Source organism: Pseudomonas sp. NPDC089741, from assembly GCF_044748825.1.
GTDB lineage: Bacteria > Pseudomonadota > Gammaproteobacteria > Pseudomonadales > Pseudomonadaceae > Aquipseudomonas > Aquipseudomonas helmanticensis.
Window position 1 is genome coordinate 495 of sequence record NZ_JBIVGT010000023.1, and the last position, 83,280, is coordinate 83,774.

General features: G+C 59.4%; 79 protein-coding genes. 58 read left to right on the forward strand and 21 right to left on the reverse strand.

Annotated elements, in window-relative coordinates:
• From fabF to ACIPZE_RS19990, 21 genes are all read left to right on the forward strand, one after another.
• On the forward strand, positions 1–1,211 hold a 1,211-nt coding region (fabF, locus tag ACIPZE_RS19890; protein WP_400774783.1), incomplete at its 5' end, for a beta-ketoacyl-ACP synthase II.
• Positions 1,211–2,026: an aminodeoxychorismate lyase gene (gene pabC, locus ACIPZE_RS19895; RefSeq protein WP_400774785.1), complete on the forward strand. Its 816-nt coding sequence runs from the start codon at positions 1,211–1,213 to the stop codon at positions 2,024–2,026. The genes fabF and pabC, both read left to right, overlap by 1 nt.
• A gap of 3 nt (positions 2,027–2,029) precedes the next feature.
• Positions 2,030–3,211, forward strand: a complete 1,182-nt coding sequence (mltG, locus tag ACIPZE_RS19900) for an endolytic transglycosylase MltG (protein ID WP_283439094.1) — start codon at positions 2,030–2,032, stop codon at positions 3,209–3,211.
• Between the two features lie 19 nt (positions 3,212–3,230).
• Positions 3,231–3,863: a dTMP kinase gene (gene tmk, locus ACIPZE_RS19905; RefSeq protein WP_400774787.1), complete on the forward strand. Its 633-nt coding sequence runs from the start codon at positions 3,231–3,233 to the stop codon at positions 3,861–3,863.
• On the forward strand, positions 3,856–4,839 hold the full coding sequence (locus ACIPZE_RS19910) for a DNA polymerase III subunit delta' (protein WP_283438989.1): 984 nt from the start codon (positions 3,856–3,858) through the stop codon (positions 4,837–4,839). Before tmk ends, ACIPZE_RS19910 begins: the two co-directional genes overlap by 8 nt.
• A 42-nt stretch (positions 4,840–4,881) precedes the next feature.
• Positions 4,882–5,238 carry a PilZ domain-containing protein gene (locus tag ACIPZE_RS19915; RefSeq protein WP_129395020.1) on the forward strand — a complete coding sequence of 119 codons (357 nt, stop codon included), beginning with the start codon at positions 4,882–4,884 and terminating at the stop codon, positions 5,236–5,238.
• A gap of 15 nt (positions 5,239–5,253) precedes the next feature.
• Entirely contained in the window at positions 5,254–6,045 is a 792-nt protein-coding gene (locus ACIPZE_RS19920) for a TatD family hydrolase (protein ID WP_400774790.1), read from the forward strand.
• Between the two features lie 439 nt (positions 6,046–6,484).
• Complete coding sequence (locus tag ACIPZE_RS19925) at positions 6,485–7,123, forward strand: TetR/AcrR family transcriptional regulator (RefSeq protein WP_007908276.1); 639 nt, start codon at positions 6,485–6,487, stop codon at positions 7,121–7,123.
• A gap of 137 nt (positions 7,124–7,260) precedes the next feature.
• Positions 7,261–8,229, forward strand: coding sequence for a GTP 3',8-cyclase MoaA (locus ACIPZE_RS19930; protein ID WP_400774792.1), 969 nt, complete (start codon positions 7,261–7,263; stop codon positions 8,227–8,229).
• A 249-nt stretch (positions 8,230–8,478) separates the two neighbouring features.
• Positions 8,479–9,084 carry a DUF4823 domain-containing protein gene (locus ACIPZE_RS19935; protein ID WP_129395017.1) on the forward strand — a complete coding sequence of 202 codons (606 nt, stop codon included), beginning with the start codon at positions 8,479–8,481 and terminating at the stop codon, positions 9,082–9,084.
• Between the two features lie 16 nt (positions 9,085–9,100).
• Complete coding sequence (locus ACIPZE_RS19940) at positions 9,101–9,661, forward strand: DUF1285 domain-containing protein (protein ID WP_283438986.1); 561 nt, start codon at positions 9,101–9,103, stop codon at positions 9,659–9,661.
• A 136-nt stretch (positions 9,662–9,797) separates the two neighbouring features.
• Entirely contained in the window at positions 9,798–10,514 is a 717-nt protein-coding gene (locus ACIPZE_RS19945) for a FadR/GntR family transcriptional regulator (RefSeq protein WP_283438985.1), read from the forward strand.
• Positions 10,515–10,645: 131 nt separating this feature from the next.
• Positions 10,646–11,521 (forward strand): SMP-30/gluconolactonase/LRE family protein, encoded by an 876-nt coding sequence (locus ACIPZE_RS19950; RefSeq protein WP_283438984.1) that lies wholly within the window; start codon positions 10,646–10,648, stop codon positions 11,519–11,521.
• Positions 11,522–11,791: 270 nt separating this feature from the next.
• A complete protein-coding gene (locus ACIPZE_RS19955) occupies positions 11,792–12,610 on the forward strand; it encodes an SDR family oxidoreductase (RefSeq protein WP_283438983.1) in 819 nt (272 codons plus the stop codon).
• A gap of 136 nt (positions 12,611–12,746) precedes the next feature.
• Entirely contained in the window at positions 12,747–13,751 is a 1,005-nt protein-coding gene (locus ACIPZE_RS19960) for a substrate-binding domain-containing protein (RefSeq protein ID WP_283438982.1), read from the forward strand.
• A 53-nt stretch (positions 13,752–13,804) separates the two neighbouring features.
• The gene (gene araG, locus ACIPZE_RS19965; RefSeq protein ID WP_400774795.1) at positions 13,805–15,349 is read left to right on the forward strand and encodes an L-arabinose ABC transporter ATP-binding protein AraG; all 1,545 of its coding nucleotides are present in this window, start codon (positions 13,805–13,807) and stop codon (positions 15,347–15,349) included.
• A gap of 12 nt (positions 15,350–15,361) precedes the next feature.
• On the forward strand, positions 15,362–16,330 hold the full coding sequence (gene araH / locus ACIPZE_RS19970; RefSeq protein WP_129395010.1) for an L-arabinose ABC transporter permease AraH: 969 nt from the start codon (positions 15,362–15,364) through the stop codon (positions 16,328–16,330).
• A 298-nt stretch (positions 16,331–16,628) separates the two neighbouring features.
• On the forward strand, positions 16,629–17,342 hold the full coding sequence (locus ACIPZE_RS19975; protein WP_129395009.1) for a GntR family transcriptional regulator: 714 nt from the start codon (positions 16,629–16,631) through the stop codon (positions 17,340–17,342).
• Positions 17,339–18,337: an ADP-ribosylglycohydrolase family protein gene (locus tag ACIPZE_RS19980; protein ID WP_400774798.1), complete on the forward strand. Its 999-nt coding sequence runs from the start codon at positions 17,339–17,341 to the stop codon at positions 18,335–18,337. The genes ACIPZE_RS19975 and ACIPZE_RS19980 overlap by 4 nt, the downstream gene beginning before the upstream one ends.
• Before the next feature lie 172 nt (positions 18,338–18,509).
• Positions 18,510–19,976, forward strand: a complete 1,467-nt coding sequence (locus ACIPZE_RS19985; protein ID WP_400774801.1) for a purine-cytosine permease family protein — start codon at positions 18,510–18,512, stop codon at positions 19,974–19,976.
• The gene (locus ACIPZE_RS19990) at positions 19,969–20,898 is read left to right on the forward strand and encodes a PfkB family carbohydrate kinase (protein ID WP_400774804.1); all 930 of its coding nucleotides are present in this window, start codon (positions 19,969–19,971) and stop codon (positions 20,896–20,898) included. Before ACIPZE_RS19985 ends, ACIPZE_RS19990 begins: the two co-directional genes overlap by 8 nt.
• Before the next feature lie 141 nt (positions 20,899–21,039).
• Here ACIPZE_RS19990 and ACIPZE_RS19995 read toward each other — a convergent pair whose 3' ends face one another.
• From ACIPZE_RS19995 to ACIPZE_RS20015, 5 genes are all read right to left on the reverse strand, one after another.
• Positions 21,040–21,420, reverse strand: a complete 381-nt coding sequence (locus tag ACIPZE_RS19995; protein WP_283438978.1) for a Rho termination factor N-terminal domain-containing protein — start codon at positions 21,418–21,420, stop codon at positions 21,040–21,042.
• Positions 21,421–21,593: 173 nt separating this feature from the next.
• Entirely contained in the window at positions 21,594–21,848 is a 255-nt protein-coding gene (locus tag ACIPZE_RS20000; RefSeq protein WP_129395005.1) for a hypothetical protein, read from the reverse strand.
• A 44-nt stretch (positions 21,849–21,892) separates the two neighbouring features.
• Positions 21,893–22,234, reverse strand: coding sequence for a hypothetical protein (locus tag ACIPZE_RS20005; protein WP_129395004.1), 342 nt, complete (start codon positions 22,232–22,234; stop codon positions 21,893–21,895).
• 82 nt (positions 22,235–22,316) lie between these two features.
• Complete coding sequence (locus ACIPZE_RS20010) at positions 22,317–23,513, reverse strand: MFS transporter (protein ID WP_400774807.1); 1,197 nt, start codon at positions 23,511–23,513, stop codon at positions 22,317–22,319.
• A gap of 108 nt (positions 23,514–23,621) precedes the next feature.
• Complete coding sequence (locus ACIPZE_RS20015; RefSeq protein ID WP_400774809.1) at positions 23,622–24,275, reverse strand: HD domain-containing protein; 654 nt, start codon at positions 24,273–24,275, stop codon at positions 23,622–23,624.
• A 220-nt stretch (positions 24,276–24,495) separates the two neighbouring features.
• Between ACIPZE_RS20015 and ACIPZE_RS20020 the strand changes: the two genes are divergently transcribed.
• The 11 genes from ACIPZE_RS20020 (at position 24,496) to ACIPZE_RS20070 (ending at position 33,836) form a co-directional block, all read left to right on the forward strand.
• Positions 24,496–24,975, forward strand: coding sequence for a GNAT family N-acetyltransferase (locus tag ACIPZE_RS20020; RefSeq protein WP_053122551.1), 480 nt, complete (start codon positions 24,496–24,498; stop codon positions 24,973–24,975).
• Positions 24,976–25,134: 159 nt separating this feature from the next.
• Positions 25,135–25,797 carry a hypothetical protein gene (locus ACIPZE_RS20025; protein WP_400774812.1) on the forward strand — a complete coding sequence of 221 codons (663 nt, stop codon included), beginning with the start codon at positions 25,135–25,137 and terminating at the stop codon, positions 25,795–25,797.
• Complete coding sequence (locus ACIPZE_RS20030; RefSeq protein ID WP_400774814.1) at positions 25,794–26,288, forward strand: PAAR domain-containing protein; 495 nt, start codon at positions 25,794–25,796, stop codon at positions 26,286–26,288. The genes ACIPZE_RS20025 and ACIPZE_RS20030 overlap by 4 nt, the downstream gene beginning before the upstream one ends.
• 5 nt (positions 26,289–26,293) lie before the next feature.
• Positions 26,294–27,019 carry an alpha/beta hydrolase gene (locus ACIPZE_RS20035; RefSeq protein WP_400774817.1) on the forward strand — a complete coding sequence of 242 codons (726 nt, stop codon included), beginning with the start codon at positions 26,294–26,296 and terminating at the stop codon, positions 27,017–27,019.
• The gene (locus tag ACIPZE_RS20040) at positions 27,019–27,519 is read left to right on the forward strand and encodes a hypothetical protein (RefSeq protein WP_400774820.1); all 501 of its coding nucleotides are present in this window, start codon (positions 27,019–27,021) and stop codon (positions 27,517–27,519) included. Before ACIPZE_RS20035 ends, ACIPZE_RS20040 begins: the two co-directional genes overlap by 1 nt.
• A 158-nt stretch (positions 27,520–27,677) precedes the next feature.
• Positions 27,678–28,559: a hypothetical protein gene (locus tag ACIPZE_RS20045; RefSeq protein WP_400774821.1), complete on the forward strand. Its 882-nt coding sequence runs from the start codon at positions 27,678–27,680 to the stop codon at positions 28,557–28,559.
• A gap of 103 nt (positions 28,560–28,662) precedes the next feature.
• Complete coding sequence (locus ACIPZE_RS20050; RefSeq protein WP_400774823.1) at positions 28,663–29,652, forward strand: 2-dehydro-3-deoxygalactonokinase; 990 nt, start codon at positions 28,663–28,665, stop codon at positions 29,650–29,652.
• 19 nt (positions 29,653–29,671) lie between these two features.
• Complete coding sequence (locus ACIPZE_RS20055; RefSeq protein ID WP_283438969.1) at positions 29,672–30,292, forward strand: 2-dehydro-3-deoxy-6-phosphogalactonate aldolase; 621 nt, start codon at positions 29,672–29,674, stop codon at positions 30,290–30,292.
• A gap of 45 nt (positions 30,293–30,337) precedes the next feature.
• Positions 30,338–31,486, forward strand: a complete 1,149-nt coding sequence (gene dgoD, locus ACIPZE_RS20060) for a galactonate dehydratase (protein WP_008085519.1) — start codon at positions 30,338–30,340, stop codon at positions 31,484–31,486.
• Between the two features lie 175 nt (positions 31,487–31,661).
• Positions 31,662–32,972: an MFS transporter gene (locus tag ACIPZE_RS20065; protein ID WP_400774826.1), complete on the forward strand. Its 1,311-nt coding sequence runs from the start codon at positions 31,662–31,664 to the stop codon at positions 32,970–32,972.
• Positions 32,973–33,032: 60 nt separating this feature from the next.
• Complete coding sequence (locus ACIPZE_RS20070) at positions 33,033–33,836, forward strand: IclR family transcriptional regulator (protein WP_283438967.1); 804 nt, start codon at positions 33,033–33,035, stop codon at positions 33,834–33,836.
• A gap of 8 nt (positions 33,837–33,844) precedes the next feature.
• Here ACIPZE_RS20070 and ACIPZE_RS20075 read toward each other — a convergent pair whose 3' ends face one another.
• Positions 33,845–34,897 carry an NAD(P)-dependent alcohol dehydrogenase gene (locus tag ACIPZE_RS20075; protein ID WP_400774829.1) on the reverse strand — a complete coding sequence of 351 codons (1,053 nt, stop codon included), beginning with the start codon at positions 34,895–34,897 and terminating at the stop codon, positions 33,845–33,847.
• Positions 34,898–35,089: 192 nt separating this feature from the next.
• Between ACIPZE_RS20075 and ACIPZE_RS20080 the strand changes: the two genes are divergently transcribed.
• On the forward strand, positions 35,090–35,980 hold the full coding sequence (locus tag ACIPZE_RS20080) for an AraC family transcriptional regulator (protein WP_283438965.1): 891 nt from the start codon (positions 35,090–35,092) through the stop codon (positions 35,978–35,980).
• 170 nt (positions 35,981–36,150) lie between these two features.
• Here the strand turns inward: ACIPZE_RS20080 and ACIPZE_RS20085 are convergent, their stop codons facing one another.
• Complete coding sequence (locus tag ACIPZE_RS20085) at positions 36,151–37,815, reverse strand: electron transfer flavoprotein-ubiquinone oxidoreductase (RefSeq protein WP_150648311.1); 1,665 nt, start codon at positions 37,813–37,815, stop codon at positions 36,151–36,153.
• A 550-nt stretch (positions 37,816–38,365) separates the two neighbouring features.
• Between ACIPZE_RS20085 and ACIPZE_RS20090 the strand changes: the two genes are divergently transcribed.
• From ACIPZE_RS20090 to ACIPZE_RS20135, 10 genes are all read left to right on the forward strand, one after another.
• A complete protein-coding gene (locus tag ACIPZE_RS20090; RefSeq protein WP_007908338.1) occupies positions 38,366–39,115 on the forward strand; it encodes an electron transfer flavoprotein subunit beta/FixA family protein in 750 nt (249 codons plus the stop codon).
• Positions 39,116–40,045 carry an electron transfer flavoprotein subunit alpha/FixB family protein gene (locus ACIPZE_RS20095; protein ID WP_034155324.1) on the forward strand — a complete coding sequence of 310 codons (930 nt, stop codon included), beginning with the start codon at positions 39,116–39,118 and terminating at the stop codon, positions 40,043–40,045.
• A 79-nt stretch (positions 40,046–40,124) separates the two neighbouring features.
• A complete protein-coding gene (locus ACIPZE_RS20100; RefSeq protein WP_129394989.1) occupies positions 40,125–40,946 on the forward strand; it encodes an ABC transporter substrate-binding protein in 822 nt (273 codons plus the stop codon).
• A gap of 9 nt (positions 40,947–40,955) precedes the next feature.
• A complete protein-coding gene (locus ACIPZE_RS20105; RefSeq protein WP_038364424.1) occupies positions 40,956–41,312 on the forward strand; it encodes a DUF4398 domain-containing protein in 357 nt (118 codons plus the stop codon).
• Positions 41,309–42,121, forward strand: a complete 813-nt coding sequence (locus ACIPZE_RS20110) for an OmpA family protein (RefSeq protein ID WP_400774835.1) — start codon at positions 41,309–41,311, stop codon at positions 42,119–42,121. Before ACIPZE_RS20105 ends, ACIPZE_RS20110 begins: the two co-directional genes overlap by 4 nt.
• A gap of 314 nt (positions 42,122–42,435) precedes the next feature.
• Positions 42,436–43,875 (forward strand): PLP-dependent aminotransferase family protein, encoded by a 1,440-nt coding sequence (locus ACIPZE_RS20115; protein WP_064391472.1) that lies wholly within the window; start codon positions 42,436–42,438, stop codon positions 43,873–43,875.
• 78 nt (positions 43,876–43,953) lie between these two features.
• Positions 43,954–44,424, forward strand: a complete 471-nt coding sequence (locus ACIPZE_RS20120) for a translation initiation factor 2 (protein ID WP_129394987.1) — start codon at positions 43,954–43,956, stop codon at positions 44,422–44,424.
• A 166-nt stretch (positions 44,425–44,590) separates the two neighbouring features.
• A complete protein-coding gene (locus tag ACIPZE_RS20125) occupies positions 44,591–44,845 on the forward strand; it encodes a YkgJ family cysteine cluster protein (RefSeq protein ID WP_283438961.1) in 255 nt (84 codons plus the stop codon).
• A 41-nt stretch (positions 44,846–44,886) separates the two neighbouring features.
• A complete protein-coding gene (locus ACIPZE_RS20130; protein ID WP_129394985.1) occupies positions 44,887–45,492 on the forward strand; it encodes an START domain-containing protein in 606 nt (201 codons plus the stop codon).
• Positions 45,493–45,806: 314 nt separating this feature from the next.
• Complete coding sequence (locus ACIPZE_RS20135; protein ID WP_129394984.1) at positions 45,807–47,900, forward strand: LTA synthase family protein; 2,094 nt, start codon at positions 45,807–45,809, stop codon at positions 47,898–47,900.
• 74 nt (positions 47,901–47,974) lie between these two features.
• Here ACIPZE_RS20135 and ACIPZE_RS20140 read toward each other — a convergent pair whose 3' ends face one another.
• Positions 47,975–48,133: a DUF3309 family protein gene (locus ACIPZE_RS20140; protein ID WP_169432680.1), complete on the reverse strand. Its 159-nt coding sequence runs from the start codon at positions 48,131–48,133 to the stop codon at positions 47,975–47,977.
• A 324-nt stretch (positions 48,134–48,457) separates the two neighbouring features.
• Here ACIPZE_RS20140 and ACIPZE_RS20145 point away from each other — a divergent pair, with 324 nt between their 5' ends.
• From ACIPZE_RS20145 to csrA, 3 genes are all read left to right on the forward strand, one after another.
• A complete protein-coding gene (locus ACIPZE_RS20145) occupies positions 48,458–49,273 on the forward strand; it encodes an SDR family oxidoreductase (RefSeq protein ID WP_095120542.1) in 816 nt (271 codons plus the stop codon).
• A 63-nt stretch (positions 49,274–49,336) separates the two neighbouring features.
• Entirely contained in the window at positions 49,337–49,669 is a 333-nt protein-coding gene (locus ACIPZE_RS20150) for a YnfA family protein (RefSeq protein WP_129394983.1), read from the forward strand.
• A gap of 147 nt (positions 49,670–49,816) precedes the next feature.
• Positions 49,817–50,002 (forward strand): carbon storage regulator CsrA, encoded by a 186-nt coding sequence (csrA, locus tag ACIPZE_RS20155; RefSeq protein WP_122661663.1) that lies wholly within the window; start codon positions 49,817–49,819, stop codon positions 50,000–50,002.
• Between the two features lie 5 nt (positions 50,003–50,007).
• Here csrA and ACIPZE_RS20160 read toward each other — a convergent pair whose 3' ends face one another.
• The 5 genes from ACIPZE_RS20160 to mnmC all read right to left on the reverse strand — a co-directional run bounded on the left by ACIPZE_RS20160 (position 50,008) and on the right by mnmC (position 57,401).
• Positions 50,008–50,235, reverse strand: coding sequence for a YheU family protein (locus ACIPZE_RS20160; protein ID WP_003192759.1), 228 nt, complete (start codon positions 50,233–50,235; stop codon positions 50,008–50,010).
• A gap of 170 nt (positions 50,236–50,405) precedes the next feature.
• The gene (locus ACIPZE_RS20165) at positions 50,406–51,596 is read right to left on the reverse strand and encodes an osmoprotectant NAGGN system M42 family peptidase (RefSeq protein WP_283438959.1); all 1,191 of its coding nucleotides are present in this window, start codon (positions 51,594–51,596) and stop codon (positions 50,406–50,408) included.
• A gap of 141 nt (positions 51,597–51,737) precedes the next feature.
• Complete coding sequence (ngg, locus tag ACIPZE_RS20170; protein WP_400774842.1) at positions 51,738–53,483, reverse strand: N-acetylglutaminylglutamine synthetase; 1,746 nt, start codon at positions 53,481–53,483, stop codon at positions 51,738–51,740.
• 3 nt (positions 53,484–53,486) lie between these two features.
• The gene (locus tag ACIPZE_RS20175) at positions 53,487–55,259 is read right to left on the reverse strand and encodes an N-acetylglutaminylglutamine amidotransferase (protein WP_311882360.1); all 1,773 of its coding nucleotides are present in this window, start codon (positions 55,257–55,259) and stop codon (positions 53,487–53,489) included.
• A 162-nt stretch (positions 55,260–55,421) separates the two neighbouring features.
• On the reverse strand, positions 55,422–57,401 hold the full coding sequence (gene mnmC, locus ACIPZE_RS20180; protein WP_400774845.1) for a bifunctional tRNA (5-methylaminomethyl-2-thiouridine)(34)-methyltransferase MnmD/FAD-dependent 5-carboxymethylaminomethyl-2-thiouridine(34) oxidoreductase MnmC: 1,980 nt from the start codon (positions 57,399–57,401) through the stop codon (positions 55,422–55,424).
• A 349-nt stretch (positions 57,402–57,750) separates the two neighbouring features.
• Here mnmC and pap point away from each other — a divergent pair, with 349 nt between their 5' ends.
• Both pap and ACIPZE_RS20190 read left to right on the forward strand, forming a co-directional pair.
• Entirely contained in the window at positions 57,751–59,265 is a 1,515-nt protein-coding gene (pap, locus tag ACIPZE_RS20185; RefSeq protein WP_283438955.1) for a polyphosphate:AMP phosphotransferase, read from the forward strand.
• A 103-nt stretch (positions 59,266–59,368) separates the two neighbouring features.
• Complete coding sequence (locus ACIPZE_RS20190; RefSeq protein ID WP_400774848.1) at positions 59,369–60,553, forward strand: thiolase family protein; 1,185 nt, start codon at positions 59,369–59,371, stop codon at positions 60,551–60,553.
• Positions 60,554–60,688: 135 nt separating this feature from the next.
• On the opposite strand, the gene ACIPZE_RS20195 is transcribed toward ACIPZE_RS20190, so the two are convergent.
• Positions 60,689–60,883 carry a DUF6316 family protein gene (locus tag ACIPZE_RS20195; RefSeq protein WP_400774851.1) on the reverse strand — a complete coding sequence of 65 codons (195 nt, stop codon included), beginning with the start codon at positions 60,881–60,883 and terminating at the stop codon, positions 60,689–60,691.
• Between the two features lie 205 nt (positions 60,884–61,088).
• Between ACIPZE_RS20195 and ACIPZE_RS20200 the strand changes: the two genes are divergently transcribed.
• Positions 61,089–62,048, forward strand: a complete 960-nt coding sequence (locus ACIPZE_RS20200) for a DMT family transporter (RefSeq protein ID WP_400774869.1) — start codon at positions 61,089–61,091, stop codon at positions 62,046–62,048.
• A 104-nt stretch (positions 62,049–62,152) separates the two neighbouring features.
• On the opposite strand, the gene ACIPZE_RS20205 is transcribed toward ACIPZE_RS20200, so the two are convergent.
• Positions 62,153–63,547 carry a class II fumarate hydratase gene (locus ACIPZE_RS20205; RefSeq protein ID WP_283438952.1) on the reverse strand — a complete coding sequence of 465 codons (1,395 nt, stop codon included), beginning with the start codon at positions 63,545–63,547 and terminating at the stop codon, positions 62,153–62,155.
• 194 nt (positions 63,548–63,741) lie between these two features.
• Between ACIPZE_RS20205 and ACIPZE_RS20210 the strand changes: the two genes are divergently transcribed.
• From ACIPZE_RS20210 to ACIPZE_RS20230, 5 genes are all read left to right on the forward strand, one after another.
• Entirely contained in the window at positions 63,742–64,260 is a 519-nt protein-coding gene (locus ACIPZE_RS20210; RefSeq protein WP_102354097.1) for a DUF2059 domain-containing protein, read from the forward strand.
• A gap of 12 nt (positions 64,261–64,272) precedes the next feature.
• Entirely contained in the window at positions 64,273–64,572 is a 300-nt protein-coding gene (locus ACIPZE_RS20215; RefSeq protein ID WP_283438951.1) for a BolA family transcriptional regulator, read from the forward strand.
• Between the two features lie 152 nt (positions 64,573–64,724).
• Positions 64,725–65,666, forward strand: a complete 942-nt coding sequence (locus tag ACIPZE_RS20220) for a rhodanese-related sulfurtransferase (RefSeq protein WP_129394972.1) — start codon at positions 64,725–64,727, stop codon at positions 65,664–65,666.
• A gap of 35 nt (positions 65,667–65,701) precedes the next feature.
• Positions 65,702–66,304 carry a DsbA family protein gene (locus tag ACIPZE_RS20225; RefSeq protein WP_283439475.1) on the forward strand — a complete coding sequence of 201 codons (603 nt, stop codon included), beginning with the start codon at positions 65,702–65,704 and terminating at the stop codon, positions 66,302–66,304.
• Positions 66,297–68,114, forward strand: coding sequence for an ABC transporter ATP-binding protein (locus ACIPZE_RS20230; RefSeq protein WP_400774855.1), 1,818 nt, complete (start codon positions 66,297–66,299; stop codon positions 68,112–68,114). The genes ACIPZE_RS20225 and ACIPZE_RS20230 overlap by 8 nt, the downstream gene beginning before the upstream one ends.
• Here the strand turns inward: ACIPZE_RS20230 and ACIPZE_RS20235 are convergent, their stop codons facing one another.
• Positions 68,115–72,749, reverse strand: a complete 4,635-nt coding sequence (locus tag ACIPZE_RS20235) for a deaminase domain-containing protein (RefSeq protein ID WP_400774858.1) — start codon at positions 72,747–72,749, stop codon at positions 68,115–68,117.
• A 174-nt stretch (positions 72,750–72,923) separates the two neighbouring features.
• Here ACIPZE_RS20235 and ACIPZE_RS20240 point away from each other — a divergent pair, with 174 nt between their 5' ends.
• Together ACIPZE_RS20240 and ACIPZE_RS20245 are read left to right on the forward strand one after the other, a co-directional pair.
• A complete protein-coding gene (locus tag ACIPZE_RS20240; protein WP_283438948.1) occupies positions 72,924–75,383 on the forward strand; it encodes an EAL domain-containing protein in 2,460 nt (819 codons plus the stop codon).
• Positions 75,384–75,462: 79 nt separating this feature from the next.
• A complete protein-coding gene (locus tag ACIPZE_RS20245) occupies positions 75,463–76,224 on the forward strand; it encodes a TenA family transcriptional regulator (RefSeq protein ID WP_400774861.1) in 762 nt (253 codons plus the stop codon).
• A gap of 137 nt (positions 76,225–76,361) precedes the next feature.
• Here the strand turns inward: ACIPZE_RS20245 and ACIPZE_RS20250 are convergent, their stop codons facing one another.
• From ACIPZE_RS20250 to ACIPZE_RS20270, 5 genes are all read right to left on the reverse strand, one after another.
• Entirely contained in the window at positions 76,362–77,288 is a 927-nt protein-coding gene (locus tag ACIPZE_RS20250; RefSeq protein ID WP_129394966.1) for a GGDEF domain-containing protein, read from the reverse strand.
• Positions 77,289–77,650: 362 nt separating this feature from the next.
• Positions 77,651–78,391 (reverse strand): YciK family oxidoreductase, encoded by a 741-nt coding sequence (locus ACIPZE_RS20255; RefSeq protein WP_283438946.1) that lies wholly within the window; start codon positions 78,389–78,391, stop codon positions 77,651–77,653.
• Between the two features lie 72 nt (positions 78,392–78,463).
• Positions 78,464–79,135: an N-acetylmuramic acid 6-phosphate phosphatase MupP gene (gene mupP / locus ACIPZE_RS20260; protein WP_103305668.1), complete on the reverse strand. Its 672-nt coding sequence runs from the start codon at positions 79,133–79,135 to the stop codon at positions 78,464–78,466.
• 4 nt (positions 79,136–79,139) lie between these two features.
• Positions 79,140–79,838: a bifunctional 2-polyprenyl-6-hydroxyphenol methylase/3-demethylubiquinol 3-O-methyltransferase UbiG gene (gene ubiG / locus ACIPZE_RS20265; protein WP_129394964.1), complete on the reverse strand. Its 699-nt coding sequence runs from the start codon at positions 79,836–79,838 to the stop codon at positions 79,140–79,142.
• 56 nt (positions 79,839–79,894) lie between these two features.
• Positions 79,895–81,229 (reverse strand): TRZ/ATZ family hydrolase, encoded by a 1,335-nt coding sequence (locus tag ACIPZE_RS20270; protein ID WP_283438945.1) that lies wholly within the window; start codon positions 81,227–81,229, stop codon positions 79,895–79,897.
• Between the two features lie 108 nt (positions 81,230–81,337).
• Between ACIPZE_RS20270 and mtnA the strand changes: the two genes are divergently transcribed.
• Positions 81,338–82,414, forward strand: a complete 1,077-nt coding sequence (gene mtnA / locus ACIPZE_RS20275; RefSeq protein WP_283438944.1) for an S-methyl-5-thioribose-1-phosphate isomerase — start codon at positions 81,338–81,340, stop codon at positions 82,412–82,414.
• Positions 82,415–82,846: 432 nt separating this feature from the next.
• Positions 82,847–83,280 (forward strand): DNA gyrase subunit A (locus ACIPZE_RS20280; protein ID WP_400774866.1); only part of this gene is annotated, 434 nt, incomplete at its 3' end.

Below are 83,280 nucleotides of genomic sequence, written 5' to 3' on the forward strand. Positions count from 1 at the left end.
GGCGGGGGTCGCCCCGGGGCACGGCTGTGCCGAGCCGCTGGCAGGGCCTTCTGGCGGGCCGCAGTGGCCTTGGTCTGATCGAACACCCCGACCTTTCTGCCTATTCCACCCGCTTTGGCGGCTCGGTAAAGGGCTTCAATGTCGAGGAATACCTATCGGTCAAGGAAGCGCGCAAGCTCGACCTGTTCATTCAGTACGGTCTCGCTGCCGGCTTTCAGGCCGTGCGCAATTCCGGCCTGGAAGTCACCGACGCCAACCGTGAACGCATTGGCGTGGCCATGGGTTCGGGCATTGGTGGTCTGACCAACATCGAAGAAACCAGCCGTACCCTGCATGAGACGGGCCCGCGTCGAATCTCGCCATTCTTCGTGCCAGGCTCGATCATCAATATGATTTCCGGTTTCCTGTCGATCCATCTGGGCGCACAGGGACCTAACTACGCCATCGCCACCGCATGTACCACCGGTACGCACTGCATCGGCATGGCGGCGCGCAACATCATGTACGACGAAGCCGACGTGATGATTGCCGGCGGTGCCGAAATGGCCGCGTGCGGTCTCGGCATGGGTGGCTTCGGCGCATCCCGTGCGCTGTCGACGCGCAACGACGAACCGACCCGCGCCAGCCGTCCATGGGACAAGGGCCGTGACGGCTTCGTACTGTCTGACGGCGCCGGTGCACTGGTTCTCGAAGAGCTGGAACACGCCAAGGCGCGCGGTGCGACCATCTACGCCGAGCTGATCGGCTTTGGCACCAGTGGCGATGCCTTCCACATGACGTCGCCACCCGCCGACGGCGCCGGTGCCGCACGCTGCATCACCAATGCGCTGCGCGATGCGAAAATCAACGTCGATCAGGTGCAGTACATCAACGCCCACGGTACTTCGACTCCGGCCGGCGACCTTGCCGAAGCCAACGCGATCAAGTCGGTGTTCGGTGAGCACGCCTACAAACTGGCCGTCAGCTCGACCAAGTCGATGACCGGTCACTTGCTGGGTGCGGCAGGCGCGGTCGAAGCGATCTTCAGTGTGCTGGCGATCAACAGCCAGGTCGCACCGCCGACCATCAACCTCGACGAGCCGGACGAAGGCTGCGATCTCGATTTTGTGCCGCACACTGCGCGCAACATGGACATCGACGTCGTGCTGTCCAACTCCTTCGGGTTTGGCGGCACTAACGGCACCCTGGCATTCCGCCGGTTTGCAGGCTGATGGACAGCTGGGTCGACGGTCAACCGGCTGACAGTCTGTCGCTGAAAGATCGTGGCCTGGCTTACGGCGATGGTCTGTTCGAGACCATCGCTGTGCATGACGGCCAGCCCGTTCTGCTCGATCGACACCTGGTGCGACTGGCCGATGGCTGCTTGCGTCTGGCCATCGCCGCCGATATCCAACTGGTTCGCCAAGAACTGCTGAGCTACGCCGCAGCGATGGGTGAGGGCGTGCTCAAGCTGATCCTCACCCGTGGCGACGGTTTGCGCGGTTATGCACCCGATCCGGCGGCGCCGGGCCGACGCATTCTGCAAGGCAATCCTGCGGCGGCTTATCCCGGTGTAAACGCGGAGCAAGGCATTCGCCTGTTTCCGTGCAGCACGCGGTTGTCTCATCAGCCATTGCTCGCCGGACTCAAACACCTCAATCGACTGGAACAGGTTCTCGCCCGTGCCGAATGGCAGGACAGCGAGCACGCCGAAGGCTTGATGCTCGATCAGGCCGGTCGAGTCATCGAAGGTGTCTTCAGCAATCTGTTTCTGCTGCGTGACGGTGTGTTGCTCACGCCGGACTTGAAGCGTTGCGGCGTGGCCGGGGTGATGCGCGCCGAAATATTGTTTCAGGCCGAGTCATTGGCTATCCCCACGCAAATCGCCGACATCAGCCTCGAACAGCTGCAATGGGCCGATGAAGTATTTGTCTGCAACAGCGTTTATGGCGTCTGGCCGGTACGTGCCTACGCTGCACTGAGCTGGCCGGTTGGCCCGCTCACCCGTAAACTGCAAACCATTGCCCGCGCCCTACTGGATGCCTGATTCGTGAGACGTAAACTTTTGCTGCTGCTGGAAACCGGACTGGTTCTGGCAGGGCTGCTGTTGGGCGCCAGCGCCTGGAAGATTCACTCCGCGCTGGAACAGCCCCTGAACATCACGCAGGAAGAACTGCTGGATGTGCCGAAAGGTTCGACACCGACCCGTACTTTCCTCGAACTCGAAACCGATGGCGTCATCAAGGACGCTTTCTGGCTTCGGGTCTACTGGCGCTTCAACCTCGCCGGCACGCCGATCCACAGCGGTGAATACCGCATGCAGCCGGGCATGACCGTCAACGGTCTGATCGACTTGTGGAAGCGTGGCGATGTAGTTCAGTACAGCCTGACATTGGTCGAAGGCTGGAATTTCCATCAAGTGCGCGCGGCGTTGGCCAAAGACGAAAAACTCACGCAGACCCTCAATGGTTTGAGTGACACCGATGTCATGGCCAAGATTGGCCATAAGGGCCTGTTTCCTGAAGGGCGTTTCTTCCCCGATACCTACCGTTTCGTGCGTGGCATGTCCGACGCCGAGCTGCTGAAGAAAGCCTTCGAACGTCTCGACGAAGTGTTGGCTAATGAGTGGGAAAAACGTTCGGCCGATGCGCCGTACAAGGAACCCTATCAGGCGCTGATCATGGCCTCGCTGGTCGAAAAGGAAACCGGTGTGCCACAGGAGCGCGGGCAAATCGCTGGCGTCTTCGTGCGACGCATGGCTCTTGGCATGCAGTTGCAGACCGATCCGACCGTTATCTATGGCCTGGGTGATCGCTACACCGGCAAGTTGACTCGCGCGCATTTGAAGGAGCCGACGGCGTATAACACATACGTGATTCCTGGCCTGCCGCCGACGCCGATCGCGATGGTCGGCCGTGAAGCGATTCACGCAGCGCTGAACCCGGTGGAAGGCACGAGCCTGTACTTCGTCGCGCGTGGCGATGGCAGCCATGTGTTCTCTGATGATCTGGATGCGCACAACAGTGCGGTGCGTGAATTCCAGCTCAAACGACGGGCGGATTACCGTTCCAGTCCGGCCCCGGCAGCAGCGCCCGAAGCGGCACCGGCTGCCGAGGAAGCGATTCCTGCGGCCTCTCCGGATACTGCGCCTGAAGCGTTGCCGCAGGTTCCGCCGCAGGAGCCCGCGCCGACTCCGGAACCGGCAGCCGCCGCTCCACAAAACGCGCAATGACTTTGATTAAGGACTGCCTGTGACTGGCTTGTTTATTACTCTGGAAGGCCCGGAAGGCGCCGGCAAAAGCACCAACCGCGAATACCTCGCCGAGCGCCTGCGCGCCGCCGGTATCGAGGTGGTGCTGACCCGTGAGCCGGGCGGTACGCCGCTGGCCGAGCGAATTCGCGAGGTGCTGTTGGCACCGGCTGACGAAGTCATGACCCCGGATGCCGAGTTGCTGTTGGTATTCGCCGCACGCGCGCAGCATCTGGCCGAAGTGATCCGCCCGGCGCTGGCGCGTGGCGCGGTGGTGCTGTGCGATCGTTTTACCGATTCGACTTACGCCTATCAGGGCGGTGGCCGCGGTTTGTCGCTGGAGCGTATCGCGGCGCTGGAGACCTTTGTCCAGGGCGATCTGCGACCTGACCTGACGCTGATTTTCGATCTGCCGGTGGAAATCGGCCTGGCGCGTGCCAGTGCCCGTGGCCGTCTGGATCGCTTCGAGCTGGAAGGCCGGGCGTTTTTCGAAGCCGTGCGCAATGCGTTCCTCAAGCGCGCCGAAGCCGATCCCGCGCGCTATGTGCGCATCGACGCCGGTCAGCCGTTGGTCAAGGTTCAACAATCGCTGGATACCTTGTTGCCGAACTTGCTGGAGCTGGCCCGTGGCTGAGGCCTATCCGTGGCAAGACAGTCTCTGGCAGCAACTGGCCGGGCGTAAACAGCACGCCCATGCCTATTTGCTACATGGCCCTGCCGGGATCGGCAAGCGTGCGCTGGCCGAGCGTCTGATGGCCAGCCTGTTGTGCCAGCGGCCGACACCGCAAGCCTGCGGCGAGTGCAAATCCTGCCTGCTGCTCAGGGCCGGCAGTCATCCGGATAACTACATCCTCGAACCTGAAGAAGCCGACAAGGCGATCAAGGTCGATCAGGTGCGTGATCTGGTCAGTTTCGTCGTGCAGACAGCGCAGCTAGGCGGGCGCAAAGTGGTGCTGATCGAGCCGGTCGAGGCGATGAACATCAACGCCGCCAACGCCTTGCTCAAAAGCCTTGAAGAGCCTTCTGGCAATACCGTTTTGTTGCTGGTCAGTCACCAGACCAGTCGTTTGTTGCCGACGATCAAGAGCCGCTGTGTGCAACAGGCCTGTCCGTTACCGGGTGAGGCGATGAGCCTGCAATGGCTGGCTCAGGCCCTGCCGGAGTGTTCCGCAGATGAGCGTGTCGAGTTACTGACGCTGGCCGCCGGTTCGCCATTGATGGCGGTCAGTCTGCAATCCCAAGGCGTGCGCGAACAGCGCGCGCAAGTGGTCGAAGGCGTGAAAAAGCTGCTCAAGCAGCAGCAATCGCCGACGCAATTGGCCGAAGAATGGAAAAGCATTCCAATGCTGCGCCTGTTCGATTGGTTCTGTGACTGGTCGAGCCTGATCCTGCGTTATCAATTGACTCAGGACGAGGCAGGCCTGGGTCTGACCGACATGCGCAAGGTCGTGCAGTATCTGGCGCAGAAAAGCGCGCAGGGCAAAGTCCTCGACATTCAGGACTGGATTCTCGCCCAGCGGCAGAAGGTCATGAGCAAGGCCAACCTCAATCCGGCGTTGCTGCTGGAAGCGTTGTTGGTGCAATGGGCGAGTTTGCCTGGCCAAAGATGACAATGTGTACCTAGACTCTGAACATCAGCAGTGGAGGTCAGCATGAATGAACCTGTCAGTCCCGGGCCGCGCAACGGCATTTTGTCCCTGGCCATCAAGGACAAGTCGGTGCTCTACGCCGCTTACATGCCGTTCATCAAGAACGGCGGTCTGTTCATCCCGACCAACAAGAGCTACAAGTTGGGCGATGAGGTGTTCATGCTGCTCAATCTGATGGACGAGGCGGAGAAGATTCCGGTCGCCGGCAAAGTCACCTGGATCACTCCGAAAGGTGCGCAAGGCAACCGCGCCGCCGGTGTCGGCGTGCAGTTCAACGATGGCGACAACACCGCGCGCAGTCGCATCGAAACCCATCTGGCCGGAGCGCTGAAGTCCGACCGTCCCACTCATACGATGTAAGTAGCCGTCTTTTTTATGCTCGTAGATTCCCATTGTCACCTTGATCGTCTCGACCTCGCCGCCCATGACGGCTCGCTGGATGCCGCACTCGATGCCGCTCGGCAGCGCGGAGTAGGGCACTTTCTGTGCATCGGCGTGAGTGCCGACAACGCCGCCGACGTCAAAGCCCTGGCTGAACGTTATGACGACGTCGATTGCTCGGTGGGTGTGCATCCGCTGGATGTGCAGCCGGGCGCAGCGCCAGCGCTGGATTGGCTGTTGCACGAACTTGATCATCCGAAAGTGGTGGCGATCGGTGAAACCGGTCTCGACTATCACTACGAACCCGAAGCTGCCGAATTGCAGCAGGCGTCGTTTCGTCTGCACTTGCAAGCGGCGCAGCAGACTGGCAAACCGGTGATCATCCACACCCGCGGCGCGCGTACTGACACTCTTGAGTTGCTGCGTGAGGCGGCGTTGCCTCAGGCCGGTGTGCTGCATTGCTTCACGGAAGACTGGGACATGGCCAAAGCCGCGTTGGACATGGGTTATTACATCTCCCTGTCGGGTATCGTCACGTTCCGCAATGCCGATGCGTTGCGCGATGTTGCGAGCAAGGTACCGGCTGATCGCCTGCTGGTGGAAACCGACTCGCCGTATCTGGCGCCGATCCCTTATCGCGGCAAGCCGAACCTGCCGCAGTATGTGCGCGAGGTGGCGGAATTCCTGGCGATGCTGCGTGGTGAAAACTACGAGCGCTTTGCCGAGCGGACCACCGAAAACTTCAAACGCCTGTTCCCGCTGGCCTCCGTTAAATCTGCCGTGTAGGAGCTGCCGAAGGCTGCGATCTTTTGTTCTTAAAAAAGCCAGATCAAAAGATCGCAGCCTGCGGCAGCTCCTACAGGGGCGAGCTGCGTGAGAAGTCAAATCGCAGGCAAAAAAAACCCGGGTTCTGGGGGGTGAATCCGGGTTAAGACCATTAGGAGTAAAACAAAGGCACGCGGTCCCTTGGTACCTTTATCGGCGCGACACTTGGGGGAGATGTCGCCCGACAGTTCAAGTATTGATCAGTCTGGCGTGCAGTCCAGTGAGCCGGTCGGGGTTTTTAAACAAATTTGGAATACGTTCGCTTCAGTTGAGTTCTCATTGCGCCCAAAACGTTCTCAAAACGAACAAGAAACACAGATATGGTCGGATGATCCGTGCATTTTTGCGCAAGTTAGGCATAATACGCGGCTTCGAATTTTGATCCTTCAGACCTTTTCTTATGCACAAAGAACCTCGTAAGGTCCGTGAGTTTCGTCGCCGCGAGCAAGAAATTCTCGATACCGCGCTCAAGCTGTTCCTCGACCAAGGTGAAGACAGTGTCACCGTCGAGATGATTGCTGATGCCGTGGGTATCGGCAAAGGCACGATCTACAAGCACTTCAAATCCAAGGCCGAGATCTATCTGCGCCTGATGCTCGACTACGAGCGCGATTTGAACGAGCTGCTGCATTCGGCGGATGTCGACAAGGACAAGGAAGCGCTGTCCCGCGCCTACTTCGAATTCCGCATGCGCGATCCGCAACGCTATCGCCTGTTCGACCGCCTCGAAGAGAAGGTGGTCAAGGGCAATCAGGTGCCGGAGATGGTCGAGGAGCTGCACAAGATCCGTGCCTCGAACTTTGAACGCCTGACCTTGTTGATCAAGGGCCGCATCAGCGAAGGCAAGCTTGAAGACGTGCCGCCGTATTTCCATTACTGCGCATCCTGGGCGCTGGTGCACGGCGCTGTTGCGCTGTATCACTCGCCGTTCTGGAGCAATGTGCTGGAAGATCAGGAAGGTTTCTTCCAGTTCCTGATGGACATCGGCGTGCGCATGGGCAACAAGCGCAAGCGTGACCCGGAAACCCCAAGCAGCTGAGCCATTCAGTTGCCTTATTGCGCCATGATTTCGCTACATGACGCAGTACCGCAGGAATATACTCAGGCATAGGGCTTGCTAAAACTTGATTTGTGAGTCAAGTTTTAGCGGCTCGAAATTCTATCGCCGGAGTGATCATGATCGTTGACCGTCAAGGCAGGCGTTTTCGCAATTTGCGCATCAGCCTGACCTCAGCCTGCAATTACGCGTGTACCTACTGCGTGCCCAACGGCAAGCGGCTGGTGGCTGCGCAGGATGAATTGTCGGCCGAAGCCATGGCGCGTGGCGTGGCGTACCTGATTGAAGCTGCCGGTATCGAACGGCTGCGCATCACTGGCGGTGAACCGCTGGTCAGTCCCAAGCTCGAATCGTTCATGACCGCTGTCGGCATGATGGGCCTGGAAGACATCAGCCTGACCACCAACGGTCAGCTCCTTGCGAAAAAACTCCCGCTGCTGGTGGATGCCGGTCTGCGCCGCATCAACGTGTCCCTCGATACCCTCGACGCCAGCGCGTTCCGCAGCATCGCTCGCGGCGGCGATCTGGCCACTGTGCTCGATGGCATGGATCAGGCGGCAGCGGCGGGGATGAAGATCAAGGTCAACATGGTGCCGTTGCGCGGGCAGAACCTCGATCAGGTAATGCCGTTGCTCGATTACTGCCTGGAGCGCGGATTCGAACTGCGCTTTATCGAGTTGATGCGCATGGGCCACCTGGCCAAGGACAACAATGCGTTCCTGCAACAGTTCGTCAGTCTCCAGCAGTTGCTGGCGCTTATTGGCGAGCGTTATGAGTATGCGCAAACCGACGCGCCCGTTGACGCCACCGCCGTGCGCTATGCGATTCCCGGCCTGGGCAATTTCGGGGTGATCGCCAACGAGAGCGTGCCGTTTTGCCGGACGTGCTCGCGGTTGCGTTTGTCGTCGACCGGTTGGCTGCACGGTTGCCTGTCATCGAGCAACCGCCATTACGTCGGCGATCTGCTCGACAAACCGCGCCATCAGGCGTTGCCGGCGCTCCAGCGCTTGCTGGTCAAGGCGTTGGGGGACAAGCAGGAAGTGGCGTTTTCCGGCGGCGCCACAGTAATGAAGATCATCGGCGGCTGAACCGTACTTTGTGGCGAGGGAGCTTGCTCCCGCTGGGTTGCGCAGCGACCCCAAAAAACCTTTTCCAGCCCTGTCAGCACGACTGCATGCACCGGATTCACGACGGCTGCGCCGCCGAACGGGAGCAAGCTCCCTCGCCACAAAAGCTTCATTTCAAATTCGATACCTGCACATTTCTACGAGCTGGCGCAAAAGCTGCATCCAACGGCCATTCGCCGGTTTTCCGTCACCGGCCTCTGGAGGAATAGGATGCGTAGCCTGGTTTTGCTGCTGGCCGTTTTGGCGCTTGGCGGCTGTATGACTGTCAGTGATATGGCCGAGGGCACTCGCTACCAGATGAGCGATGCAGGGTTGCTGGACCATAGCGACAGCCGTCGCGTGAACAACTTCCGTATTCAGCCGGACTCGTTCATCTACATCGCCCAAGGCGCGTTCGCCCCGCCGGGCGGTTCTTACCCGCGTCCCAACGTAGTGGCCGAAGAAGCCTTCAAGGGTTTCGTCGAATACTTCCCGATGGTTCGCCGCGCCCGTGCGCCGGAAGGCCTCGATCAGGCGATGGGCGAAGCCCGCGATGCCGGTGCGCACTATCTGCTGTACACCCGTTTCGCCAAAGCTGACGACCGTATCGGCAACTCCGATGAGTGGCTCGATCAGGAGGCGGTTGATCGTCTCGGTATCGACGGCGGGGTGATTCAGATCATGTTGATCGAGACCAGCACCCAGTATTTGATTGATACTGCACGGATCAAGAGTCGTGGCGGTTTACTGACGTTCCACGACAGCAAACCCGAAGACCTGATCGGCCCGCCGCTGGCGCAATACGCGCGCAGTCTGCTGGGGATCGGCGACCAGTAATTTCAAGGAGTACGCCATGAGTGGCCCGCAAAAAGCCAATGACCTGTTGGGACAGATCCCGAAAACCAAAGGCTTGCCGCCAGTGCACTTGTGGAACCCGGACTTCTGCGGCGACATCGACATGCGCATCGCCCGCGACGGCACCTGGTATTACCTGGGCACGCCGATCGGGCGCAAGCCGATGGTCAAGTTGTTCTCGACGATCATGCGCCGCGATGGCGATGACTATTTCCTGATCACACCGGTCGAGAAGGTTGGAATCAAGGTTGACGATGCGCCGTTTGTGGCGGTTGCCGTCGAGGTCGAAGGCGAGGGGGAGACGCAGTTGTTGCGCTTTACCACCAACGTTGAAGAAACCGCCGAAGCCGGGCCTGAGCATCCGATCCGCGTCGAGATCGATCCGGCGACACAAGAGCCTGCGCCCTACGTGCATGTGCGCAGCAACCTTGAAGCGCTGATTCACCGCAATGTCTTCTACCAACTGGTGGAGCTGGCGGTCAGTCGTGAAATTGATGGCCAGCGCTGGTTGGGCGTGTGGAGCGGCGGCGAGTTCTTCCGCATCGGCCTCGAACCTTAAAAGATCGCAGCCTTCGGCAGCTCCTACATGGCGTATACCGGTAGGAGCTGCCGAAGGCTGCGATCTTTTTTGTCGTTGACACCCAATCATATGATGATTAGCTTGATCACCCATCGCGTTCCGCTTTGAGGTGTTCATGTCCAGCAGCTTTCATGCATCCACGGTCGACTGGCTCGGCAGCTGGATCGCCGCCGGCCAGGTCAAACCGGGGCAGACCATCAAGGTCGAAGCCGACCTCGGTGAACAACTCGGGGTGAGCCGCACCGTCATCCGTGAAGCGATCAAAACCCTCGTTGCCAAAGGCATGCTCGAAGTCGGGCCGAAAGTCGGCACCCGCGTGCTGCCGGTGCGGCGCTGGAACCTGTTCGATCCGCAAGTCGTCGGTTGGCTGTCGCGCAACGGTTTGCCGGAGAACTTCGTCGATGACTTGCTCGACCTGCGTCGCACCATCGAGCCGATGGCCGTGCGCTGGGCCTGTGAGCGGGCAACCCTCGAACAGATCGAAGCGGTGCAACTGGCTTACAACGCCCTTGAGCGCGCCGTCGACAGCGGCATCGATTACAACCGCGCGGATCAGGCCTTCCACGAATGCATTCTCGCCGCGAGCCACAATCAATTCATCGAACAAATGGTGCCGGCCCTCGGCGCATTGCTCGCGGTGTCGTTCGAAGTCTCTGCCGCCGACCCGGATGAACTGCGCCGCACGTTGCCGATCCACAAAGACATGGCCGACGCCATCGTCGCCCGCGATTCCGCGCGCGGCGTGTGGGCGTGCATGACCCTGATCGACAACGCAGACCTGGCGATCAAACGTTTCTACCCGAAAGTCATGGCCGACAAAAAAGCCAGCTGAACACACAGATCTCTGTAGGAGTGAGCCTGCTCGCGATAGCGTCGTATCAGGCAAAGTCGCTTCGACTGACCCACCGCGATCGCGAGCAGGCTCACTCCTACAGTAAAAACAAGAACAATGGAGACAGTGATATGACGTGGACCGCCCTGACCCAACACCGCGCCCAACTCGGTGAAGGCCCGTTCTGGGACGCGCCGACCCAGGCGCTGTACTGGGTTGATATCGCCGGCAAGCAGGCCCTGCGCCTGATCGGCCAGAACGTGCAGATCTGGCAGATGCCCGAGCACGTTTCCGCGTTCATCCCCTGCGCCGGCGGCGATGCACTGGTGACCCTGAGCAGCGGCGTCTACCGCCTCGACCTCGACTCTCCCGGCCTCGAACCGCGCCTGACGTTGTTCTGCGTCGCCGACCCGCAACCCGGCAACCGTCCTAACGAAGCGCGTTGCGATGGCCAAGGTTGCCTGTGGCTCGGCACCATGCAAAACAACATTGGCGAAAACGGCGAGGATCTGCCGATCACTCGCCGCTCTGGGGGCCTGTTCCGGGTTGATCCGGACAAGCGCGTCACGCCATTACTGCGCGGCCTGGGCATCCCTAACACGCTGTTGTGGAGCGACGACGGCACCACGCTGCTGTTCGGCGACAGCCTCGACAGCACGCTGCACCGTTATTTCATTCACACCGATGGCAATCTCGATGCTGCACAAGTCTGGTACGGCCCCGATCAGCAGGGTGGTCCGGACGGTTCGGCGATGGACGCCGAGGGCTATATCTGGAATGCGCGCTGGGATGGCAGTTGCCTGCTACGGCTGACGCCTGACGGTAAGGTCGATCGCAAAATCGACCTGCCGATCAGTCGCCCGACCAGTTGTGTTTTCGGCGGTGAGGACTTGAAAACCCTGTACATCACCAGCGCCAAGAGTCCGCATGAGCATCCGCTCGACGGTGCAGTGCTGTCGATGCGCGTCGATGTGCCAGGAAAGCTCTGCACACGCTTTGCCGGATAATCCCAAAATATGGGATGCAAAATTATATATTGAGATTATTTGGCGGTCGGGTTTATAGTCGGCTCCAGCAGTAACACGCACTCACACTTAAAAAGAACAAAACAGGTGAAGTGATGCAGCGAATCTCTATCGCACTCCCGTGTGGAGTCCGCGTCTCGCAACAGCCCCAGGCTGTCGGTCGCGCCTGCCTGTTTTGTTTCAAACGCCTGCCAGACCGGACATCGTCAGATGCCCGGTTTTTTTGTGCCTGCGAAACAGGAGTCCAGATCCATGGCTGAACCTCTTTCCCTGCCGCCGGTGCCCGCACCGCCGAAGGGCGAGCGTCTGAAAAACAAGGTGGTATTGCTGACCGGCGCTGCGCAAGGCATCGGTGAAGCGATCGTTGCTGCGTTCGCCTCGCAGCAAGCGAAATTGGTGATCAGCGATATCCAGGCCGAAAAGGTTGAACAGGTTGCCGCGCATTGGCGCGGGCAGGGCTTTGATGTGCAGGCGCTGAAGGCGGATGTCTCGCGTCAGCACGATCTGCACGCCATGGCCAAACGCGCCGTCGAGTTGCACGGGCGCATCGACGTGCTGGTCAACTGCGCCGGGGTCAACGTATTCCGTGATCCGTTGCAAATGACTGATGAAGACTGGCATCGCTGTTTTGCCATCGACCTCGATGGCGCCTGGTTTGGCTGCAAAGCGGTGCTGCCGCAGATGATCGAGCAGGGCGTTGGCAGCATCATCAACATCGCTTCGACCCATTCCAGCCACATTATCCCCGGCTGCTTTCCGTACCCGGTGGCCAAGCACGGTTTGCTCGGCCTGACCCGCGCGCTCGGGATTGAGTACGCCGCCAAGGGCATTCGCGTCAACGCCATCGCGCCGGGCTATATCGAAACGCAACTGAACGTCGACTACTGGAACGGCTTCGCCGACCCGCACGCTGAGCGCCAGCGCGCCTTCGATCTGCACCCGCCGAAGCGTATCGGCCAGCCGCTCGAAGTGGCGATGACTGCGGTGTTTCTGGCCAGCGACGAAGCACCGTTCATCAACGCGTCATGCATCACCATCGATGGTGGTCGCTCGGTGATGTACCACGACTGAGCGCAGCGGCTTTCATGCGGATCAATCCGCTTGAAATCCAATCATCATACGATATGACTATTTTCAACAGGCTTCGCAGGAACACGCTTTAACGCTTTTCAAACATTGCTCAAAAAAAATAACAAGGAGTCAGCTTATGAAACGTCGTTTCGGGATTCGTACCCTGTGCACTACCGCCCTGGCGGTCACTGCATTCAGCCTGAGCAGTTCGCTGCTCGCTGCCGACACCGTGAAGATCGGTTTTCTGGTCAAACAGGCGGAAGAACCGTGGTTCCAGACCGAGTGGGCCTTCGCCGAGAAAGCCGCCAAGGACAAGGGCTTCGAACTGATCAAGATCGCCGTGCCGGATGGCGAGAAAACCCTCTCGGCCATCGACAGCCTCGCCGCCAACGGCGCCAAGGGTTTCGTGATCTGCCCGCCGGACGTGTCGCTCGGCCCGGCAATCATGGCCAAAGCCAAACTCAATGACCTGAAAGTGATTGCCGTCGACGACCGTTTCGTCGACGCCAACGGCAAGTTCATGGAAGACGTGCCGTACCTCGGCATGGCTGCGTTCGAAGTTGGCCAGAAGCAGGGCAACGCGATGGTTGCCGAAGCGAAGAAGCGTAACTGGGACTGGAAAGACACTTACGCTGTGGTCAACACCTACAACGAACTCGACACCGGCAAGAAGCGCACCGACGGCTCGGTGAAATCCCTTGAAGACGCCGGCCTGCCGAAAGACCACATCCTCTTCGCTGCGCTGAAAACCCTCGACGTACCGGGCAGCATGGACGCCACCAACTCGGCACTGGTGAAACTGCCGAGCGCGGCGAAAAACCTGATCATCGGCGGCATGAACGACAACACCGTACTCGGCGGCGTACGCGCCACCGAAGCCGCCGGTTTTGCTGCGGCCAATGTGATCGGCATCGGCATCAACGGCACCGACGCCATCGGCGAACTGAAAAAGCCTAACAGCGGCTTCTTCGGCTCGATGCTGCCAAGCCCGCACATCGAGGGCTACAACACCGCGAGCATGATGTTCGAGTGGGTCACCACCGGCAAAGAACCGCCGAAGTACACCGCAATGGACGACGTCACCCTGATCACCCGCGAGAACTTCAAGCAAGAGCTGGAAAAAATCGGCTTGTGGAACTGATGCAGCGACGGCCCGGGCAGCCGGGCCGTTTTTCGGTGTGAAGAGGTGGCTTTATGCACGCGCAAGTACAGACACAACAACACAGCTCCAGCGGCAGCCTGCGCTTCAACGGGATCGGTAAAACCTTTCCTGGGGTGAAGGCGCTGGACGCCATCAGCTTCGTCGCGCATCCGGGCCAGGTTCATGCCTTGATGGGCGAGAACGGCGCCGGCAAATCAACCCTGCTGAAAATCCTCGGTGGCGCTTACATTCCGAGCAGCGGTGAGTTGCAGATCGGCGAGCAGACCATGGCGTTCAAGTCGACCGCCGACAGCATTGGCAGCGGCGTCGCGGTGATCCACCAGGAGCTGCATCTGGTGCCGGAAATGACCGTCGCCGAAAACCTGTTTCTCGGCCACCTGCCGGCCAGCTTCGGTCTGATCAATCGCGGCGCACTGCGCCAGCAAGCGTTGAATTGCCTGAAAGGCCTGGCCGACGAAATCGATCCGCAGACCAAGGTCGGACGCCTGTCTCTCGGTCAGCGGCAATTGGTGGAAATCGCCAAGGCTCTTTCGCGTGGCGCTCATGTCATCGCTTTCGACGAACCGACCAGCAGCCTCTCGGCCCGCGAAATCGACCGTTTGATGGCGATCATCGGCCGCCTGCGCGACGAGGGTAAAGTGGTGCTCTACGTCTCGCACCGAATGGAAGAAGTGTTCCGCATTTGTGACGCGGTGACGGTGTTCAAGGACGGTCGCTACGTGCGCACCTTCGACGACATGAGCCAGTTGAGCCACGATCAACTGGTGACCTGCATGGTCGGCCGCGACATTCAGGACATTTACGATTACCGCCATCGCCCACGCGGCGCTGTCGCGCTGAAGGTCGACGGGTTGCTCGGCCCGGGCCTGCGTGAGCCGATCAGTTTCGAAGCGCACAAAGGTGAAATCCTTGGCCTGTTCGGACTGGTCGGGGCAGGGCGCACCGAGCTGTTTCGCCTGCTCAGCGGACTGGAACGTCACAGTGCCGGACGCCTTGAACTGCGCGGCCACGAACTGAAGCTGCGCTCTCCGCGTGACGCGATTGCCGCCGGGATTCTGCTGTGTCCGGAGGATCGCAAGAAGGAAGGCATCATCCCGCTGGCCAGCGTTGCCGAGAACATCAATATCAGTGCGCGCGGGGCCAATTCCGGTCTCGGTTGCCTGCTGCGCGGCATCTGGGAAAAGGGCAACGCCGACAGGCAAATCAAAGCGCTGAAAGTGAAAACGCCGCACGCCGGTCAGCAGATCAAATTCCTCTCTGGCGGCAATCAGCAGAAGGCCATTCTCGGCCGCTGGCTGTCGATGCCGATGAAGGTCTTGCTGCTCGACGAACCAACGCGCGGCATCGACATCGGCGCCAAGGCCGAGATCTACCAGATCATCCATAACCTCGCCGCCGAGGGCATTTCGGTGATCGTGGTGTCTAGCGACCTGATGGAAGTAATGGGCATTTCCGACCGCATTCTGGTGCTCTGCGAAGGCGCCCTGCGCGGCGAAATCAGCCGTGACCAGGCCAATGAATCCAACCTGCTGCAAATGGCTTTGCCGCGCCACCGCGCTGACGGCGTGGCGAACTGAGAGGTGACTATGATGACAACCCAGAAAGAAACCCTGCCGACCGAGCGCAAACCACTGGACATGCGCCGCTTCCTCGATGACTGGGTGATGTTGCTCGCGGCGATCGGCATCTTCATCGCCTGCACGCTGCTGATCGACAACTTCCTTTCACCGCTGAACATGCGCGGTCTGGGCCTGGCGATTTCCACTACCGGGATTGCCGCGTGCACGATGCTGTACTGCCTCGCGTCGGGGCATTTCGACTTGTCGGTGGGTTCGGTGATTGCCTGCGCCGGCGTGGTCGCAGCCGTAGTGATGCGTGACACCAATAGCGTGTTTCTCGGTGTGTGCGCGGCGCTGGTGATGGGCCTGATTGTCGGGTTGATCAATGGCATTGTGATTGCTAAGTTGCGGGTCAATGCGTTGATCACGACGTTGGCGACCATGCAGATCGTTCGCGGTCTGGCGTACATTTTTGCCAACGGCAAAGCGGTGGGCGTGTCGCAGGAATCGTTCTTCGTCTTCGGTAACGGCCAGTTGTTCGGCGTGCCGGTACCGATCCTGATCACCATTGTCTGCTTTCTGTTTTTCGGCTGGCTGCTGAATTACACCACCTATGGGCGCAACACCATGGCCATCGGTGGCAACCAGGAAGCCGCGTTGCTGGCGGGCGTGAACGTTGATCGCACCAAGATCATTATCTTTGCCGTGCACGGTGTGATTGGCGCGTTGGCCGGGGTGATTCTGGCGTCGCGGATGACCTCGGGGCAGCCAATGATTGGCCAGGGTTTTGAGCTGACGGTGATCTCGGCTTGCGTGTTGGGCGGGGTATCGTTGAGCGGCGGGATTGGCATGATTCGGCATGTGATTGCCGGGGTGTTGATTCTGGCGATCATCGAGAATGCGATGAACCTGAAGAATATTGATACCTTCTACCAGTACGTGATTCGCGGGTCGATTCTGTTGCTGGCGGTGGTCATCGACCGCCTCAAACAACGCTGAGATCAAGAGCCCCTCACCCCAGCCCTCTCCCGGAGGGAGAGGGGGCCGACCGAGGTGTCTTGCTTCCTGCATCGACCTGGAAGACCGGGTCGATTATGGATTCGGCAAAGCACTTTCGAGTCGATTGTGGATTCGGTGAAGCACTTTCAGGTCGATGTATATCCCAAATATCCCCCATTCAGTCCCCTCTCCCTCCGGGAGAGGGCTAGGGTGAGGGTGCTGTTGATCTTCCCGCCTTCCGTCCGATCCCCCAAATTTTCCTTGCTCGCCCGCGTGTGTTTCGGTTATCACTTTGTACATGATTAGACAGGTACGATTTGACAAGAAACAACGGGTGGTCGACGAACTCGTCCGGCGCATCGAGAGCGGCCTCATGGAGGACGGCTTTCTGTTGCCCGGCGAGCATCAGTTGGCTCAAGAATTCAACGTCAGCCGTGGCACGTTGCGCGAAGCATTGGCCGAACTGAAGCGGCGAAAATACATCGCCACGCAAAGCGGAGTCGGCTCGATCGTCACGTTTGACGGTGTCGCCCTCGATCAACGCAGCGGTTGGGCGCAGGCGCTGGCCGACAGCGGCGCGATGATCAACACCGAAGTGTTGCGCCTGGAAGCCGTGACCCGGCCCGACTTGCTGTCGCGTTTTGGCACCGACCAATTCATCACCCTCGACCGCCGTCGCCGCTCCACCGAAGGCACGCTGGTGTCCCTTGAACGTTCTTTGATGCCGGCGACCGGCGGCCTGGAAAGCCTGCCGCGCGTCGGTCTGATCGACAATTCCCTGACCATCACCCTGGCCGCTTACGGCTATATCGGCGAGCGCGGTGATCAATGGATCGGCGCCGAGCCGTTGAACGCCATCGACGCTGAACTGCTCGGACGTCCGGAAGGCACGGTGTTCCTCAAAGCCTTGCGCACCACTTACGACCGGCAGAACCGTTTCATGGAACAGGTTGAAAGCCTGCTCGACCCGGTGCATTTCCGTCTGCACCTGCAATTTGGAGAATCGAAATGACCCCGCTCAACCGTGCCCTCGGTGCGTTTTATGGCCTGGCCCTCGGTGATGCGCTGGGCATGCCGACGCAATCGCTGAATCGCGAAACCATCAAGGTTCGTTTCGGCAAGATCACCGATCTGCAGGACGCCGGTCCCTTGCAACCGATCGCCGCGAACATGCCCAAAGGCTCGATCACCGATGACACCGAACAGGCGATTCTGGTCGGCAAGTTGCTGGTCGAAGGCCAGGGCCGCATCGAACCGGCGATCCTCGCGCAACGCCTGATCGAGTGGGAAGCCGCGATGCAGGCCAAGGGCTCGCAGGATTTGCTCGGGCCGTCGACCAAGCGTGCCATCGAAATGATCCTCGCCGGCCATTCGCCGGAAGAGGCCGGGCGCTACGGCACCACCAACGGCGCGGCAATGCGCATCACACCGGTAGGTATCGCGGCAGACGTGGCCGAACCGCAGCGTTTTATTGCGGCGGTGGTGCAGGCCTGTCAGGTGACTCACAACACCACGTTGGGCATTTCCAGCGCGGCGGCGGTGGCGGCGGTGGTGTCCGCCGGTATCAACGGCGTGGATCTGGGCGAGGCGTTGAACCTCGGTCAGCAAATCGCTCAGCAAGCGGAAGCGCACGGGCACTGGGTCGCCGGTGGTCGCATCGGTTCGCGTATCAGTTGGGCGCGCAGCATCAGTGTCGACAGCGACAAAGCGCTGCTCGCCGATCTGCTCTACGACGTCATCGGTACTTCGGTGGCGTCGCAGGAGTCGGTGGTGGTCTCGTTCGCGCTGGCGCAGCAAGTGGCGATCGGTGAGATGAACGCGTTCGAGGCGTTGTGCATGGCGGCAAGCCTGGGTGGCGACACTGACACCATCGCGGCGATTCTCGGGGCAATGCTCGGGGCCTGCCTGGGGCTTGAGTGTTGGCCTGCCGAGATGATCGAGACAGTCAAAACCGTCAATGATCTGGAGCTGGAACCCCTTGTGAAAGGACTCCTCACCCTGCGCTGAGGACACCCATGTGTTGGAGCTGCCGAAGGCTGCGATCTGTTGATCTTCAGCAGACTTCGGGGCGCCACAAAATCAAGATCAAAAGATCGCAGCCTGCGGCAACTCCTACAGGGGAGAGGTGCAGGTTAATGAATTGCCCATAAACACAAGAATGGCAACAGGAGCATTTTTCATGAGTTCAGCAAACGCCGGGCAAAGCGCCGGGCAACTGGAAACCCGTGGCATCGAACCGGTGCCGGAAGCCGAGTGCAACGGTCATCCGCTGCAATTGTTCTGGGTCTGGTTCGCCGCCAACATTTCCATTCTCGGTCTGCCGTTGGGCGCCACGCTGGTCGCGTTTCGCGGGCTGGCGATCTGGCAGGCAATCATCGTCGCGATCATCGGCGCCGCCGGTTCGTTTGCGGTGGTCGGGATCATCTCGATTGCCGGCCGTCGTGGCCGTGCGCCGAGCCTGACGTTGTCGCGAGCGATCTTCGGCGTGCGCGGCAATATCGGCCCGACCCTGGTCTCGCTGATGTCGCGTCTCGGTTGGGAAACGGTCAACACCACCACCGCTGCATTCGTGCTGCTGTCGTTGTGCTCGATCCTGTTTGGTTCGCCGGTCGAAGCGAAAAGCGCGCCGGTGCTGACGCTGATCTTCATCGCGATTTTCGTGCTGCTGACCCTGTCCGTCTCCGGCCTCGGCCACGCGACGCTGCTGGTGATCCAGAAGTGGGCGACCTACGTGTTCGGCGCGCTGAACCTTCTGGTCGGTGGCTTCCTCTGCGCCACCATCGATTGGAGCGCGGTGTTCAACGCCACGCCCGCGCCGTTGAGCGCAATGATCATCGGCATCGGCACCATGGCCGCCGGCACCGGCATCGGTTGGGCCAACGCTGGCGCTGACATGTCGCGCTATCAGCATCGCAGCGTCAAAGCCGTGCGCCTGGTTGCTTCAGCGGCATTCGGCGCGGGCTTACCACTGGTGTTGCTGATCACCCTCGGCGGACTGCTGTCGGTGGGCAACAACGATCTCGCTTCGGCGACTGATCCGATCGTGGCGATTCGCGACATGCTGCCAACCTGGATGGCGGTGCCGTACCTGATCACCGCGTTCGGTGGCCTGCTGCTGTCGAACAACCTGTCGGTGTACTCCGCCGGTTTGACCACGCTGACGCTGGGACTGAAGGTCAAACGCGTCTACGCGGTGGTGGTCGATATCGTCGCGATCTTCGCTGGCTCGATCTACTTCATGCTGATCGCCGACAGCTTCTATGGCCCGTTCATCACGTTCATTTCGCTGCTCGCGGTGCCGATCACCGCGTGGGTCGGGATCTTCATCGTTGACCTGATTCACCGTCACTACTACAGCCCGAAAGACCTGCTCGACGTCAGCCCGAGCAGCGCCTACTGGTATCGCGGCGGCATCGAGTGGCGTGCATTCGGTGCGTGGGCGATTGCCATCGTGCTCGGTTTCAGTTTCACCACCATCGGCACCACGGCGCAAAACGTCTGGTTCAAAGGCTTCCTGTCCGACTCGTGGCTTGGACACAACGGCCTCGGCTGGATCGTGACCTTCGTGGTGGCCGGTGGCATTTACTTCGTCCTCGGCGGGGCGAAAGATCGCCGCGCCGCGCAAACCGAGAATGCTCATGCCTAAGATGTTGCACACCGGCCAGGTCATTATCGACCTGGTCATGGCCGTGGAAAAACTGCCGCAGATTGGCGGCGATGTGCTCGCGCAATCGGCGGGTTTCGAAGCCGGTGGCGGTTTCAACGTGATGGCGGCGGCGGTGCGTAATGGCTTGCCGGTGGTGTATCTCGGTCGGCATGGCAGCGGGCGTTTCGGCGATCTGGCGCGGGAGGCGATGAATGTTGAAGGCATTCACATCGGCATCGGTGAACCGGCGTCGCGTGACACCGGTTTGTGCGTAGCGCTGACGGATGCCTCGGCCGAGCGCAGTTTCATTTCCTACATCGGTGCTGAAGGTGAGGTGACCGAGGAGGATTTGAACAGTGTCGCGGCCGAGGCGGGCGATTACGTTTATCTCAGCGGCTACAGCCTGCTGCACGCAGGCAAGGCGCAGGCGCTGCTCGACTGGACGCTGGCACTGCCGGACTCGATCAACGTGGTGTTCGATCCGGGCCCGTTGGTGGAATCGCCGGACTCGCCGATGATGCAGGCGTTGCTGCCGCGCATCGATGTGTGGACCAGCAACAGTGTTGAAGCACTGCGGTTTACCGGTGCTGAAGACATCGCGGTGGCGCTGGATCGACTCGCGGAGCATCTGCCCAAAGAGGTGCTGATGGTGGTGCGTGACGGGCCGCAGGGCTGCTGGATTGATCAGCACGACGAGCGTCGGCATGTGCCGGGGTTTGCCGTGAAAGCACTGGACAGCAATGGTGCTGGCGATGCGCATGCCGGGGTGTTTGTCGCCGGGTTGGCGCAGGGCTTGACGGCGTACGAAGCAGCGCGGCGGGCGAATGCGGCGGCGGCTTTGGCGGTGACGCGCTGGGGGCCGGCGACCTCGCCGGGGGCGGCTGAGGTGGATGCGTTTATCCGCGAGTCCGGCGGCGTCTGATTTATAGCAATCGCCGGCAAGCCAGATCCCACATTGAATCTGTGTCGCACCTAAACCCAATGTAGGAGCTGCCGAAGGCTGCGATCTGTTGATCTTCAACGTCAAAAGATCGCAGCCTTCGGCAGCTCCTACAGGGGGATTTCAGCTAGCCTTGCGCAACGCTTCGATCAACTCTTGTTTGCGCATCGAAGACCGCCCGGGAATCTTTTTATCCCGCGCCTCCTTCATTAAACTGTCGACCGTCTGCGTATCCCGCGAAGCTTTGCTGTTGCGCGTATGCCCCTTGCGACTGGCCACCGCGCGCCGTGATGATTCCTGGCGGTCTTCGGACTTGGCGCTCGCCGGTTTTTTGCGCCCGGAACCTCCGGCCTTGTCGCCGCCGCCCGATTGTTTGTTGACCGTCGCCCAGGCCCGCGCCTCGGCTTCATCTTTCGACACGCCCTTTTTCTCGTAGCTGTCTTCGATGTGTTCAGCCTTGCGTTTCTGCTCGGCGGTGTATTTGTCTTTGCTTCCACGAGGCATGGGATTTCTCCTTGCATCGGTATCTGATTTTCAATGCAGGAGCTGCCGAAGGCTGCGATCTTTTGATTTTAAAGATCAACAGATCGCAGCCTGCGGCAGCTCCTACATGATTACGATCACACGATCACACGATCACACGATCACACGATCACACGATCACACGATCACATTGCTCAGCTATCGAGTTTTCGCGCCGCTTCAACACCGGCCGCGCTGAGCTTGATCGGCAGGTTCAACGAGTGTTCGCCGGCCTCGTTGCAGGTCACATGACCGTGGTGAATCAGTCCGCGATCCTGCAAAGCGGCGAGGGCGCTGGCCACGAGCTTTTCGCCCCGGTAATTGTCCAGCACCTCCTTGCCCAGTCCACTTGGGTGGGCGTGCAGCAGGCGGGTGAGGACTTCTTTTTCCAGGTTTTTATCGACGTTCATGGTTACCTCTTCATGGATGTGAATAGGACGCTCGCGTCGGCGAACTACTGCCCGGAACCTTCGGATCCGGAGCCGCCGGTGGTGGTTTTCGAGCCGATGCCGGGGCCAGCGTTGTCTGGCGTTGCCGGGGCGTCGGGGGTGTTCATCCCGCCCTGGCGGCCCGGATCACTGCCCTGGGTGCGCGGATCAGTACCGGTGGCGGGCGGCTGATTGATCAAGGGCACGCCGGAGCCATCGGTATTCATACCGGGAGCACTGTTGATGGCGGGCGCGCGGGGCGGGGTTGGATCGGTAGGGCCGGTGCCCGCAGCGGTGGCGGATGCTGCGAAAACCGCAGGGCAGAGCAGGGCGCTGAATACGAAAGCGGTCAACCTTGACGAGATCATAGGGCTTCTCCAGTGATTGGAATCCTTACCTGTCGTTGGTCTGCCCGGTGATCGGATTGGTGCCTGATGAACGACGAACGGTCTAGAGCGCCGTCGCCGGTTTGAGGTTAAGTCGACGCCAGAGCAGACGACCCACGGTGATCAGCCAGTTCGCCAGCGCCACGGCCAATACCGTGAGCAGCAGCGTCGCCATGCCCTGTTCAACGATGATTTTCCCGGCCAGCAACGGAAAGCCGAACACGCCGATAAAATACGCGAGACTGAACAGCAGCAATGCCTGCGAAGTGGTGCCGGTTGGTGCTTCATTGGCGGCGAGGCCATTGATCACCGAATACGTTAGGCCATAACCGACACCGAGCATCAGCGCCGCCAGCAGGTAGGTGAATCCGCTGTGCACACCGAAGGCGAACAGCACGATGGCGGCGAGCATCAATCCCGACAACAGGCACGATGCACGCAGCGGATCCCGCTTGACCACATAGCCTGCGATCAACATACGGCTGCTGATGGCCGCGCTCATGAAACCCAGGAAGAACAACGAATAATCCAGCGAGCGGGCGGCGGCGTAGCTTGTTTGAAAGCTCGACAGACCACCAAACACGCACCCACCGAGACCGACCATGATGATCGGGAACACCGCGCGTGAGCCGAGTACTTGCGTGGTCGCTTGCCAGCTGATTTTCGCGGCTGATGTCGCTTGGGTACTTTGCAATCGCGCGCCGAGACGCCAGAACAGCAGCACACCGATCAGGCTCGCCAGCGCCGCCAGATAGAACGCCGATGTCACCGGCAAGCCCAACGCGCTGGCTGCGCGCCCGAGCAATGGACCGCTGCCGATTCCAGTCATCATGCTGCCGGAGAGCAAGGCAAAATATTTCGCGCGCTGCGCCGGGGTCACCAGACTGGCGACGATGATCGGCCCCAAGGTGTAGAAAACACCCCAGCCCAAACCCAGCAGCAATCCAAACAACAGCAGCAGAGGACCAAACCCCGGCGTCATCGCAAAACCCAGGCTCGCCGCCACCAGCAGCAGCCCGAACAGCGCAATCGAACGCGCTGCGCCGAGCATGTCGGACAAGTGCCCGGACACCAGCACCGCCGCAAACGTGCTGACCATCGCCGCCGAAATCACGCTGCCAGCATCGTGTTCATTGCCGCCGCGTGAACCGATCAACAGCGACAGCAAAAACGTTGAGCCATACGACAGCGACAACAGATAACTGGCGAGGCAGAACAGGCCGAACAGCTTGCCTGAGACCTGGGGCGTTGCTTGCGACATGACGCGGTTCCTTGACCGGAAAAATGAGCGTCATCTGTTTAACACGTCGCCTGCGCGGGTTAGGTCTGAGGTTGGCGAAGTCAGCTTCAGCACTGACCGGAGTAACGCTCAGACGCTGCCGATTTCTTCCATGAATTGCTCCATGAAACCTTTCAGGCGCTGGTGCCGAATTTGCGCCAGACGCTGGCCGGCAGCGGTCTGGAAACCGTCGGCGAGGTGCAGCAGTTTGGTCTGGAAATGATCGAGGCAAAAACGTTTGTCGTCGTAGTCGCGTTGCTGCGCTTGGGGATCCTGCGGGTCGTACAGCGCCGAACCCATGCGCCCGGCGATGTAGAACGTGCGCGCGACACCGAGCATGCCGAGCGAGTCGAGACGGTCGGCGTCCTGGACGATTTTTGCTTCAAGGGTGAGCGGGGTGATGCTGGCGGAGAAACTGTGCGCTTCGATGGCGTGGGTGACGGCGGCGATTCTTTCGCTGGGCCAATGCATCTCCGCGAGCACCGCCGCCGCTTTTTCTGCCGCCAGACGTGAGGCGTGTGCACGCAGTGGCGAGTTTTTCTCGACGGCCACGCAGTCGTGCAGCAGGACGGCTGCGAGCAACACCTCAAGATCGCCGCCTTCTTCTTCGTGCAACGTGCGCACGTTGTGCCAGACCCGCTGCAAATGCGCGAGGTCGTGCGCACCGTCGTCCGATATTTCCAGAGCGTGGGGCAGTAACTCGGCGGCGAGTGAAATCAGTGGTGCGAAAGCAGCATCGTTCATAAGCATCCTTACTGGCTGTCGTAGATTTTCAGTTGATGATACTTCTGTGGTGAGGGGATTTATCTCCGTTGGGGCGCGAAGCGGCCCTAAAAAATGGGACTGCTGCGCAGTCCAACGGGGATAAATCCCCTCGCCACAGGGTTCCTCATCAGGTTTGGAGTGTGACGAGCGCCGCCCACGGCCTTAGTATGGCGTTTTCCTTTTCCGACAAGGCCCGTTCATGACGATCGAAATCCGCCCGGCGACCCCCAGCGATGCCCCGCAAATCCTCGCTTTCATCACTGAACTCGCCGATTTCGAAAAGGCCCGCCACGAAGTTATCGCCAGCGTCGCCGACATCGAGCGCAGCCTGTTCGGCGAAGGTGCCACCGCCCACGGCCTGATTTGTTTGCGCGATGGTTTGCCGATCGGTTTCGCGGTGTTTTTCTTCAGCTACTCGACCTGGCTCGGCAGCAACTGCCTGTACCTTGAAGACCTCTACATCACCCCCGAACAACGCGGCGGCGGCGCCGGCAAAACCCTGCTGCGCCACCTGGCGAAAATCGCCTGCGACAACGACTGCGGCCGCTTCGAATGGAGCGTGCTCGACTGGAACACGCCGGCCATCGATTTCTACAAATCCCTCGGTGCGCAACCCCAAGAGGAATGGGTGCGCTACCGCATGGATGGCAAGGTTCTCCGCGAGTTCGCCGAGGGCTGAAAACAATGATGGCAATCCAATGCTAATTCGATTGTCGCCAGCGCTCTAGTCCGGCATTCTACGCGCCATTTTTGCGCGCTCATGGATGACACCTGCAATGCCTCTGGCACAACTTCTCCACGCCCGTGGAGCCTTCGCTGCGTCAACGAGTGACCAGCGATGAGCGGACTACGGGCGTCAATGCGTTTGTATGGCCTGGTGAAAAATTCAGGCTCGAGCGACAACCCCCAGCGCCAACCGGTCGACATTCTCTGCACCGTCAATCGTACGGGCGGCACAGCCATTCGTGCGTTCGTGTCACGCCTCGATGCCGAGTTGATGACGCGCAGTGCCGGTCTCGACGATTACCGCGTGATACCGCTGCGCACCTTCGACCCGACGGCGTTTATCGGAGCTCATCAAGGTTGGCTGGTGCTGCACATCTGTTGCGGCTTCGTCGCCCCTGCCGGGCATTCGCTGCTCAAGGACGGCGGGTTGATGCCGATGGGCTGGTACGCCTATTCCGAGATCGGTCACTGGACGGCCGAACATCATCTGGACCTCGGCGCACAAATGGCGGATTTGCTGCAATCGACTTACGAGCGTAATCACCTGCGCAACTACAACGCCTGGCTCAACGAGCTGGACGACGCGACGCCTGCCGAGCTGGCGTGGCATGTCGACGAAGCCTGGCAACATCTGCAATCGGCTACATCCCCTGATAACCGTGAACATTGCCACGCCCTGTTCGACCCCGTCGACAACCGCTGGCGCTTCGCCGTAACCGACATCGATATCCATCAGCCACACCCGGAATCCCCGAAGCAAGGAGCTTTGAATTGAGTGGTAAACCTGCTGCACGCGTCACCGACCCGACCGCCTGCCCGTTGCCAGGCCATGGTACCAACCCGATCGTCTCCGGCTCGCCCGACGTCTTCTTCGATGGCCTCGCCGCCGCGCGCATGACCGATAAATCGGCGTGCGGCAGCCCGATTACCGGGGCAGTCTCCGGTACCGTTTTCATCAACGGCTTGAATGCCGCAATGCTCGACAGTACCGGCGGCCACGGCAATGTCGTGGTCGGTGGTTCGGGGACGGTGATAATCGGCCAGAGTGGCGGAGGCGCGGCGTTTAGCGGGTTGTTGCCGATGCCGGTGCATTTTACGGACAAGATGCGATTAGTTGATGAGTTCACTGGTGAACCCGTCGCCAATCATCCTTACACAATCAAACGTGGGGATGGTCGTGAAGAACATGGCGTTACTGATGCAGCCGGTTTTACCCATGCTGTCAGTTCACATTTGGCTGAAACCATTGAACTGTTTGCGGAGTAATTGCAATGGGAAAGGATAACGTGATAGCGGATGCCAGTAAAAAAAACCTTGGTTCACATACGCTCACTTGCCCGACAGACGAGGCGGTTAAAGAGTTTAAATACATGCGCCAGGCGGTCGCTTTTTTTATCGGAGGGGCAGGTGATAAAGAGAGTTACTATGGATTTGGTCCAAAGTACAATGTGGATCGGGCCAGGAAACCTTTTGCTGAGTCGGTAAAACTTGCTATATGGGCTGCAGGAGTTACTTCTTATCATCTTGGCTACAATGAAGTAATTGGTGACGAAAAAATCAAAGCGAATGTGCTCGACGTTATTTGTAAAAGTGATGCTGTGTACATTGTCGGGCATAGTCTCGGAGGTTGGAATGGGGCGCATCTGTCCAGCTATCTTGCTAAGTTAGGTTATTCTGTAAAAGTCTTGGTAACACTGGATCCTGTGGGGAAAGGCGCTTTGGTTGGGAGTATTTCAAATATTTATCCCGATACGCCACAGCCGAGTGCGGGGCTGTGGGTTAATGTGCTTGCTCAGTCCTCGGACTCTGATATGTCTGACTGGATTGCCGGAATCGGCGAGCAATGGCGTTTGGAAAGTGGTCCTAATGTCAATAGCGTAATGGATGTGAATCACGAATCGGCCGCTATCATGTTTACTACCGTACTGGCTGATGGCAAGTCAGCACTGAATTATGTAATTAACTCTCTCAATAAACATTTCAGGGGTGAAGTGTGATGACTCCAAGACTGCTTTTGTCAACGTTTTTTCTAATGCTCGTGGGGTGTGCATTCACGCAAGACAAACCCCCAGCTAATTTAAGATTTTCGAAAATAGAACGAGTAGGCGATACGGTCTTGTATGACCTGTATTTTTCTTCTGATTTAGATATTCTAGGGCACTACAAATCATTGATCGGTACCGGTTTACTCTGTGCTTTGGAGAATGATGCCAATTTCAGTGAAAATCATGAAATGAAGAATTTCATGGACGGTGGTGTTAGACGAAGTGCGAGTGGGACGGAGTCTGATTTTATTTCACGGATGGTTTTTAGTGAGAAAATAGCGAATCGAAGTAGCGAGAGAGATTTAACGCCTGTAGAGATAAGAAAAATATTAGCAGGGAAGAAACAAGTGCAATGTAAATTTTTTGCCAGTGCAACAATGATTGATACCTATTTTTCTAATGTTATGTATGTGCCGGTGGTGGAAATTCTTCAGGCAGTGGGTGACCGATGAGCTGAATGTAAAAGGTACTGTTTTTGAAGTGTATTTTGCCTGCGGCATTTGTTTTTCTGATGTTTTGCACGTGTCGCTTGGTTTTTGCTTGGAATAAGCGTTGCATACTGATTTTTAGTTGTTGTGTTGTTGTGTTGTTTGGTGTCTTTGGAGTGGTAATGGCTAGGTTGCTGTTGGTTATTTTATTTGTCCTGTGTTCCTCCTGTATGCAATTACATGTGCCAGCACCAAGAATTGAATTTACATCAATCGAATATGATGCGGGTCGATACAATCTGCGCTTCAGGTCTGACAGAGACTTGGTTAACTTGTACGATGCGCACGGGATAAGCGCGCAAGTCGGCACGTGGCTAATCTGTTCACTTGATGGTGATGTCGATTTTTCAATTCTGCATCACATTCGTTACACCGCTAATGGTATCGTTGATGAGGTTCGCACCGTTGAAGGTGACCGCCGTTATGAGTTTAACGTGCAAGTCAGATTTGAGGAGGATGTTGATCAAGGTACTAGTTCTTTGTCCCTCAGAAAGGAAGCACTCCTTTCAATGTTGAAAGCGCAGGACTATATACCTTGTCGGACGACAACTACTGCTACTTTCTACAATGCTTACTATTCAAAGATTATGTATATTCCGACCTCTCGAATCATAAAAGAGGTTCAGCATAAAATTACCGCGCCGGAATATGTAATTCTACCGCCAGAAGTACAGCCATTATCGTGGTTAATGTTTGAACAGATATGCATTACAGATAAACGCTATCATGGTGGGGACATTATTGTTCATGGCGGAGCGTGCAGCAGCATGCCCTACAGCGGATTGTTGAGCTCTTTTGCACCTCTGAATGGAAAATTCCGCATTTTCGATACTCACACCCAACATCCCAAGGCGAATGTCAGGTACATGATCAAGCGACCAGATGGCCGTGAAGAGGAAGGCCTGAGTGACGCTCAGGGGGATACTCATGTGTTTGGCTCGGATCATTCTGAAACTTTTAAGCTGTTTTTGTTTGAGGAGGGGTTGGGGTCATGGGCGATATAGACAGTTTCCCATAATATGGGATGCAAAATTACATATTGAGATTTCCCACCTGAGAGGTCTATAGTCCGTCGCACTCACTGCCAAAAACAAAACAGGTGAAGCGATGCTGGCGCAATTGATCGCGCTCGATTGGGGGACGACCTCATTACGTGCTTACAAACTCGCGGCGGACGGTGTGGTGCTGGAGCAGCGCGCGCTGTCGTCCGGGATCATGCAGTTGCCCAAGGCCGCGCGAATCATCAACGGTCGCGAATGCACCGATGGTTTTGAATTGGCCTTCGATGAAGCGTGCGGCGACTGGCTCGAGGCGCAGCCGGATCTCCCGGTGATCGCTTGCGGCATGGTCGGCAGTGCGCAGGGCTGGCGTGAAGCGGCCTATTGCGAGACGCCGGCAGATGTCGCCAATCTCGGAAACTCCCTACAAACAATTGTCAGTCTGCGCGGCACCGTGGTGCATATCGTGCCAGGCGTGATTCAGCGCTCGACGCTGCCGAACGTGATGCGTGGCGAAGAAACCCAGGTGCTTGGCGTCCTGCAGAGTCTGCCGGTCGAGGCGGGCAATGATCTGCTGATCGGGCTGCCGGGCAGTCACTCCAAGTGGGTGAACGTGGTCGATGGCTGCATCACTCACTTCGATACGTTCATGACCGGCGAAGTGTTCGCCGTGCTCAGTGAGCACAGCATTCTCGGCCGTACCCTGAAGCAAGGCGCAGCGTTCGATGCTCAGGCGTTTGACCGTGGCGTGCAGATTGCGCAGTCGGCGGACGGCGAACTCGGCGTGCTGTCGACCTTGTTCAGCGTCCGCACCCTGGGCCTGACCGGCGAACTCAGCCCGACGGCGCAGGCAGATTATCTGTCCGGTCTGATGATCGGCCATGAACTGGTGGCGCTCGCCACGGTTCAGCGACGTCGCCGCAACAACCGCAATCTCCCTTCGATCATCCTCATCGGCAACGCGCAACTCTGTGCGCGCTACAGCCGTGTCCTCGATGTCTGTGGATTCGCCGACGTGACGCTGGCCGAGCAGGCCACCGAGCGTGGTCTGTGGCAACTGGCGCTGGCCGCCGGACTGATCGATTCCTCATCCCGTTAACCCTGACTGGAGGCCTGACATGCTCAAGCAAGCACTGGCGCAAAACGGTCTGATCGCGATTCTGCGTGGCCTGCATCCGCAGGAAGCCGCCGCTGTCGGAGAAGTCCTGTACGCGGCCGGATTTCGCGTCATCGAAGTACCGCTCAATTCCCCTTCGCCGTACGAAAGTATCCGCATCCTGCGCAAGACGCTGCCCGCCGATTGCCTGATCGGTGCGGGCACGGTGTTGACCCCGGAACAGGTCGACTTGGTGAAAGACGCCGGTGGCCAGGTGATCGTCATGCCGCACAGCGACGCCAAGGTCTTGCGCGCGGCAAAAGCGGCGGGGCTGTATTTATCGCCGGGTGTCGCCACGCCGACGGAAGCCTTCGCGGCGCTGGAGGAGGGCGCGGACATTCTCAAGCTGTTCCCGGCCGAGCAGATGGGCCCAGCGGTCGTCAAAGCCTGGCTTGCGGTGTTGCCATCCGGGACGGTGCTGGCGCCGGTTGGCGGCATCACGCCGGACAACATGCAGGCGTTTATCGACGCCGGTGTGAAAGGTTTCGGTCTCGGTTCTGGCCTGTTCAAACCGGGCATGACGCCGGAGCAAGTGGCGGTGAATGCCAAGGCCTACGTGGCCGCGTGGAAGGCCCTTCGCTAAGACTTTTTGGCGCTGCGTGCGCTACATCTATAAGAGAGATAAAAGATGAAAATCACCAAACTCACCACCTTCATCGTGCCGCCGCGCTGGTGCTTCCTCAAGGTCGAAACCGATGAGGGCGTGACGGGTTGGGGCGAGCCTGTGGTCGAGGGCCGCGCGCACACCGTCGCCGCTGCCGTCGAAGAATTGTCCGACTACCTGATCGGCAAAGACCCACGCAATATCGAAGACATCTGGACCGTGCTGTATCGCGGCGGTTTCTACCGTGGCGGTGCGATCCACATGAGTGCGCTGGCCGGCATCGATCAAGCGCTGTGGGACATCAAGGGCAAGGCGCTGGGTGTGTCGGTGAGTGATCTGCTGGGTGGCCAGGTGCGCGACAAGATTCGCGTGTATTCGTGGATCGGTGGCGACCGTCCGGCCGACACCGCGCGTGCGGCGAAGGAAGCGGTGAGCCGTGGTTTCACCGCGGTGAAAATGAACGGCACGGAAGAGCTGCAATTCCTCGATACCTTTGAAAAAGTCGATCTGGCGCTGGCCAACGTTGCCGCCGTGCGTGACGCGGTCGGGCCGAACGTCGGCATCGGCGTCGACTTCCATGGCCGCGTGCACAAGCCAATGGCCAAGGTGCTAATGAAGGAACTCGATCCGTACAAACTGATGTTCATCGAAGAACCGGTGCTCAGCGAAAACTACGAAGCGCTGAAAGAACTGGCACCGCTGACCAGCACGCCGATTGCCCTCGGCGAGCGCCTGTTCTCGCGTTGGGACTTTAAACGCGTGTTGAGCGAAGGCTACGTCGACATCATCCAGCCGGATGCCTCGCACGCCGGCGGCATCACCGAAACCCGCAAGATCGCCAACATGGCCGAGGCCTACGACGTGGCGCTGGCGCTACATTGCCCGCTGGGGCCAATTGCGCTGGCGGCGTGTTTGCAACTGGACGCGGTTTGTTACAACGCGTTTATCCAGGAGCAAAGCCTGGGCATCCATTACAACGAGAGCAATGACTTGCTCGACTACGTGAAGGATCCACGGGTGTTCGATTACGACAAAGGTTTCGTGAAGATTCCGAACGGGCCGGGGCTGGGTATCGAGATCAACGAGGAATACGTGATTGAACGTGCGGCGGTCGGGCACCGCTGGCGCAACCCGATCTGGCGCCATGCCGATGGCAGCTTTGCCGAGTGGTGAGTCCTGCCTGACACACCCGATGAGATCGCTCCCACGCTCTGCGTCGGAATGCCTCAATGGACGCTCTGCGTCCGCTTTTGGGGACGCGGAGCGTCCCGGGCTGCATTCCCACGCAGAGCGTGGGAACGATCAGGCCTCAGGCCGACCTCAATAAACATAAAAAGAGGCTCTCCCCATGCAACCGCAAACCCTCACCGGGCAGGCGTCTTTAGTCACACCCAGTCGCAAGCGGTTTTTCATCATGGTGTTGCTGTTCATCACCGTGGTCATCAACTACCTCGACCGCAGCAACCTGTCGATTGCCGCGCCGGCCCTGACCACTGAGCTGGGTGTCGATCCGATTCACGTCGGCCTGATCTTCTCAGCGTTCGGCTGGACCTACGCCGCCATGCAGATCCCCGGTGGCTGGCTGGTCGATCGCGTGCCGCCGCGCATCCTTTACAGTGTCGCGCTCCTGCTGTGGTCGATTGCCACGGTGATGCTCGGTTTCGCTGCCAGTTTCATCGCGTTGTTCGTGTTGCGCATGGCGGTCGGCGCGCTCGAAGCACCGGCGTATCCGATCAACAGCCGCGTGGTGACGACTTGGTTTCCCGAGCGCGAGCGCGCCACGGCCATTGGTTTCTACACCTCGGGGCAGTTCGTCGGTCTGGCATTCCTGACCCCGGTACTCGCTTGGCTGCAACACGAATTCGGCTGGCACATGGTGTTCGTCGCTACCGGCGCAGTCGGCATCATTTGGGCGGCGATCTGGTACGCGGTGTATCGCGAGCCACGGGATTTCAAAGGCGCCAACGACGCCGAAATCGACCTGATCCGCGAGGGCGGTGGTCTGGTTGATATTCAGCAGGAATCGGCCAAGGTCAAAGCCAAATTCAGCTGGACCGACCTCGGTATCGTCCTGACCAAACGCAAGTTGTGGGGCATCTACCTCGGCCAGTTTTGCCTGAATTCGACGCTGTGGTTTTTCCTCACGTGGTTCCCGACTTATCTGGTGAAATATCGCGGCATGGACTTCATCAAGTCCGGCCTGCTGGCGTCGCTGCCGTTTTTGGCCGCGTTCATCGGCGTGCTGTGTTCGGGGTTCTTTTCCGACTTTTTGATCCGTCGCGGCTACACCGTCGGCTTCGCGCGCAAGTTGCCAATCATTGGCGGGCTGCTGATTTCCACTTCCATCATCGGCGCGAATTTCGTTGAGTCGACGCCGTTGGTGATTGCCTTCCTGGCGCTGGCGTTCTTCGGCAACGGCCTGGCCTCGATCACTTGGTCGCTGGTCTCGACGTTGGCGCCGGCACGCTTGCTCGGGCTGACCGGCGGGGTGTTCAACTTCATCGGTAACTTGTCGGCGATTGCCACGCCGATCGTGATCGGCTTCCTTGCCAGCGGCGATTCGTTCGCGCCGGCGATCACCTATATCGCGGTTCTCGCATTGATCGGTGCATTGTCCTACGTGCTGCTGGTCGGCAAGGTCGAGCGTATCGAGTTGTAGTGGTCTGCGTCGGGCGACCATAATGCCGCCCGTTCCCTCGCTCAACGGTAAAGGCTGGATATGCAGGAAGACGCTCCGGAAAAAACCAAGGACGCCGCACCCACCGGCACCCAGACACTGTTGCGCGGCTTGGGGGTGGTGCAAGCGGTGGCCAGTGGCGCTCGCGATCTCAAGGAAATTGCCCGACTGATCGGCACCACGCGCAGCACCACACATCGTCTGGCCAGTTGCCTGGTTGATGAACGCTATCTGCGTGTGGTGCCGCAAGTCGGTTACCTGTTGGGGCCGAAGCTGATCGAGCTGGGATTTCAGGCGCGTGAAGAGTTGCCGCTGGTGACCTTGGCCGGACCGTATCTGGACGAGTTGTCGGCGCTGACCGGCGACACCGTGCACTTGGGCATTCGTGAAGGCGATGAAGTGCTGTATCTGCTGAAGAATCCGGGGCGCAACGGTCCGGAAATGCGTTCACGGGTCGGCCATCGCATGCCGCTGGCGCGTACCGGGATCGGCAAGGCGTTGATGCTCGATGACTCGCCGAAAGACTGGCAACGGCTGTACGACATCAGCCTGCCGGCCGGTGGGAAAAGTCAGTTCTGGCCGCAGCATCCCCAGCAGTCGTGGGAACAGCTCGAACAACGCATGGCCGAATACGTCGCCGGTGGCTACGCCTTCGATCTGGAGGACAACGAACCGTCGATCCGCTGCGTGGCGGCGCCGATTCGCGATGCGAGCAAAGGCATTGTGGCGGCGATCAGTATCGCCAGCACGGTGCCGTACATGCCGCTGGAAAAAATGGCCGAGCTGATTCCCCTGATCAAAGGGGTCACAGCCCGGCTATCGGCGGAACTCGGCTTGAAGGTATAAGGGCGGATTTAAACCTTGAGCGTCGCCATGTCGATGACGAAACGGTACTTCACGTCGCCGGCGATCATCCGGGCATAAGCCTCGTTGATCTGGCGGATGTCGAGCATTTCGATGTCGCAGGTGATGTTGTGTTCGGCGCAGAAATCCAGCACTTCCTGGGTTTCAGCGATGCCACCGATCAAGGAGCCGGCCAATACCCGGCGACCCAGTACCAGTTTCGCCGCGTGCACCGGCGGATCAATCGGCTCGATCAGGCCGACCAGAATGTGCATGCCGTCGAAACGCAGGGTGTCGAGGTACGGGTTCAGATCGTGCTGCACCGGAATGGTGTCGAGCAGGAAGTCGAAGTAACCGGCGGCCGCTTTCATCTGCTCGGGGTCGGTGGAAACGATCACGTGATCGGCGCCCTGACGACGACCTTCTTCAGCCTTGCTCGCCGAGCGGGTGAACAACGTCACTTCAGCGCCCATGGCCTTGGCGAACTTGATGCCCATGTGGCCCAAACCGCCCATGCCGAGAATCCCGACCTTGTCGCCAGCCTTGACGCCGTAGTGCTTGAGCGGCGAATAGGTGGTGATGCCGGCGCAAAGGATCGGCGCAGCGCTGGCCAGAGCCAGTTTTTCCGGGATGCGCACGACGAAGTGTTCGCTGACGACGATGCTGTCCGAATAACCGCCCATGGTGTTGCTGCCATCGACCCGGTCCGGGGTGGCGTAGGTCATGGTCGGACCTTCGAGGCAGTATTGCTCGAGGTTCTGCTGGCAGGCTTCGCAGCTACGGCAAGAGTCGACCATGCAGCCGACACCGACCAGATCGCCTACTTTGTGTCGGGTGACATTCGCACCGATGGCGGTGACTTTTCCGACGATCTCGTGGCCGGGCATCAACGGGTAAACGGCAATGCCCCATTCGTTGCGTGCCTGATGGATGTCGGAATGGCAGACGCCGCAGTAGAGGATTTCGATCGCGACGTCGTCGGTGCGCGGGCTGCGACGTTCGAATTTCATCGGGGCGAGGGGGGTGGTGGCCGATTGGGCGGCATAGCCGATGGCGGTGTACATGTGAAACCTCGCAATAGCAGGAACAAGTGAGGCGGCGCATTCTGGGCGTCGACTGACGGTCCGGCCATGACGATTCCTCCGGGTCTCATGCCTAATCCTCCGGCATGCGGGTTTGATCGGTCGCATTGGCAAAAGGATCTGCGATGATGCTTCCATGCCCTTTTTTCGCAATATTTTCAGTGAAGAGTTTTGATGCAATTAACCCGTCATCTTGATGCCAACGCCCGGCTGGTTTCGTTGATCGAACCGCTGGCGCTGCGCGATGGTTACTCCCCGACCGGGTTGCCTGGTGTGCAAGTCTTGCGCGCCAGTTGTGACGTCGCCCGTGGCCCGCATATTTATGAACCGAGCCTGATGATCATCGCCCAGGGCAGCAAACTGGCGTTCCTCGGGCCGCGCACCATGGAATATGGCGCCGGGCACTATCTGATCCAGGCGCTGCCGGTGCCGTTCGAGTGCGAGACCTTTGCCTTGCCGAATGCGCCGTTGCTCGGTGTGTCGGTGGCGATTGATCGGGTGTTGCTCGGCGAGTTGGTGTTGGCCATGGGCCTGGCGCCGGGTCGGCATATTCCGGCGCAGACACCGGAGTCGATGACCTCGGTGGTGCTCGACGATGACATGCGTGGTTGTGTCGAAAGATTGCTCAGTTGTCTGCACGATCCGCTGGAATGTCAGATTCTCGGGCCGGCGCGGGTGCGTGAGTTGTTGTTCGTCGCGTTGCGCGGGCCGCAGGCGGATGTGTTGCGCGCGTTGGTTGAGCAGCAGGGGCAGTTTGCGCGGGTGGCGGCGTCGATCAGTCATCTGCATGCGCATTACACCGAGCCATTGAATGTCGAGACGCTGGCCGGTTGCGCGAACATGAGCGTGTCGACGTTTCATGAGCATTTCAAACGCAGCACGTTGTTGTCGCCGGTGCAGTATCTGAAGCGCTTGCGGTTGTTGAAGGCGCAGACATTGCTGGTCGCGGAAGGGCTAGGTGTGGCGCAGGTGGCGCATCGGGTGGGCTATCAGAGTACGTCGCAGTTCAGCCGTGAGTACAAGCGCTACTTCGAACGCAACCCGGGCGACGAGCGCGCCGCCTGAGTCCTCGACTGACCGACGATCCCTGTAGGAGCTGCGGCACGCTGCGATCTTTTGATTTTGTTTTTTCAGGATCAAAGTCAAAAGATCGCAGCGTGCCGCAGCTCCTACAGAGGAATTTTGGGCAACAAAAAGGCCCCCGATTCGGGAGCCTTGTTGTTCAGCGGTTCGGCTTACATATTTGGATAAGTCGGGCCGCCGGCGCCTTCCGGCGTCACCCAGGTGATGTTCTGCGAAGGATCCTTGATGTCACAGGTCTTGCAGTGCACGCAGTTCTGGGCGTTGATCTGGAAGCGCTTCTCGCCGTCTTCCTTGGTAATCACTTCGTACACGCCGGCCGGGCAGTAGCGCTGCGCCGGTTCGTCGTACAGTGGCAGGTTCTTGCTGATCGGGATGCTTGGATCGGTCAGCTTCAAGTGGCAAGGCTGTTCTTCTTCATGGTTGGTACCGGAGATGAACACCGAGCTGAGCTTGTCGAAGCTGAGTTTGCCGTCCGGCTTCGGATAGTCGATCTTCTTGCAGTCGGCCGCGAGCTTGAGGCAAGCGTAATCCGGCTTGGTGTCGTGCAGGGTGAACGGCAGTTTGCCGCCGAAGATGTTCTGGTCGAGCCAGTTGAAACCACCGCCGACGATAGCGCCGAACTTGTGGATCGCCGGGCCGAAGTTACGGCTGGCGAACAGTTCGTCGTAGAGCCAGCTCTTCTTGAACGCGTCGACGTAAGTGGTCAGTTCTTCGGTGCCGTCCTTCTCAGCGAACAACGCGTCAGCCACCGATTCAGCGGCGAGCATGCCCGACTTCATCGCGGTGTGGCTGCCTTTGATCTTGGCGAAGTTCAGGGTGCCGAGGTCGCAACCGATCAGCGCGCCGCCCTTGAAGACCATTTTCGGCAGCGAGTTCAGGCCACCTTTGCAAATCGCGCGGGCGCCGTAGCTGATGCGCTTGCCGCCTTCCAGGTACTGCGCCAGCACCGGGTGATGCTTGAGGCGCTGGAACTCGTCGAACGGCGACAGATAAGTGTTGCTGTAAGACAGGTCGACGATCAGACCGACTACGACCTGGTTGTTTTCCAGGTGATAGAGGAACGAGCCGCCGGTGTTCTCGGTGCCCATGATGTCCAGCGGCCAGCCGGCGGTGTGGACTACGAGGCCTGGCTGATGTTTGGCCGGGTCGATTTCCCAGATTTCTTTCAGGCCAATCCCGTAGTGCTGGGCGTCGGCATCGCTGTCGAGGTTGTAGCGCTTGATCAGTTGTTTGCCGATGTGGCCACGGCAACCTTCGGCGAACAGCGTGTATTTGCCACGCAGTTCCATGCCCGGGGTGTACAGGCCTTCTTTCGGGTTGCCTTCGCGGTCGACGCCCAGATCACCGGTGATGATCCCGCGAACCACGCCTTGCTCGTCGATCAGCGCTTCCTGAGCGGCGAAGCCCGGGTAGATTTCCACACCGAGGTTCTCGGCCTGCTGGGCCAGCCAGCGGCACAGGTTGCCAAGGGAAATAATGTAGTTGCCTTCGTTGTGCATGGTCTTCGGCACAAAGAGGTCGGGGATTTTCTGCGCGCTGTCGGCGTTTTTCAGCACGAAAATGTCATCGCGCGTGACCGGCGTGTTCAGCGGCGCGCCGAGTTCTTTCCAGTCAGGGAACAGTTCGTTCAGAGCGCGTGGTTCGAATACGGCACCGGAGAGGATGTGTGCACCGACTTCGGAGCCTTTTTCGACCACGCAGACGCTGATTTCCTTACCGGCTTCGGCGGCCTTCTGCTTCAGACGGCAGGCGGCGGACAGGCCAGCGGGGCCGGCACCGACGATGACCACGTCGAATTCCATGTATTCGCGTTCCACAGGCTATCTCCTACTCAAGGCTCAACAGTTTTTTTTCTAATTTGGAGGTTTGATGTCGCATCCGCTATTCCTTTACGTTAACGTCAAGGAGAATATTGGAGAACAGACCTTTCTCTCTAGGCGGCGCATTATATCTACACCACTCCTAGCGTCCAATACAAACGTTTGTTTGAATCGGCTCCAGGCCAGAGAAATCAAAGAAGCGCGGCTTATGAATGGTCATTTTGCTGTATTGACCGGAATAGGCGTTCCGGTCAAGATACGGGCGGTTTTGCGCTCGCCGTAGGCAGACTGGCGGTTTCAAGAGCACCTCTAAAGACAGGGCGTAGGCAGAAAGGGTGATGCGCAGCGCAGGTCTGGCGCGCAGTTTACACAGCGTGAAGTTGAATGACTGATTGGTCACCACTGACGAACGGTCCAGCACTTTGCAGGGTGTCATCATCCCGAGTACAAGCCGGCGTTTTTAGAGGTGCCCTTGTAGGCCCGATGAGCATCAACCGCCAGGTTCGCCTAGGCGACTTTCTTTTCACCGGAGAGTAACGAGGAATCCATGAAGGTTCTTGTAGCTGTCAAACGCGTTGTGGATTACAACGTCAAGGTTCGCGTCAAGGCGGACAATTCCGGCGTCGATCTCGCCAACGTCAAGATGTCGATGAACCCGTTCTGCGAAATCGCAGTGGAAGAAGCCGTACGCCTGAAAGAGAAAGGTGTTGCGACTGAAATCGTCGTCGTCTCCATCGGCCCGACCACCGCTCAGGAGCAGCTGCGTACCGCACTGGCTCTGGGTGCCGACCGTGCCATCCTCGTCGAATCCGCTGAAGATCTGACCTCGCTCGCCGTGGCCAAGCTGCTCAAGGCTGTGGTCGACAAGGAACAGCCTCAACTGGTGATCCTTGGCAAACAGGCCATCGACAGCGATAACAACCAGACCGGCCAGATGCTCGCTGCACTGAGCGGCTACGGTCAGGGCACGTTCGCTTCGAAAGTCGAAGTCTCTGGCGACAGCGTTGCCGTGACTCGCGAAATCGACGGCGGCGCGCAGACGGTTTCCCTGAAACTGCCGGCGATCGTCACCACCGACCTGCGTTTGAACGAGCCGCGCTACGCGTCTCTGCCAAACATCATGAAAGCCAAGAAGAAGCCTCTCGAAGTGCTGACTCCGGACGCTTTGGGCGTTTCCACCGCCTCCACCAACAAGACCCTGAAAGTCGAAGCGCCGGCTGCACGCAGCGCAGGTATCAAGGTCAAGTCGGTGGCTGAACTGGTTGAAAAACTCAAGAACGAAGCGAAGGTAATCTAAATGACTATCTTGGTTATTGCTGAACACGACAACAAAGTGCTGGCCCCGGCCACGCTGAACACCGTGGCTGCTGCTGCCAAAATCGGCGGCGACATCCACGTTCTGGTTGCCGGCCAAGGCGCTGGCGCCGTGGCGGAAGCCGCTGCGAAAATCGCTGGCGTGAGCAAAGTCCTGAACGCTGACAATGCCGCTTACGCGCATCAGCTGCCGGAAAACGTTGCGCCATTGGTTGCAGAGCTGGGCGCTGGCTACAGCCACATCCTGGCTGCCGCTACCTCCAACGGCAAAAACATCCTGCCGCGCGTTGCCGCGCAGCTGGACGTTGACCAGATCTCCGAGATCATCTCGGTCGAAAGCGCTGACACGTTCAAGCGTCCGATCTACGCCGGTAACGCCATCGCTACCGTGCAATCGACCGCTGCGATCAAAGTGATCACCGTGCGTGCCACCGGTTTCGACCCGGTTGCTGCTGAAGGTGGTTCGGCTGCCGTTGAAGCGGTTGCTGCTGCGCACAACGCTGGCACTTCGAGCTTCGTTGGCGAAGAGCTGGCCAAGTCCGATCGTCCAGAGCTGACCGCTGCCAAGATCGTCGTTTCCGGCGGCCGTGGCATGCAGAACGGCGACAACTTCAAGCATCTGTACGCCCTGGCCGACAAGCTGGGCGCTGCCGTCGGTGCTTCGCGCGCTGCGGTTGATGCAGGTTTCGTACCGAACGACATGCAGGTCGGTCAGACCGGCAAGATCGTTGCGCCACAGCTGTACATCGCCGTCGGTATCTCCGGCGCGATCCAGCATCTGGCCGGCATGAAAGACTCCAAGGTGATCGTTGCGATCAACAAGGACGAAGAAGCGCCGATCTTCCAGGTGGCCGATTACGGTCTCGTGGCGGATCTGTTCGAAGCAGTACCCGAGCTGGAGAAGCTGGTCTAATCCAGCGGCTTCACTTATAAAGAGCCCGACCTTTTGGTCGGGCTTTTTTTGTCTCGGATTTGAGTGGGAGCGTTTTGCCATGGATCTGCGCTGCGGATTGTTGTTGGGATTGGCCCTGTTGCCAGGTTTGGCGACAGCCGCTGGCAAGTGCGAACGCCTCGTCGTCACCGGCAGCCCGGATGCGCCGCCGTATCTGTGGCAGGATCCGCAAAATCCGAAACAATTGATCGGTGCCAGTGCCGACCTGTTGCAGCAAGTGGCCAAGGATCTCGGCATCAAAGTCGAGTTGCTCTACGCCGGCAAACGCGCGCAAGCCCTCGACGAAGTGCGCAGCGGGCGCATGGACATGCTCGCCGACGCGCCGCTGACCTTCACTGAGCTGGAAAACCTCGACTACATCTATCCGCCGCTGCTGGAAAACGACTACCTGGTTTGGACGCGCAAAGGCTCGACACTGGCCTACAGCGAAGCCAAAGACCTGCACGGCCATGCCGGTGCCTTGTCGGAAAAGTCTCGAATGACCCAGGCATTTGGCACTTTCGCCGAGCAGAATCTGACCCTGACCAAGACAGCCAACCTCACCCTGGCCCTGCAGAAATTGCTCTTGGGCGAAGTGGAATATGTACTCGCCGGGCGTTACTCGGGCATGGCCGCCGCACAGGCGTTGGGCATGGCCAATGATCTGCTGGCGTTCGAACAACCCATCGACCGCCCGGGGTTGTTCCTTGCGGTTTCCCACAACTCGGCCTGCAACGATCCGTGGTTGCGCGGACAGCTAGCCAAAAAGATGACAGAATTGCCCGCGTCCGGACTGACGGAAGCCGCGCTGCAACGCAATATCGAGCGCTGGAAGGCGCAGCAGCAACAGCCGCAACAACCTGTCAGTGCCCCAAAACAGTAGGGATTCTTAGTGAGTATTCGACCTCTTTTCGCGGCTGTGGCCGTTCTGGCCCTGGCCGGTTGCGCAACCGATCCGGCACCGATTGAACAAATGCGTCTGACCGAGCAGGCCATCACCCAGGCCAAGGCCGTCGGCGCCACCGCCGACGAAGTGCCGGAAATGAAACTGGCCGAAACCAAGTACAACCGCGCCAAAGGCAACATGGCTGACGAGTCCTACCGGAACGCGCGCATGCGTTCTGAACAGGCTGAACTCGACGCACGTCTGGCGGAAGCCAAGGTGCTGACGCAGAAAAGCGAAGAACAGGTGAACGTACTCAACACCCGCATCGTCCGACTGCGCAAGCAACTGGGAGATGCCCAATGAGCCTCAAGTCCAAAGCCATCGGTGCGCTGATCCTCGCCGGTTGCGCGAGCCTTTACGGCTGCGCCGGTCAACACAGCGAATCGGCTCTGCAAGAGGCGGGCGCCGACTTCCAGAAGGTCAAGGAAGACTCCAACGTGCTGCGCATCGCGCCGAAAGACGTGATCCGCGCCGGTGAATCCCTGGCCCGTGCCGATCGCTTGTCGACCTATTGGGGCAGCGGTTCGGACGTGGTGCATTACGCCTACCTGAGCCAGCGCTACAGCGAGATCGCGCGCCAGCACACCAATCAGGTGCTCAATGAGGAGCGCGCGGCCAAGCTCGAACTGGAGCGTCAGCGCCTGCAATTGGCCCTGCGTGAATCGAAGCTGCTCAGCGTCCAGCAGCAGGGCAAGTGGCTGGAAGAACAGATCGTCGCGCTGGCCACCACGCAGACTGACCGTGGTCTGGTGATGACCCTGGGTGACGTATTGTTCGACACCGGTGAAGCTGAGCTGAAAAACTCGGCCAACCGCGTGGTGCTGAAGATCGTCCAGTTCCTGCAATTGAATCCGAAACGCGTGGTGCGTATCGAGGGTTACACCGACAGCACCGGCGGCAAGCAGGAAAACCTCAAGCTGTCCCGCGACCGCGCGCAAGCCGTGGCTGACGTGCTGATGGACCTGGGCATCGATGACAAACGCATTCAGGTCGAAGGTTACGGCGATGAATACCCGGTAGACGTCAACGCTTCCGAGCGCGGGCGGGCACAGAACCGTCGGGTGGAAATCGTCTTCTCCGACGAAAAAGGTCAGCTCGGCGCCGCCCGTTAAGCAACGCAAAACCCTGTAGGAGCTGGCGAAGCCTGCGATCTTTTGATCTTGGTTTTAAAAACAAGATCAAAAGATCGCAGCCTCGTTGCACTCGTCAGCTCCTACACGGCTCCTACACGGCTTCTGCAAAGCCCGGCCTGTCATGCAGTTCCGGGCTTTTTTACGTCTGTCGAATAGCTCGCAAATCAGTACAGTCGGGGGCAGACACCGCACTGTATGGTCGACTAAAGTGGTAACTGTCCCAGTACACTTCTAAACTGTTCCGGTATTGTTTCACACAAGAATAAAATGCCCGTGAAATCGAGTGCTGCGTCATGACCAATCTTTTGCTCTACCAACGTATTGCTCAGCAACTGGCCGAAGACATCCGCCGTGGTGTCTATCAACCGGGGGAGCGCGTGCCTTCGGTGCGCAAGATGAGCTCGCAGCTCAACGTCAGCCATGCGACGGTGTTGCAGGCGTATGCCAATCTCGAAGATCAGGGGCTGATTCGGGCACGGCCGCAGTCCGGTTATTACGTGCACCAGACGCCAGCGCTGACGGCGCCGACACCGGACATCGCGCGGGTCGAACGGCCAGGACTGGTCACCCGTAGCAGCATCATTCAGCAGGTTCTGGTCGAATCGCGCCGCGAAGGTGTCTTCCCGCTGGGCGCGGCGGTACCGAGCGTCGATTACTTGCCGGTGCGCGCGCTGCATCAGCAATTGGCCAAGGTCACCCGTTTCCATAGCCCGCGCGCCTTCAGCTATATGTTCAGCCCCGGTTTTGAACCGCTGCGTCGGCAAGTGGCGATTCGCATGCGTGACGCCGGCGTGGTGGTCGACCCCTCGGAGGTGGTGATCACCCACGGTTGTGTCGACGCCTTGCAGATGTCGTTGCGAGTACTCACGCGGCCGGGCGATCTGATCGCTGCGGAATCGCCGACCTATTACGGATTGCTGCAACTGGCTGACCTGCTCGGCCTGAAAGTCATCGAGATCCCCAGCGACCCCGCTACCGGCATGAGCCTCGAAGCCCTGCAACTGGCGGCCAATCAATGGTCGATCAAGGCGTTGGTGTTGACCACGCGCCTGAGCAATCCCTTGGGCGGCACCATGCCCGAAGAGCGGCAAAAGCAGTTGCTGCGCCTGGCCTCGGACTTCGATATCCAGATCGTCGAAGACGATATCTATGGCGAGTTGATGTTCGAGCAGGGTCGCACCAAAGCGCTCAAGGCCTATGACCGACTGGATCGGGTGATCTACTGTTCGAGCTTTTCCAAGACGTTGTCGCCTGGGGTGCGCATCGGCTGGATGATTGCCGGCAAGTATCAGCAGGAAATCCAGCGCTTGCAGACCTTCAGTACGCATTCAGCGTGCAGCGTGACGCAGATGGCCATCGCCGCCTATCTGGAAAACGGTGGCTATGACCGGCATTTACGGTACATCCGCCAGGAATACCGGAAAAACCTCAGCGCCTTTCAATTGGCGGTGCAGCAGTACTTCCCCGAAGGCACGCAAATGTCCCGGCCCACGGGCGGTTTCATCCTCTGGGTGAGTCTGCCAGGAAGGGTCAATACCCAGGAATTACATGTGCGTGCCTTGCAGCAGGGCATCAGCATCGCGCCGGGGTTGATCTTCAGTAATACCGAGCAGTTCAACCACTGCATCCGCCTGAACTGCGGCATTCCATGGAACCGCGAGGCGGAGCGAGCGTTGATGACTCTCGGTCTGCTGGCCACGCAACTGTGTCAGGAAACGGCCGGCGGATTCTGAACGAGCAGAGGGTCATGCTTGTCTTGTGGCGTCCAACAAGCGAGCATATGGCCCTCTGCCGTTAGTCTCGTTGGGTCCATGAAAGCGATTTTTCCTGCCGCCTGGGTTTGCCTCTGCTTGTTGATGCTCGGTCATGCGCCGGCGGTCATGGCCGCCGCAGTTGCCGAAAAGCCGGCAGCGACGACGACAGCCAAGAAAGCGCCGGTCGCAAAAAAAGCTGCCGCGGCGAAGAAAACCCAGCAGAAGGTCGTGAAAAAACGCCCCCCGGTTGCCAGCAAGTCGAAACCTGCCAGCGAAGTGGCGAAAACCCGCCTGCCACCGGCCAGGCTCGATTTGAGCCTGCCCAAGGACATGGTCCAGGAATTGAAACCCAAGGGCACTGTTCAATTGCCCAAGCGCGAGCCGATCCTGCCGCAGATGTTTGGCGAGAAAAACAGCGGGTTTCAGCTCAATGGCCGTTTGCTCAGCAACGAAATGCAGTTGCAACTGCGCAACGAAGAGCGTCGGGAAGTGGAGGGCGCGGCGCTCGATTTCGAATTCAAGCAGTAAATTCGACTCGGCTGCGACCCGCAGACCAGACGCTTTGTCGGAGACTGGTCAGTCACATTCGGATATCGCTAAAAACCCCGGTTCAGGGAATTTTAAACAGCCGTTTTAGCGGTTACTCTGTTCCGCGTCTCTTTAACACATCGCCCGTCGCGAGGAATTGTTCGTCATGAAATGCCGTGAAGGCTGTGGCGCTTGCTGCATTGCCCCGTCCATTAGTTCGCCGATTCCAGGCATGCCTGATGGCAAACCTGCCGGCGAACGTTGCGTGCAACTCTCGGTCGAAAACCTGTGCAGCATTTTCGGCCGCCCCGAGCGCCCGGCAGTCTGTTCGGGGTTTGCCGCCGATGTCGAAGTGTGTGGCGACAGCTCGGAAGAAGCGATCAGATTGCTCGGCTGGTGGGAGCAGATGACGGCGGCGTGATGTGTCTAACGAACGGAACTTCAACAATAAGGAATAAGACTATGGGTTCGCTGCATCGTATCGCTGTGTTGTGTGGTTTGACCGCTGTGCTGGCCACCTCGGTCGCTCAGGCTGAAGACTGGAAGGTTGCCAAGAACGAAGACGGCATCAAGGTCTCCCTGAGCGAAGTGCCGGGTTCGGACTACAAGTCCTATCAGGGCGTCGCGCTGATGAAGACCACCGTCGCCAAACTGCGTGCATTGCAGGAAGACGTCTCCGGCGCCTGCGCCTGGATTCACGAGTGCAAGACCCAGAAACTGCTCAAGCACGAAGGCGCCCAGAGCTGGACTTACACCCAGTTCAACACGCCTTGGCCAGTCACTCCGCGTGATTCGGTACTGCTCGTGACCACCGTCGAAGGTGCTGACGGCAGCCTGACCCGTAACCTCGAAGGTCTGCCCAAGTACATTCCGGAAGAGAAAGGCTTCGTTCGTGTAGCGCAGGTCAAAGGCTTCTGGAAGTTCGTGCCCAAAGGTGATCAGGTCGAAGTGACCTATCAGGTGCACACCGAGCCGGGCGGCAGCGTGCCTTCGATGATTGCCAACAAGTTTGTCGTCGACGCCCCGTTCAACACCCTCAAAGCTTTGAAAGAACGCGCCGAGAAGTAATCTCGCGCTCAAACAAAACGCCCCGATCGATTCGGGGCGTTTTGTTTTGTATCTATATTGTGTTTCCAGATATGCGTTGCACGAAATTTTCACAAAGTGTTCCAGACAATTCGCCCGCGCTGATTGCACGCTGTCCTGGTCTGCCGCTGCACTAAATGAAAGTGTCTGGTGGCGGGGCAGTAATCAATGGCAATGGTGCGAACGATCGTGCAACATTTGCGCACCGCGCACGCCCCGGGGTCTGGAATGACCAATAGAGGGCATGGCGCCGCTGTATTTTTGCAACTTCAACTTCCAATGGGTCCTAAAACGACATGGCAAACCCGGACGCCCTGAATCAGCAGCGATCTTCCAGTCGCCTGCTGCAACCGACCGTCAAATCGCATCTGGCCTACACGCTGTTGTGTGCTCTGGTCATGATGGTGATGTTTTCCGTGCTGCGCCTCGCGCTGCTGGTCTACAACCGCGAGATGATCCTCGACACCCCGGCTTCGACCTTCCTCGAAGCTTTCGCCAATGGCCTGCGTTTCGACCTGCGCCTGGTGGTTTATGTGTGCATTCCGCTGGTGCTGGCGCTGTTCAGTGCCCGCGCCATGGCCGCGCGCGGTTTCTTCCGTCTGTGGCTGACCATCGCCTCGAGCATCGCGCTGTTCCTCGGCCTGATGGAGATGGACTTCTACCGCGAGTTTCACCAGCGCCTCAACGGCCTGGTGTTCCAGTACGTGAAAGAAGACCCGAAAACCGTGATGAGCATGCTCTGGTACGGTTTTCCGGTAGTACGTTATCTGCTGGCGTGGGTCGTCGGCACGGTGATCCTGACCCTGGCGTTCAAAGGCGCCGATCGTGCCACGCGTCCGCGCGGGCCGTTCAGTGGTGGCAGCGTCGGTACCCGTCAGGTTGCGCCGTGGTACACCCGTCTGGCGGTGTTCGTGGTTTGCCTGCTGATCTGCGTGGTTGCCGCGCGTGGCACCCTGCGTCAAGGCCCGCCGCTGCGTTGGGGTGACGTTTACACCACCGAATCGAACTTCGCCAACCAGCTCGGCCTCAATGGCACGCTGTCGCTGATCGCGGCCGCCAAGGACCGCATGGGCGAGGACCGCGACAACATCTGGAAAGCCACACTGCCGCAAGAACAAGCGCAGAAAGTGGTACGCGAGATGCTGGTGATGCCGGACGACAAACTGGTCGATGCCGATATCGCCGCCGTGCGCCGTGACTACACGCCGCCCGCCGACAAGACGCTGCCGATCAAGAACGTCGTGGTGATCCTGATGGAAAGCATGGCCGGTCACTCGGTCGGTGCATTGGGCGCGCCGGGCAACATCACGCCGTACCTGGACAAACTGTCGAAGGAAGGCCTGCTGTTCGACCGCTTCTTCTCCAACGGCACGCACACCCACCAGGGCATGTTCGCGACCATGGCCTGCTTCCCGAACCTGCCGGGCTTCGAATACCTGATGCAGACCCCGGAAGGCAGCCACAAGCTGTCCGGCCTGCCGCAGTTGCTCAGCGCGCGCAAGTATGACGACGTCTACGTGTACAACGGCGACTTCGCCTGGGACAACCAGTCGGGCTTCTTCAGCAATCAGGGCATGACCAACTTCGTCGGCCGTAACGACTTCGTCAACCCGGTGTTCTCCGATCCGACCTGGGGCGTGTCCGACCAGGACATGTTCGACCGTGGTCTGGTCGAGCTGAAGGCGCGGGAAAACGGCAAGCCGTTCTATGCCTTGCTGCAAACCCTGTCCAACCACACGCCGTACGCCTTGCCGACGCCATTGCCGGTCGAGCGCGTGACTGACCGTGGCAGCCTCAACGAACACCTGACGGCCATGCGTTACTCCGACTGGGCACTGGGTCAGTTCTTCGAGAAGGCGCGCAAAGAGCCGTACTTCAAGGAAACCCTGTTCGTCATCGTCGGCGACCACGGTTTCGGTAACGAGCGTCAGATCACCGAAATGGACCTGGGTCGCTTCAACGTGCCGATGCTGATGATCGCGCCGGGCATCCAGGAGAAGTTCGGTACGCGTGACCACACCGTGGGTACGCAGATCGACATCGTGCCGACCATCATGGGTCGCCTCGGTGGCGAAGTGCGCCACCAGTGCTGGGGCCGTGACCTGCTCAACCTGCCGGAAGGCGACACCGGTTTCGGCGTAATCAAGCCGTCGGGCAGCGAGCAGACCACCGCGATCGTTACCGCTGACCAGATCCTGGTGCTGCCGAAAGAGAAGGAAATGGCACCGAAGATCTATCAGTACCAACTGGGCGCCAACCCTTCGGCCGAGATCATCCCGGATGCTCCGCGCACCGCCGAATTGAAACTCAAGCTGGAAGCGTTCCTGCAAACAGCGACCAAGAGTCTGATGGACAACACTGCCGGTGTGGTTAACGGCAAGCCGGACTGATTGCTCCTGCAATAAACTCCGCGCAATAAAAAAGAGGCCCTCAACAGGGCCTCTTTTTTTTGCCGACTAAATCGTTATATGCGGCCGAGTAACAACAGCACCAACAGCACGACCAAGACCACGCCGATAATGCCCGATGGGCCATAACCCCAACTTCTGGAGTGTGGGAAGACCGGCAGACCACCGATCAGCAACAGGATCAGGATAATGATTAGAATTGTGCCCATGTCGATTTCCTTTGTTGATAGTGTTCGAGAAGTCTTGATGTTCAAGGGGCGACTGGAGACTAAGTAATTCCAGACGGCTTACAAATTCCGACTGGCGCGAGTGAAAGAAAATTCAATGTTTTTTTAATGTATTTGGATTGCTCGCTTATTTCCTTTGACGCGAAAGATCAAAAGATCGCAGCCTTCGGCAGCTCCTACAGGAATCGGTGTAGGAGCTGCCGAAGGCTGCGATCTTTTGATCCTCCATTCAGCAACTTGATGGAGCGTGGGCGCGCGCAGAACCTTCGCTACACTCCGCTCAACTTCCCCGGAACAACAAGGCTGTCTGCTATGCAAAATCGCATGATGATCACTGGCGCGGGCTCGGGTTTGGGTCGCGAAATCGCGCTGCGCTGGGCGCGTGAAGGCTGGCAACTGGCTTTGTCCGACGTCAGCGAACCTGGCCTGCAGGAAACCCTGAAAATGGTTCGCGAGGCGGGCGGCGACGGCTTCACTCAGCGCTGCGATGTGCGTGACTACAGCCAGCTCACCGCGTTCGCCCAGGCCTGCGAAGAGAAACTCGGCGGCATCGACATCATCGTCAACAACGCCGGTGTGGCCTCGGGCGGGTTCTTCAGTGAACTGTCGCTGGAAGACTGGGACTGGCAGATCGCGATCAATCTGATGGGCGTGGTCAAAGGCTGCAAGGCGTTCCTGCCATTACTCGAACAGAGCAAAGGCAAGATCATCAACATCGCCTCCATGGCGGCGTTGATGCAAGGGCCGGCGATGAGCAACTACAACGTCGCCAAGGCCGGTGTCGTGGCTTTGTCGGAAAGCCTGTTGATCGAACTGGCGCAGCAGGAAGTCGGTGTGCATGTGGTGTGCCCGTCGTTCTTCCAGACCAACTTGCTCGACTCTTTCCGTGGCCCGACCCCGGCGATGAAAGCGCAGGTCGGCAAGTTGCTGGAAAGCTCGCCAATCACCGCAGCGGATATTGCTGACTACATCTATCAGCAAGTGGCGGCCGGCGAGTTCATGATCCTGCCCCACGAACAAGGGCGCATGGCCTGGGCAATCAAACAGAAGAACCCGCAACTGCTTTACAACGAAATGACCTCGATGGCCGAGAAAATGCGCGCCAAGGCCAAGCAGAACAACGGCTGACCTTGCCCGTTGCCGACGCTGTCGTTAGGGTGGCCGCACTGGTCACCCTGTCGAGACGCACCAATGCTCAATTACCTGTGGTTTTTCCTCGCGGCGCTGTTTGAGATCGCCGGTTGTTTCGCTTTTTACCTGTGGCTGCGCCAAGGCAAAAGTGCCTTGTGGGTGATCCCGGCGCTGCTCAGCCTGACCCTGTTTGCGCTGTTGTTGACGCGTGTCGAAGCGGCGTATGCCGGTCGCGCCTATGCCGCTTACGGCGGCATTTACATCGTTGCTTCGATAGGCTGGCTGGCGGTGGTCGAGCGCGTGCGTCCGTTGGGGTCGGACTGGATCGGCGTGGCGTTGTGCGTCATCGGTGCCAGCGTGATTCTGTTCGGGCCGCGCTTTTCAGCCGCTTGAGGCGAAGGTTGTTTAACGATTTGCAGGAAAGGTCTGAAGGACGTTGCGCAGGGTGATGTAGGGCATTACTGATTTGCCCCGTATGGATTGAACAGCCGCCGCAAGCCGCGCATCTTCAGGGTTCGCTAACCCTGGAGGACGACCCTCATGCTTGTACTCAGCCGTGTTGTCGGTGAGTTGATTTCAATTGGTGACGACATCACCTTGCGCGTACTGTCAGTGAACGGCGCCAGCGTTCGCTTTGGCGTCGAGGCCCCGCCAAAGGTCAACGTGCACCGTGCCGAGGTCTATGAACGGATCCAGCGCAAGCAGGCTGTGGAAAAGGTTCGTTGACGGTTTCAGTCGAACAGATGCTTGGGCACGTCGTGCTTGAGCATCAGTTGGCACTGTTCGCTTTCCGGATCGAAGACGATCAACGCCTGGCCTTTGGTCAATGCCTGGCGCACGCGCAGCACGCGGGTTTCCAGCGGCGTGTCATCGCCATTGTCGGTGCCGTCGCGGGTGACGAAATCTTCGATGAGGCGGGTGAGGGTGTCGACTTCAAGAGCGTCGTAGGGAATGAGCATGGGCACCTCGGCTGAATCAATGTCGGGATGCTACGGCGATTGCCGGTTGGCTGCCAGTTTTGTGTAGTCAGTACCGGCCTCATCGCGAGCAGGCTCACTCCTACATTTGGAATGCGTTCCCCTGTAGGAGTGAGCCTGCTCGCGATAGCGGTATCTCACACAACGGCAATCTAACTGTCGGAACGCTGCCCCACCAAGCTATCCACCGGCGGCACCCGCGTATCGCTCTCCATCTGCGTGTCGTGTTCAATCTGATGACTGAAGCGATCCAGCGAAGCATTCGCCGGCGCTGCATCGCTGGCAAACACCGGCGGACTCAAAATGTAGGCGCCCAACAACCGGCTCAACGCCGCCAGACTGTCGATGTGCGTGCGCTCATAGCCATGGGTTGCATCACAACCAAACGCCAGCAGCGCCGTACGAATATCGTGCCCGGCGGTCACCGCCGAGTGCGCATCGCTGAAGTAGTAGCGAAACAGATCACGTCGCACCGGCAGTTCGTTTTCACCGGCCAGACGCAGCAGATGCCGCGACAGGTGATAGTCGTACGGCCCGCCGGAATCCTGCATCGCCACGCTCACCGCGTGTTCGCTGGAATGCTGCCCCGGCGCGACCGGCGCAATGTCGATGCCGACAAACTCGCTGACATCCCACGGTAAAGCCGCTGCCGCGCCACTGCCGGTTTCCTCGGTGATGGTGAACAGCGGATGGCAATCGATCATCAGTTCCTGGCCACTGTCGACGATGGCTTTGAGTGACGCGAGCAGCGCGGCAACGCCAGCCTTGTCATCCAGATGCCGGGCGCTGATATGGCCGCTTTCGGTGAACTCCGGCAGCGGATCGAACGCCACCACGTCGCCGACGCTGATGCCCAGCGAATCGCAATCGGCTTTGGTCGCGCAGTAGGCGTCCAGACGCAGTTCGACGTGATCCCAGCTGATCGGCATCTCGTCCACTGCTGTGTTGAATGCATGCCCGGACGCCATCAACGGCAAGACACTGCCGCGAATTACGCCGTTGTCGGTGAACAGGCTGACACGGCTGCCCTCGGCGAAGCGGCTCGACCAGCAACCGACTGGCGCGAGGGTCAGGCGGCCGTTGTCTTTGATAGCGCGGACGGCGGCGCCGATGGTGTCGAGGTGCGCCGAAACCGCGCGGTCGGGGCTGTTTTTCTTGCCCTTGAGTGTGGCGCGAATGGTGCCGCGCCGGGTCATTTCAAAGGGAATGCCGAGTTCTTCCAGACGCTCGGCGACGTAGCGCACGATGGTGTCGGTGAAGCCGGTGGGGCTGGGAATGGCGAGCATTTCCAGGAGGACTTTTTGCAGGTAGTTGAGATCCGGTTCGGGGATTTGCGTGGTCATGGAAACTCCTGATGGGTTGAGCACTGATCGTTCCCACGCTCTGCGTGGGAATGTAGCCCGGGACGCTCTGCGTCCCAAAAGCGGACGCAGAGCGTCCAGTGAGGCGTTCCCACGCAGAGCGTGGGAACGATCAGGAAAGGGTTAAATGGCCGGCTGACTGTGCGGAAACAACAAATCGACAAAGCGCTCCGCCGTCGGCTGCGGCTCATGATTGGCCAATCCGGCGCGTTCGTTGGCCTCGATAAACACGTACTCCGGCTGATCCGCCGCCGGCACCATCAAGTCCAGGCCAACCATCGGAATGTCCAGCGCCCGCGCCGCGCGCACAGCGGCATCGACCAGCGTCGGATGCAGAATCGCCGTGACATCCTCCAGCGTCCCACCGGTATGCAGATTCGCCGTGCGCCGCACAAACAGATGCTCGCCGGCCGGCAGAATGCTGCTGTAGTCGTAACCCGCCGCATGCAGAGTGCGCTGGGTTTCGTGGTCCAGCGGAATCTTGCTCTCGCCGCTGGTGGCCGCTTGCCGACGCCGGCTCTGCGCCTCGATCAACGCGCCAATCGAATGCTGACCATCGCCAACCACTTCCGCAGGCTTGCGAATCGCTGCCGCGACCACTTCGAAACCGATCACCACAATCCGTAGATCGAGGCCTTCGTGGAAGCTTTCCAACAGCACGCGGCTGTCGAATTGCTTGGCCGCTTCGATCGCCTGTTGCACCTCTTCGATGCTCTGCAAATCCACGGCAACGCCCTGGCCCTGTTCACCGTCGAGCGGCTTGACCACCAGTCGTTGATGCTCGTCGAGGAACGCCAGGTTGTCGTCGGCATTGCCGGCCAGTTGCTGCGACGGCAGATTCAGGCCAGCGCCTTTGAGCACCTTGTGCGTCAGGCTTTTGTCCTGACACAAACTCATGCTGATCGCGCTGGTCAGGTCGCTCAGCGATTCCCGGCAGCGCACGCGGCGTCCACCATGGCTGAGAGTGAACAGGCCGGCGTCGGCGTCATCGACCTGCACATCGATGCCGCGTCGATGCGCTTCTTCAACGATGATCCGCGCATACGGATTGAACTGCGCCTCCGGGCCGGGGCCAAGAAACAGCGGCTGATTGATGCCGTTCTTGCGCTTGATGGCAAAGGTCGACAGGTTGCGGAAACCGAGCTTGGCGTAAAGACTTTTCGCCTGCCGGTTGTCGTGCAATACCGACAGGTCCAGATAGCTCAACCCGCGACTCATGAAGTGTTCGACCAAGTGCCGCACCAGCACTTCACCGACACCCGGCCGCGAACACTGCGGGTCAACCGCCAGGCACCACAGGCTGCTGCCGTTTTCCGGATCGTTGAAGGCCTTGTGATGATTCAGGCCCATGACGCTGCCGATCACCGCGCCGCTGTCTTCGTCCTCGGCCAGCCAGTACACCGGGCCGCCCTGATGATGCGGGGTCAGCAGCGTGGCATCGATCGGCAACATGCCGCGTGCCGAATACAGCTGATTGATTGCCTGCCAGTCCGCCTCGCTTTGCGCGCGACGAATCCGGAAGCCACGAAACACCCGCGTGGCCTGGCGGTAATCGCTGAACCACAGGCGCAAGGTGTCGGAGGGATCAAGGAACAACTGCGTCGGTTCCAGCCCGAGAATCTGCTGCGGCGCGGCAACGTACAAAGCGATATCGCGCTCGCCGGGTTGCTCGTTGAGCAGTTCCTGCGCCAGCGAGGCCGGATCGGGAAAGGTATGGCCGATCAACAACCGGCCCCAGCCGCAATGCACCGCAATCGGGTCGGCGGCCAAGGCGCTGCCGTCTTCGGCCAGACGTGCCTGCAAGCGTTCGTAGGACGGCGTCTGGCCGCGAATCAGGCGTTGGTTGATGGCCGTGGCGTGAGGTTTCATCGATCAGATTCCTTGTTCACTGAGCCACAGGTTCAGGGCCGCCAGTTGCCACAGTTTCGAACCGCGCAACGGCGTCAGTTGGCCTTGCGGATCAGTCAGCAGTTTGTCGAGCATGGCCGGGTTGAACAGGCCGCGATCCTGACTCGGATCGAGCAGCAGTTCGCGCACCCAGTTCAGCGTGTCGCCTTGCAAATGCTTGAGGCCAGGCACCGGGAAGTAGCCTTTCTTGCGGTCGATCACTTCGCTAGGAATCACTCGACGCGCGGCTTCTTTCAAGACTTGTTTACCGCCATCGGGCAGCTTGAATTGGCCTGGCACGCGGGCAGACAGTTCAACCAGTCGATAGTCGAGAAACGGCGTACGCGCCTCCAGGCCCCAGGCCATGGTCATGTTGTCGACGCGTTTGACCGGGTCGTCGACCAGCATCACCGTGCTGTCCAGACGCAGGGCTTTGTCCACCGCCGCATCGGCGCCGGGCTGGGCGAAATGTTCTTTGACGAAGTCGCCGGCCGCGTCATTCGCAGTCAGCCACTTCGGTTGTACGGTGGCGGCGTAGTCGTCGTAGCTGCGATCGAAAAACGCGTTGCGATAAGCCGCGTAAGGATCGGCGGCGCCATCGACTTGCGGATACCAGTGATAACCGGCGAACAGCTCATCGGCGCCTTGGCCGCTCTGCACAACCTTGCAATGCTTGGCCACTTCACGCGACAGCAAATAGAAGGCGATGCAGTCGTGGCTGACCATCGGCTCGCTCATCGCACGGAACGCGGCGGGCAGTTGCTCGATGATTTCTTTCTCGTCGATGCGCAGTTGGTGATGCTGCGTGCCGTAATGCTTGGCGATCAGATCGGAATACTGGAACTCGTCGCCGCGCTCGCCGCCGGCATCCTGAAAACCGATGGAGAAGGTCGAGAGGTTCTCGACGCCGACTTCACGCAACAGGCCGACGAGCATGCTCGAATCGACACCGCCGGACAGCAGCACGCCAACATCGACTGCCGCGCGTTGACGAATCGCCACCGCCTCGCGAGTGCTGTCGAGGACGCGATCGACCCAGTCTTCCAGCGTCAGATTTTTCTCGTCATCGTGCGGGCCGTAGGGCAGCGTCCACCAGGTTTTCTGCTCGGTTGTGCCGTCGGCTTCAACGCGCATCCAGGTGGCTGGCGGCAGCTTTTCAATGCCCGCCAGCAGGGTGCGCGGCGCCGGAACCACGGCATGGAAATTCAGGTAGTGATTGAGCGCCACCGGATCGAGGATCGGGTTGATGTCGCCACCCTTGAGCAGCGCCGGCAGGGCGGAAGCGAAGCGCAAACGCTGACCAGTGCGCGACAGGTAGAGCGGCTTTACGCCGAGACGGTCGCGGGCGATGAACAGCCGCTTGGCATCGCGCTCCCAAATGGCAAACGCAAACATGCCGTTGAGTTTCGGCAGCAGCGCTTCGCCCCAGGCGTGGTAGCCCTTGAGCAACACTTCGGTGTCGCCACCGGAATAAAAGGCATAACCGAGCGCTTCGAGCTCGGCGCGCAATTCGGGGAAGTTGTAGATCGCGCCGTTGAAGGCCAGCGACAGGCCCAGTTGGCTGTCGATCATCGGCTGCGCCGAACCGTCCGACAGGTCCATGATTTTCAGGCGACGATGGCCCAGGGCAATCGGCCCTTGGGCATGAAAGCCCCACGCGTCGGGGCCGCGAGGCGCCAGGTGATGGGTGATTCGCTCGATGGCTGCAAGGTCTGCAGGTTGTTGATCAAAACGTAACTCGCCAGCTAATCCGCACATAAAATCCTTACCGGTTTTTCCGTTGGGGAGGGTGTTTCTTCAGCGGCCGACATGGCCGGTACTCAGAAACTGACCCGGTGCGGTTGTGGGAGTTTTAGAACGATAAGTTATAAGTGACAGAGTCAGACCGACGGGGCAGCGTTGCGGTGCCCCGGGTCAGGTTCACTTGCCGCGGATCAATCGGCGCAAGGCAAAGCGGTTTGGATGGCAGGCTTCGGCGACACTTCGCGGTAGCGGCAGGGGTTCATTTTCAAGCCAGGCGGCGAGCAGTTCCGCCGACAGCGGTGCGGTGATCAGGCCACGCGAACCGTGGCCGCTGTTGACGTACAGACCATCAAGCCATGGGCAGGCAATGTCCGGAACCTGGCGGGCGTCTTTGCTCAGCGCCGCGTACGCCTCGAGGAACGCTTCGCGGTCGGCGAGCGGGCCAACGATCGGCAGGTAATCCGGGCTGGTGCAGCGGAAGGCTGCGCGACCCTGAAGGTCTTCGACAGTTTGTTCGCTGATGTGCAGACGCGCGACGAGGTCGCTGGAGATCTCTTCGAGCATCGTCAGATTGCCGACGTGTTCAGCGGTGGTCGGGGTCAGGTCGTCGCTGTTGAAATCGAAACTGGCACCGAGAGTATGCTCGCCCAAACGTGCAGGGGCGACGTAACCTTCGGCGCAGACCACCGTGGTCAAGGCCTGACTTTGCGTGGTTTCGGCGAGGCGAGTGATCTGCCCGCGAATGCGTTTGAGCGGCAGCTCGGCGCTTTGCGCAAAACGCTTGATCTCGGCAGCGCCGGCCAGTACCACCACCGGTGCGCTGGCGAGCAAGCGCTCGCCGTCGAACGCTTGCCATTGCTCACCGACTTTGCGCAGTTCCAGCGCTTCGCGATGGCTGAGCAGTTCGATATTCGCCTGCGCCGCTTGTGCATGACACAACGCGGGCGGGTGCACCCAGCCGCCTTCGGGATAATACAAACCGCCGTGGGCCAGACCGATTCCGGCGCGGTTTTGCGCCTCGGGTTGCTCAAGCCATTGCAGCAAATCTTCCGGGAACGCGGCCGCCAATTGCGCGTGACGCTCGGCTTCCTTTGCATTGAATGCCAGTTGCAGCACGCCGCAATCGTCCCAGTCGGTGCCGCGTTGCAGGCTTTCCAGCAGACGGCGGGTGTAGCCGAAACCGCTGACGATCAACTGCGACAACGCCGTGCCGTGCGCAGACAACTTCAGGTAGAGCACGCCTTGCGGATTGCCCGAGGCCTCTTGCGCCACGTCCGCGTGACGTTCAAGCAAACTCACCTGCCAACCGCGCACGGCGAGGCTCGATGCCGTGGCGCAACCGGCCAGACCGGCGCCGATCACCAGCGCCCGACGCTCAGCGGTCAGTGGGGCCGGGCGGGCGAACCACGGCTTTTCAGGAGCGGGCGGCGCGACTTCCGGCGGCCAGCCAAGAAACTCGCCACGGAGGATTTCCCACTTGTGGCCGATGCCCGGCGTGCGCTTCATTTTGAACCCGGCGGCATTCAGCAAGCGTCGCACCCAGCCAGTGCTGGTGAAGGTGCTGATGGTCGAACCCGGTGCTGCCAGTCGTGCCAGTTCGACGAACAGTTCGGCGGTCCACATGTCCGGGTTTTTCGCCGGGGCGAAACCGTCGAGAAACCATGCGTCGATCTGGGCGTCGAGCTGCGGCAGTTGTTCCAGCGCATCGCCGATCAGCAGGGTCAGCGTGACGCGACCGTTGGCCAATGTGATGCGCTGAAAACCCTGATGGATCGCCACATAATGCTTGAGCAACTGATCGGCCAGCGGCTTGAGTTCCGGCCACAGTGCCAATGCCCGCTGCAGATCGGCCGGGCTCAACGGGTACTTTTCGACGCTGACGAAATGCAGCCGCGCACCGCTCACTGCATGTTGTTCGAACAACTGCCAGGCGCAGAGAAAATTCAGCCCGGTGCCGAAGCCGGTTTCGCCGATGACCAGCCGGCCGCCCGCCGGCAACGCAGCAAAACGCCCGGCCAGGCGATTCTGTTCGAGGAACACGTAACGGGTTTCATCCAGACCTGACTTGTCGGAAAAATACACGTCATCGAACACTCGCGAACGCGGGCGTCCCTGGTCATCCCAATCGAGTTGGGCGTGGGGCAATACGGGTTTCATGGCAGGCTCGGCAACGACAAGGCAGCCATTCTAGCCGATCGGGCGGGGGCTGCTTGATCCATGGCAAGTGGCCGTTCGATGGTATCAAGCAAGATCACCGACTTTTGCAGCAACGCGATCCCCTGTGGCGAGGGGATTTATCCCCGCTCGGCTGCGCAGCAGTCGTCAAACCTGCACACACGGTTTAACTGGAGTAACCGGGTTGAATGGTTTTGGGGCTGCTTCGCAACCCAACGGGGATAAATCCCCTCACCACAAGGTTTCTATGCGGCTCTGAATTCGTGGGAATTTCTGCGCCGCTGCTGTGCCCAATCCGCTAGTCTTGCTGAACCCTGGAAGGAGCCGTCCCATGTTTGAATCCGCAGAAATCGGTCACGCCATCGACAAAGAAACCTACGAGGCCGCCGTCCCCGCGCTGCGTGAAGCACTGTTGGAGGCGCAGTTCGAATTGCAGCAACAGAAGCGCTTCCCGGTGATCATCCTGATCAATGGCATCGAAGGTGCGGGCAAGGGCGAGACGGTCAAGTTGCTTAACGAGTGGATGGACCCGCGCCTGATCGAGGTGCGCACCTTCGATCAGCAGACCGATGAAGAACTTGCACGACCACCGGCGTGGCGCTATTGGCGGATGCTCCCGGCGAAGGGGCGGATGGGCATTTTCTTCGGCAACTGGTACAGCCAGATGCTTCAGGGGCGGGTGCATGGGCTGTTCAAGGATCCGCGTCTGGATCAGGCGATTGCCGGGGCCGAACGTCTGGAAAAGATGCTCTGCGATGAAGGCGCGCTGATCTTCAAGTTCTGGTTTCACCTGTCGAAGAAACAGATGAAAGCGCGGCTCAAGGCACTGGCCGATGATCCGCTGCACAGCTGGCGCATCAGTCCGCTCGACTGGCAGCAATCGGCAACCTACGACAAGTTCGTCAAATACGGCGAGCGCGTATTGCGTCGCACCAGCCGCGATTACGCGCCGTGGCACATCATCGAAGGCGTCGACGCGCACTATCGCAGCCTCGCGGTCGGCAGGATTCTGCTCGAAGGTTTGCAGAATGCGCTGAAGCGCCCGGACATTCATCCTCACGACGTCAGCGCCGCGCCGTTGGGCACGCCGGTCGATCAGTTGAACCTGCTCGACAGCCTCGACCTGACCCAGCGCCTCGACAAGAAAGACTACGAAGAACAACTGATCACCGAGCAGGCGCGGCTGTCCGGGCTGATGCGCGACAAGCGCATGCGCCGCCACGCACTGGTCGCGGTGTTCGAAGGCAACGATGCGGCCGGCAAGGGCGGCGCGATTCGTCGGGTCGCGGCAGCGCTGGACCCGCGTCAGTACAACATCGTGCCGATTGCCGCGCCGACCGAAGAGGAACGTGCGCAACCATACTTGTGGCGTTTCTGGCGGCATATTCCGGCGCGCGGCAAATTCACCGTGTTCGACCGCTCGTGGTACGGCCGGGTGCTGGTCGAGCGGATCGAGGGTTTTTGTACGCCGGCCGACTGGCTGCGCGCCTACAGCGAGATCAATGACTTCGAAGAGCAGTTGGCCGATGCCGGCGTGATCGTCGTCAAGTTCTGGCTGGCCATCGACAAGGACACGCAAATGGAGCGCTTCCAGGCGCGCGAGGAAATCCCCTTCAAGCGTTTCAAGATCACCGAAGACGACTGGCGCAACCGCGACAAGTGGGACGCCTATCGCGCCGCCGTCGGCGACATGGTCGATCGCACCAGCAGCGAAATCTCGCCGTGGACGCTGGTCGAGGCCAATGACAAGCGCTGGGCGCGGGTGAAGGTGTTGCGCACGATCAATCGCGCGCTCGAAGACGCCTTCGAAAAATCCGACAAGCATGCGAAGAAACACAAGGACTGAGTCGATGGACACGCATACGCGAGGTGAATGATTGTCGCGGTCGGTAATCGGGTGGACTTATGCTCGGGTTCACTCTCAACCGACCACAACAATGAGGTATGCCATGCGTGAAGTGGTGATCGTCGACAGCGTGCGGACTGGCCTGGCCAAGTCCTTTCGCGGCAAGTTCAACCAGACCCGCCCCGATGACATGGCGGCTCATTGCGTCAACGCGCTGCTTGAGCGCAACGACATCGACCCGACCAGCGTCGAGGACTGCATCGTTGGCGCCGGCTCCAACGAAGGCGCGCAGGGCTACAACATCGGCCGCAATGTCGCGGTGCTGTCGCGCTTGGGCACCGGCACCGCCGGCATGACCCTCAACCGTTTCTGCTCCTCGGGTTTGCAGGCGATTGCGATTGCCGCCAACCAGATTGCCTCGGGGTGCAGCGAAATCATCGTTGCCGGCGGCGTCGAGTCGATCAGCCTGACGATGAAAAGCGTCAACACCGATCACCTGATCAACCCGTTGCTCAAACAGCAGTCTCCGGGCATCTATTACACGATGGGCCAGACGGCCGAAGTGGTCGCGCGGCGTTATGGCGTCAGCCGTGAAGCGCAGGATCGTTACTCCCTGCAAAGCCAGATCCGTACCGCGCAGGCGCAGGCCGCCGGCCTGTTCAACGATGAAATCGTGCCGATGGCGGTGAAATACCGGGTCGAGGACAAGAACAGCGGTGAAGTGCAGATTCTCGATGGCGTGGTCGATCGCGACGACTGCAACCGCCCGGACACCACCTACGAAAGTCTCGCCGGGTTGAAACCGGTGTTTGCCGAAGACGGTTCGGTGACGGCGGGTAACTCCTCGCAACTGTCTGACGGGGCGTCGATGACGCTGGTGATGAGCCTGGAGAAAGCCCTGCAACTGGGCCTCAAGCCGAAAGCGTTTTTCCGTGGTTTCACCGTCGCCGGATGCGAGCCGGACGAGATGGGCATCGGCCCGGTGTTCTCGGTGCCGAAACTGCTCAAGGCCAAGGGCTTGCGGGTGGCGGATATCGATCTGTGGGAATTGAACGAGGCGTTTGCTTCGCAGTGCCTGTACAGCCGTGATCGGCTGGAGATTGATAACGACAAATACAACGTCAACGGCGGCTCGATTTCGATTGGTCACCCGTTTGGCATGACCGGGTCGCGGCAGGTCGGGCATCTGGTGCGCGAGTTGCAGCGGCGCAATTTGCGTTACGGCATCGTCACCATGTGCGTGGGCGGCGGGATGGGCGCGACCGGTTTGTTTGAGGCAGTTCGCTAAATCGAGCGTTATTTATCGCTTGTGAAATCGTCATCGCTGGCAAGCCAGCTCCCACAGTTTTCGCAGCGTTCGCATCATGTGTGTACGCCAACAATCCTGTGGGAGCTGGCTTGCCAGCGATTGGATCACCACCGCCTAACGGTTGGAATCCTGTACCTGCATCCGCGCAATGTAAGCCCGGATCTCCTGCTCAGCCTGCTCGGGACTGTCAAACGGCCCTTCAAGGGTATTTTCCCGAGTGCTGAAAAACAGTTCGCCATTGACCCGGCACAGGCGGTCGCTGCGAAAGTGCGTGGCGGGGGCGCTGTCGTGGGCGCGCATTGCTAACATGATCGGTCTCCTTGGCCGGGTATTGAAACGGATCCAATCAGCTTATGCCTGAAGCACTTGCCGCGCGCGGTGAGCCGATCAACGGCAGCGCGCCAATTTACTGCTGCGACCTGCACAGTTTCATTCGCGTCCTGGCCTCAACTGTCCCTGTGTCGCACACGATGGCGGGCCTAGAATGAGCGCACTCGTCAGCAGTGGGGTTCGCATGCACATTTCATCCGGTCGCTGGGTCTACGGATTGTTCCTGGCGCTGCTGACCGCTTTTCTGTGGGGCATCCTGCCGATCAAACTCAAACAGGTGTTGCTGGTGATGGATCCGGTCACGGTGACCTGGTTTCGCTTGATGGTCTCCGGCAGTTGCCTGTTCATTTATCTGGCCGCGGTCAAACGCCTGCCGAGTCGTCAAGTGCTCGGGCCAAAGGGTGGCTGGCTGGTGCTGATGGCGGTGCTCGGGCTGGTGGGCAACTACGTGCTCTATCTGATGGGCCTTAATCTGCTCAGCCCCGGCACCGCGCAACTGGTGGTGCAGATGGGGCCGATCATGTTGCTGATCGCCAGCCTGTTCGTGTTCAAGGAGCGTTTCAGCATCGGTCAGGGGATTGGTCTGGCGGTGCTGCTGATCGGTTTTGTGCTGTTCTTCAATCAGCGGCTGGCGGAGCTGCTGACCTCATTGTCGGATTACACCGCAGGCGTTTTGCTGGTGCTGTTGGCGTCGACGGTCTGGACCTTCTATGCGCTGGGCCAGAAGCAATTGCTCACGGTGTGGAATTCGCTGCAGGTGATGATGGTGATCTACCTGTTCTGTGCGCTGTTGCTGACACCGTGGGTGCATCCGCTGGAAGCCCTCGATCTCAATCCGCTGCAGGGTTGGTTGCTGCTGGCGTGCTGCATGAACACGCTGATTGCCTACGGCGCATTTGCCGAAGCGCTGGCGCATTGGGAAGCTTCGCGGGTCAGTGCGACATTGGCGATCACGCCGTTGGTGACGTTTGGCGCGGTGGCGATTGCGGCGGGGATCTGGCCGGAATATGTGCATGCCGAGCAGATCAATGGGCTTGGGTATGGCGGGGCGGTGCTGGTGGTGTTGGGGTCGGCGCTGGTGGCGTTGGGGCCTTCGTTGATTGCCGGACTCAAGGCGCGGCGAATGAAGATGGCAGCAGGCTAACCGCGTCAGGGCCATCGCGAGCAGGCTCACTCCTACATTTGGAACGCATTCTCCTTGTAGGAGTGAGCCTGCTCGCGATGACTGACCAAGATACGCTACAAACCTCAGCCCTTGGCCCCAGCCTCAATCATATTCTCCGGCCGCACCCACGCATCAAACTCTTCATCGGTCAGATAGCCCAACGCCAACGCCGCCTCGCGCAAGGTCAGCCCCTCGCTGTAAGCCTTCTTCGCGATCTCTGCCGACTTGTCATAACCGATGTGCGGGTTCAGCGCCGTCACCAGCATCAACCCACGCTCCAGGTGTCGCGCCATGACTTCTGCATCCGGCTCAAGCCCGGCAATGCAATGCTGCTGGAAGTTGCTGCAGCCGTCGCCGAGCAGGCGGATCGATTGCAGCAGGTTGTGGATGATCACCGGTTTGAACACGTTCAGTTGCAAGTGACCCTGACTGGCAGCAATGCCGATCGTCACGTCGTTGCCCAGTACCTGACAGGCCAGCATCGACAACGCTTCGCACTGGGTCGGGTTGACCTTGCCCGGCATGATCGAGCTGCCCGGCTCGTTGGCCGGCAGGCGCACTTCGGCAAAACCTGCGCGTGGGCCGGAGCCGAGCAGACGCAGGTCGTTGGCGATTTTCATCAGCGCCACGGCGAGGGTTTTCAGCGCGCCGGAGAGGCTGGTCAGCGGTTCGTGGCCGGCGAGGGCGGCGAATTTGTTCGGTGCGGTGACGAACGGCAGGCCAGACAACGCGGCCAGCTCGGCGGCAATTGCTTCGCCGAAACCGTGCGGCGAATTCAGCCCGGTACCGACGGCGGTGCCGCCCTGCGCCAGTTCACACACCGCCGGCAGTGCCGCGCGGATCGCCCGTTCGGCGTAATCCAGTTGCGCTATGAAACCCGACAACTCCTGGCCAAAGGTGATCGGCGTCGCGTCCATCATGTGCGTGCGCCCGGTTTTTACCAGTTTCATGTGCCGTGCGGCCAGTTCCGCGAGGCCGCCGGACAACTCGGCAATCGCTGGCAGCAGTTGTTCCTGCACGGCTTGCGCGGTAGCGATGCTCATCGCGGTCGGGAAGCAATCGTTGGAGCTTTGCGAGCGATTGACGTGATCGTTGGGGTGCACCGGCGTTTTGCCGCCGCGCGGATTGCCGGCCAGTTCGTTGGCGCGACCAGCGATCACTTCGTTGACGTTCATGTTGCTCTGGGTGCCGCTGCCGGTCTGCCAGACCACCAGCGGGAACTGGTCGTCGTGCTGGCCGTCGAGCACTTCGTCGGCGGCCTGCTCGATCAGGCGTGCGATGTCGGCAGGCAAGTCGCCATTGCGGTCATTGACTCGGGCGGCGGCTTTCTTGATCAGTGCCAAGGCATGCAGCACCGGCAGCGGCATGCGTTCCTGACCGATGGCGAAGTTGATCAGCGAGCGTTGCGTCTGAGCACCCCAGTAGGCGTCGTCCGGGACTTCGATCTGGCCCAGGCTGTCGGTTTCGATACGGCTCATAGTGCACACTCCTGTTGGTCTGTTTGCGCAGTTTAGGCCGGCATCGGCCCAGGTGGTTCCATCGAACCGATTGTTGACCGGTAAAACCCGGCCAATCAAGCGCCGCAAGGCTCGGGGGGTTGAGCCGTGGCGTTTTTTAGGCGCAGAATGGTCGCCCTTGGGGTTTTACCTCGCCTAGCTGAAAAGGAAACTCGATGACTCGTCTTCGTGCCATCTGCACCGCGGTTGCACTGGTTTGCGCCAGCGGCCAGGTGCTTGCCGATACCGCCAGCCACAACGCCAGTGCTGAAGCTTTTCTGACCCTGGCGCACGCTGACAAGCTGGGCACTCCGGTGTACATGCAAGTGCAGCAAATGTTCGCTCAGCGTTTTGAGCAGACCAAAGCCCCGGAAGCCAAGAAAGCCGTACTGGAAACCTACCAGGCCAAGGCCAACGCCGCGCTGGACCAGGCCATTGGCTGGAACAAGCTGAAGCCGGACATGGTCAAGCTCTACACCAGCAACTTCAGCGAATCCGAGCTGAAAGACCTGGTCGCGTTCTACCAGTCGCCACTGGGCAAGAAAGTCCTCGAAAAAATGCCGCAGCTGACTCAGCAATCGGCCCAGATGACCCAGGCCAAACTGGAAAGCGCCGTGCCTGTCGTCAACAAGCTGCTCGACGACATGACCAACGAGCTGGCACCGAAAGGCGCTGCACCGGCCAAGAAGAAGTAAGCGGAGTTCGTGATGACCATGCAACAACGCATCGAATCGACGCTGGGCCTGCTGCAGCCTGAGCATCTGCAAGTGCTGGATGAAAGCCACATGCACAGTCGCGGGTTACAGACCCACTTCAAGGCTGTGGTGGTCAGCGCGCAGTTCGACGGCCTCAATCGGGTCAAGCGCCACCAGAAAGTCTACGGCACGCTCGGCGAGCTGATGGGCGAGTTCCATGCGTTGGCTCTGCACACCTACACGCCGCAGGAATGGGCAGAGATCGGCGCCGCTCCGGCGTCGCCGACCTGTGCCGGCGGTAGCAAAAATTAAGATCAAAAGATCGCAGCCTGCGGCAGCTCCTACAGGAGACTGCCGCTGTTGGTGAAGTTTTTTGCTAGAATCCGCAACGCGCCGCTCAAGCGGCGCGTTTTTTTTTGAATCCGGTTCACCCTTTGCGAGGGTAGCCACCTGGAGAAATACCCATGACACAACCGATTGTCGTGGCGGCACTGTATAAGTTCGTCACCCTCGAAGATTACGTCAACCTGCGCGAGCCACTGCTGCAAGCGATGGTCGACAACCAGATCAAAGGCACCCTGCTGATCGCCGAAGAAGGCATCAACGGCACGGTGTCCGGCACCCGCGAAGGCATCGACGGCCTGCTCGCCTGGCTCAAGAACGATCCACGCATGATCGATATCGATCACAAAGAGTCGTACTGCGACGAGCAGCCGTTCTATCGCACCAAGGTCAAGCTGAAGAAAGAGATCGTCACCCTCGGTGTCGACGGCGTCGACCCGAACAAGAAGGTCGGTACTTACGTTGATCCGCAAGACTGGAACGCGTTGATCAGCGACCCCGAAGTGCTGTTGATCGATACGCGCAACGATTACGAAGTGTCGATCGGCACCTTCGAAGGCGCCATTGATCCGAAAACCACCAGTTTTCGCGAATTCCCCGACTACATCAAAGAACACTTCAACCCGGCCGTGCACAAGAAGGTCGCGATGTTCTGCACCGGTGGGATCCGCTGCGAAAAGGCCTCGAGCTACATGCTCGGCGAAGGTTATGAAGAGGTCTACCACCTCAAGGGCGGCATTCTGAAGTACCTCGAAGAGGTGCCGCAGGAAGAGACCAAGTGGCAGGGCGACTGCTTTGTGTTCGACAACCGCGTGACCGTGCGTCACGACCTCAGCGAAGGCGACTACGATCAATGTCATGCCTGTCGCACACCGGTCAGTGTTGAAGATCGTGCATCCGAGCACTATGTGGCCGGCATCAGTTGCCCGCATTGCTGGGACAAGCTGAGCGAGAAGACCCGCCGCAGCGCCATCGATCGGCAGAAGCAGATCGAACTGGCCAAGGCGCGCAACATGCCGCACCCGATCGGCTACAACTATAAGCAAGCATCCACCGAGGCTTAACCATGTCTGCACGCCTGCTCTATGTGATGGACCCGATGTGTTCATGGTGCTGGGGGTTCGCTCCGGTGGCCAAGGCATTGGTCGAGCAGGCGCAGGCAGCCGGGGTCGAGTTGCATCTGGTGGTCGGCGGGTTGCGCACCGGCAGCGGTGCTGCGCTGGAGCCGACCACGCGGCGCTACATTCTTGAACACTGGCAAGCGGTCACCGAAGCCACCGGCCAGCCGTTCAAGCTTGAGGGCGCGTTGCCCGACGGTTTTGTCTACGACACCGAGCCTGCCTGCCGCGCGATCGTCACCGCGCGCAGCCTCGCGCCGGATTGCGCGTGGACACTGGTTGGCCTGATCCAGCAAGCGTTTTACGCTGAAGGTCGCGACGTGACCCAGGCCAGTGTGCTGGTGGAACTGGCAGAGCAGGCCGGCGTCCCGCGTATCGAATTTGCCGCATTGTTCGATCATGCCGATCAACACAAGGCGACTCAGGCCGATTTCAGCTGGGTGCAGGATCTGGGCATCGCCGGATTCCCGACTCTGCTCGCCGAGCGCAACGGCCAACTGGCGCTGCTGACCAACGGCTACCAACCACTCAGCGAACTGTCGCCATTGCTCGGTCGCTGGCTGGAACGTGCGGCCTGTGTCTGACCTGGCCGATGACACGCCAGCCGTAAAGCGTGTCGACCGGCTGAGCTGGGCAGAAGTCCGGCGTCTGGCACTGCATCACAAAAAATCCCTGTGGATCGCCAACGGCGTCGCCGTACTGGCGACGCTGTGCAGCGTGCCGATTCCGTTGCTGTTGCCGTTGCTGGTCGACGAAGTCCTGCTCGGTCATGGCGACGCGGCACTGAAAGTCATGAACCACGTGCTGCCGGGCATGTGGCAGCAAGCGGCGGGCTATATCGGCCTGATGCTGGTGGTCACGCTGACTCTGCGCTGCAGCGCCCTGTGTTTTGGTGTGTTGCAGGCGCGGCTGTTTGCACGCTTGGCCAAGGACATTGTCTATCGCATCCGCGTGCGCCTGATCGACCGGTTGAAACGGATTTCCCTCGGCGAATACGAAAGCCTTGGCAGCGGTACAGTGACCACACACCTGGTCACCGATCTGGACACCCTCGACAAGTTTGTCGGCGAAACCCTCAGCCGTTTTCTGGTGGCGATGCTGACGCTGGTGGGTACCGCGAGCATCCTGATGTGGATGCACTGGAAACTGGCGCTGCTGATTCTGCTGTTCAACCCGTTGGTGATCTACGCCACGGTGCAACTGGGCAAGCGCGTCAAACACCTGAAGAAACTCGAGAACGACAGCACTTCGCGCTTCACTCAGGCGTTGAGCGAAACCCTCGATGCGATCCAGGAAGTGCGCGCCGGCAACCGGCAGGGTTACTTTCTTGGACGCCTCGGGCTGCGTGCGCAGGAAGTGCGCAACTACGCGGTCAATTCGCAGTGGAAAACCGACGCCTCCAATCGCGCCAGTGGCTTGCTGTTCCAGTTCGGCATCGACATCTTTCGCGCGGCAGCGATGCTCACGGTGTTGTTTTCCGATCTGTCGATCGGGCAGATGCTCGCGGTGTTCAGCTACCTGTGGTTCATGATCGGTCCGGTCGAACAACTGCTCAATCTGCAATATGCCTACTACGCGGCCGGCGGTGCGCTGACGCGGATCAACGAACTGCTGGCGCGCGCCGACGAGCCGCAATATCCCGGCGGCGTCGATCCATTCAAGGGCCGTGAGACCGTCGGCATCGAGGTGCAAGGCCTGAGTTTTGGCTACGGCGATGAACTGGTGCTGGACCAGATGAACCTGTCCATCGCGCCCGGCGAGAAAGTCGCGATTGTCGGCGCCAGTGGCGGCGGCAAAAGTACGCTGGTGCAGTTGCTGTTGGGGCTGTATACGCCAGTGTCCGGGACTATCCGCTTCGGTGGTTCGACCCAGCAGGAAATCGGCCTGGAACTGGTCAGGGAAAACGTCGCCGTGGTGCTGCAGCATCCGGCGCTGTTCAACGACACCGTGCGTGCCAACCTGACCATGGGCCGCACCCGCAGCGACGAAGCCTGCTGGCAGGCGTTGGAAATCGCCCAGATGGAGGCGACTATCCGTGGCTTGCCGCAGGGGCTCGACAGCATTGTCGGTCGCTCCGGTGTACGCCTTTCCGGTGGTCAACGGCAACGCCTGGCGATTGCGCGGATGATCCTCGCCGAGCCGAAAGTAGTGATCCTCGACGAAGCCACCTCAGCTCTCGACGCGGCCACCGAGTACAACCTGCATCAGGCCATGGCACGCTTTCTCAACGGCCGCACCACGTTGATCATTGCTCACCGATTGTCAGCGGTGAAGCAGGCCGACAGGGTGCTGGTGTTCGATGGCGGCCAGATCGCCGAGGATGGCGACCATCAGCAACTGATTGCCGATGGTGGCCTGTACGCCAAACTTTACGGGCATCTGCAGCGCATCTGATCAACCCCAGAGTACCTGCAGCGCGGCATCCCCGCCGTCATGACCAAACTGCTTCATCACCACTGAACACGATTCGCACGGGCGCATGGTCGTCGCGATATCGACTGCGCGGATTTCCTTCGGGTCCGGGTATTTTTCGCGAATCACGCTGATCAACTTGCTTTCACTGTCCAGTGAAGTGGGGCGGCTGGTCTGTGTTGGTTGGTAGGTTTTCAGCTCCTTGATGGTCAGCGGCACCGCCAGCAGTTGGCCCTGCTCGGTCACTTCCAGAGATGTGCGCGGGAAGGCGGAGTTGTAGTCGATATTGATGTAGGTGGTCTGCCCGATCCGCACATGTTCGCCGCCCATGTGCCGAAACAGCGGCAGGCGTTGGGTGCTGCCCTGCGCGCCGGAGACACTGACGTAAATTTCCCGCTGGCCGCCGGCGGTGGTGACTTCGGCGAATGCAATGTTGCGTGGGTTGACCGGGCGTTCGCGCATGGGCAGCAGGTTTTGCAACTTCTGCATCGCGCCGTCGATGCGCAATGCCGCGCTGCTATTGGCCGGGTTGATGGTCGGTGACAGAAACAGCGTGTCGAATATTTCTGCGGTTTTCAATCGAAAGGCTTCTGGCGCTTCTTTGCTGCGTGCCCACGTGGCGGCACCCTCGGGCAATCGGGTGACGATCATTCGAGTGGAGTGATCGAACATCAACGCCTCGCCCGGACTGGTGTCGACGTTCAGCCATTTCATATTGTTCGCCGGTAGAGCGCTGGTGCCAATGGGAATGGCGATTTCTTCCATGGTGTGCATGGCGCGCTGTACCGCTTCGAGACCATGGATGCGCACGATGTTGTTGGCGTGCAGCGATCCGGTGTAAACCGTCAGTAGTTCGGCGCCCAGTGTGTCGTTGGCCAGTTCGGCAGGCGACAGGCGATTGAACGTCAAACGGCTGCCCGGGATTTCTCCTTTGCGGATGCTCGCCAGATAGTATTCATGGCTGTTGATCCGCAGGAAAACGTAAGAGGCCGAATCGTCGATGGCGGGGACCAGAATCGCTCCGACCTGATGCGTGTCATTGATTCCGTCATAAGTCCCGCCGGTCTTGATGCGCGCGAAAATCCCTTTGCGAAACTGCAGCGTGGCATGGATCTGTTGCCGCGGTATCAGCCGGCCACCCCTGAACCCCAGGTCGGCCAGATCACCTCTGAACAGAGTCGGCTGGTTATCGATGATCCGGTACAGCTTGGCGTCGATCGCCAGAAATGTACCGTTTCGCCTGGCCAGCGCGGCCGGTTCCGAGATCCTGTCGCCGAACCATGGGGCGTAGCCTTTGTCTTTGTCCACCGTGCCAAGGGCTGGTGTCGGTGCCGGTTCGCCGGTGGTGTAGCTGACGCGGCAGTCATTCTGATGCCCAGGTGCGCGGCGGGGGCGGCACGGTAACAAGGTCCAGTTTCGGCTGTCATCGATCAGATCGACCCGCCGCAATTCTTCGCCGTCGAGCCGATACGGCGCGTCGTCGATCAGCACCGTGTGATGCCCGTCAGCTTCAGGCAGATGATGTACACGGGTTTTTTCGGGAAACTCGATGGTGATCTGATTGGCCGTTTTTTGTGTGCCGTCATAGCTGGAGCGCCCCAAGGAAAAATCATGATCCTGGGGCGTCAACCGTGGGCCGAACGGACGTTCCGACAGCGGGTCCAGAACGTGATAGCGGGAGTCGCCGACAGCAACGTTGCGCACCGGAACGTCATCGATACCTTTGACGGCAGCCAATTGGTCGAAGTGGCTCAAGGGTTTCCAGTGTGCGACGTCGAGCGCCTGGGGAAGGTTGTGCAACAGATCATATTCAGCGCGTACGCCGGCCAGGCGTTTGAGCCGCGACAGAGACTTTTTTTCCAGATAAATCACGGCCCGCACGGCAGTTGTCAATCCTCGGCCTGCGAGTCTGAGCAAGGCCGGTACCGCATCCAGAGGATTGAGGTTTTTCAGGCTGGACAGCAAAAGCGTTTTAGACAATTGCGCCATGCCTGGCAGCGCGGCGCGTATGGCGATTTTGCCGGCGACGGCAGCGAGGCGGATGCTGCCGGCCACGAACTTGCCCAGTGGAATCGCGAACGACACCGCATCGAGAAGTAATCCGAAGATGCCCAGCGCACGTTTGCCGGGATCGTCCGACTGCATATCTTCGAGGCTGCCCCAGAACGGGATAAATCCCTTCAGTGCATGTATCCAGTGCTTGTTGAGGCCTTCGCGTTCGAAGCGGGTTTCTCCCCACGCTTCGCTGTACAACGCCTTCTCATCGACATACAAATGATCGGTAGCGACGAGCGCGCTGATCTGCACGGTTCTCGCCGAGGTAAACGTCAGGTTTGCCCAGGTGTTGTGGTGTGTCTCGGGAATAGCCGAAGGGGCAAGAGCGGCGCCCAGCGGGTCGAGAACGGCGAGACAGAAAGCACCGCGCTTGGGGATCGAACCTTTCTTGTGTGCGTTCAAATCGAATGGCGGGCGGTGCAGGTGGACCCTGGCGATGTCTTCGCTCTGGATTTCTCCGTTTTTTGGCGGTGGTGTTCGTGAAAGCAGTCCGTCGAGATGCGAGAGCAAGACATCCGGGCGTTTGCGTATCACGCCGGCGCGGGGCAGGCATTCATAAAAGTGCTCCAGACCCTGATAGGTCGCACGCAGTACAAAGCCCATGCGCGCCCGGTGCAGCCGGATGCTCTCGGGCGGCTCCCAGCGGCCGGCAATGTTGTGGGCCTGATCCCTGAGACAGTAGACCCTCACTTCGCCGTGCTCCAGTGCCTGTCGGTCCGCCCATGGCAAGGTCACCAGTTGAGTTTTTATCAGGTACTCATAAGCATCTCTGAGCTTGCGCAGGTATTCGTTGAACTGTTTGTCGAACAACGATTTTATGTCGGGCAAGGTGCACATGCGGGGGAAACGGGAAAGTAGCTGACCTGGACTTTCGGTACTGAGAAAACCGCTTTTCAGGGTTTGGTCTGCTGACAGGCTGATCCATTCAGTGGCGGTCTTGCCGTTATCGCTGACATACCAGCGAACGTCGGGTTCCAGACCTCCGGATGCATAGACTTCCAGCAGCGGCCAGACTGGCAGCGCCACGTCCGGGGTGTCGAGGATACTGCGTCGGGCACGGTTTTGCGGTTGATGGTGATAGCGTTTGAGGTTAATCCTGGTGTGATCATACAAGTCGTTGGCAAGCGCTCTTTTCAGTTGCTGTTGTGCCAGCGGCAGACGTTGCGGCGGCTCGATGTCCAGGCGCAGAACCGCTTTGTTCAGGTGCGCTTTATGATCCTCCAGCGCTTGTATGGCGAGGTGCGTGCCGGACTGATCGTTCTCAGTGGTGAACGGCGGCAGCGCACCGGTCGCCGCGGCCCAGGTCTGTGCAGCCGCGGCGCGGGTCACGGCAATCAGGGCCTGCAACTGCGCGTTGGCGTTTGCGCTTTTTTTCAGCGGCAGGTCGATCAACTGTTGAAAGGTCAGTTGTCGCAACGAATCGGGATCGAGCGCATGCGCCAGTTGCACGCCGTGCACGAAGTTGACCCAGACCGCCGAAGCCCCGTAAGGAAGATCATCAGGGATACCGCGAACCTGAAAATCGAAGGGAAATTGCGCCAGACACACCCATCCCAGCAAAGCCTTTTCCGTCGGTGTCGAGGTTCGTCGCGAGTCCTCCAGATGCTGGAAAAAGTCCTCGCGAATGTCTGCATAGCTTTTTCCGTAGTGGCGGCGTGGTTCCAGCGCGTACCCGGCAACCTGATTCGAATGACTCTGCCGAGGGACCTCGTACCACAATCGCAACGCTTCAAGTAACAGGTGCGCAGCGATGTCGGGAATCGTCTGCTCATCGGGGAGGGCGCCGTACCAACCCAGTGTTTGCAGCAGACGCTGGCCAAGACGTTGGGCCGATGGTGTGTCGAGCAGGCGTTCCAGGCAGGTTGCAGGCAGGGTCTGCCATTGTTTGAGCGTGCAAGGCGGCGTGATCTCACTGGCCAGGCAGTCGATCAGCGATTGCGTTTTACCGATGAGAAACGTCCCGATCAGATCTTGAATTGACGCGTTGTCGTCGTCGCTCATCAATGTTCCCAACGGCATGCTGTGTGGCAGATTCAATCGATGCTCAGCGCGTTTCTCTTCTACCTCCTCGATCAGCCGGGCCAGGCCAGAGGCATCCTGAATGGCGGGGAGGGTAAAGCCGGAAAAGCTCACAAGCTGAGCCAGTGGCAGCAGCCTGTCGGAACGCACGTGTCCGCCTATACTGAGCAACGCACGCTGGAGCTGGAGAATTTTGTCAGGCGCTTTGGTCACATCCTTGATGGTGTAGTCGAGATCGTCATCATGGTCTCGGGTGTTGGTAAAGCGACATTGATCGGCCACGGCGCTGACGTGGGTCAGCGATCCCCTGGATGCTTGCAGGTGCCGGGTCAGCAGTGAGTCGCCGGCATCCTCGAACAGTGCGAGAAAAAGGCTCCGGGCATGCTCGTGTGCTGTGCCGAGACGCGATAGGGTTTGCGGCGCCAGGTAAAAGCTGTCCAGCGACGTAGCTGCGCTGCGCACGGCGCGGATTGCCGTGAGGATCGCTTGGTATTCGGCCTGTTGAGCGGTGTGGCGTTGCTGCGGGGTTACCGGTAGGTTCATGGGGGAGCGGCTCAGGAGTGTTCGGAAGCCGTCAGTGTCGAAGTATCCTGTGCTCTCGGTGCGGTACATATGTATCGCGAGTTGAAGTGTCCTGCTTGCCGGAAGGGGGATCGCCCCCTAGGCTAGGTTAGCGGTCTCCTCTTTGATGATGGCAGTGCGTGCGCAAAGGACCTCATGAAGCAAAAAAGGACTCTCGGAACGCCACGGTTGTTAGGCATCGTCTGGCCATTTATTGCCGTTGTGCTATTTCAGGCGTTATTGGGGGGCGTGAGTCTTTACGTCCTGTCGGCCGTTCGCGGTTATGTCGCTGGCGAAAGTCTGTGGTCCAAAGGCCAGAAAGACGCCATCTATTACCTCAATCTGTATGCAGACAGTCGCGACGAAGCGATTTACCTCAAGTATCAGAATGCGATTGCCGTGCCGCAGGGCGGGCATCAATTGCGCTTGGCGCTGGATCACCAGCCACCGGATTTGCAAGCCGCGCGCGATGGCATCCTCAAGGGCGGCAATCACCCGGATGATGTATCGAGCCTGATCTGGCTGTACCTCAATTTTCGTCATTTCAGTTATCTCGAAACCGCCATCGACCGCTGGACGCTGGGCGATGCGTATCTGGTCGAGCTGGACAATGTCGCCCGCGAAATGCACCAGAGCATCAGTGAGAACAGCGCGACACCGGCCGACATCCAGCGCTGGAAGGCGCGGATTTTCGCCATCAATGACGGCGTCACGCCGGCAGCGAAAGCTTTTAGCGATGCGTTGGGTGAAGGCTCGCGGATGATCCTGCGCTTGCTCTTGTTCACCAACCTGGCCACGGCGCTGGGCCTGATTGTGCTGGCGTTGCTGCGTACGCATAAATTGCTCAAGCAGCGCCATGCCTTTGCCCAGGCACTGCAACTGGAGAAAGATCGCGCACACGTCACGCTGCATTCGATTGGCGACGGCGTCATCACCACCGACGTCAGCGGCGCGATCGATTACATGAACCCCGCCGCCGAAGCGATGACCCACTGGAAAGCCGAGCAGGCTGCCGGATTGCCGCTGGCGGCGCTGTTCAATCTGCTCGACGATAACGCCCAGGCTGAGGGCCTGACGCTGATCGAACACATTCTCAGCGGCAAACTCAGTGGTGGCAGTGAGCATTCCAAGCTGATCCAGCGCCTCGACGGCAGCACAGTCTCGGTGACGCTGGTCGGCGCGCCGATCCGCAACGCCGGCAAGGTCAGCGGCACGGTGCTGGTGCTGCACGACATGACCCAGGAGCGGCAGTACATCGCCAATCTCTCCTGGCAGGCCACGCACGACGCACTGACCGGGCTGGCCAACCGTCGCGAATTCGAATATCGCCTCGAGCAGGCATTGCACAACCTCACGCGTCAGCCCGGACGGCATGCGCTGATGTTCCTCGATCTCGATCAGTTCAAACTGGTCAACGACACCTGCGGCCATGCGGCGGGCGATGAGCTGTTGCGGCACATCTGCGCACTGCTGCAGTCGGGGTTGCGCGAGAGCGACACGCTGGCGCGGCTGGGCGGCGACGAGTTCGGCATCCTCCTGGAGAATTGCGCGCCGGAGGCGGCGGAAAAAATCGCCGAAGTCCTGCGCCAGACCGTACAGAACCTGCATTTCGTCTGGAAGGGCCGGCCGTTCCTGACCACCGTCAGCATCGGCCTGGTGCATATCGCCCAGACCCCGACGACCCTTGAAACTTCATTGCGTGCCGCTGACATGGCTTGCTACATGGCCAAGGAAAAGGGCCGCAACCGCGTGCAGGTCTATCACGCCGACGACTCGGAACTGTCCGTGCGTTTCGGTGAAATGGCTTGGGTGCAGCGTCTGCACATGGCGCTGGAAGAAAACCGCTTCTGTCTGTACGCCCAGGAAATCGCCCCGCTGGGATCGGCGGAGGGCCGCGGCGGGCACATCGAGATTCTGCTGCGATTGCATGACGAAGCCGGGCGCATGATTCTCCCGGACAGCTTTATTCCGGCCGCCGAGCGGTATGGCCTGATGAATCAGCTTGATCGTTGGGTGGTGCAGAATGTTTTCAAGCTAATAGCCGAGTGTATTGCCGAAGAGCGTGAAGGGCCTTTGGCAATGTGTGCGATTAATCTTTCAGGCATTACTATCGGAGATGACGCGTTCTTGCACTTTCTGCGTGAACAGTTTGTTAGTTATGCGATTCCGCCTGAAATGATTTGTTTTGAAATTACTGAAACCAGTGCAATTTCAAATCTCGGGAGTGCAATTAGATTTATTAATGAACTCAAAGGTTTAGGGTGTTACTTCTCACTTGATGATTTTTGTGCCGGGATGTCTTCATTCGCTTATCTGAAACATTTGCCTGTAGACTTCCTGAAGATCGACGGGAGTTTCGTAAAGGATATGCTGGACGACCCGATTAACCGCGCAATGGTCGAAGTGATCAATCACATCGGGCATGTCATGGGTAAGAAAACAATTGCCGAGTTTGTTGAAACCGCCCAGATCGAGCAGGCATTGCTTGAAATCGGGGTGGATTACGCTCAGGGTTACGTTATCGAACGCCCGCAATTGTTTACCTGCGACAGTTTGCAGATTCGGCCCGCCAGACCGCAGCCGCTGTTGTTCAAGGCGCCTGGCACGTTCCGTTGAAGTCTCTTGCCGATCCTTACAATCACAAATCAAAAGGAGCCGAACAGTGATCGACACATTCAACCGAACCGGACCACTCATGGAAGCTGCAAGTTATCCTGCCTGGGCACAACAGTTGATCCAGGATTGCAGCGAGAGCAAACGCCGGGTTGTCGAACATGAGTTGTACATGCGCATGCGTGATAACAAACTCAGTGCCAAAACCATGCGTCAGTACTTGATCGGCGGCTGGCCGGTCGTCGAACAGTTTGCCTTGTACATGGCGCAGAACCTGACCAAAACCAAGTTTGCCCGTCACCCCGGTGAGGACATGGCGCGTCGCTGGTTGATGCGCAATATCCGCGTCGAACTCAACCACGCCGATTATTGGCTTAACTGGAGTCGGGCGCACGGCGTGAGCCTTGAAGACTTGCAGGCACAGCAAGTTCCACCGGAACTGCACGCGCTGAGCCACTGGTGCTGGCACACCAGTTCTGCCGATTCATTGATCGTCGCCATTGCTGCCACCAACTATGCCATCGAAGGCGCGACCGGGGAGTGGTCGGCACTGGTCTGTTCCACAGGCGTGTATGCCGCAGCGTTTCCCGAAGAGGAGCGCAAGCGCGCCATGAAGTGGTTGAAGATGCATGCGCAGTACGACGATGCCCATCCCTGGGAAGCGCTGGAAATCATCTGCACGTTGGCGGGGATGAACCCGAGCAAGGCGCTGCAAACCGAGCTGCGCCAGGCGGTGTGCAAGAGCTATGACTACATGTATCTGTTCCTCGAACGTTGCATGCAACTGGAAACGTCCGAACGATTGCTGGTCAGTCGTGAACGCCGGGCGGTAGTCGAGAGTTGATTCCGGCTCACACCGCGTAAAAAATGTAGGAGTGAGCCTGCTCGCGATGGCGGTCTGTCAGTCAACATCATTGTTGAATAGCAGATCGTCATCGCGAGCAGGCTCACTCCTACAGTGGTTTGGGGTGGTGTTACAAATCAGCCCGCCATTGCCAAGCGGTTACGACCTTCGCGCTTGGCCACATACAGCGCACTGTCCGCACGACGCAACAGGCTTTCCGCCGACTCGCCAGGCAACAGCGTCGAGCAACCCAAACTCACCGTCAGCTCGATCAACTGGCCATCGGCAAAATACTCTGCGGCCTGCGCAGCATGGCGCAGCCGTTCGCCGACCATCGCCGCCGCTTCCCGGCTGGTGTTCGACAGCAGGATCAGAAACTCTTCGCCACCATAACGAAAGACCATGTCGACGTTACGCAACTGGCCCTTGATCGATGCCGCCACCGCTTTCAGTACGTCGTCGCCGGCGCTGTGGCCGTGGCTGTCGTTGACCCGTTTGAAGTGATCGATATCGAGCATCAACACCGACAACGGTTGCAGATGCCGACGCGACATTTCGATCTCGCGTTGCAGTGTCTGCTCCATGGCGATGCGATTGCCGGCCCCGGTCAATGGATCACGCAAGGCGCTCTGGGTGGCTTCACGGTAGAGCAGGGCGTTGCGCATCGGAAACAGCAGGGACGACAACAATGACTCAAGGTTGCCCTGCTCTTTGTCGCTGAAACGCTGATTGCGGCGAAACACCAGTTCGCCCATGTGCTGGCCTTCATGGCTGAGGCTGTAGCTGACCGAATGGTGACCGCGAGTGCCGAACTCCAGGCGCAGGTCGCTGCCCTGGTGCACATAGCTCAAGGCATCCAGCGGCACAAGGCGCTGAACTTCGCGGAAAAACAGACCGAGGATTCGTTGCGGCTCAAGACTGGTTTGCAGTTGCAGGCTCATTTGCTGGCGCAATTGCGCAAGACTGGCCGGTCGCTCCAGAAGGGGAGGCAGCTGACCAAAGCCCAGGCGTTGCAATTTGGCACTGTCAAAGTCAATTGCATTGGTCTGGGAGGGTGATTTCATATGGCGTGAGCCCCTAAGCAGTAAGTCTGTCTTACAGGCTGGGTGAGAGCGGCTATGGGCTGCGCGTCATACTGATCCATCAGTCCCGTAGGACGTTTGGCGTAAGTTTAGTCTGCCTGAAGACGATTAGTAAGCTATCGAATCAGGCCTTGCCCCACTGCCTTCACACGGCATGCTTTGAGGATATTTAGAGCGAAAGTCGTGCCATTCGGTTCGTATTTATTTAAACCTTTAGAAATCAATGGGTTGGCGATCGAATGGGGATAGAGGCGCTGGAATATTGACTGAATTATGACGGTCGACAGCGGCAAATGCATGCCGCGACAGGAATCTGCCGCGGCAACAAAAGCGACGTATGGCAGTTATTGCGCGTTGAACGCCTGGCCATTGATGCCAGTACTGTCCGGACCCATCAAGTACAGGTACACCGGCATGATTTCCTCCGGCGTCGGGTTGTTCAGCGGGTTTTCCCCCGGATAGGCCTGCGCGCGCATGCTGGTGCGGGTTGCGCCGGGGTTGATGCTGTTGGAGCGCACCGGCGCGACGGTGTCGACCTCATCGGCGAGGGTTTGCATCAAACCTTCGGTGGCAAACTTCGACACGCCATAAGCGCCCCAGTAAGCGCGGCCTTTGCGGCCGACGCTGCTGGAGGTGAACACCACGGAGGCGTCCTGCGACAGTTTCAGCAGCGGCAGCAGGGTGCTGGTCAGCATGAACATCGCATTGACGTTGATCTGCATGACGCGCATGAAGTTTTCCCCGGACAACTGTTCTATCGGCGTGCGCGGGCCAATGATCGAGGCATTGTGCAGCAAGCCGTCGAGATGGCCGAACTCGGTCTCGATCATCGCCGCCAGCTCATCGTATTGATGCGGCAGGGCGGTTTCCAGATTGAACGGAATGACGGCCGGTTGCGGGTGGCCGGCGGCTTCGATCTCGTCGTAGACCTGAGTCAGATTGGCCTCGGTCTTGCCCAGCAGCAGAACGGTGGCGCCATGCGCTGCGTAGGTTTTTGCAGCAGCCGCACCAATGCCGCGACCGGCACCGGTGACCAGAATGACCCGATCCTTGAGCAATTCGGGACGAGCGGAATAATCAAACATAAAAACCTCATTAAGAGTCAGATCGTTCCCACGCTCCGTGGGGATGCAGCCAATGACGCTCTGCGTCAGGTTTCAGCAGCTGCAGAGCGCGCTATCGAGCACCTTGCGCAACTCCGACGGATGATCCACCACCACGTCCGCCCCCCAATGCCGAGGGTTGTCATCCGGATGAATGTAGCCAAACGTCACCGCCGCCGTTTTCGTACCGGCATCGCGTCCCGATTCGATATCACGCAGATCATCGCCTACAAACAGAACCGTCGATGGATCCAGATCAAGCATCTTGCAGGCAAGGATCAACGGTTCCGGATCCGGCTTGCTGTTCTTCACGTGATCCGGGCAGATCAGTAGCGCCGAACGCTCGGCCAGCCCCAGCTGCTGCATGATCGGCTCGGCAAAGCGCAACGGCTTGTTGGTGACCACGCCCCAGACCAGGTTGGCCTTCTCGATATCGGCGAGCAGTTCGCCCATGCCGTCGAACAGCTTGCTGTGCACCGCGCAACCGACCAGATAGCGCTCGAGAAACTCCAGACGCAGCTCCTCGAAGCCCGGCGATTCCGGGTCCATCGAAAACGTCACCGCGACCATCGCTTTCGCGCCGCCGGAAATCTCGTCGCGAATGTGCTTGTCGTTCATCGGCGGCAAACCACGATCCGCACGCATCGCCTGGCAGATGGCGATGAAGTCCGGCGCGGTGTCGAGCAGCGTGCCGTCCATGTCGAAAAGAACTGCTCTGATGGCCATCGGCTTATTCCTCGCGCAGGGTCTGGATCATGTAGTTGACGTCAACGTCGCTGGCCAGTTTGTAGTGTTTGGTCAGCGGGTTGTAGGTCAGGCCGATGATGTCCTTGACGGTCAGACCGGCCATGCGGCTCCAGGCGCCGAGCTCGGACGGGCGGATGAATTTCTTGAAGTCGTGGGTGCCGCGCGGTAGCAGCTTCATGATGTATTCGGCGCCGACGATGGCAAACAGGTAGGCCTTCGGGTTGCGGTTGATGGTCGAGAAGAACACCTGGCCGCCCGGTTTGACCATGCGGAAGCAGGCCCGGATCACCGAGGATGGGTCCGGCACGTGCTCAAGCATTTCGAGGCAAGTGACGACGTCAAACTGCTCGGGCATTTCTTCGGCGAGATCTTCGGCAGTGATCTGACGGTATTCGACGCTGACGCCGGATTCCAGCTGATGCAGTTGCGCCACTGCCAGTGGCGCTTCACCCATGTCGATGCCCATCACGGTCGCGCCGCGTTGCGCCATGGCTTCGCTGAGGATGCCGCCGCCGCAACCGACGTCGAGGACTTTTTTGCCAGCCAGATTGACCCGTTCGTCGATCCAGTTGACCCGCAGTGGGTTGATGTCGTGCAGCGGTTTGAATTCGCTTTCACGGTCCCACCAGCGATGGGCCAGGGCTTCGAATTTGGCGATTTCGGCGTGGTCGACGTTACTCATGTTGAATCCTCTAAAACTTGAAAAAGGCTGTAGCCCCGAAGTGTATTCCGGGGTTTTTACGATTCTTTGTGGCCGCTGATGCGTTGGCCCCAGGCCCGGGCGGTGGCGCCCAATTGTGCTTCGTCCAGTCGGGTCAGGCGGCGGTCGTCGAGCAGTTGTTTGCCGGCGACCCACAGGTGTTTCACGCAATCGCGGCCGGTGGCGTATATAAGCTGCGACACCGGGTCATACACCGGTTGTTGGGCCAGGCCGGACAGGTCGAAAGCGACGATGTCGGCGGCTTTGCCAATCTCCAGCGAACCGACTTGTGCCTCGATCCCCAATGCGCGCGCGCCATTCAAGGTGGCCATGCGCAGCGCACGGTGGGCGTCCAGCGCGGTGGCCGAACCGGCGACGGCTTTCGCCAACAGCGCGGCAGTGCGGGTTTCGCCGAGCAAATCCAGATCATTGTTGCTCGCTGCGCCGTCGGTGCCGACCGCAACGTTTACCCCGGCCTGCCATAAACGCTCGACCGGGCAGAAGCCGCTGGCCAGTTTGAGGTTGGATTCCGGGCAATGGATCACGCTGGTGTTGCTTTCTACCAGCAACGCCAGGTCGTCATCGCTGATCTGGGTCATGTGCACAGCCTGAAAGCGCGGGCCGAGCAAGCCGAGGCGGCCGAGGCGCGCCAGCGGACGTTCGCCGAGCTTCTCCAATGACTGCTGAACTTCGAACGCGGTTTCGTGCACATGCATATGAATCGATGCATCGAGCTCCTCGGCAATCACACGGATTTTTTCGAGGTTCTCATCGCCGACGGTGTACGGTGCATGAGGACCGAACGTGATCTTGATCCGCTCGTGATGCTTGAGGTCACCAAACAGCTCGACGCCCTGACGAATGGCCTCATCGGCGCTGCTGGCGCCCGGGATCGGGAAATCCAGAATCGGAATCGCGATCTGCGCGCGAATGCCGCTGTTGTGCACACGTTCGCTGGCGACTTTCGGGAAGAAATACATATCCGAGAAGCAGGTGATGCCACCCTTGATCTGCTCGGCGATCGCCAGATCGGTGCCGTCGCGGACAAAATCTTCATCGACCCATTTGGCTTCGGCCGGCCAGATGTGGTTTTCCAGCCAGGTCATCAGCGGCAGATCATCGGCCAGGCCACGGAACAGCGTCATCGCTGCGTGGCCGTGGGCATTGATCAGGCCGGGGGCGAGCAGCACATCCGGCAGTTCACGGATTTCCGTGGCGTTACACTTCAATGCTTCGGCGCGGGGGCCGATAAACACGATGCGACCGTCGCGGATGCCCAGGCCATGCTCCTTGAGCACAACGCCTGCGGGTTCGACGGGTACCAGCCAGGTCGGCAGCAATAATAAGTCGAGCGCAATGGCAGGTTTCGGCATCGAGGGTCGGGTCCAGTGCTTTTGTAAAGGATGGCGAAGTATACCCGAGCGTCTTCGCGGGGGGATCGCTATAATCGGCGGCTTTTGTTCATGAGTGCGGGGTGTGGGATGCGCGATCGACTGTTGGCTGCGGAGAAAGTGAAGGCCATCGATTGGCGAGATGGCGCGCTGCACCTGCTGGATCAGCGTATTTTGCCGTTCGAGGAAACCTGGATTGCCTACACCAGCGCCGCCGGCGTGGCCGAGGCAATTCGCTCGATGGTAGTGCGCGGCGCACCGGCTATCGGCATCAGTGCGGCGTACGGCATCGTCCTCGCGGCGCGGGCGCGGATCGCTGAAGGTGGCGACTGGTACGCGGCGCTGGAGGAAGATTTCGCGCTGTTGGCCGATTCGCGTCCGACCGCGGTCAACCTGTTCTGGGCGCTTGGCCGTATGCACGATCGCCTCGATCGTCTGAAAGACAATGCCGATCCGCTGGCGGCGCTGGAAGCTGAAGCCATCGCCATTCATGAAAGCGACCGCGAAGCCAACCTGACCATGGCGCAGCTCGGTGTCGACCTGATTCGCAAGCATCAGGGCAATGCCCAGGCAATCCTGACCCACTGCAATACAGGTGCGCTGGCCACTGGCGGTTTCGGCACCGCGCTGGGGGTGATTCGCGCGGCTTTTCTGGAAGGCATGGTCGAGCGCGTTTACGCCGACGAAACCCGTCCGTGGCTGCAGGGCTCGCGCTTGACTGCGTGGGAGCTGGCCAACGAAGGCATCCCGGTAACGCTGAATGCCGACTCTGCCGCAGCACACATCATGAAAACCAAAGGTGTGACCTGGGTGATCGTCGGTGCAGACCGCATCACCGCCAACGGTGACGTGGCCAACAAGATCGGCACTTATCAACTGGCGGTCAACGCCATGCACCATGGCGTGCGTTTCATGGTCGTGGCGCCGAGTTCGACCATCGACATGAACCTGGCCAGCGGTGACGACATCCCGATCGAAGAACGTGATGGCGCCGAGTTGCTGGAAGTCGGCGGCAAGCGGGTTGGTGCCGACGTTGAAGCATTCAATCCGGTGTTTGACGTGACGCCGGCCGATCTGATCGACGCCATCGTTACCGAGAAAGGCATCGTCGAGCGCCCGGATACCGCGAAAATGGCCCAGCTGATGTGCCGCAAACGCCTGCATTGATGGCGCTGTACTCAATGTAGGAGCTGCCGAAGGCTGCGATCTTTTGATTTTGTTTTTAGAAGATAAAGTCAAAAATCGCAGCCTTCGGCAGCTCCTACATGTGTGCATACCCTTAAAAGTCAATAAACATCGCTAATTCACAGCACAAACCTGTGCTCAAAGAAGCTCTGAGCCTCTCTCGTCCCCGTTAAGCCTGTCACCGGTCAACTAACTATGCTCCATGCGCATCTGGGGGATAGGTGCGTGGCGGCCTTTGTGATAACATCCGGCGTTTTCCGAGGCAGCTTCACGAAGCTGTCTTTACTGCGCAAATCCGCGATCCAGTGTTGATTTGTCGTAAGTCGGCGTATGGCACTCGGCCGGCCCCGACGAGCTTCGTTGGTCCCATATGGATATGACGAAGTTTCACCAGAAAAAGGAATCAGGCTTCTCATGGGCGAACTGGCCAAAGAAATCCTCCCGGTCAATATCGAAGACGAGCTGAAGCAGTCCTACCTCGACTACGCGATGAGCGTAATCGTCGGCCGTGCACTGCCGGATGCGCGCGATGGCCTCAAGCCCGTGCACCGTCGCGTACTGTTCGCGATGAGCGAGCTGGGCAACGACTACAACAAGCCGTACAAGAAATCTGCCCGTGTTGTCGGCGACGTGATCGGTAAGTATCACCCGCACGGTGACACTGCCGTGTACGACACCATCGTTCGTATGGCCCAGCCTTTCTCCCTGCGCTACCTGCTGGTAGACGGTCAGGGCAACTTCGGTTCGGTCGACGGCGACAACGCTGCGGCCATGCGATACACCGAAGTACGCATGACCAAGCTGGCGCACGAGCTGCTGGCTGACCTGCACAAAGAAACCGTGGACTG

Excerpts from the sequence above, each read along its gene's own strand:
- pabC (WP_400774785.1), top strand. The coding sequence starts at position 1,211 with ATGGACAGCTGGGTCGACGGTCAACCGGCTGACAGTCTGTCGCTGAAA.
- ACIPZE_RS19915 (WP_129395020.1), top strand. The coding sequence starts at position 4,882 with ATGAATGAACCTGTCAGTCCCGGGCCGCGCAACGGCATTTTGTCCCTG.
- ACIPZE_RS19920 (WP_400774790.1), top strand. The coding sequence starts at position 5,254 with ATGCTCGTAGATTCCCATTGTCACCTTGATCGTCTCGACCTCGCCGCC.
- ACIPZE_RS19925 (WP_007908276.1), top strand. The coding sequence starts at position 6,485 with ATGCACAAAGAACCTCGTAAGGTCCGTGAGTTTCGTCGCCGCGAGCAA.
- ACIPZE_RS19930 (WP_400774792.1), top strand. The coding sequence starts at position 7,261 with ATGATCGTTGACCGTCAAGGCAGGCGTTTTCGCAATTTGCGCATCAGC.
- ACIPZE_RS19935 (WP_129395017.1), top strand. The coding sequence starts at position 8,479 with ATGCGTAGCCTGGTTTTGCTGCTGGCCGTTTTGGCGCTTGGCGGCTGT.
- ACIPZE_RS19940 (WP_283438986.1), top strand. The coding sequence starts at position 9,101 with ATGAGTGGCCCGCAAAAAGCCAATGACCTGTTGGGACAGATCCCGAAA.
- ACIPZE_RS19945 (WP_283438985.1), top strand. The coding sequence starts at position 9,798 with ATGTCCAGCAGCTTTCATGCATCCACGGTCGACTGGCTCGGCAGCTGG.
- ACIPZE_RS19950 (WP_283438984.1), top strand. The coding sequence starts at position 10,646 with ATGACGTGGACCGCCCTGACCCAACACCGCGCCCAACTCGGTGAAGGC.
- ACIPZE_RS19955 (WP_283438983.1), top strand. The coding sequence starts at position 11,792 with ATGGCTGAACCTCTTTCCCTGCCGCCGGTGCCCGCACCGCCGAAGGGC.
- ACIPZE_RS19960 (WP_283438982.1), top strand. The coding sequence starts at position 12,747 with ATGAAACGTCGTTTCGGGATTCGTACCCTGTGCACTACCGCCCTGGCG.
- araG (WP_400774795.1), top strand. The coding sequence starts at position 13,805 with ATGCACGCGCAAGTACAGACACAACAACACAGCTCCAGCGGCAGCCTG.
- araH (WP_129395010.1), top strand. The coding sequence starts at position 15,362 with ATGACAACCCAGAAAGAAACCCTGCCGACCGAGCGCAAACCACTGGAC.
- ACIPZE_RS19975 (WP_129395009.1), top strand. The coding sequence starts at position 16,629 with ATGATTAGACAGGTACGATTTGACAAGAAACAACGGGTGGTCGACGAA.
- ACIPZE_RS19980 (WP_400774798.1), top strand. The coding sequence starts at position 17,339 with ATGACCCCGCTCAACCGTGCCCTCGGTGCGTTTTATGGCCTGGCCCTC.
- ACIPZE_RS19985 (WP_400774801.1), top strand. The coding sequence starts at position 18,510 with ATGAGTTCAGCAAACGCCGGGCAAAGCGCCGGGCAACTGGAAACCCGT.
- ACIPZE_RS19990 (WP_400774804.1), top strand. The coding sequence starts at position 19,969 with ATGCCTAAGATGTTGCACACCGGCCAGGTCATTATCGACCTGGTCATG.
- ACIPZE_RS19995 (WP_283438978.1), bottom strand. The coding sequence starts at position 21,420 with ATGCCTCGTGGAAGCAAAGACAAATACACCGCCGAGCAGAAACGCAAG.
- ACIPZE_RS20000 (WP_129395005.1), bottom strand. The coding sequence starts at position 21,848 with ATGAACGTCGATAAAAACCTGGAAAAAGAAGTCCTCACCCGCCTGCTG.
- ACIPZE_RS20005 (WP_129395004.1), bottom strand. The coding sequence starts at position 22,234 with ATGATCTCGTCAAGGTTGACCGCTTTCGTATTCAGCGCCCTGCTCTGC.
- ACIPZE_RS20010 (WP_400774807.1), bottom strand. The coding sequence starts at position 23,513 with ATGTCGCAAGCAACGCCCCAGGTCTCAGGCAAGCTGTTCGGCCTGTTC.
- ACIPZE_RS20015 (WP_400774809.1), bottom strand. The coding sequence starts at position 24,275 with ATGAACGATGCTGCTTTCGCACCACTGATTTCACTCGCCGCCGAGTTA.
- ACIPZE_RS20020 (WP_053122551.1), top strand. The coding sequence starts at position 24,496 with ATGACGATCGAAATCCGCCCGGCGACCCCCAGCGATGCCCCGCAAATC.
- ACIPZE_RS20025 (WP_400774812.1), top strand. The coding sequence starts at position 25,135 with ATGAGCGGACTACGGGCGTCAATGCGTTTGTATGGCCTGGTGAAAAAT.
- ACIPZE_RS20035 (WP_400774817.1), top strand. The coding sequence starts at position 26,294 with ATGGGAAAGGATAACGTGATAGCGGATGCCAGTAAAAAAAACCTTGGT.
- ACIPZE_RS20040 (WP_400774820.1), top strand. The coding sequence starts at position 27,019 with ATGACTCCAAGACTGCTTTTGTCAACGTTTTTTCTAATGCTCGTGGGG.
- ACIPZE_RS20045 (WP_400774821.1), top strand. The coding sequence starts at position 27,678 with ATGGCTAGGTTGCTGTTGGTTATTTTATTTGTCCTGTGTTCCTCCTGT.
- ACIPZE_RS20050 (WP_400774823.1), top strand. The coding sequence starts at position 28,663 with ATGCTGGCGCAATTGATCGCGCTCGATTGGGGGACGACCTCATTACGT.
- ACIPZE_RS20055 (WP_283438969.1), top strand. The coding sequence starts at position 29,672 with ATGCTCAAGCAAGCACTGGCGCAAAACGGTCTGATCGCGATTCTGCGT.
- dgoD (WP_008085519.1), top strand. The coding sequence starts at position 30,338 with ATGAAAATCACCAAACTCACCACCTTCATCGTGCCGCCGCGCTGGTGC.
- ACIPZE_RS20065 (WP_400774826.1), top strand. The coding sequence starts at position 31,662 with ATGCAACCGCAAACCCTCACCGGGCAGGCGTCTTTAGTCACACCCAGT.
- ACIPZE_RS20070 (WP_283438967.1), top strand. The coding sequence starts at position 33,033 with ATGCAGGAAGACGCTCCGGAAAAAACCAAGGACGCCGCACCCACCGGC.
- ACIPZE_RS20075 (WP_400774829.1), bottom strand. The coding sequence starts at position 34,897 with ATGTACACCGCCATCGGCTATGCCGCCCAATCGGCCACCACCCCCCTC.
- ACIPZE_RS20080 (WP_283438965.1), top strand. The coding sequence starts at position 35,090 with ATGCAATTAACCCGTCATCTTGATGCCAACGCCCGGCTGGTTTCGTTG.
- ACIPZE_RS20090 (WP_007908338.1), top strand. The coding sequence starts at position 38,366 with ATGAAGGTTCTTGTAGCTGTCAAACGCGTTGTGGATTACAACGTCAAG.
- ACIPZE_RS20095 (WP_034155324.1), top strand. The coding sequence starts at position 39,116 with ATGACTATCTTGGTTATTGCTGAACACGACAACAAAGTGCTGGCCCCG.
- ACIPZE_RS20100 (WP_129394989.1), top strand. The coding sequence starts at position 40,125 with ATGGATCTGCGCTGCGGATTGTTGTTGGGATTGGCCCTGTTGCCAGGT.
- ACIPZE_RS20110 (WP_400774835.1), top strand. The coding sequence starts at position 41,309 with ATGAGCCTCAAGTCCAAAGCCATCGGTGCGCTGATCCTCGCCGGTTGC.
- ACIPZE_RS20115 (WP_064391472.1), top strand. The coding sequence starts at position 42,436 with ATGACCAATCTTTTGCTCTACCAACGTATTGCTCAGCAACTGGCCGAA.
- ACIPZE_RS20120 (WP_129394987.1), top strand. The coding sequence starts at position 43,954 with ATGAAAGCGATTTTTCCTGCCGCCTGGGTTTGCCTCTGCTTGTTGATG.
- ACIPZE_RS20125 (WP_283438961.1), top strand. The coding sequence starts at position 44,591 with ATGAAATGCCGTGAAGGCTGTGGCGCTTGCTGCATTGCCCCGTCCATT.
- ACIPZE_RS20130 (WP_129394985.1), top strand. The coding sequence starts at position 44,887 with ATGGGTTCGCTGCATCGTATCGCTGTGTTGTGTGGTTTGACCGCTGTG.
- ACIPZE_RS20135 (WP_129394984.1), top strand. The coding sequence starts at position 45,807 with ATGGCAAACCCGGACGCCCTGAATCAGCAGCGATCTTCCAGTCGCCTG.
- ACIPZE_RS20145 (WP_095120542.1), top strand. The coding sequence starts at position 48,458 with ATGCAAAATCGCATGATGATCACTGGCGCGGGCTCGGGTTTGGGTCGC.
- ACIPZE_RS20150 (WP_129394983.1), top strand. The coding sequence starts at position 49,337 with ATGCTCAATTACCTGTGGTTTTTCCTCGCGGCGCTGTTTGAGATCGCC.
- csrA (WP_122661663.1), top strand. The coding sequence starts at position 49,817 with ATGCTTGTACTCAGCCGTGTTGTCGGTGAGTTGATTTCAATTGGTGAC.
- ACIPZE_RS20160 (WP_003192759.1), bottom strand. The coding sequence starts at position 50,235 with ATGCTCATTCCCTACGACGCTCTTGAAGTCGACACCCTCACCCGCCTC.
- ACIPZE_RS20165 (WP_283438959.1), bottom strand. The coding sequence starts at position 51,596 with ATGACCACGCAAATCCCCGAACCGGATCTCAACTACCTGCAAAAAGTC.
- ngg (WP_400774842.1), bottom strand. The coding sequence starts at position 53,483 with ATGAAACCTCACGCCACGGCCATCAACCAACGCCTGATTCGCGGCCAG.
- ACIPZE_RS20175 (WP_311882360.1), bottom strand. The coding sequence starts at position 55,259 with ATGTGCGGATTAGCTGGCGAGTTACGTTTTGATCAACAACCTGCAGAC.
- mnmC (WP_400774845.1), bottom strand. The coding sequence starts at position 57,401 with ATGAAACCCGTATTGCCCCACGCCCAACTCGATTGGGATGACCAGGGA.
- pap (WP_283438955.1), top strand. The coding sequence starts at position 57,751 with ATGTTTGAATCCGCAGAAATCGGTCACGCCATCGACAAAGAAACCTAC.
- ACIPZE_RS20190 (WP_400774848.1), top strand. The coding sequence starts at position 59,369 with ATGCGTGAAGTGGTGATCGTCGACAGCGTGCGGACTGGCCTGGCCAAG.
- ACIPZE_RS20195 (WP_400774851.1), bottom strand. The coding sequence starts at position 60,883 with ATGTTAGCAATGCGCGCCCACGACAGCGCCCCCGCCACGCACTTTCGC.
- ACIPZE_RS20200 (WP_400774869.1), top strand. The coding sequence starts at position 61,089 with ATGCACATTTCATCCGGTCGCTGGGTCTACGGATTGTTCCTGGCGCTG.
- ACIPZE_RS20205 (WP_283438952.1), bottom strand. The coding sequence starts at position 63,547 with ATGAGCCGTATCGAAACCGACAGCCTGGGCCAGATCGAAGTCCCGGAC.
- ACIPZE_RS20210 (WP_102354097.1), top strand. The coding sequence starts at position 63,742 with ATGACTCGTCTTCGTGCCATCTGCACCGCGGTTGCACTGGTTTGCGCC.
- ACIPZE_RS20215 (WP_283438951.1), top strand. The coding sequence starts at position 64,273 with ATGACCATGCAACAACGCATCGAATCGACGCTGGGCCTGCTGCAGCCT.
- ACIPZE_RS20220 (WP_129394972.1), top strand. The coding sequence starts at position 64,725 with ATGACACAACCGATTGTCGTGGCGGCACTGTATAAGTTCGTCACCCTC.
- ACIPZE_RS20225 (WP_283439475.1), top strand. The coding sequence starts at position 65,702 with ATGTGTTCATGGTGCTGGGGGTTCGCTCCGGTGGCCAAGGCATTGGTC.
- ACIPZE_RS20235 (WP_400774858.1), bottom strand. The coding sequence starts at position 72,749 with ATGAACCTACCGGTAACCCCGCAGCAACGCCACACCGCTCAACAGGCC.
- ACIPZE_RS20240 (WP_283438948.1), top strand. The coding sequence starts at position 72,924 with ATGAAGCAAAAAAGGACTCTCGGAACGCCACGGTTGTTAGGCATCGTC.
- ACIPZE_RS20245 (WP_400774861.1), top strand. The coding sequence starts at position 75,463 with ATGGAAGCTGCAAGTTATCCTGCCTGGGCACAACAGTTGATCCAGGAT.
- ACIPZE_RS20250 (WP_129394966.1), bottom strand. The coding sequence starts at position 77,288 with ATGAAATCACCCTCCCAGACCAATGCAATTGACTTTGACAGTGCCAAA.
- ACIPZE_RS20255 (WP_283438946.1), bottom strand. The coding sequence starts at position 78,391 with ATGTTTGATTATTCCGCTCGTCCCGAATTGCTCAAGGATCGGGTCATT.
- mupP (WP_103305668.1), bottom strand. The coding sequence starts at position 79,135 with ATGGCCATCAGAGCAGTTCTTTTCGACATGGACGGCACGCTGCTCGAC.
- ubiG (WP_129394964.1), bottom strand. The coding sequence starts at position 79,838 with ATGAGTAACGTCGACCACGCCGAAATCGCCAAATTCGAAGCCCTGGCC.
- ACIPZE_RS20270 (WP_283438945.1), bottom strand. The coding sequence starts at position 81,229 with ATGCCGAAACCTGCCATTGCGCTCGACTTATTATTGCTGCCGACCTGG.
- mtnA (WP_283438944.1), top strand. The coding sequence starts at position 81,338 with ATGCGCGATCGACTGTTGGCTGCGGAGAAAGTGAAGGCCATCGATTGG.